At 53.8% G+C, this 95,110-nt stretch carries 76 protein-coding genes and 2 pseudogenes; 46 read left to right on the top strand and 32 right to left on the bottom strand.

Annotated features, from left to right (window positions below; translation table 11 throughout):
• The 4 genes and pseudogenes from B2952_RS00430 to rpsG all read left to right on the top strand — a co-directional run.
• Nucleotides 1-597: pseudogene (locus B2952_RS00430) on the top strand (DNA-directed RNA polymerase subunit beta); the annotation flags it as partial.
• Nucleotide 598: 1 nt separating this feature from the next.
• Nucleotides 599-5,041, top strand: a complete 4,443-nt coding sequence (rpoC, locus tag B2952_RS00425) for a DNA-directed RNA polymerase subunit beta' (protein WP_173381050.1) — start codon at nt 599-601, stop codon at nt 5,039-5,041.
• A 69-nt stretch (nt 5,042-5,110) separates the two neighbouring features.
• A complete protein-coding gene (gene rpsL / locus B2952_RS00420) occupies nt 5,111-5,500 on the top strand; it encodes a 30S ribosomal protein S12 (protein WP_073188010.1) in 390 nt (129 codons plus the stop codon).
• Between the two features lie 11 nt (nt 5,501-5,511).
• Nucleotides 5,512-5,988, top strand: a complete 477-nt coding sequence (gene rpsG, locus B2952_RS00415) for a 30S ribosomal protein S7 (protein WP_173367010.1) — start codon at nt 5,512-5,514, stop codon at nt 5,986-5,988.
• A gap of 154 nt (nt 5,989-6,142) precedes the next feature.
• On the opposite strand, the gene B2952_RS00410 is transcribed toward rpsG, so the two are convergent.
• Entirely contained in the window at nt 6,143-7,348 is a 1,206-nt protein-coding gene (locus tag B2952_RS00410) for a glycoside hydrolase family 26 protein (protein WP_290736028.1), read from the bottom strand.
• 237 nt (nt 7,349-7,585) lie between these two features.
• On the opposite strand from B2952_RS00410, the gene B2952_RS00405 reads away from it, so the two are divergent.
• The 14 genes from B2952_RS00405 (at nt 7,586) to B2952_RS00340 (ending at nt 25,199) form a co-directional block, all read left to right on the top strand.
• On the top strand, nt 7,586-8,590 hold the full coding sequence (locus B2952_RS00405; protein WP_290736025.1) for a hypothetical protein: 1,005 nt from the start codon (nt 7,586-7,588) through the stop codon (nt 8,588-8,590).
• Nucleotides 8,591-8,727: 137 nt separating this feature from the next.
• Nucleotides 8,728-10,131 (top strand): phosphopyruvate hydratase, encoded by a 1,404-nt coding sequence (gene eno, locus B2952_RS00400; protein WP_290736022.1) that lies wholly within the window; start codon nt 8,728-8,730, stop codon nt 10,129-10,131.
• Nucleotides 10,132-10,456: 325 nt separating this feature from the next.
• Nucleotides 10,457-12,259, top strand: a complete 1,803-nt coding sequence (locus tag B2952_RS00395) for an ABC transporter substrate-binding protein (protein ID WP_290736019.1) — start codon at nt 10,457-10,459, stop codon at nt 12,257-12,259.
• An 11-nt stretch (nt 12,260-12,270) separates the two neighbouring features.
• Nucleotides 12,271-13,656, top strand: coding sequence for an ABC transporter permease (locus B2952_RS00390; protein WP_173381056.1), 1,386 nt, complete (start codon nt 12,271-12,273; stop codon nt 13,654-13,656).
• Nucleotides 13,657-13,658: 2 nt separating this feature from the next.
• Nucleotides 13,659-14,504 (top strand): ABC transporter permease, encoded by an 846-nt coding sequence (locus B2952_RS00385; RefSeq protein ID WP_173381057.1) that lies wholly within the window; start codon nt 13,659-13,661, stop codon nt 14,502-14,504.
• 10 nt (nt 14,505-14,514) lie between these two features.
• On the top strand, nt 14,515-15,516 hold the full coding sequence (locus tag B2952_RS00380; RefSeq protein WP_173365059.1) for an ABC transporter ATP-binding protein: 1,002 nt from the start codon (nt 14,515-14,517) through the stop codon (nt 15,514-15,516).
• A complete protein-coding gene (locus B2952_RS00375; protein WP_173381059.1) occupies nt 15,506-16,318 on the top strand; it encodes an ABC transporter ATP-binding protein in 813 nt (270 codons plus the stop codon). The genes B2952_RS00380 and B2952_RS00375 overlap by 11 nt, the downstream gene beginning before the upstream one ends.
• A gap of 92 nt (nt 16,319-16,410) precedes the next feature.
• Nucleotides 16,411-17,985 (top strand): FISUMP domain-containing protein, encoded by a 1,575-nt coding sequence (locus B2952_RS00370; protein WP_290736016.1) that lies wholly within the window; start codon nt 16,411-16,413, stop codon nt 17,983-17,985.
• A gap of 74 nt (nt 17,986-18,059) precedes the next feature.
• On the top strand, nt 18,060-19,823 hold the full coding sequence (locus B2952_RS00365) for a glycoside hydrolase family 9 protein (protein WP_290736013.1): 1,764 nt from the start codon (nt 18,060-18,062) through the stop codon (nt 19,821-19,823).
• Between the two features lie 212 nt (nt 19,824-20,035).
• The gene (locus tag B2952_RS00360) at nt 20,036-20,872 is read left to right on the top strand and encodes a TIGR02147 family protein (RefSeq protein ID WP_173381062.1); all 837 of its coding nucleotides are present in this window, start codon (nt 20,036-20,038) and stop codon (nt 20,870-20,872) included.
• Nucleotides 20,859-21,662, top strand: coding sequence for a hypothetical protein (locus tag B2952_RS00355; RefSeq protein ID WP_290736010.1), 804 nt, complete (start codon nt 20,859-20,861; stop codon nt 21,660-21,662). Before B2952_RS00360 ends, B2952_RS00355 begins: the two co-directional genes overlap by 14 nt.
• 41 nt (nt 21,663-21,703) lie before the next feature.
• Nucleotides 21,704-22,753, top strand: a complete 1,050-nt coding sequence (locus B2952_RS00350) for a hypothetical protein (RefSeq protein WP_290736007.1) — start codon at nt 21,704-21,706, stop codon at nt 22,751-22,753.
• Nucleotides 22,754-22,777: 24 nt separating this feature from the next.
• Nucleotides 22,778-23,452, top strand: coding sequence for a hypothetical protein (locus B2952_RS00345; RefSeq protein ID WP_173381065.1), 675 nt, complete (start codon nt 22,778-22,780; stop codon nt 23,450-23,452).
• A 22-nt stretch (nt 23,453-23,474) separates the two neighbouring features.
• Nucleotides 23,475-25,199: a DUF4832 domain-containing protein gene (locus tag B2952_RS00340; RefSeq protein WP_290736004.1), complete on the top strand. Its 1,725-nt coding sequence runs from the start codon at nt 23,475-23,477 to the stop codon at nt 25,197-25,199.
• A 71-nt stretch (nt 25,200-25,270) separates the two neighbouring features.
• On the opposite strand, the gene B2952_RS00335 is transcribed toward B2952_RS00340, so the two are convergent.
• Nucleotides 25,271-26,995 carry a protein-disulfide reductase DsbD family protein gene (locus B2952_RS00335; protein WP_290736001.1) on the bottom strand — a complete coding sequence of 575 codons (1,725 nt, stop codon included), beginning with the start codon at nt 26,993-26,995 and terminating at the stop codon, nt 25,271-25,273.
• Here B2952_RS00335 and B2952_RS00330 point away from each other — a divergent pair.
• The 4 genes from B2952_RS00330 to B2952_RS00315 are packed head-to-tail and all read left to right on the top strand — an operon-like array spanning nt 26,985 to nt 31,626.
• On the top strand, nt 26,985-27,719 hold the full coding sequence (locus B2952_RS00330; protein WP_173365067.1) for a sigma-70 family RNA polymerase sigma factor: 735 nt from the start codon (nt 26,985-26,987) through the stop codon (nt 27,717-27,719). The two genes, B2952_RS00335 and B2952_RS00330, sit on opposite strands and share 11 nt — an antisense overlap.
• Before the next feature lie 39 nt (nt 27,720-27,758).
• On the top strand, nt 27,759-29,873 hold the full coding sequence (locus B2952_RS00325) for a gliding motility-associated C-terminal domain-containing protein (RefSeq protein ID WP_290735998.1): 2,115 nt from the start codon (nt 27,759-27,761) through the stop codon (nt 29,871-29,873).
• A gap of 15 nt (nt 29,874-29,888) precedes the next feature.
• A complete protein-coding gene (locus tag B2952_RS00320) occupies nt 29,889-30,302 on the top strand; it encodes a hypothetical protein (RefSeq protein WP_290735996.1) in 414 nt (137 codons plus the stop codon).
• 13 nt (nt 30,303-30,315) lie between these two features.
• Nucleotides 30,316-31,626, top strand: coding sequence for a CCA tRNA nucleotidyltransferase (locus tag B2952_RS00315; RefSeq protein WP_173381069.1), 1,311 nt, complete (start codon nt 30,316-30,318; stop codon nt 31,624-31,626).
• Here the strand turns inward: B2952_RS00315 and B2952_RS00310 are convergent.
• A complete protein-coding gene (locus B2952_RS00310; RefSeq protein ID WP_290735992.1) occupies nt 31,601-32,704 on the bottom strand; it encodes a glycosyltransferase in 1,104 nt (367 codons plus the stop codon). The two genes, B2952_RS00315 and B2952_RS00310, sit on opposite strands and share 26 nt — an antisense overlap.
• Before the next feature lie 34 nt (nt 32,705-32,738).
• Between B2952_RS00310 and lpxA the strand changes: the two genes are divergently transcribed.
• A complete protein-coding gene (gene lpxA / locus B2952_RS00305; protein ID WP_173381071.1) occupies nt 32,739-33,506 on the top strand; it encodes an acyl-ACP--UDP-N-acetylglucosamine O-acyltransferase in 768 nt (255 codons plus the stop codon).
• A 13-nt stretch (nt 33,507-33,519) separates the two neighbouring features.
• Here the strand turns inward: lpxA and B2952_RS00300 are convergent, their stop codons facing one another.
• Entirely contained in the window at nt 33,520-34,743 is a 1,224-nt protein-coding gene (locus tag B2952_RS00300) for a glycoside hydrolase family 5 protein (RefSeq protein WP_290725256.1), read from the bottom strand.
• A 249-nt stretch (nt 34,744-34,992) separates the two neighbouring features.
• Between B2952_RS00300 and B2952_RS00295 the strand changes: the two genes are divergently transcribed.
• From B2952_RS00295 to B2952_RS00250, 10 genes are all read left to right on the top strand, one after another.
• Nucleotides 34,993-35,733 (top strand): sugar-binding protein, encoded by a 741-nt coding sequence (locus tag B2952_RS00295; protein ID WP_290725254.1) that lies wholly within the window; start codon nt 34,993-34,995, stop codon nt 35,731-35,733.
• A gap of 9 nt (nt 35,734-35,742) precedes the next feature.
• Complete coding sequence (locus B2952_RS00290) at nt 35,743-38,250, top strand: hypothetical protein (protein ID WP_290735989.1); 2,508 nt, start codon at nt 35,743-35,745, stop codon at nt 38,248-38,250.
• A 12-nt stretch (nt 38,251-38,262) separates the two neighbouring features.
• The gene (locus B2952_RS00285; protein ID WP_290732275.1) at nt 38,263-40,611 is read left to right on the top strand and encodes a hypothetical protein; all 2,349 of its coding nucleotides are present in this window, start codon (nt 38,263-38,265) and stop codon (nt 40,609-40,611) included.
• 12 nt (nt 40,612-40,623) lie between these two features.
• Nucleotides 40,624-42,819, top strand: a complete 2,196-nt coding sequence (locus tag B2952_RS00280) for a hypothetical protein (RefSeq protein WP_290732272.1) — start codon at nt 40,624-40,626, stop codon at nt 42,817-42,819.
• Nucleotides 42,820-42,828: 9 nt separating this feature from the next.
• Nucleotides 42,829-43,890, top strand: coding sequence for a hypothetical protein (locus B2952_RS00275; protein WP_290732269.1), 1,062 nt, complete (start codon nt 42,829-42,831; stop codon nt 43,888-43,890).
• A gap of 10 nt (nt 43,891-43,900) precedes the next feature.
• Nucleotides 43,901-44,947, top strand: a complete 1,047-nt coding sequence (locus B2952_RS00270) for a glycoside hydrolase family 18 protein (RefSeq protein ID WP_290732266.1) — start codon at nt 43,901-43,903, stop codon at nt 44,945-44,947.
• A 144-nt stretch (nt 44,948-45,091) separates the two neighbouring features.
• The gene (locus B2952_RS00265; RefSeq protein WP_290732263.1) at nt 45,092-46,108 is read left to right on the top strand and encodes a T9SS type A sorting domain-containing protein; all 1,017 of its coding nucleotides are present in this window, start codon (nt 45,092-45,094) and stop codon (nt 46,106-46,108) included.
• Between the two features lie 93 nt (nt 46,109-46,201).
• On the top strand, nt 46,202-47,626 hold the full coding sequence (locus tag B2952_RS00260; RefSeq protein WP_290732259.1) for a glycosyl hydrolase family 8: 1,425 nt from the start codon (nt 46,202-46,204) through the stop codon (nt 47,624-47,626).
• Between the two features lie 164 nt (nt 47,627-47,790).
• Nucleotides 47,791-49,986, top strand: a complete 2,196-nt coding sequence (locus B2952_RS00255) for a cellulase family glycosylhydrolase (RefSeq protein ID WP_290735986.1) — start codon at nt 47,791-47,793, stop codon at nt 49,984-49,986.
• Entirely contained in the window at nt 49,986-51,860 is a 1,875-nt protein-coding gene (locus B2952_RS00250) for a glycosyl hydrolase family 8 (RefSeq protein ID WP_290732253.1), read from the top strand. The genes B2952_RS00255 and B2952_RS00250 overlap by 1 nt, the downstream gene beginning before the upstream one ends.
• Before the next feature lie 91 nt (nt 51,861-51,951).
• On the opposite strand, the gene B2952_RS00245 is transcribed toward B2952_RS00250, so the two are convergent.
• The gene (locus B2952_RS00245) at nt 51,952-52,974 is read right to left on the bottom strand and encodes a histidine phosphatase family protein (protein WP_290732250.1); all 1,023 of its coding nucleotides are present in this window, start codon (nt 52,972-52,974) and stop codon (nt 51,952-51,954) included.
• A 58-nt stretch (nt 52,975-53,032) separates the two neighbouring features.
• Here B2952_RS00245 and B2952_RS00240 point away from each other — a divergent pair, with 58 nt between their 5' ends.
• Complete coding sequence (locus tag B2952_RS00240; protein WP_290735983.1) at nt 53,033-53,938, top strand: protein BatD; 906 nt, start codon at nt 53,033-53,035, stop codon at nt 53,936-53,938.
• A gap of 3 nt (nt 53,939-53,941) precedes the next feature.
• Here B2952_RS00240 and B2952_RS00235 read toward each other — a convergent pair whose 3' ends face one another.
• From B2952_RS00235 to B2952_RS00225, 3 genes are all read right to left on the bottom strand, one after another.
• Nucleotides 53,942-55,411 carry an amidophosphoribosyltransferase gene (locus B2952_RS00235; RefSeq protein WP_173365083.1) on the bottom strand — a complete coding sequence of 490 codons (1,470 nt, stop codon included), beginning with the start codon at nt 55,409-55,411 and terminating at the stop codon, nt 53,942-53,944.
• 76 nt (nt 55,412-55,487) lie between these two features.
• The gene (locus tag B2952_RS00230; RefSeq protein ID WP_173365084.1) at nt 55,488-55,727 is read right to left on the bottom strand and encodes a DUF1653 domain-containing protein; all 240 of its coding nucleotides are present in this window, start codon (nt 55,725-55,727) and stop codon (nt 55,488-55,490) included.
• Between the two features lie 17 nt (nt 55,728-55,744).
• Nucleotides 55,745-56,287: an NUDIX hydrolase gene (locus B2952_RS00225; RefSeq protein ID WP_173365085.1), complete on the bottom strand. Its 543-nt coding sequence runs from the start codon at nt 56,285-56,287 to the stop codon at nt 55,745-55,747.
• 65 nt (nt 56,288-56,352) lie between these two features.
• Here B2952_RS00225 and B2952_RS00220 point away from each other — a divergent pair, with 65 nt between their 5' ends.
• On the top strand, nt 56,353-57,444 hold the full coding sequence (locus B2952_RS00220) for a serine hydrolase domain-containing protein (RefSeq protein WP_290725223.1): 1,092 nt from the start codon (nt 56,353-56,355) through the stop codon (nt 57,442-57,444).
• A 9-nt stretch (nt 57,445-57,453) separates the two neighbouring features.
• On the opposite strand, the gene B2952_RS00215 is transcribed toward B2952_RS00220, so the two are convergent.
• The 4 genes from B2952_RS00215 to hpf form a co-directional block, all read right to left on the bottom strand.
• Nucleotides 57,454-57,927: a TraR/DksA family transcriptional regulator gene (locus tag B2952_RS00215; protein WP_173365087.1), complete on the bottom strand. Its 474-nt coding sequence runs from the start codon at nt 57,925-57,927 to the stop codon at nt 57,454-57,456.
• A gap of 90 nt (nt 57,928-58,017) precedes the next feature.
• A complete protein-coding gene (locus B2952_RS00210) occupies nt 58,018-58,935 on the bottom strand; it encodes an MlaD family protein (RefSeq protein ID WP_173381079.1) in 918 nt (305 codons plus the stop codon).
• Nucleotides 58,936-58,962: 27 nt separating this feature from the next.
• Complete coding sequence (gene hprK / locus B2952_RS00205) at nt 58,963-59,988, bottom strand: HPr(Ser) kinase/phosphatase (protein ID WP_173365089.1); 1,026 nt, start codon at nt 59,986-59,988, stop codon at nt 58,963-58,965.
• A 3-nt stretch (nt 59,989-59,991) separates the two neighbouring features.
• On the bottom strand, nt 59,992-60,309 hold the full coding sequence (gene hpf / locus B2952_RS00200) for a ribosome hibernation-promoting factor, HPF/YfiA family (RefSeq protein WP_173365090.1): 318 nt from the start codon (nt 60,307-60,309) through the stop codon (nt 59,992-59,994).
• A gap of 272 nt (nt 60,310-60,581) precedes the next feature.
• On the opposite strand from hpf, the gene B2952_RS00195 reads away from it, so the two are divergent.
• The 7 genes from B2952_RS00195 to B2952_RS00165 are packed head-to-tail and all read left to right on the top strand — an operon-like array spanning nt 60,582 to nt 68,727.
• On the top strand, nt 60,582-61,817 hold the full coding sequence (locus tag B2952_RS00195) for an SPFH domain-containing protein (RefSeq protein ID WP_173381080.1): 1,236 nt from the start codon (nt 60,582-60,584) through the stop codon (nt 61,815-61,817).
• A gap of 2 nt (nt 61,818-61,819) precedes the next feature.
• A complete protein-coding gene (locus tag B2952_RS00190; protein ID WP_173365092.1) occupies nt 61,820-62,626 on the top strand; it encodes a hypothetical protein in 807 nt (268 codons plus the stop codon).
• 20 nt (nt 62,627-62,646) lie between these two features.
• Nucleotides 62,647-64,836, top strand: a complete 2,190-nt coding sequence (locus B2952_RS00185; RefSeq protein ID WP_290735978.1) for a zinc ribbon domain-containing protein — start codon at nt 62,647-62,649, stop codon at nt 64,834-64,836.
• Between the two features lie 2 nt (nt 64,837-64,838).
• Entirely contained in the window at nt 64,839-65,798 is a 960-nt protein-coding gene (locus tag B2952_RS00180) for a hypothetical protein (RefSeq protein ID WP_290735975.1), read from the top strand.
• On the top strand, nt 65,795-66,874 hold the full coding sequence (locus B2952_RS00175) for a hypothetical protein (RefSeq protein ID WP_290735972.1): 1,080 nt from the start codon (nt 65,795-65,797) through the stop codon (nt 66,872-66,874). Before B2952_RS00180 ends, B2952_RS00175 begins: the two co-directional genes overlap by 4 nt.
• Before the next feature lie 23 nt (nt 66,875-66,897).
• Complete coding sequence (locus tag B2952_RS00170; protein ID WP_173365095.1) at nt 66,898-67,881, top strand: hypothetical protein; 984 nt, start codon at nt 66,898-66,900, stop codon at nt 67,879-67,881.
• Nucleotides 67,882-67,884: 3 nt separating this feature from the next.
• Entirely contained in the window at nt 67,885-68,727 is an 843-nt protein-coding gene (locus B2952_RS00165; protein WP_290735969.1) for a ribosomal protein L7/L12, read from the top strand.
• Between the two features lie 5 nt (nt 68,728-68,732).
• On the opposite strand, the gene rpoN is transcribed toward B2952_RS00165, so the two are convergent.
• The 5 genes from rpoN to B2952_RS00140 form a co-directional block, all read right to left on the bottom strand.
• A complete protein-coding gene (gene rpoN / locus B2952_RS00160; protein WP_290735966.1) occupies nt 68,733-70,409 on the bottom strand; it encodes an RNA polymerase factor sigma-54 in 1,677 nt (558 codons plus the stop codon).
• Nucleotides 70,410-70,418: 9 nt separating this feature from the next.
• Complete coding sequence (lptB, locus tag B2952_RS00155; protein WP_173365098.1) at nt 70,419-71,156, bottom strand: LPS export ABC transporter ATP-binding protein; 738 nt, start codon at nt 71,154-71,156, stop codon at nt 70,419-70,421.
• Nucleotides 71,153-72,505: a hypothetical protein gene (locus B2952_RS00150; RefSeq protein ID WP_290735963.1), complete on the bottom strand. Its 1,353-nt coding sequence runs from the start codon at nt 72,503-72,505 to the stop codon at nt 71,153-71,155. The genes lptB and B2952_RS00150 overlap by 4 nt, the downstream gene beginning before the upstream one ends.
• Nucleotides 72,502-73,269 carry an LPS export ABC transporter periplasmic protein LptC gene (gene lptC / locus B2952_RS00145; protein WP_290725201.1) on the bottom strand — a complete coding sequence of 256 codons (768 nt, stop codon included), beginning with the start codon at nt 73,267-73,269 and terminating at the stop codon, nt 72,502-72,504. Before lptC ends, B2952_RS00150 begins: the two co-directional genes overlap by 4 nt.
• Nucleotides 73,270-73,339: 70 nt before the next feature.
• Nucleotides 73,340-74,842, bottom strand: a complete 1,503-nt coding sequence (locus B2952_RS00140) for an oligosaccharide flippase family protein (RefSeq protein ID WP_290781449.1) — start codon at nt 74,840-74,842, stop codon at nt 73,340-73,342.
• 2 nt (nt 74,843-74,844) lie between these two features.
• On the opposite strand from B2952_RS00140, the gene B2952_RS00135 reads away from it, so the two are divergent.
• Both B2952_RS00135 and B2952_RS00130 read left to right on the top strand, forming a co-directional pair.
• A complete protein-coding gene (locus tag B2952_RS00135) occupies nt 74,845-76,047 on the top strand; it encodes a CDP-glycerol glycerophosphotransferase family protein (RefSeq protein ID WP_290735956.1) in 1,203 nt (400 codons plus the stop codon).
• Nucleotides 76,048-76,049: 2 nt separating this feature from the next.
• Nucleotides 76,050-77,171: a glycosyltransferase gene (locus tag B2952_RS00130; RefSeq protein ID WP_290735953.1), complete on the top strand. Its 1,122-nt coding sequence runs from the start codon at nt 76,050-76,052 to the stop codon at nt 77,169-77,171.
• A 1-nt stretch (nt 77,172) separates the two neighbouring features.
• Here B2952_RS00130 and B2952_RS00125 read toward each other — a convergent pair whose 3' ends face one another.
• Nucleotides 77,173-77,646: a 2-oxoacid:acceptor oxidoreductase family protein gene (locus tag B2952_RS00125; RefSeq protein WP_072807646.1), complete on the bottom strand. Its 474-nt coding sequence runs from the start codon at nt 77,644-77,646 to the stop codon at nt 77,173-77,175.
• A 15-nt stretch (nt 77,647-77,661) separates the two neighbouring features.
• Nucleotides 77,662-79,329, bottom strand: coding sequence for a thiamine pyrophosphate-dependent enzyme (locus B2952_RS00120; protein ID WP_290735951.1), 1,668 nt, complete (start codon nt 79,327-79,329; stop codon nt 77,662-77,664).
• 198 nt (nt 79,330-79,527) lie between these two features.
• On the opposite strand from B2952_RS00120, the gene B2952_RS00115 reads away from it, so the two are divergent.
• Both B2952_RS00115 and B2952_RS00110 read left to right on the top strand, forming a co-directional pair.
• Nucleotides 79,528-80,328, top strand: a complete 801-nt coding sequence (locus B2952_RS00115) for a hypothetical protein (protein WP_290735948.1) — start codon at nt 79,528-79,530, stop codon at nt 80,326-80,328.
• A gap of 10 nt (nt 80,329-80,338) precedes the next feature.
• Nucleotides 80,339-80,869, top strand: coding sequence for a hypothetical protein (locus tag B2952_RS00110; protein WP_290735945.1), 531 nt, complete (start codon nt 80,339-80,341; stop codon nt 80,867-80,869).
• Between the two features lie 182 nt (nt 80,870-81,051).
• On the opposite strand, the gene B2952_RS14190 is transcribed toward B2952_RS00110, so the two are convergent.
• The 13 genes and pseudogenes from B2952_RS14190 to B2952_RS00055 all read right to left on the bottom strand — a co-directional run.
• The gene (locus B2952_RS14190) at nt 81,052-81,300 is read right to left on the bottom strand and encodes a MarR family transcriptional regulator (protein WP_367280927.1); all 249 of its coding nucleotides are present in this window, start codon (nt 81,298-81,300) and stop codon (nt 81,052-81,054) included.
• A 253-nt stretch (nt 81,301-81,553) separates the two neighbouring features.
• Nucleotides 81,554-83,011 (bottom strand): RNA-binding domain-containing protein, encoded by a 1,458-nt coding sequence (locus tag B2952_RS00105; protein WP_290735943.1) that lies wholly within the window; start codon nt 83,009-83,011, stop codon nt 81,554-81,556.
• A 91-nt stretch (nt 83,012-83,102) separates the two neighbouring features.
• Nucleotides 83,103-83,508, bottom strand: a pseudogene (locus B2952_RS00100) (ORF6N domain-containing protein); the annotation flags it as partial.
• 331 nt (nt 83,509-83,839) lie between these two features.
• Nucleotides 83,840-84,031, bottom strand: coding sequence for a hypothetical protein (locus tag B2952_RS00095; RefSeq protein ID WP_290735937.1), 192 nt, complete (start codon nt 84,029-84,031; stop codon nt 83,840-83,842).
• A 26-nt stretch (nt 84,032-84,057) separates the two neighbouring features.
• Nucleotides 84,058-84,192 carry a hypothetical protein gene (locus B2952_RS14185; protein WP_414655027.1) on the bottom strand — a complete coding sequence of 45 codons (135 nt, stop codon included), beginning with the start codon at nt 84,190-84,192 and terminating at the stop codon, nt 84,058-84,060.
• 132 nt (nt 84,193-84,324) lie between these two features.
• Nucleotides 84,325-85,365 carry a PDDEXK nuclease domain-containing protein gene (locus B2952_RS00090; protein WP_290735933.1) on the bottom strand — a complete coding sequence of 347 codons (1,041 nt, stop codon included), beginning with the start codon at nt 85,363-85,365 and terminating at the stop codon, nt 84,325-84,327.
• A gap of 512 nt (nt 85,366-85,877) precedes the next feature.
• The gene (locus tag B2952_RS00085; protein WP_290735930.1) at nt 85,878-87,917 is read right to left on the bottom strand and encodes an LlaJI family restriction endonuclease; all 2,040 of its coding nucleotides are present in this window, start codon (nt 87,915-87,917) and stop codon (nt 85,878-85,880) included.
• A 16-nt stretch (nt 87,918-87,933) separates the two neighbouring features.
• Entirely contained in the window at nt 87,934-89,613 is a 1,680-nt protein-coding gene (locus B2952_RS00080; RefSeq protein ID WP_290735927.1) for an MrcB family domain-containing protein, read from the bottom strand.
• 26 nt (nt 89,614-89,639) lie between these two features.
• A complete protein-coding gene (locus tag B2952_RS00075) occupies nt 89,640-90,653 on the bottom strand; it encodes a hypothetical protein (RefSeq protein ID WP_290735924.1) in 1,014 nt (337 codons plus the stop codon).
• Nucleotides 90,650-92,794, bottom strand: a complete 2,145-nt coding sequence (locus tag B2952_RS00070; RefSeq protein WP_290735922.1) for an ATP-binding protein — start codon at nt 92,792-92,794, stop codon at nt 90,650-90,652. Before B2952_RS00070 ends, B2952_RS00075 begins: the two co-directional genes overlap by 4 nt.
• A gap of 12 nt (nt 92,795-92,806) precedes the next feature.
• Nucleotides 92,807-93,973: a DNA cytosine methyltransferase gene (locus B2952_RS00065; RefSeq protein WP_290735919.1), complete on the bottom strand. Its 1,167-nt coding sequence runs from the start codon at nt 93,971-93,973 to the stop codon at nt 92,807-92,809.
• A 234-nt stretch (nt 93,974-94,207) separates the two neighbouring features.
• Nucleotides 94,208-94,747 (bottom strand): hypothetical protein, encoded by a 540-nt coding sequence (locus tag B2952_RS00060; RefSeq protein ID WP_290735916.1) that lies wholly within the window; start codon nt 94,745-94,747, stop codon nt 94,208-94,210.
• Between the two features lie 154 nt (nt 94,748-94,901).
• Nucleotides 94,902-95,110: hypothetical protein (locus tag B2952_RS00055; RefSeq protein ID WP_290735914.1), on the bottom strand; the 209-nt coding region annotated here is incomplete at its 5' end.

Below are 95,110 nucleotides of genomic sequence, written 5' to 3'. Positions count from 1 at the left end.
CGTATGAACATCGGTCAGGTGCTTGAAGTTCACCTGGGCTGGGCCGCCAAGACGCTCGGCTTCAAGGTTTCGACTCCGGTGTTCGACGGTGCCAAGTTCGAGGATATCTGCAAGGAACTCGAAAAGGCCTACCAGAAGAACCCGATCGTGAACTACGAGATGGATCCGGAAAACAACAAGATTATCGGTAAGGCCAAGCTCTATGACGGCCGTACCGGCGAAGCCTTCCTGAACCCGGTTACCATCGGTTACATGTACTACCTCAAGCTCGGTCACTTGGTGGACGACAAGATCCACGCCCGTTCTATCGGTAGCTACGCCCTCGTGACGCAGCAGCCGCTCGGCGGTAAGAGCCAGTTCGGTGGCCAGCGCTTCGGTGAAATGGAAGTGTGGGCCATGGAAGCTTACGGTGCCGCTTACACGCTGCAGGAACTCCTCACCGTCAAGTCCGACGATGTGACGGGACGTTCCATGGTGTACGACGCCATCGTCCACGGCAAGAACACCCCGAAGCCGGGTATCCCCGAGTCCTTCAACGTTATGATCCGCGAAGTCCATTCTTTGGGTCTTGATATCGAGACCACTGGAGAAAAGTAATATGTCCGAAGAAATGATGGAAAATCAAGAAAATTCCGGCGACATTTCGATTCACCTGGCTGCGCCCGACCTGATTCGCTACTGGTCCTACGGCGAAGTCACGAAGCCGGAGACGATTAACTATCGTACGTTCAAGCCCGAACGTGATGGTCTCTTCTGCGAGAAGATCTTTGGACCCGTCAAGAATTGGGAATGCAACTGCGGTAAGTTCAAGCGCGCCCGTTACAAGGGTGTCATCTGTGACCGCTGCGGCGTCGAAGTGACCCACTCCCGCGTCCGTCGCGAACGCATGGGCCATATCGAACTTGCCATTCCTCTCGCACATACCTGGTTCGTGCGCAACCAGCCGTGCGTGATTGGTGCCCTCCTTGGCCTCAACACCAAGGACCTCGAACAGGTCATCTACTACGAACGCTATGTCGTGATTGACAAGGGCGATGCCGAACTCGAGGAGAACACCCTCATCGACGAGACGACCTACCAGGATCTCGTGGCCGAAGGCCGTTCTTTCGAAGCCAAGATGGGTGCTTCTGCTATCAAGCAGCTGCTCGACAGGCTCGACCTCGCCAAGCTTTCTGCGAAGCTCCGTGACCAGGCCCGTTCCAACTCCAAGACGAAGGTGGACGATGCCATCAAGCGCCTGAAGGTGGTCGACGCCTTCCGCAAGTCGCAGATGGAAAGCTTCCGCAGCTACTACAACAACCCGGATTCCTCCCGCGATTCCGGCAAGGCCTGGCTCAAGGGTCTCGCCGAGGCTGTCGCCGAATTCAAGGCCGACTACGAATCCAAGCATTCCGACTTCATCCTGGCCGATGCCTTCGATGAATTCCGTGTCAAGTATCCGAACGAAGTGCGCATGCTCGCGAACCAGCCTTCCTGGATGATTCTCGACGTGCTCCCGGTGATTCCGCCCGATCTTCGTCCGCTCGTTCCGCTCGAAGGCGGCCGCTTTGCGACCTCCGACCTGAACGAACTCTACCGCCGTGTCATCAACCGCAACAACCGCTTGAAAAAGTTGATTGACATCCGTGCCCCTAACGTTATTCTCTGCAACGAAAAGCGCATGCTGCAGGAAGCCGTCGACCAGCTGTTCGACAGCGGCCGCCGCACGGCGCGCACGGGTTCTGCACGCCCGCTCAAGAGCCTCGCAGAACTCCTCAAGGGCAAGCAGGGTCGCTTCCGTATGAACCTCCTCGGTAAGCGTGTGGACTACTCCGGCCGTTCCGTCATCGTGGTGGGCCCGGAACTCCAGATGCACCAGTGCGGTCTGCCGAAGCGCATGGCTCTCGAACTTTACAAGCCGTTCATCATCCAGCGCCTGGAAGAAGACGGCATCGTTTACACGCTCAAGTCCGCAAAGAAGTACGTGGACGCCGAACGCCCCGAAGTGTGGGACATTCTCGAAGAAATCATCGAGGACCACCCGGTGATGCTGAACCGCGCCCCGACGCTTCACCGCTTGGGTATCCAGGCCTTCTATCCGAAGCTCATCGAAGGTAACGCCATCCGCCTCCACCCGCTCGTCTGTACCGCATTCAACGCGGACTTCGACGGTGACCAGATGGCCGTGCACCTCCCGCTTTCTTTCGAAACCCAGCTCGAATGCCGCGTGCTCATGCTGTCCTCGAACAACATCCTGCACCCCGCTTCCGGTCAGCCGATCGCTGTGCCGGGCCAGGACATCGTGCTCGGGCTCTACTACCTCACCAAGCCGCGTCCGGGTCGCAAGGGCGAAGGCATGCACTTCTTCGATTCCGCCGAAGCCATCCGCGCTTACGAGAACGGTGTCGTGGATCTGAACGCCACCGTGTACCTGAAGCTCAAGGCTGGCCGCAAGATCTACATCGGTGCCCTCGAGAAGGATTGCACCTGCGTCCGCGAAATTGCCGACGACAACGGCAACCTCGAAGTGAACGTCAAGGCTGGCGAGAAGATCAAGTTCCTTACACTCAAGGACGATAACGTCATCAAGACGACTGTCGGCCGAATCATCTTTAACGAATTTGTTCCCAACGAACTTGGCTACGCGAACGAAACCTTCGCGAAGAAGGTCATCGCGAAGTCTATCGACGACCTCTACCGTCGCACCGGCAACCGCGTGACTGTCGAATACCTCGACAACCTCAAGGCCAACGGTTACAAGTGGGCAACCCGCGCCGGTTCTTCCGTGGCTATCGCCGAAATGGTGATCCCCGAAGACAAGCAGGCCATGCTCGATGCCGCTACCGAAAAGGTCAACAACATCCGCAGCCTCTACGAGGACGGTGTGATTACCGACGGCGAACGTTACAACCAGACGATCGACGTGTGGTCGCAGACGACTGCCGAAGTCGCATCCAAGCAGTGGGATCTCCTTTCCCGCGACCGTGACGGTTTCAACCCCGTCTACATGATGGCCGACTCCGGTGCTCGTGGTAGCCGCGAACAGATTAAGCAGCTGTCCGGTATGCGCGGCTTGATGCAGAAGCCTATCAAGCAGCTCGGCGGTCAGGAAGTTATCGAGAACCCGATTAAGTCCTGCTTCCGCGAAGGCCTGAACGTGATGGAATACTTCATCTCGTCTCACGGTGCCCGTAAGGGTCTGGCCGATACCGCCCTTAAGACGGCAGACGCCGGTTACCTTACCCGTCGTCTCGTGGACGTGGGCCAGGACCTCGTTGTTACCGAGGCTGACTGCGGTACCACCAACGGTATCGAAGTTTCCGCCTTCAAGGACGGCGACGACACCGTGATTCCGCTGGAAGAACGTTTGCTCGGTCGCGCTCCGGTCGAAGACATCAAGCACCCTGTTACGGGCGAAGTGATTGTCAAGGCTGGTGAACTTGTCACCGAACGTGACCTTCCGAAGATTTCTGCTACGGGTCTTGAACATATCAAGATGCGCTCCGTGCTCACTTGCGATTCCCGCAATGGCGTGTGCTCCAAGTGCTACGGCCGTATGCTTGCTTCCGGCCGTCCGGTCGACCTGGGCGAAGCCGTGGGCGTGCTTGCCGCACAGTCCATCGGTGAACCGGGTACGCAGCTTACCCTCCGTACCTTCCATATCGGTGGTGCGTCTTCCCGTCTGACGGTCGAAAACTGCAAGAAGGCCTCCGTCGATGGCCGCGTGGAACTCGAACAGGTCGAAACCGTCGACCACGAGGGCCAGAAGGTCGTCACGAGCCGCATGGCAGAACTCGTTATCTTCGACAACACGGGCATCAACAAGGGTCGTTACCAGATTCCGTACGGCGCCATCATGCATGTCGAGAACAATGCTTCCGTCAAGAAGGACGAAGTGATGTTCGAATGGGATCCGTACAACAGCCCGATTATTACGAACGTTGCCGGTAAGGTGAAGCTCGTGGACCTCGTCGAAAACAAGACGTTCCGTGTCGAACGCGACGAGAACACCGACGTCGAGACCTGGATCGTGATCAGCGAGAAGCATGGCGGCAGTGCCCGCCAGCTCCGTCCGGCGATCAGCATCCTCGACTCCGCGAACACCAAGGCGGGCCACTTCATGCTGCCTGACGGCGCTATCCTTACCGTCAAGGACGGCGACGTGGTCTCTGTCGGTTCTACGGTCGCTAAGCTTCCGCGTGCCGCCGGTAAGACCCGCGACATTACGGGTGGTCTTCCGCGCGTGGCCGAACTCTTCGAAGCCCGCAAGCCGAAGAACACGGCCGTTCTTGCCCCGATTGACGGTCTCATCGTCATGGGTAAGGAAGTCCGCAACAACCAAGAAGTTATTATCAAGATGGACGACCAGGAAGAGAAAGTGCTGGTTCCCCGCGGCGTCCACTTGGCGGTCAACGAAGGTGACCGTGTCCGCGCTGGTCAGAAGATCAGCGAAGGCAGTGCAGACCCGCACGATATCCTGACGATCCTCGGACCTGAAGAGGTCCAGCGTCACCTGGTGAACGAAATCCAGGCGGTGTACCGCCTGCAGGGTGTGGCTATCGCAGATAAGCACATCGAATGTATCGTCCGTCAGATGATGCGCAAGGTGAAGGTCAAGGAATCCGGCGATTCCGAACTGCTTCCGGGCGAAGAAATCTCCAAGGTGCGTCTCCGTGCCGAGAACGATCGCTTGATCGCTCAGGGCAAGACGCCGGCGACCTTCACGCCGATGCTCCTTGGTATCACGAAGGCCTCCTTGGCGACAGACAGCTTCATCTCTGCCTGCTCGTTCCAGGAAACCACCAAGATCCTTACCCGCGCTTCCATCGAAGGGCAGGTGGACCCGCTCATGGGCCTTAAGGAGAACGTGATTATGGGTCGTTTGATTCCGTGCGGAACCGGTGCCCGCCACTTGAGGAACGTGACAGTGGTCGATGCCGATGCCGAGGCGGAAGAACGCCAGCGCCTGCAGAACGTACATGCCGAATACGATGACTTCGGTTCCGGAATCCAGATGTTGGATAACGAAATCGGCGCTTCCGACGAGGAAGATGCGGAGTAATTTCGACTATGTACTTGAAAAAACTGGAAAAAGAACTATATTTGCACTCCAAAATCTAGGAGATTAAAAGTGCCTACTATTCAACAGCTCGTCCGCAACGGACGTGAACAGATCAGCAACAAGACCGCATCCGTGGCCTTGAAGTCCTGCCCGCAGAAGCGTGGTGTCTGCACCCGCGTCTACACCAGCACCCCGAAGAAGCCGAACTCCGCTCTTCGTAAGATTGCCCGTGTGCGCCTTTCCAACAAGATGGAAGTTACGGCTTACATCCCCGGCGAAGGCCACAACCTCCAGGAACACTCCATCGTGCTCATCCGCGGTGGCCGTGTCAAGGATGTTCCGGGTGTCCGTTACCACATCATCCGTGGCGCTCTCGATACTCAGGCTGTCAACGGCCGTCAGAACGCCCGTTCCAAGTATGGTGTCAAGAAGAAAGGTGCCGCTCCGGCCAAGAAGTAAGGAAGTAGAATATGTCTAGAAGAAGAAAGGCTCTCCATCGCTCCATCCTCCCGGATCCGCGTTTCAAGTCTACCCTCGTTACCGAACTCGTCGGTGTCGTGCTCAAGCAGGGCAAGAAGACCATCGCTGAACAGATCGTCTATACTGCTCTTGAACAGCTCGACAAGAAGGTCGAAGGCAAGGAAACCCCGCTCGAAAAGTTCGAACTCTGCCTCGAAAACATCAAGCCGCGCGTCGAAGTCAAGTCCCGCCGTATCGGTGGTGCCAACTACCAGGTTCCTATGGAAGTTGCACCGGACCGCGCCAAGGCTCTCGCCCTCCGCTGGCTCCTTGATGCCGCCCGCAACCGCAACGAACCCAACATGGCCGACCGCCTTGCTGCCGAACTCGTTGCTGCCAAGAACGGTGAAGGCAACGCTGTCCGCAAGAAGAACGATACGCACAAGATGGCCGAAGCCAACAAGGCTTTCGCCCACTTCCGTTTCTAATTCTTGCCTTAGCACAGAATTATCCTAGAGGGAAGGCTCGCTTCAAAAGCGAGCCTTTTCTGTTATTTGAAGATTTACTTTACCTGTAATGTATTAGGAGGATTTATGTTCACACCATCTGGGTGGGGTTGCGGTTCGTGAGGAAGTGATTCCCTTATCGCAGTACGTTTAGCCTGTAGATGCTGCGCGTGCCCGCCTCGGGAACTTCCAGCATGTGCTTGCCCGGGGTAAAGTGCTGCACGGCGCTCTGCCACAAAATACGGCCCTGATGGTCGAACTGCACGACGCTCGCGGTCATGGCGCGGTCGACCTGCAAAAGCAGCTTGCCGCCTTGCTGCCTAAACGAAAACTTGTCTGTAATCCCGCCGGTGCGTATGGCTGTGGTGCTGCTGGACGAATTGACCGAACTTGACGATTCGGGAATTGCTTCGCTGCTCGAAGATTCGGGCGCCATCGCCTTCATCTTCGCGATGCCCGCCTTCCATGCGTCAACGGCGGCCTGCGAAGTGTTGAGTGCCCAGTCGCCCTCGTTCGCTTCCTTGCTCTGGCTGAACCACATCACCGCGAAAACGCGCGAGAAGTCCGTGGCAAAATGCTCGAACATGTCGGTAATCCATTCGGCCTTGTTTCCACCCAATTCGGAGCTCGAGATTTCGGCGATGAAGAGCGGCTTGTCGATGTTCGCGAGCGCGTTGTACGCCTTCTTGAAAACCTGCGAGAACGTCTGCCAGCTGGACCAGCTCTGGCATTTGCCCCAGTTGTAGCCGTCGATGGAGATGTAGTCCACGTACTCGTCGCCGGGGTAGTTGCCCGTGAGCGTGGTACCGCTGCCCTGGTTCGAGGCGTTGGTGGTCCATACCCACTTGACGTTCGTGACGCCTTCTTCTTTGAAGATTTTCACGATGTGGCGGAAAGCTTCGGCGACGTTCGCGTCGGTATTGCCGGCGCCCGATTTTCCTACGCCCCAGTCATACCAGTCTCCATTTGCTTCATGGAGCGGCCTGAGCCAGATTTCGTCGCCGAAACCCTTGACGCCCTTTGCATATTCACGGATGTAGTTGTCGGCCTTGCCGTTCACCAGTTCCTGCGCGTTGTAGCCGTTCGCCATCCAGGTCACCACCAGCGTGGAACCGTTGTTCTTCGCGACGTTCGCATACTGCGCGGTCGCATTCCAGTCGTTGATGTCGAAGAGCGCGAAGTAGCTGATGAGGTCGAGATGTGTGCCCTGCAAATCCTGGAACGCCTGCACGTTTTGCTGTGTGGGCTGCGGGTATTGCCCGGGGCCTCCGACCCATGCGCCGACCTGGAAGGCCATTGCCGCTACGGGTGCGAGAACCATCGAGAATAGGAACTTGTTCATAAATGCCTCCGGCGGGCTTCCGTCCGCAAAATGTTCCCATACGCCATAAAGATAGATTGTGCAGCCTGCACGGGCTGATTTCTAAAACGGATGTTTATATCAAAGTGTATCTAGTGTTTCAGAACGTCCCGGAGTTCCCCGATACTGCCGCAAATTCACATTGTCCGAATAAGATTCTCCAAATAGGAACACCCTCTTTATTTTTTTCTAGTTTGTTTGATAATCAGGGATTGCTGTATGAAAATTTTGAAATTGTGTTGGCTATCAATTTTACTGATGGCGATGTTCCTTTTCGGGTGCGCATCTTCTAGCCCTGAACACGAGAAAAACAATTCCGGAAAGCGAGTAGAGAAACAGAAACCTGTGGCGGACGGTGTGCTTCAGGCAGGTATGCTGGATTCAATATCAGCGTACATCTCTTTGCGTTCAGCGGCGGCATTGAATGAACTGCCTGATTCTTTAGAGAAATATTCTCTGGATAGCCTTCTTGAAATAGGATTCAGATTATACAGGTTTTCTTTGACTCAGTGGAATTCGTCTGTGGCTGCAACTATAAAAGAATGCAGGAATCGTTTCTTTGCAAGATGGAAACAGACTTCTGATTCTATATGTGGTACGATTCCAGTCGGTGATTCTATGGCAAACGAAATCAGTCTCATTTATAAGGCTGTCCTGGAATATGATATTCAAAGCGATTATGAATATCTTCTCAAGAAAATGGATAGTACACGCTACGATGAAAAAAAAGATGTTTCGCTTGACGAAAAAATAGTTTTTTTGAAAAAGGGAAAATTGCCAAGATATTTTGTTCAAAATGTCGAGTATTCTTATAGAGTAGTGTCTGCTTCTAGTATGGAAGATTTGCAGAATCCTAGGAACAGAAACAACAATTGGATAAAAATCGATGTTGAATGCTTGAATAGGGGCCCCTTGGATCAGGAGGTTTTAGTTCATAGAGCCGAATATGAAGCGTTATTGGATTCTTTTGCAAGAATAGAAGATGAAAGATTACAGTTAAAGCTTGATTATCTTGGGACAGAAATTCATTCGTATGGCGGGCTTTCCCCTGCGGGCCATTTCGTTCGTTATGTTTCTTCGCCGGTGATGTCCAATCTGACGTTTAACGAAGAACGCAATTTAGTTGAGGCATTTGTTTCTTCTACTTCGTACGACGCTATTTTCTATCTCTCAAAGAATGATGGACAATGGAAAGTGGTCGAGGTTCATGACTTGGTCATGTAGAATAGAAGTGCAATCATTAGTGATGGCGAAGTACACCCCTTTTACCCCCTTTTCTTTCGTCTTTCGTCTTTCGTCTTTCGTCTAATTTCTATATTTTACACCGCAAAATTTTTCACACTAAACCAAAAGGCTAAAAAATGGCTTCTAAAATCAAATCCGTTGTTGCCCGCCAGATCCTCGACTCTCGCGGCAATCCCACTCTCGAAGTTGATGTTACCCTCGAAAACGGCGTGAAGGGTCACGCTGCTGTCCCGAGCGGTGCTTCTACCGGCGAACGCGAAGCTTGCGAACTCCGCGACGGCGACAAGAAGACCTACTGCGGCAAGGGCACGCTCACTGCAGTGAAGAACGTGAACACCAAGATTGCCAAGAAGATCATCGGCATGGACCCGGCCAAGCAGACCGAAGTCGACGACGCCATGATCGCTCTCGACGGCAACCGCATGCTCAAGAACAAGCTCGGTGCAAACGCTATCCTCGGCGTTTCCATGGCTGTTTGCTGCGCCGCTGCTAACGACGCCAAGATGCCTCTCTACCAGTACATCGCCAAGCTCCATGGCACCAAGAAGCTCACGCTCCCGTGCCCGATGTGCAACGTGATCAACGGCGGTGCTCACTCCTCCGCTCCGATCGACTTCCAGGAATTCATGATTGCTCCGGTTGGCGCAAAGACTTTCTCCAAGGGCCTCCAGATGGTCACCGAAATCTTCCACGCCCTCAAGGCTGTGCTGAAGAAGGGTGGCTTCGACACCACCGTCGGTGACGAAGGTGGCTTCGCTCCTGGCGTCAGCATCAAGCCCGCCAAGAACAAGTTCGGTTACGAAATCACTGGCGTGATGACCCTCGAAAAGGCTCTCGACGCTTTGAAGGCTGCAACCACCAATGCCGGTTACAAGTTCGGCACCGACATCAAGATCGCTCTTGACGTTGCTTCTTCTGAATTCTGCGACAAGAACACCAAGGCTGGCAAGCCGGAAACCTACACCTTCAAGAAGAGCACCAAGAAGACTGTCAAGTCTGCCGACATGGTGAAGCTCTACGAAAAGCTCATCGACAAGTACTCCATCTTCTCCATTGAAGACGGTCTCGACGAAGCTGACTGGGCTGGCTGGAAGGTCATGACCGACAAGCTCGGTGGTAAGATCAACCTCGTGGGTGACGACCTGTTCGTTACCAACCCGACCATCTTCGACGAAGGCATCAAGGCTGGCATCGCCAACGCTATCCTCATCAAGGTGAACCAGGTCGGTTCTGTGTCCGAAACTCTCGCCGCCATCAAGCGCGCTCAGAACGAAGGCTATGCTCCGATCGTTTCTCACCGCTCTGGCGAAACCGAAGACACCTTCATTGCTGACCTCGCCGTCGGTACCGCCGCTGGCCAGATCAAGACTGGTTCTCTCTCCCGTACGGACCGCGTGTGCAAGTACAACCGCCTCCTCCGCATCGAAGAAGAACTCGGCAAGGCTGCTGTGTACGCCGGTGACCCGCGCAAGGCTTGCAAGGCCCCTGCTAAGGCTTGCAAGAAGTGCTGCAAAAAGTAATTTCTTAAACCATTAGAATTACTGAAAGAGGCGTCCCTATCAGGGGACGCTTCTTTTGTATGTAAATGGCGTTTGCGGCCGGACAAAAATAAAGGAGTAGGGCGATGCGGAGTAGGTGGCGAAAATTTTTATCTGGAACGCCGCTTTGTAAACTTTCATAAATAATTGAACTACGCATGGGATGCGTTGGTGCGCCGTCCCTGCTCCTGTGTCCGAATGTAAACGTATTTTTCACGAAAGTGCAAAAACAAAAAAAGCTTTTAAATCTATATTACGAAAGGATTTTTTATTCACGAGCTTTCAAAAGCTTATAAAAGAGGACACAATGATTGGATTGAAATCGATTGCCAGGACCGCTCTTGCGCTCTCGGCAAGTGGAGCAGTTTTTTCAGGGTGCGGTACCGACCAGGTCGAAGGGGCCCTGCCCCGTCAGGAGACACTCTACCTGTCCGGCCAGCAATGGGGCGCCCCTGCGACGTTTAACCCGCTTGCCGAAAGTTGGATGGCTGCCTGGCCTGTTGGCGGACGCTTCAACCTGGTTTACGAACCGCTTATTGTTTACAATACGCTGAACGGCAAGATCGAGCCGCTTCTCGGAACGCTCGTCGAGGAACTCTCGAACAACGACAGTGTCGTGGTCGACCTGAACCCGGCTGCCAAGTGGAGCGACGGTAAGCAGGTGAACTCGAACGACGTGAAGTTCATCTTCACGAAGGGTTCCATCAACACCACGGAACAGATTTCTGATATCCACGTGGATACGATTGCCACCGAACCGGCAGTTCAGGAACGCCTTTCGTTCATCGTGAACAAGGCCCAGAGGAACAACCCGCTCTCGGTGCGTGACCTTCTCCAGGCCATCCGTATCGCGCCTGCGCATGTGTTTGAACCGCTTATCGCGGAAAAGGGTCTCGACGAAGTCAAGAAGCTCACGATGGACAAGAATCCCGTGGTTTCGGGCCCCTACAACATCATGTCCGCCGACCCGAACAAGATTATCCTCCAGCGTCGTGACGACTACTGGGGCAATGCCGCCCTCCACGAGGGCAAGCTCCCCGCTCCTAAGTATGTGGTTCACCCGATCTACAAGAGCAACGACGCCAACACGATTGCGCTCACTACCGGCAACCTCGATGCTTCCATGAGCTTCGTGACCCGCATCTGGCGCAAGCGCGGCGTGCATACCTGGTTCAACGAACCTCCTTACTTTGCTCCGGGCGCCATGCCGATGCTCATGATCAACACCATGAAGGAACCGCTCAACGACAAGCGCTTCCGCCGCGCACTCGCGACGGCCATCGACTACACGGCGATCCGCCAGTTCGCCGTCTCGAACTACACCTCGACCTTGAAGGCCGGCCTTATCATGCCGACGGGTCTCGAAGGCAAGTTTATCAATGACGAAGATACGCAGAAGTACGGCGTGAACCTCGGCATTACCGACGAGGCCGAACGCTTGAACACGGTGAAGCAGATGCTCTCCGAAGCCGGCTTCAAGTCCGTGTGGAAGAAGGACGGCACGCTTGACCATATGGAAAACGCCAAGGGCGAAACGCTCCCGACGCTCTTCATCACTTCTCCTGCCGGTTGGACCGACTGGGAAGCCATGGTGACCATCGCCGTGGAAGGCATGCGCAAGGCCGGTATCGACGTGCGTGAAGGTTTCGTGGACGGCGGTCAGTACTGGCCTGCCAAGGGAACGGGCAACTTCGACCTTCTGATGGACAAGCCGTCTGCCGACGTGTCCCCGTCTCTCCCGTGGAGCCGCTTCAACGAAGTCATGTCCAGCCGCGACTGGCAGCCGCTCGGCGCCTGGGCCGGCACCAACATCGGCCGTTACAACCAGCCGGGTACTCCGGAATTCCGTCCGGAAGTGGACCAGCTTTTGTCTGCAATCCCGCTGATGACCGACGCCGAAGAAATCGCGAAGGCTTACCGCGAACTCAACAAGATCTTCATGGAAGACCAGCCCTCCATTCCGCTGGTCTACCTGCCCGAACAGTTCTACGAATTCAGCGACCGCGTGTGGACGAACTGGCCGACCGCCGAGAATCCCTACGCTCCGCCGCAGCTCCCGTGGATTGCCTCCGGCACCAAGATCCTTTGGAACCTCAAGCTTGCTAAATAAAAGGACGACCAATGCTTAAACAATATCCTATGTTGCGCTATGTCCTGCAGAAGGCGTTCTGGTATCTCCTGACGTTTGTTGTCGCTGTCGCGATCAACTTTACTCTGCCGCGTATGGGTGAGAACAACCCCGTGGACATTATCATGGGTAAGGCAGCCCAGGGCCTCTCGCCCGAAGAAGCCAAGCTCAAGAAGGAAGGCCTCCTCAAGGCTTTCGGTATGGCCGAACTCAACGACCAGGGCGAAGTTATCTACGATCCCGATGTCGACGAGAATGGCAACGTGAAGACTGTCAAGGTCCCGAAGACCGACGAGAACGGTGCTCCGGTGCTGAAGACGGTCGCCGTGCTCAATGAAGACGGCACCCCGAAGATGGAAGAACGCCAGAAACTCGACGAAGCTGGCAATCCCGTGTTCGAGGAAAAGCCTGTGCTCGACGCCAAGGGCAAGCCGGTCATGGTCAAGGACAAGAAGACCAAGAAGAAGGTTGCCCAGGTCGAAAAGATTGCCGTGATGGAACAGGTCGCCGTTACGCGCCAGGATACCGTCATGGTGGAAGAGGTGGTGAAGAAGGCTGACCCGCGCCTCGCTTCCGGCTTCTCCCAGTTCCTCGTCTATATCAAGAACGTGTTCAAGGGTGACCTCGGCATTTCTTACAGCCAGTATCCGAAGCCGGTCGTCGAGATCATCAAGGAATCCGTTCCTTGGACGCTCCTCATCCAGGCTCCGACGATTATCCTCGGCTGGATCATCGGTAACCTTCTCGGTGCCTTCGCTGCCTACAAGCGCGGTATCTTCGACAAGGTGTTCTTCCCCTGCGCCATGTTCCTCAACGGTATCCCGTTCTTCGTGTTCGGTATGCTGCTTGTCGCTCTCTTCTCCATCACTCTCGGCTGGTTCCCCGCGATGGGCGCCTACAGCCCGGATATCACGGAACTCAGCTTCTCGTGGGGCTGCATCAAGAGCGTAGGCTGGTACTACATCCTCCCGTTCTTCTCGGTGTTCCCGATTCTTCTTTCGGGCCAGGCGACGGGTATGCGTTCCATGTCCATCTACGAACTCGGTACCGACTACATGAAGTATGCCAAGTGGCTCGGACTCCGCGAAGGTAAGATCATCAGCTACGTGTTCCGCAACGCCATGCTCCCGCAGCTCACCGGCCTCGCCCAGAGCCTCGGTACCATGGTGGGTGGTGCCCTCATTACCGAAATGATCTTCTCCTACCCGGGTCTCGGTATGGCGATGCTCACCGCTATCCAGCAGAACGACTACGCGACGATTCAGGGCTGCACGCTCATGATTTCGACCTGCGTGCTCGTCGCGAACTTCGCTGTTGACGTTTTGATTGCCGTCTTCGACCCGCGTGTCAAGGCCGGTCTCCAGATGGGAGGTAAGTAATCATGGGAAAGCTTCTTAGAAATCTCCTCAAGTCCCCGATGTTCGTCATCGGTATCTCGATCTTCATCATCACCCTGCTGATTGCGCTCCTGGGTCCCCTGTTCTACCACGTGGACATCAACGCGCGCGATATCGTTGCGGGCCCCTATGCGGGTTCCAGCGGCGACCACCTGCTCGGTACCGACCACCTCGGCCGCGACTACGTGTCCCTCCTGATCGAAGGGCTCCGCAGCTCGCTCTACGTGGGGCTTGTGGCGGGCGTCATCGCGACGACGATCGGTGTGCTTATCGGTCTGTTCGGCGGCTTCCGTGGCGGCTGGATTGACGAAGTCCTGAACATGCTCACGAACATCTTCATCGTGATTCCGCAGTTCGTGATCCTCGTGCTCATCAGCTCCGCCGTGAAGGACGGACGTTCGCTTACGCTTATTGGCCTTATCATCGGCCTTACCGCATGGAGCTGGTCTGCCCGTGCCGTGCGTGCGCAGGCATCCTCGCTCCGTAGCCGCGACCACATCTCGCTTGCCCGCATCAACGGTGCGTCTACGCTCACGATCGTTATCAAGCATGTGCTTCCGTACCTGCTTTCGTACGTGTTCATGGTGTTCATCATGCAGGTGTCCTCGGGTATCCTTTCCGAAGCCTCCATCTCGATGATCGGCCTTGGACCTCTGGATTCCACTTCCCTGGGTATCATCCTGAACCAGGCCAAGGACAACGGCGCCCTTTCGGACGGCATCTGGATTGCCTTCCTCCCGGCGACCATCATCATCACCCTCACGGTGTTCGCGTTGTTCCTGATCAATACTTCCATGGAAGGCGTCTTCAACCCGCGTCTGCGCAAGTAAGAGGTAAAAAATGTCTGACAATGTTTTTGAAGTAGAAAACCTGAGCCTTTATTACCTCGGCCGCTTTGGCGACAAGACTCATGCCGTGACGGATGTCTCCTTCTCCATGAAGCAGGGCGAAATCCTCGGCATCGCAGGTGAATCCGGCTGTGGCAAGTCCACGCTCGTTTCCGGCCTTATGGGCATGTGCATCCCGCCCCTCTACCCCGAAGGCAAGAGCGAAGTGCGCGTTAAGAACGGCGACAAGATGGAATCGCTCATGAACCGCAGCGTCGAGGACGTCCGCAAGAACGTGCTCGCCCAGAAGGTCTCCATGATTCCGCAGGGTGCTTTCAACGCGCTGAACCCTGTCCGTAAAATCAAGGATATCGCCGCCGACGTGATCGCAGCCCACCAGCAGCCGGGCAAGAAGCTCGACCACAAGGAAATCTACGACCGCCTTTGCGAACGTTTCGACCTGTTCGGAATGGACACGAAGCGCGTGCTCGATTCTTATCCTATCCAGCTCACCGCCGGTGAACGTCAGCGTTCCGTTATCGGTATTTCCACCTTGCTCAACCCGCAGATGGTGATTGCCGACGAACCGACTTCCGCCCTGGACGTATCTACCCAGAAGGAAGTGATCAAGATGATCTTCGACCTTTTGGACAAGGGCATCTTCTCGACGATGATCTTCATTACCCACGAGCTTCCGCTCCTGTACCATGTGGCCGACAACATCGCCATCATGTACGCCGGTGAATTCGTGGAAAAGGGCACGGCGGAACAGGTCGTCAAGGATCCGCGCCATCCGTACACGCAGGCCCTCATGGGCGCCATGCTCAGTACGGAAGCGAGCCAGCGTGGCCGTCATCCGGTGGCCATCGAAGGCGCTCCCCCGAGCCTCAAGAACAAGATTGTGGGTTGCCGCTTCGCCCCGCGTTGCAGCAAGGCATGCCCCGATTGCAAGAAGAATACCCAGAATCTCCGCGTTGTCGGTGATCGTGACGTGAGGTGCGACTATGCTAAGTGATAAGCCCGTTGTATTTTCTGCCCAGCGCATCAGCAAGGACTTTGGTGCCGGCAAGACCCTGAAGACCGCCGTGAAGGATGTCTCGTTCAACATCTATGACGAAGAGTTCATCTCTATCGTGGGTGGCTCGGGCTGCGGCAAGTCCGTGCTCGCGAAGATCATGCTCGGCCTTTACCAGCCGACGCGCGGCCAGTTCCTCTACCGCGACAAGCCCATCAAGAACCTGAAGGACCACTGGAACGAAGTCCAGTCCGTTTTCCAGGATCCGTTCGGATGCTTCAACCAGTTCTTTACGATACGTAGCCAGCTGGAAGACGCCCTGAACATCTTGAAGGTGAAGCCCAGCAAGGAAGAAGTCCGCCGCCGTGTGGACGAAGGCCTGCTGGCCGTGAACGTGGCTCCTGCCGATATTGAAGGCAAGTACCCGTTCGAGCTTTCCGGTGGCCAGATGCAGCGTATGCTGTTGGCCCGTATCTTCGCGCTCCGCCCGAAGGTGCTGATTGCCGACGAAGCTACTTCCATGGTGGACGCCTGCGTGCGTGCAAACATCCTCGATTACCTCCGCAAGTTGAAAGACGAGCTGAAGATGACCGTGGTGTTCGTGACCCACGATATCGGCCTTGCGAACTACGTGTCCGACCGTATCTTCATCATGCACGACGGCAAGATCGTGAACCAGGGTACTCCGGCTGAAGTGCTCGACAACACGACCGAACCGCACACGCTCCGCCTGCTCGACGATATCCCGGAAGTCCACAAGACCGAATGGATCAAGAACAGCCACAGGAGCAAGAAGGGCTAGTCCTTATCCCCTTTGGAGAAAAACCGCGGCGATACGCTGCGGTTTTTCTTTTTGGGTTGCAGAACGTTTGTTCGTTTGCTATAATGGAAATCATGAAGAAGATTTTATATGTAATTGCATTGGCGGCCCTGGTTGGTTGCTCGGACGAAAAATCGGAACACGGCTTTGATGCGTTCACGCCCGAATACGGCGCGCGCGGTTTGGTACAGCACGGTTTTTTCTTTGAAAAGGATTCTGTACATGTCCAGATGGGAAGCCGCGTCGAACCGTATTACTGGATAGATGGCTGGAGCAGGTTCGTGCCTGTCGACGGCGCTACCGGGGCTTACGAGATAGAGCCTTATGTTTCGAACGGACTGATGGAGTTTGGCGTTTCTGCCAGTGAAAGCCGCATTCCAAACGGCAGCAGGGTCGTTCCCGACATGGAACTGAAGGCGGCCGCCGACTTGTCCAACGACAGCACGGTGAACGTGAACTACCTGACGACGCTTGCGACCGACATGATATGGTCCCTGGTAAGGGAGGGAAAGGAATTTGCGGAGGCGAGGCGCTCTGCCAATGTCGCGGTGCTTTCCGCGCTCCACATGCCGAAGGATCTGCTCGATTTCGAGAAGTATTCCCTGTATGGCGAAGGCGAGGGCGATGCGATGCTTGCCGCCATAGCGCTGGTTATTGAAGACTATTATGTGGAATACGGCAGTACCACCGCATGGGAAAGCCTGGAAATCGACACCTTGACGGGAAAGTTCTATAGCTCGGACGTCCTTCGTAGGCTTGCCGTGCTCGCGGATGCAATCATTACCGACGACGGCGGGGACTCCATCCGCAAGGCGATAGAGGCGAAGGCGCCCAACGGGAAGGTGGGACATTTCGAAAAGTACTTGACTCTCCTTGCGACTGCCGACGGCAATCCCGCATGTGATGCCTCGAACGAGGGGGAGATGAGGGATATCGGAGATGATTTCAGGTACAAGATGCTGGTCTGTTCGAATTCGGCATGGCACCCTGCGACAAAGGAAAATTTCGATGTCAAGGATATCTTCAATCCGGATGTCGAGTACGGGACGCTGGTGGATTCTCGCGACGGAAGGACATACAGGACCGTGGAAATCGGAGGCTATACCTGGATGGCCGAGAATCTGAAGTACGCGGACAGCGCCGCCTCGGAGAACCTGAAGGGCCAGAGTTGGTGCTACGGCGACGACGAGTCTAACTGCGAAGTCCTCGGCCGCCTGTATTCATGGTCGGCTGCGATGGACCTCGAACCCGTCTACCTGGATTCCGTTGCCGACATCCGGGAAGTGGAACGGGGAATCTGTCCGGAAGGCTGGCACGTGCCGAATCCGGAATTCCGCAAGCTGTATTCCGATGTGAGTTACGCCTCGGCGTTTATGGCGATGGGAACAAACGAAAGCGGTCTGTCCGTGATTCCCTCCGGCTACGGCGTGGCCGAGTATGACTACGGCGACGGCGGGGCAGACGAATATACCGGGAAAATGCAGTATGTGGCGATGGGAGTGACGACGTTCCTGTGGACCGGCGATCAGCAGCCTTATGGTGGGGTGCGCGTAATGTACCTCTACAAGAAGGGGCTCAGCAATGAGCCGGGAAGTAGGCACAATGCTGGCTACCTGCGCTGCGTCAAGGATTACGGCGAAGAAGAATAGAGATGTTTCCTGCTGAAAACGGAACATGATGCATGATCGCGCCCAAGGGGCGCGATTTAAAGTATATTCTGGGTATGGATATTCATAAAAACGCTTCTAGAACCTGTGTGGCGGTATCTGCCGCCGTGTCCCTGCTTGCTGCCGTTGCGGTGGCGGGCCCCCTCGTGAACCAGCTGGGGTTTTATCCCGAGGCCGAGAAGACGGTCGTGTACCCGGGTAACGACGCGGCCGGTCTCGAGGTGCGGGACATGAACGGGAAGACTGTCCTGACGCTCGACGCCCCGATGGTATACGACTGGGACTACAGCGGCGAGGAAATTCAGACCTTCGATATCTCCGCGGTGAAGACTCCGGGAACCTACCGCCTGTTCCGTGGCGGTACCTATGTGGGCAGCCCGATTCTGGTTGGCGAAGGTGTCTACGGCGATTTGGTGAAGGCTAGCCTCAAGTGGTTCTACTACCAGCGTGCGAGTATGCCGCTTACGCTACAGTACGCGGGCAAGTGGGCGCGCGCTGCAGGCCACATGGATGACAAGGTGATTGTTTACGGGAGCGATGCGGCGACTGGTGGCAAGGGCGCCGGCAAGGTCTTCAATTCCGCACGCGGCTGGTACGATGCGGGCGACTACGGCAAGTACATCGTGAATTCGGGCATTACCGTGTGGACCTTGCTCGAGATATACGAGAACTTCCCGAAGTATGCGGATTCGCTCTCCTGGAATATCCCGCGTGAATTCGACAAGCTCCCGCTGCTGCTGGAAGAGGTGCGCTACAACCTGGACTGGATGCTTACCATGCAGGACAAGGACGGCGGCGTGTACCACAAGGTATCTACGCTCAAGTTCAGCGGGAGCGTGCAGCCCGAGGACGATACGGCCCCGCGCTATGCGATTATCAAGAACGTGACCGCGTCGCTCGACTTTGCGGGCGTGATGGCGCAGGCGAGCGTGGTGTACCGCAAGTTCGACAAGGCCTATGCCGACAAGATGCTCAAGGCTGCAGAAAGCGCGTACGCCTGGGCGAAGAAGAACCCGAAGGCATTCTACAAGCAGCCTGCCGACGTGAACACGGGTAGCTATGCGCCCGGCAACGAGGACGGCAAGGACGAGTTCCGCTGGGCTGCTGCCGAACTCTACCGCGCGAAGGCCGCTGCGGGTGCGAAGGGCGACAAGGCTGCTGCCGGTTACCTGAAGGACCTGAAGATGAACGCGTTTACGGCGAACGGTGCCTGGTGGGGCGACATGAACATGATTGCCGCGTTCCGCGTGGCGCTCGATTCCGCAGTATTCGACAAGGACCTGGTTGCCGCCGCGAAGAAGACCGTGATGAACGAGGCGAACAACCTGCGTGCCGTGGGCGACACGAGCGCCTACCGCCTGCCCGCATTCCCGTGGAGCTGGAACTGGGGTAGCAATAGCGCGATGGCGAACAACGGCATGGTGCTGGTGCACGCCTACCTGCTGACGGGTGACAAGAGCTATCTGGATGGCGCGCAGCAGTGCCTTGACTACCTGCTGGGCAAGAACCCGATGGACATGACCTACGTGACGGGATTCGGATACAGGAGCCCGCGCAACCCGCATCACCGCCCGAGCGAATCGGACAAGGTGGACGACCCGGTGCCGGGAATGCTCGTGGGAGGCCCGCACCTGGGCAAGCAGGATATCGACCTGGAAGGCAAGGAACCCTGGAAGTGCTCGAACTATGCTGTCGCCGACAAGCCGGCGCTCGCCTACCTCGACAACCGCTGCAGCTACGCGACCAACGAGGTGGCCATCAACTGGAACGCGCCGCTTGCGTACCTCGCCGCCGCCCTCGAGGCGATTTACAACAAATAGGTGTTGCTGCCGCCTGTTGGTGAATGCGTCGGATTTTGGTTCTTGGGACCCTGTTGCTTGTGCAATGGGGTTCTTTCTTTATGCAACGGGATGTTGCGTAAAGAGATATAAAATTGTATGAGATGCTAAAATTAGTGATTTTTTAGTAAAAAAAGCATCTTTGTTGCATGATGGTGTTGCTTTTTTGGAAAAAAGATGTATAATTATGGATGATGAAACCGATTGTCGAATATTCTGATTTCCGTCAATACATGCGGGACTACTACGATGAACGCAAGCGTCGTTCTGTTTTTTCGTGGCGTGAGTTCTCGAAAATTGCAGGTTTTACTTCGTCCTCGTACATGAAGGTGGTATGCGACGGCAAGAGCAAACTCAGTCGCATCGGGGTGGAGCGCACGGGACAGGCCATGGGGCTTGTCGGGTTCGAGATGGATTATTTCCGTGCCATGGTCGAATATGGCCAGACTGAAACCGAGGCGAAGAAGAAGGCCGCCTACGAGAACATGCTTGCCATTGCCCGGGTCCACAAGATCCGTGTGATGGAAGGTGAACTTTTTGAATTCTACGATTCCTGGCATAACCCTGTAGTGCGCGAACTCGCCCCGCTGATGCCGGGGGCCACTCCTGGCGAAATTGCGAAGATGTGCAATCCCGAAGTGTCTGCGGCGGATGTGCAGAAGAGCCTTAATTTCCTCACGAGGGTGGGGCTCCTGAAAAGGGAAGGGCGCGATGCCTTTGTGCAGGCGGAAACATCGATTGCGGGCACGCCGGATGCGACCCGCCTCGCGCTTCGCGGAATGCACCGCCAGATGTCGAAACTTGCGACACCCGCAGTGGACCTTCCCGTGGACGAACGCCATTTTAGCGGGGTCACCATGGGACTTTCGCGCAGGAGCTACGAGCGCATCGCGAGCCTGATCGATGAATTCCGGCGCCAGGTTATCGCCGTTGCCGCCGAAGACAAGGATATCGACCAGGTCTACCGCTTGAACTTGCAGCTTTTCCCCTTGAGCAGGAAAGTGAAGGAGTGTGAAAATGAAGAAGTCTGAGTTGTACATTCCTTTCGCATTTGTCGCCGTGATTGCGGCATGCCTGTGTATCGGGTGTGGGTCCACGGATGTCGCGGGCACGGCCGAAGAACCCAACGAATTTGCCACGGAAAGCATGTCGAGCAGCAGACAGGATTCGCTGGATTACGTGCTGTCGTCCAGCAGTGTTCCGTCATTTCCTGCCTATTCTTCGGAAGCGGTGGAGCATGGGCCGGGAAATGTAGACGGGTCTTCGCGGGAGTCTTCGCTGGATTTCTATCTCGCGCAGTTCGGGATAGATACCCTCCGGTTCGATGGCGGCTTGCTTGTCGCCAAGGCTGAGCGGAATTCCTCTCCCCCTGTGTCGGCGGTCGAACCCGGACAAACTTCGTCGCCCGGATATAGTACGGAATTCGATGGCTCGTGTCCTCATCAATTTAACGCGCGCAGTATCGATGCGCTGGAGGTGTTGTTCCCGGATGCGGCTCTGGAGTATGCGGGCCTGGCCGATTCTGTCAGGAAGGGTATCATGGATGGTGGTTGCGGACTGTACATGATGACGGTCAAGGGCGATTCCAGATTCGTCGGATTTATACTTTCCGGCGTCGCGAAGGATACGGTTTCCGTAATCGATATCGCGGTACCCGGCTGCAAGATGACGACAGAATCCATGGTGTTCAGGTTCCTGTTCCGCTACTGTGGCGAAATGGATTCGTGCCCTGCAATCGTGCATGAGGCTGTCAACGTCGATATGCCTGCGGACAAATGCGCGGAGCTGCGGTTGAATTCGGAATGGTTTTCGGATAAATAAAATCAAGGAGGAGAACGTTGAAATCGATAAAGACTTTTCGAGTGCCGGTTGCTTTAGCGATATTCTGCCTGTTTGCGCTTGTCGCCTGTGACGACAGTTCCAGCGGCCCGGCGACATCGGGGGAGGATGTTGGTTCCGACAGCGCTGCCCTCTTGAGTTCCGAAGGGAATGTCCCGGAATCTTCTTCTGAGGCCGAAAAACTTTCTTCCTCCGAGTTCCAAATCGAAAGTTCTTCCTCATCTTTGCCGGTATGCCTCTCGATGGATACTTCGTGCGGGTGGACCGCAGAACAGCTTTGCAATATGGGACAGGCGCGGTACTGCGTTTCGAGTTCTTCCATAGCCGAAGAATGCATCAACTTTGCACGCATGTGCCAGAACTGCGACGGTTCCGATTGTCCCATTCCTTTTAGGCCCTGTAACGAATGCTATGACGAGGGGGCGATGGCGGAAGACTGCATCACTGGGGGTGTGTACAAGTGCGAAAATAGGTACTGGAACCTGGCAGACAAAAGCCAGTGCCTGAACGTGGCGCTGACTCCGTGCACAGGCGATTCCGCAAACTGCGGTCGCGTGCCCTGCAATTCAAACGCCCCGAGGACAGTCATCGACTGCGGAAGCGGTGAAGAGTACGTGTGCGCCGACGCCTTTTGGACGCCCATGAAGGAAACGCAGTCCTGCACCCGTATAATCGGAGCCGAAAACGGACATGAAGGAGAGAAATGCTCGCGCGAGGATGCGGGAGCAAGGACTGTCGATTGCGCTAGAAACATTGAATATGAATGCTTGAATGCAGGCTTCTGGCGGCAAATCAACCCCACCATAGGGGATACCTGCCTGGTGGAAGGCAGCATCCTGGAAGGTTACGTAGAAACCGCCGGAGCGAGGGACCATACAATATTCATGTGCTACGAAGGCAAGTGGGAAAAGTACCGGGGCGCCTACGAGTCCTTGAGTTGTGTCGATGCAGCCGTCGTCCGTACGCCGTGCGGCGTGAACGACGCTGAGCATGAATGGATACATCGGGGCGACTGCGATTACCAGTGCCGCAATGGCGAGTACGTGTTTGTGCCGAAACTGGCGGAAGAGTAATCCAGTAAAAAAAGGAGGAATGTCATGTTTAAAAAGATATTGTTTGCTAGACTCGGGGCTGCGACCGTAATCACCGCGTTCGGACTCGCCGCCTGCGGAAACGATTCCAGTTCTGGTTCCAACCAGTGCGAAGCGCTCACTCCGGAATGCGGGTACACTGTCGAGGACCTTTGCCATACATATCATATTGAGCGATATTGCCCGGAACAAGGTCCCTCCTCCGTTGAGGAATCCAGTTCTTCGCGCTCCCTGGAACAGTGTGTTCATATGCCACACATGGATCCTGGCGAAGAAATCGTCTACCAGATTCCGATATGTGCGCAGGAAGAAGAGGGAACGATGCAACCCGACTGCAACACTGACGACGTGTATGTATGCCGAGATGGCCGTTGGACGGCTTCCCAGATTGAGACCTGCTCCCATATCACCGACAACGATTGTGTAATTTCGCAGGGGTGCAGCTTGACTCCGTGCATGTCGGGTACGGTGACTGTCGATTGTGCAAGGCATGCAGAATATACGTGTGAAGGCGGAACCTGGACGCTTTCCATACCCTCCGAAGGCAAAAGCTGTCTTGCCGAAGGCGATATCCAGAATGTCTGGGGGGAACAGGCGGGTGGAAAAAGCAACACTTATGTTCCCTACCAGTGCAAGGACGGCAAGTGGGCGGAATTTTACCCCGCCTCCTCTGATGGGTGAGAAAAAATAGAAGGAGGTTCCTATGAGAAGGTTTGTGCTGGCAGCTGTCGCGGCTGCGTTCTTGCAGGCTCCGCTCTTTGCGGCGGGTCTTGTGAAGCAGTCTATTGACACGACCGATGCCATGGCGACGCTTGAAAATTTCGACCGCGGGTTCTATACGCCGCAGGTGTTGCATTTAAAGCCTTCGGGCGGTAAGGCGATTGAAAAACCGTATGGCAAGCTGTTGCACTTGCGTGCCGAAATTTCGGAATTCAGCAGCAACGCGTGGCTTTCGATTGACACAACGGGCGGAAAGCGCGATACGGTGCGCGGCGTTAGCCAGGACTTGACCGAGGACGCCCTGAATGTTTTGCAACAGACCTTCGACAACATTCGCGACTTTGGCGGGCGTGTGATTGTGCGCATCTGTTACGATCCGTGGTATAATGGCAGGAGCAACGTGACTCCGGCTCACGAGTGGGTACTCAAGCATGTGAAGCAGTTGGCACCCGTGCTTTCGAAAAATACCGACGTCATCGTGGCGCTCGAGATGGGCATGCACGGCGCCTACGGCGAGATGCATTCCGACACGAGCATCACTTATGATCGCGTTGCCGAAGCGGTGAACATGATGCTGCGCAATACTCCGCCGGAATTGAAAATTCTGACCCGCACAGGAAACTACTCCGCGAAGGTCTTGGGCTTTGACAACTGGGGTGTAGACTTCCACATCGATGGCGAGAAGTTTGCGGAGATTGCGAAGGCCAAAGGCGACACCATGTACCGCGTGGGAATGTTCAACGACGGCTATCTCGGAACGCAGTACGATTACGGAACCTGGGGCGCGGACTGCAAGACTTCCATCTGCCGCGAAGAGGGCGTGGCCTGGCTTGAAAAATACGGCATTAACACGCCCTACGGCGGCGAGGCCTTGACGACGGCGAGCGGTTACGAGGTCATCAATACGCCGGAGTTCTTGGCGTACGAGGGATTCCGCACGCATACAAGCTATTTGAATGTCCAGTGGAACAACAACCTGATTGACAGTTGGAAGAAGACTCCCTTCAAGCAGAAGGATTTCGACTATGACCCGGCGCGAGTCGATTCGCTTTCGGGCTTCAAGTACATCAACGACCACCTGGGCTATCGCTTCGTGCTGCGCGAATCTTGGATTACGGATACGGTTGGCGCCGATGGTATTTTCAAGGCGAAGCTGCGCATCCAGAACGTGGGCTTTGGCAACTTGACGCGAAAGATGAACGTTTCGCTATATGTTCACGGGTCGCGTCAAGAGGGTATGCTGGATACTTTGGCTATCATTACATATGAGGTTCCTCTCTCGGATTCGGTTGATTTTATGAAAGTGCATAGCCGCAAAATTGAAATCAAGGGTGCCGATACCGTGATGACATTTGATGGCAACAATGAAGTTTTGATCGAAGCGAAATTGGGCTCCTTGAAAAACCAATCTCCCGAAGATTGGACGGGCATCCCGTTGGAAGTGTACTTGAAGGTCTGTAATGACGACCCGGTCAAAGAATGCATCCACTTTGCGAACGACGAAACGAGAAACCGCATAAGCAACGGTGTTTTCATCGGAAAAGTTGTCTTCGATGAGAGTGTCAAATCCTCGATACCGCGCTCGTTGTCGACCCGCGACATACAGAAGCAAAACGCCCCCTTCGTGCAGAGGGTGCGCCACAATGCGATTGTCCGCGATGGTGAAAAATCCTACCGCCTGAACGGCGCGAAGATTCTAAAAAAATAAAGTCCGCGGGTGTTGACCCGAGTTATATGCGCCGAAAGGGGCCGTCGTACGAGCCCCTCCCTAGTCTTATGTTACGGAATTGCTTCCAGAATCAGCCCGCTCGTCAAGAGTTCCGGCAACACGACCTGCTTGCTCTTATCACCTTTCGGGTAAATCGCGTAGGCGGGCACGCCGGATTTTCCCATGCTGTAGAGCAGTTCGTTCACTTCGGGCGTTTCGCGGGTCCAGTCCGCCTTCATGCGCACGACTCCCGCGCTGTCCAGCTTCTGCAACAGCGCCGGGTCGCTAAGGACGGCTGCCTCGTTCGCCTTGCAGGTAAGGCACCAGTCTGCCGACACGTCGATGAATACGGTCTTGCCTGCTTTCGCGAATTCCGAGACGAGTTCCGGCGTGTAGCGGTACCAGCCGTCTTCAAGTACCTGCTGGGCCATGCGGGCGTTGAACCGTTCGTCCAGAACCTTTTCGTATTGTGGGGCGATGTAGGCGAACCAGGCGAAGGCAAATGCGAGGGCGCATACAATGAGTAAGCGAACCTCTTTGGCAAACGATGAACCCGGAGGCGCGAACTTGCCGATGGCAAAACTGACGACGACAGTACCGAGGATGAACCCTACAAAGAGTGCAACGCCCCTTCCGCCGGCCTGCTCGTTTACGATCCACAGGAGCCATGCGACGGTCGCGATCAGCAGGATGCCCATGGCCTTCTGCAACGTGACCATCCACTTGCCGGGTTTCGGTAAAACCTTCAGCGTGGCGGGGAAAGCGCTCACCAGCAGGTAGGGGAGTGCAAGCCCGAGACCTGCGGCAGTAAAGAACAAGAAGAGTACGGGTGTCGATGCGGTAAACGCGAATCCCATCGCGGTCCCGAGGAAGGGAGCGGAACAAGGCGTGCTCAGCAGCACGAGCAGCGCTCCGGTAAAGAACGCCCCGACAAGCCCGGCCTTGTGGCCTGCGGCATCCATCTTCGTGGTGGCGCTACCCGGGAGCCAGACTTCGAACACTCCGAAGAAGCTCATCGCGAATGCGGTGAGTATGACTACCATGAAGGCGATAAAACCTGCGCTCTGGAACTGCATTCCCCAGCCCGCTGCGCCACCGCCGGCCTTGATGGCGGCTACGATTCCTGCGAGCGTCCAGAAGCTCGCGAGGATGCCCGCGGTGGTCGCGATGCCGAGCGCCACGAGCCTGCTTCGTGACTGCCCCGCCTGCTTTATAAGGCTGAACAGTTTGAGCGAGAGAACCGGCAGCACGCACGGCATGAGGTTCAGGATTATGCCGCCGACAAACGCGAAAAAGAGCAGGAGCGCTACGGATGCGGCGTTGTTGGATTCTTGAGTCCCGTTCCCTTCATCGTTTTTTTTTAAATCGGCTGCGCTGTTGGCTTTGGAAATTCCTGCCTTGTTCTTGCCGATGCGGATGTCCACGCTCGCGGGCGCAAGGCAGATGGAGTTGTCGCAAGCCTGGTAGTGGAAGGTGGCGTTCGTGGTGAGGCTGTCGTAGCCGTCGGTAACCGCCTTCACGGGAATCTTTATCTGGAAGTGACCCTTGAACACGAGGTTCTCGAATTCAAGAACTTCGTTGTATTCCTTGATGGGCTCGGGCCACTTGGGCTCGCCGAATTCAATCCCGCGAGCAGCAATCTCGATGGACGAGGGCTTCAGGAATTCGTCGGCCGCAACGTTCGCGTTCACATGCCAGTTGTCAGGGATGACGATATCGACGGTGATTTCCGAGTTCTCGGAAAGGGCGCCTTCCGAATAGTGCATCGACGCTTCCGGAGGTTCCATGGCGTTCATGTTGAACTCTTGGGCGGATGCGGAGGCAACAATAGTTGACAAAATGCAAACGATTGTTGCCAAAGGGCAACAGTTGTTTGCAAAATTTTTTTCTGCCTTGAAAAATGCACCGATATTCATAAATTTGACGCCTAATATTTGGTTATGGACGATGATTAATCAAAATCTAGAAAAAACGCAGGCTCGGGAGTGGGTGGAGCAGGCTTGGAAAAAACATGGAGACATCATCTTTCGGCTATGCGAGATAAAATGCAATAATATTGATGATGCCAAGGATCTTTTCCAGACGGTTGCCTTGAAATTCTGCAGAAATGCCAAGGCTCTCATGTCGAGGGACGAAGTCATGTCTTGGCTCGTGAAAGTCTTGCACAATACCTTTCTAGATTCAGTGCCGGCAAGGTCCCGTTTTTCCCCGATGTCGTATGTCGCCGAACGTTCGCCAGACTACATCCCCTTTCGGCTGGAGGATTCTGTCTTTTTCGAGTCGCAGGGTCAGGAAGAAGCCTTGCGCCTGCTTGAAAGGGCTGCCGAAATCTTGAATCCGGTAGAGAGAATGATTATCGACATGACTTTCCTGGGCGGAATTTCTACCGAGATGCAGTGCAATATACTGGGGCTTTCCAAGAATGCGGTCCGCAAGCGCCGCTATTTCGCTCTGAAAAAGATGCGAAACATGGTGGATGCCGAACTCGATGGGTCGCTAAACGGCGCTACGGTCGCGTGAGGACTTTTTTGCCGCCCGATAAATTCGTATTTTTATGTCGTGCGTTTTTTGATATACCTATCCCTGTTCCTTGGATTGATTTCGTCCGCCTTTGCCTCTGATGAGTGGCAGGGGTTTGCCGAACCGTTTCCCATAAGGGACGCAATCCGGATCGAGCATGTCCTGATGCTGGCGACCGATGGGGGCATGCGCTACAGGACTTCGGAAGGCGATTTTCTTTTCACGTCGGAGAAGGGGCTTGAAACGTCCGTATTCTATGGGGTCGCCATGGTCAAAGGGACAGCCTATGCCATTTCCGAATATGGCCTGGTGGCGAGGTATGCCGGGGATTCATGGGTCGTCGAGAACCGTTCCTTCCTTTCCCGGAAGTCCCGCGTAATCCCCGGAATGGTCGCGTCGGCCGAAAATATACTGGTAATCCCCTTTGAAGATGTAATCGCCTTTTTTGACGTGTCGACGAAATCTTCGATTATTTCCCTGGAGCGCGTCGCAAACGTCTCCTTGTCGCTCTCTCCTCCTGAACGCATTGAAATCAGGGGCGATTCGCTCTTTGTTTCGACGGTGCGTGGCTCTTTCGTGCGTGTCATGGACTGGAAAAATCTGGCCGCGGACAAGCGTCTGGCCGACCCGGAGACGTGGAAGCCCGTCGAGACCTGTGTCGCCTGCTGGGACTCTCTCCATGTTGTCGTCGGTGGCAAGACCCTAACGGATTCAGTCCTGTACAGGGACGGTGTTAGCCGCATTCGCTGGGTGCTTGAAGGAAAAGACTTTACTTATCTTGTCGGCCCCTCCGAAATTTTCAAGTACGAAAACGGGCAGTTGAAGGATCTTTCCAAACACGAAATCTACCAGCTGGGGTCCGCGTACGAAGTTCGTGCGCTTCCTAAGGGTGGGGCCATTGCTGCGTCCCCCTCGGGAAGTATCGCCTTGAGTGACGGATCCATTTGGAGCGAGCCTATAGTCATGTACAATGGACTTGGCAACGATATGGAAGCCTATGCGAACCGGATGAAGGTCCTTTCGGTTTTGGATGACGGCGTGCTGCTATACCATGTTTGGGGAATGGGCCTGTTCATCTACAGGGGTCTCGGAAACGAACCGCACTATTTCTTGACTCCGTGGATTGAAAGTTGCATGGACCAGTTTGTCGACCATTACTCGGTGACGGTCGGGACTACGGAGGCTCCTGACGGGACCGGTTTCCTTGCGGGAATATCTGTGGAGAAGGGCAAATACAGCCTCCTGTATATCACGAAGGATGGTGAGGTGAGTTGTGCGACAGGGATTGGAAGTACGACCCGCGCAGGTCCGTTGGTGGCGACGCTCGATGGGGACGACTGGATCGTCTATGTCTCCGCTCGTGAAGCCTTCGATGTCTTTGCCATCGGGGCCCTCGATGTCTTTCGTATTCCGGCACCCTCCAAGAACGGCGGAAGGCTGGTGGGGGTAGAACGGAAAACTATAGCGAGCATCGACAACAGGACTCCGGTAGACCTCGCCCTCAACGAGAAGGACGGCGTGCTTTGGCTGGTAACGACCTCGGGTGTCGGCTACATGGAATTGGGCCAGGACACGGTCCGGAAGCCGGTTTCGATGAATGGTCTCCAGGGTGCGGAATACACCTCCCTTGACTTGGATCCCCACGGAAATCTCTGGATAGGTTCTTCGAACCGCGGAGCGTACCGGCTAGAAGTGCGTAAGGAAAGTTTTGATACTTTGTCTGTGACCCAGTATACGTCCCGGAATGGGCTCCTGGCGGACAACGTCTCGGATGTCGCCGTGGACAAGAAACTCGGCATGGTCTGGTTTACGCATGAGAACGGGGTCTCCCGATACAGGAGGAATGACCTTCGCGACGCTTCGGTTTTCATGACGGATTCTGCGGAAGCGAAAGTGAAGGCGTACCCGATTCCGTTCAGGCCGACTGTTTTCCCCTACCTGACGATAGACAATATCTCGGAAGGTGCCCGTGTCGACATATACAACCGCGGCGGCTCGCTCATTTGGTCGTTTGCGGGGAAGGATGTCCATGGCGGCAAGGTGGAATGGGACGGAAACGGGAAAAACGGCAAGCTTGTCGCTCCCGGCGTTTACTATTACGTTGTCCGGACCTCCCAAAAAACAGTAAAGGGAAAAATTCTTGTGGTCCATTGACGGAGGGCAGGAACTATGCGTGATGTGAGGAATATCGGGATATCGCTTTCGTTTGTGGGTGCAGTTGCCATTGCGGCCGTCCTTGCGGCGTGCGCCGGCGAACGCCAGGGCCTCGTATGTTCCGAAATCCAGTACAGGCTCGATACGCAGACGTATTCTCCGGACCAGCGCGCCTATATCGAAAACGAGCTTCGCGAATGCCGTGCGGAAGAAGCGAAAAAGCGTGGCGAAGATACCCAGACGAGGCAGGGAATCTACGAACGCTATGCAGCGAGCGCCCTGGCGGATTCTGTTTCTGCCGATTCCGCGAAAGGCGACATTTCCGTATCGGAAGCCTTGAAGGATTCCTCGGGCGAGGAGACTGTAAGCATCTACGACCGCTACAAGGCGGCCGATACTTCCGCTGCCGATGCGGGCAATTTCCAGTAAGGCGGTCTAGCAGATGGCACGCATCCAGACGCTAGCGGGGGAGTGGTTCGAGCCGGAACTGCCGAACCGTTTGTTGAAAATTGCGGGCGATATCCGCGACGCGGGTGGCCGTGCCTATTTGGTGGGCGGCTGGGTCCGCGATGCGCTCCTGGGAAAAGCATGCCGCGACTACGACATCGAAGTCTACGATATGGCGCAGGACGCTTTGGTGCCGATCCTCTCGAAGTACGGCCGCACGAACCTGGTCGGGAAGGCGTTTGGCGTGATTCACCTTGCCATGAAGGGACTGTCGCTCGATTTCTCGTTTCCGCGCACCGAGAGCAAGGTGGGCTACGGCCATCGCGGTTTCGTGGTGCATACCGACGAAAAACTCAGTTTCAAGGAGGCGGCGCTCCGGCGTGATTTCACCATCAACGCGATGGGCATGGAACTGCCGGAACTCACGCTCTGCGACCCGTATAACGGCATCGGTGACCTGAAGACGCATACGCTCCGCCATGTGGGCCCGGCCTTTGCCGAAGACTCCCTGCGTATCTTGCGCGGGGTGCAGTTCGCAAGCCGTTTCGAGTGCGTGCTTGCTCCCGAGACTGTTGAACTCTGCCGCACGCTGTCGCTCGATGACTTGAGCATAGAGCGCCTTTTCGAGGAATTCAAGAAGTGGCTCCTGAAGCCGGGCAAGCCGTCCCTCGGGCTCCGCGCCTTTCTGGATATAAGGCTCGACGAATACTTCCCTGAAATCCGCCCGTTCGAAGGCTCCTGGGAAGCGCTGGGTGGAATTCTTGACAACATGGCGGAACTGCGCAACTCGAATGAGGGGGGCGCCGCTCCGCTTACCGATGCGCAGGCGATGGAACTCGCGTTTGCAGCACTCCTGAGCGGCAGTGCCGAAACCTCCCTCAGGTTCCTGGAACGCATCACGAACGAAGTTCACCTGCTGAAGGTCGTGCCGCCGCTCCTGGAAACGCTTCGCACGCTTGACCCGGCTATCGTAGGCGATATCCCCGCGCTTCGCCGCCTCGCCGTGAAGCTTGACGGACTCAAACTCCTTTGCCTGCTGGTCAGGTGCATTCCGGCAAGTTATTTCCGGTCTCCGGATTTCGCGGCTGCCCTGTGGGATTCCGCCGCCAAACACGGCCTGCTCGAAAAAGCCCCGCAGCCCTACCTTACGGGCAAGATGCTCCTGGACCTGGGATTGAAACCCGGCAGGCAGATGGGTGAAATCATCAAGCGGAGTTTCGAGCACCAGCTCGATGGAAAGATTACGAACGGCGAAGAAGCCGTTGAATGGGCGCGCGCCGCTATTTCCACCGGAACATGCCGGTAATGCCTGCGGGCACGGCGAACACGATCATCGGAATCTGGATAATCTCTACCGGCAAGAAGGCGAGCATCTTGCGCTTGGAATGCAGCTTCCAGGACGCTATCATCAGGAACACGAAATCCACGACGATTTTCGGGGCGATGCTGAATGCGCACCATTGCCACGGACAATCCAGGAATGCCACGCACCAGGGGCTGATGAACATCCAGATGTAGTATGTATAAATTAATGTCAACAGCAGGACGTAAGCCTTGCTCTCGTAGTTCGTGCCGTTGCTGCTCCAGCGTGCGCGCTGATTGAAAAGCTGCTTCCAGGTGTGCACCGGCGCCGTTTCGATCACTGCGTCCTTGTCCAGGTTGTAACAGACCTTCGTGCCCGGGATTTTCATCATCTTGTGGATGAGCATGTCGTCGTCGCCGCTCGAGAGGTTGATGAGGTCGCCGAAGCCGCCCACCTTGAAGAACAGCTCCTTCTTGTAGGCGAGGCATGCGGCTGATGCTACAATCGGGTGGCCCCAGCTGAATCCGGCGGCTTCCATCGCGGTGTAGCCGAGCGTCTCGAGTTTCTGGTACAGGTGCGGCATGGTGCGGCTGCCGTTGTTCTGCTTGGGCCCCTGCACAATGCATATTCCGTCCACGAACCTTCCCGCCATTGCGGTAATCCAGCTCTTGCGCGGGATGCAATCGGCATCCATCGTCAAAAGCACTTCGTTTTTTGCAATCTTGAACGCGCTTTCGAGGGCGCGCTTCTTGGGGCTTGCGATAACCGGCAAGTCCTGCGGTAGCGACAGCACCCTAAAACGCGGGTGCGTGGTGGCGAACTTCTCGAGAATCTCTTTCGTGGAATCCGTGGAGCGGTCGTCCACGCAGATGACTTCCCATTCGCCTGCGTAGTCCTGCTCGGCGAGGGCTTCGAGCGTGCGTTGCGCGAATTCCTCTTCGTTTCGCATCGGCACGACGACCGAGACGCTCGGGGTCGCCTTCGGCCCCCTGTAGCGGTGCGTGCGGACAAGCCCTATTATGAAGAATAGGAACAGGAGCACGTAGAGTGCGGTGAGGCATGCGACAATGATACCGCCCATATGCAGAAATATAGAAAATGCTATATTCTCCGCCATGATTCACCCGTCCGCATTTGTAAGCCCGCAGGCAAAAATACACGAGTCTGCCGTTGTCGGCCCGTGGTGCATCGTGGATTCCGGCGTGGAAATCGGGGAGGGCGTTGTCCTGGAATCCCGCGTGCATGTGTATGGAGGCGTCTCCATCGGAAAGGATACGCACGTATTTGACGGGGCTATCCTCGGCGCTCCTCCGCAGGATTTAAAATATGCGGGCGAACCGACCCGCGTAAGCATCGGCGAACGCTGCACCCTTCGCGAATACGTGACTGTCAACCGCGGCACCATCCAGGGCGGCGGCTGCACCCGGATTGCGGACAGGGTTCTTGTCATGGCGTATTCGCATATCGCCCACGACTGCGACATCCGCGAAGGCGCCGTCATCGCGAACGGTTGCCAGATTGGCGGCCACGTGCGCATCGGCGAGTATGCGACCCTAGGGGGCGTTACGGGAATCCAGCAGCGTAACCAGGTGGGCGCCTACGCGTTCGTGGGCGGCACGCACAAGGTGGACCGCGACGTGCCCCCCTGCACCAAGGCGTGCGGGAACCCCATCCGCTACGGCGGACTCAACCTGCATGCGCTCCGCCTGCATCCCGATTTGTTCCCCGACTCCCGCGTCGAAGCGCTCTCCCGTGCCTACCGCGAACTCTACCGCAGCGGCCGCCCGGTCGCCGAAGTTGTCGAGGAACTAAAAAAAGGCCCGGAACCTCTGTTCCAAGCCTTTTTCGACGAGCATTGGGGCGGTTCTCTCGTTCGCCCCTGAATACCGGAATCCGTTACTTGTCGAGTCCCAGACCCTTGAGGATTTCCGGGTACCATTCGTCGGTACTCTTGTTGTAGATGTCGAATCCGACCCCGGTGAATCCCCAGATGTGCCAGGAGTAGCCCAGCTGGTTTGCGACCTGGACAATCGACTTGATGTAGAGCGCCCTGTTCGCGTCGTCCTGGCCGTAGGCTTCGCACCTGGAGGAGGCTCCGAATTCACCGATGTTCAGCGGGATATGCGTCCCGTTCTTGCCGGGGAAGTATTTCTTCGCCATGCTCATGTAGCTCTTGAGGTCGGTCACGATTTTCAGGGTCGCTTCCTGGTCGTTCGCCTTCCACAGAACCTTCTTGGCGCAGTCGGTGTTGTGGCCCTGGTGGCTATAGTTGTAGGGCTCGTAGTAGTGACCGTCGATGATGATGTTGCTGTCCTTGATGTCGGCGAACACGTCCATCTGTTCGAACTTGCCCCAGTTGCCCGGGTCAATCATGATGGTGCGGCCGGGGTTGGTCTTGCGGATAATCTTGATGGCGCTGTCCGTCATTTGGGCGAGATAGGAGTCCGACTTTTCCCTGGATTCGTTGAGGATTTCGAAGATGAGCGAGTCGTTGTCAAAATCCTTGAATTCCTCGGCGATGTTTTCCCAGATGCCGTAGAATGCGGCCATGTATTTTTCGGGATTGGCGTAGAGTTCGTTGAAGTGGTGCTGGTTGATGATGACGGGCATGCCGAGGCCGTTTGCAATCTTGACATGGCGCTTCACGCCTTCGACGCGTTCGGGCTGCAGGGTGTAGGGGGGCTCGTGAAGTGCCGTCTGGTTCCAACGGACGGGCATGCGGATGGACTGGAAGCCCGCGTCCTTGGCCTTTTGGAACCATTCGTCCTGAATGGGGTTGCTCCAGTTTTCGTCGAGGTAGGTGTAGACCTTGCCTTCGACGAAGCACCAGTTGGTCTCTTCCCCTTCAGGGCATGATTTTGTCGGGTCTACGCCGGATTCCCAGGAGTTGCCGAAGTTGATGCCGTGGCCGAGCGCCTTGTTTACGGCGATGGCGCGGCTGTAGTTGGGGAGGTCGTCGCTTGTCTCGGACGAGGACTCTATTTCGACGCTCGAAGAGGAACGCACGCTTGTCTTTGCGGAGGATGATTCCGGTTCAGAAGACGCGCTGGACGAGTCGTCACAGCCTTGCATGAAAAGCGAAGCGGAAAGAGCGAATGCGATGTAAAGAATTTTTTTCATATAGGCGACCCTAATCCATCGTGGTTGGTGTACGGGTATAAAACTAATTTTATTTTCGGTGATGTAACGGCCTTTTTACGCATTTGTGTTTACTCCCGAAACCATAATTCCGGTAAAGGCCTGATTCGGTAAAGGCCATAAAGAGCTATTTTTAGGCAGAGACTTTGAAATCTGTCTTTTTTTCGGAATCTATGGTTTCGAAAAAAGATTATATTTTAGCTCTGTCTGTATTTGGAGACTCCTTAAGGTATGAAACATATGAGAATCTCGTCTTTACTGAAGTGCACTCTGGGTGTGCTTCTTGCCGTTTCTTTAGCGGATGCGGCCTCTTTCAGTAGCTATCGTGACCGCGATGCGGGGCGTTTTGTCCTCAAAGAAGGCAAGCCGTTCCGTCCGGACAAGGACATTGTCACTGTCGTGATGCGTGAAGCCATTCCCCGCGGCGGTGGATATACCTACCAGTACCCGCGTGAAAACCCCGAACCGGTTCTTACGGACAAGTATGCCATGGAAGGCGCCCTTTCCATGGAAATCGAGCTGATTGCAAGCGACTATTCCGGCGTGGCTATTTGTATTGCCGGTTCTGTCGACCTGACCCCGTACATGGAAGACGGCGTCCTCGAATTCTGGATCAAGGGTGCCAAGGGTGGCGAGAACGCCCTGTTCGTGCTTGTCGACGACGGCGTGAAGAGCGGCGGCGAATCCCTCCAGGTGAAGCTCCGTTCCAAGAGCCTCGGCGAAATCACTACGGAATGGACCCATTTCAGCATCCCCCTCAAGCTGTTCGGCAATACCGGTGTCTACTGGGATGCGAAGAACACCCGCGAAGTGATGCTCCCCTTCAACTGGGCCAATTTCAAGGGTTTCCGTATCGAAGTCCGCAAGGATGAAAACGAATATTTCAAGGTCTGGATTGACGATGTCGTCATCAAGAAACATGGCAAGGCTTACGAAGGCCCGGCCTATTACCCGTTCCGCAACGAGATTTAAGAGGGTTTTATGCGTAATTTAATTGTTGCTATGTTGCTTTCTTCCTCGTTCCTGCTGGCCCAGGAATCCGAGGAAATCGATGCCGCAGAAAGCTCCCAGAGCGAGGCCCCTGCAGTAGAGGAACCTGCCTCCGAGGAAGCTCCCGAAGCGGTTGCCGAGGCCGAACCCGAACAGGCGGTCGAACCTGCAGCCGAACCCGCCCCGGAACCCGAACCGGTAGCCGAGGCCGAACCTGCGGCTCCTGCCGAGGAACCCAAGGTCGAAGGCGCCGCCGTGGAAACGGCTCCTGCGAAGGAACCTTCCATTGCCCCGGTCTATGTGCCTAAGGAAATGACCTCGGAACAGCGCGTTGCCGCTATCGAGGAAAATCTGGATACCCTCGCGAACAACATGGAATCTACGCTAATCGGCAAGGACGACGCCCCGCTCGCCGTTTCCGGTTACATGGCGTTCCGTGTCAAGAACTTCGATTACACCGAAATCGCCCCCGTCTATGGCGACGACAAGGCCCGCACCCTCGTGGATGCTACCTTGAAGATGAACATGGTCCTCATGCCGAACTCCTACATGACGCTCTGGACCAACATGACGTTCCCCTTCGACTTGACCGGCCTCTACACCAACTACCTGGCCGACCACCCGAACACCAACCCGAGTTTCCACTGGGAACGCGTCCCGTTCGACCACAACACCGACTACACGCCGGCTTCAATCGAAGAAGAAATGAACTTCGGCGTCGATATCCGTTCGTCCGTGTTTGGCGCCTACGTGACTGCGGGCGGCGTGATCTGGGCCTGCGCTTCTCCCCTTACCATGTGGGAACGCGAGACGATGCCCCGCTTTGCCTGGCAGTACGAGACCTTCGAAGAAGAAAAGACGGTTTCTACCTACTATAAGGAAAAGTCCTTCAAGCCTGTCAAGGAAGGCGGCCGTGCCTTCTGGACCAACCGCTCGTTCGGTGGCGTGTTCATGAACGTGTACAACATGCCCTTCGGCCTTGTCGCCCAGGCGATGATTTCGCAGCCCAAGGACATGGATGCCGGCACCCGCGACGGTCTGCGCCTCTACGGTGGCCAGCCCAGCGAACTTGAGATGGACGGTAACTACGACTTCCGCGGCGATGTCTACCACGCAAGACTTGCGAAGACGAAGCTCTTCGACGGCATGACGCTCGGCGCGAACTACATGGGCGTGTTCTACGACAAGGGCCTCATCGACGAAGACGAATTCGCCGGTCCCTGGACAAAGCTCAAGTTCGATGGCGAACCGCATCTGGAAAACAACCAGATTGTGACGATGGATATCAAGGGAAACATCAACCCGAAGTTCTACTTGATGGCCGATGTGGGCTTGAGCTGGGATGATTCGACCTACTTCCATAACGCAGGCACCGAGAACAAGCGCTCCTATAACCGCGACTCCAGTTCTTCCGCCACGTCGAGCCCTGGATTCGGCCTCTATGTCAAGATTCAGGACAAGCACCTCGAATGGCTGCCGACAACAGTCGAAGCCGTATACTTCTCCAAGGATTTCTTCTCTCCCTACGGCATTACGGATCCGTCCCGCTTCCGCAGCTGGCGCAAGGATGAATTCTACCTGAACGGTGGTTCCCTGCGCTACGGCCCCAACATGGCCGGTGTGAACGTGAAGTTCGAACCCGAATTCAACCGCGGCCGCCTGGGTGTCCAGTACGGCCAGCACCGCCAGGTCACAAAGGGCAAGGACGTGCTTCTGTTCAACTACCGCTTGAACGGCCGCAACATGTGGGAAAGCTCCAACTCCTGGACCAAGTACAACGCCCTCTTCTGGGCGGACTCGGGTAACTCCACGGCCCCGAACGGCTACGTGAACCGTGCCGGCGTGCTGACCCCGGCCCGCAAGATGGAACGCCAGCGCGGCGGCCTCTACGGCGGAACCTGGGAACTCTGGGAATCCTTCGTTGCCTATGAAAATGCGGACCAGCTCAAGACCGAGACCGTTCCCGAACACGTCAAGTGGTCGACCTACCTCTCCATTGATGGTGGCTACGATATTGGCCACTGGGTCGGAACGGACCGCAACCTGATGATGGCCGGCTATGTCTCCATCTCGGGCATTTCCAAGACCTTTGCCCCGATCGCCTACAGCGAAGAACAGTCCGACATGATGCTGTGGAGCTTCTACGGTTTGTTCGAACCGACGTTCGCCCTGACACCGACGATTCACCTGGTTGGCCAGGTCGGCTTTGAATGCTGGCGTTCCCAGTATGGCTACACCGTGCAGGATGCAAACGTGTCGGTCGGCGGCATCAACAGCGCCGGTGCTTACGGCAACCTGATTCCGACAACCCAGACGACTTACACGAAGACTCCTCTCAGCTACTACCAGACAGCTCTCGGTATCGGTTTCGACTGGGACTTCTCTGCCCGTGCCGGTTTGCACATGCGCTACAAGTGGGCAACGCATACGGATAACTACGTTCCCGAAAACAACTGGAGCGGTCACTTCATCACCGCCGAAACAAAGGTTTGGTTCTAAGGGGTTAATGGTATGAAAATGATGTATAAAATATTGTTATCTCTCCTTGTCACTGCTTCTGTCGCGTCCGCACAGTCGGATTACGAGATGAACCAGCTGTTGAAAGCGAAGCAGGATTCCCTTGAAGCAAAGCGCGGCCTGGAAATAGGCGGAAGCGTTAAGGGCTTGCTCGTCAACTCCTACATGTCTTCCGACCAGGAGAAGGCCGAAATTAACAAGATGCCCAATGTCGAGCGCTCCCAGTTCGTGACGGCCGACTTGGACTTCCATTTCCGCCCCTACGACGCGGCCCGTTTCAACATGATTCTCCGCTTCCAGGCGGGCATGCAGAACTACTTCGCGAATTCCGCGAAGAGCATCTCGGTCGCATGGTTGAATATCGAGGGCAATGTCGGCAAGGACTTCTACTGGGTGGTCGGTGACTTCCGCCAGCAGTACAGCCCCCTGACCTTGTTCTCCCCGTCGGGTATCGATGGCCTCCTTTACGAGCCGCTGATTTTCACCAGGGGCCGCGACATGGCGATTAGCGATGCCATGATCGAAGGTAACCAGCGTAACCTGCAGGGTATGAACCTCCAGTTCCGCCACGACTTTGGCGGCTACGCCGGTGAACTCCGCGCGGAAGGCATCTTTGCCCGTCTCCGCCGCGTTCAGCTGCTCGACTTCTCGGGTGCGAACGGCAACCTCCTGCCGAACGGTGGCGATCCCATCATCAACAACGGTATGATTTATCCGGGCTCCTACCAGTCCGCCAACATGGACAAGTGGCTGTTGAGTGGAAACTTTGAATACCTGCCGGTCAACAAGAACGTCTTCGTCGGCTTTACCGGCATGTACGTGTTCGACGACAGTTCCTCGTTCACGCTCACTTCCCGTCCGGAATATCACGAATTGATTGTTAACGGCCAGCTGCAGTATGCGACCGACACGGAATTGATGGACAAGGTCAACAACCCGACCCAGTTCAGTGCCGGCAAATACCAGACGGCCCTTATCAACCCGCTTGAAACGGAACCGCAGCGCACCACGATTATGGCTGGCCGCGTCGGTGCCGATGTCGCCGGAATCATGAAGAATAGCGCGCTCACCTTGGACGTGATGGGCGAATTCGCCATGTCCAACGACAAGCTCTACGAATACGTGACGGTCGTGGATCCCACGACGGGCGCTCCTGCGGTTGACCCTGCGACGGGCGCTGCCGTTATCCAGAGAAACGAAATCGACGACAACGGCATGGCTATCCTCGCGACTTTGAACGCGGGCTACAAGCTGCCGATGGGCCTCGACCTTCAGCTTTCCGTGAACTACATCAAGAACGACAGCAACTGGTACAACAACCTTGCCCAGTCTCCGCAGTTCTTCGCTTCGCGCATCCTGAATACGGACAAGGACGGGAACACGATCCGTTTCGGCGTGAATTCCCCGCTCTACTCCACCTTCGGAGCCCTGTATTACTTCGACCCGAAGTTCACTCCGGTTTCTACCCAGCTCGCGAATACCGACGACCCGACAATCAAGGGCCAGACCAACAGCTACAACATTGCTCCGTTCAACAAGAATTCCTGGAGCAACTACGTGTACACCCGCAAGGAGCTGATGCTTTTGAGCACGATGCTTGACCCTGCGGTGCAGATGAGCCTGCCCAACGGTCTTGCGACTCCGAACAGGAACGGTATCAAGGCCGACCTCAAGGTGGGCTTCAAGGACTTCGTCGAAGTCGGCGCCCTGTTCTCGATGCTCAACCAGGACAAGAGCGACAACGTCATCATGAAGGAAGCCCAGTTCATGGAATACGGTGCCGGGCTCAAGTTCGATGTCTTCAAGATGCTTAACTTTAGCCGCCCGCTCGAACTTTCCGGAAGCTACAAGCATTCCGTGAAGACCCAGGAATTGACGGACGATGGCAAGGCCGTCCTCCCTGTCCCCGACAAGGGTGAGCTGAGCCTCGACTTCATCAATGCCGGGCTCTATGTCCAGTACATGCCGCGCCTCGGCTTTAGCGCCGGCCTGCAGATGATTGACATGACTCTCGATGCGGTTTCTTCCATGAGGGGCGCTCCGGGATATGTGAATCCGCTCCTGAAGGGCAAGCAGATGCAGTGGATGGCCGGTCTCGACTACACGGTGGGTGACGGCGTCTACCTGGCCCTGAACTACGGCTGGATTACGACCGAAAATACCTACAATACGACTTCCGGAGTTCTCGGATCCAACATGCCGGATTACGCCGATATCATGGTGCGCGATGCCGATGGCAACGTGGTGAAGGACCCCGAGAGCGGCAAGAACGTCACTGTTCCTGAATATACGCACAAATTCTCCCAAGCTGTGGTTCAAGCAGTCTTGAACGTCAAATTTTAAGGGGGACGCAAGATGAAATGGTATAAGGATATGTTTAAGATGACCTCCAAGATTTCGCTTCTCCTGTGCGGAGCCATGGCTTTTGCCTATGCCGAGGATTCTACCTTGGTAGAAAAGCAGAAGAGCCTTGTCGGAACGCTTGATTCTGCCAATGCTTCCGTGATGGGGCTTCGCGTGGGTGGTACGGCCAAGGCCGGCGTCCTTTCTTCTACGCTGAGTTCCGACCAGCTCCTGGGCGGGATGGATTCTCGCGAAAGCCAGGCGTTCTCCGATGTGAACTTGGTGGTGAAGGCTCGCCCGAGCGAAGAGACCGAAGCGAAGGTCGAACTCCGCCTGCACAAGGATTGGCAGACAGCCTACGAAGAATCGGTGAACCCGATCATCGGCCACTGGTTCAGCTATGACGGCAAGATCCTGAACAAGCACGTCGACTTCAATTTGGGATACATGCGCGTCGGCTATACCCCGCTGACGATTTACGTGCCCCAGACCGAAATCCTCCAGGAACCGGAGATTTTCGCGTCCAAGCGAGTGGATGCACTTGCCATGCGCTCCCTGGATACGTCTTCCAACCGCCTGTTGCAGGGTCTCAACTTCAAGTACAACAGCTTCGATCTCGGCCCCCTCTCCAATCTCTATGTGCAGATGACGGGTGCCCGTATCCGTAACATCGCCAAGAAGAACGACGAAGTGTTCTTCGACTTCGACTGGAGCGACCGCTACCTTGCCGGCTCGAACCTCGGCGTCGAAGCGTTCGGCGTGACCCTCGGCGGAAACTTCGTCTACACGTTCGACCGCGAGAAGACATCGCGTTCCCGCGACGACTCCCACATTGCGGCAATGTACTACGAAGACAACATGGTCTATTCCGGAATCTTGAACTATGATTCCAAGGACCTGATCATGGGCGGTGCGCTGCATGCGGGCTTGAAGTCCGAAATCGCGGGCTCCCGCTGGACCTACAGCGAAGACGCCTACCGCCAGGATACGATTGAATCCTTGGGCGTCTACGGCATCGGCTACGAAAAGTTCGACGAGAACGGCTTTGTTCACGACGATACGAACGCTATCGACTACGATACGCTCTTCTATGTCTACAGAAACACGACGACCGAATACAACTGGCACAAGAGCAAGATTGACGAACGCAAGGGCATGGCCATCAACGTGTCGCCCTATGTGAACGGCAACATTGCAAAAATCAAGTTCGATGTGCTGGGAACCATCGTGATGAACGATGAGGAGTTCTGGTCCGAACAGGCTGCGTCCAGCTACTACGAAGGCAACACGTCCATCCTTAACGGCGAAGCGCTGATTACGGGTGCGAACGAGGCCGTCGTGGAACGTTTCCGTTACGGAAGCCTCGAGAACATGTACTTCGCCCTCTACAACACCAACGTGCTGCAACAGCAGAACTTGATGAGCAAGAACGAAGGGGCAGCCATACTCGACCAGGGCGATGCTACTCATCAGAGGAAGGACTCCTACTACACCTTCGGCCGCCTGAACAACAACTACAAGCTGGGCCACTTCTACAAGAACGGCTACAACGCGGTCGCCTACAAGTACCAGGAATACCTGGCGGCGAAGGAATTCGTGGACCCGTCCGTGAACATGGCGATGCCCATGGGCCTTGCCACTCCGGACCGCAAGGGTTTTGCCGTGAGCGCGAATGCCGGCTGGAACGATGTCGTGACCTTGAACCTCCGCTTCTCGAAGTATAATGCGGAAGCTTCCGACAACGACTTCACGACCATCGGTGCCGGGCTCGGCTTCAATGCGGCACCGCTCCTTGGCCTCGACCGCCGCCTGATCCTCCAGGGCTCCTTCGAAAGCAGCGAAGAGAGCGCAAACCTCAAGCGCAAGACATCCCGCTTCGTGGGTGGCCTCACTGCCGATGTCTGGGGCCCGTTCTCGGTCCTCGGTGGCTTGCAGATGCTCACGAAGGAATTCGGCGATAACGGCCTCGCCTTGAACGAAGCCGGTACGGTCGTCATCAACGACGTGAACGAAATGCTCGCCATGGGCGGCCTCCAGATCAAGCTTGCCGCCGGTGCGAAGCTCGACCTGCAGGGTGGCCTCATGACCAACAAGGTCAACTACACGGTGAACGGCCTTGCCGAAGATGGTGTGACACCTGTTTCTGCAGGTGCAGAACTGAGCTTGGACAAACTGTTGCTCATGGGCAACGTTACGATTTTGTTCTAGGAGATGGATATGAATACGAAACTTAAACTTGGTTTGGGTCTGGGCTTGGCTCTCGTGCTTGGGGCCTGCTCTGCAGATAGCATCGACGCCCCCATTTCCGAAAACTGGCCCGATGACTTTTCGCTCTCGGAATATGCGAGGGCAAACCCCGATTTGGGTATTTACCAGAGTGTAGCCGCGGTTGCGGATTCCAACAAAGCCTATTTGACGGTCATCCGCGAAAAGATGCTGGATTCCCTGCTGCAGGTTGCCACTACCTCAAAAGATTCCTCGAACGCGACCCTCAAGGTGTCTAAGTACACTATCTCCATGACCGACGAGGCTTCCGTGTTTTTCGATGATTCTGTCGCCGTCAAGACGATATTCACGGATTACGCGCTTCTCGACGAAGAATGGTGGCCGGGAATGTCCGCGCTCGTCAACGGCATGTTCATTGTCGACCCGGTGACGGGGGACACCACGATTGACGCTCTCAATGGCCCCCGTGCCATGGAATACCGCGAAGCCTTCAAGAAGTTCCACCGCTACGGCTTTTCGGCAACTCAGGATCTCGCATTCCTGAAATCCGTCAAGGTCGATTCTAGCCTCATCGAGAAGCAGTACATTATGGCGGGCCGCTACGAGGGCCGTCCCTACCGCTTCTGCCATGAAGGCGAAGCGAACATCAAGAAGCTCGATGTCCAGGTGGTATATGACACCATTCCGGACGGTATCAAGACCTACGTGTTCAAGGATACGATTCTCCTGATCGAGCCCGAGAGATCCACGTGGAAGTATGCGCTTTCCAATGGCGATACTTGCGTTTCCGAGATGGCCTGCGGCAAAAAGATCGAAGAAGATCCTACACTGAGCATCACGGATACCATCAAGCCCCCTCCAACCGAGAAGCCCGATTCCATCAAGGTCGATTCTGTCTTTACGGACAAGATAAACAAGAAGACGACCATCAAGCCGATGAGCGAGAATGCCGTGGCTCCTGCAGGCAACAAGGACCGCGTGTGGGATTTCTCCGCCGACCTGTATTGCAGGAACGAAGCCGATTGGGAAGTTTACTTGATCGAGAATCCGTAGAGAGGTTATTATGAAGAAGATGTCATTGCTTGCTATTGCCGCCCTTGCCGCCGCCGCCATTGCGGCTCCGTTTAAGGTCATCGGCTATTTCCCCTACTGGGCCCAGTATAGCCAGTTCATGCCGAAGGATGTCCGCTACCAGTTCGTGACGCATATCCATTACGCCTCCCTGGCTCCGGCCGAAGACGGCTCGATCGCGTTTGCCGACGAGAACGATGCCCCGCAGTTCGAAGAACTGGCGAAGAAAGCCGCCGAAAACAAGGTCTCCCTCATCGCCTCAATTGGCGGCTTTGAAGTGGAAGGCAACCTGAAGGCAATCGCCGAAGACGATTCCAAGCTTTCGGCTTTCTGCGACGCCGCTGCCGAATGGGTCGAGAAATATAACCTCGGCGGTGTCGAGCTCGACTGGCAGAACGCCACGGGCGAAGACGCTGCCGCTATCGGCAAGCTGGTCGGTGCGCTCAAGTCCAAGCTTTCTTCCAAGGAAGTGGCCGTGCTCACCTACGCAAGTTCCATGGATGCTTATTCCGATGCCCTCAACCAGGCCGATTACGTGGTGCTGATGCTCGGCGACCAGATGAGCGATTCCGAATCCTCGGTCAAGCCTAACCTCTCGAAGCAGGATATCGCAGGCGCTGTCGACGGTCTCGCCGGCAAGGGCGTTTCCAAGGACAAGATTGTCCCGGTGGTCTCCCTCTACGGTAAGTCCTTTGCTGGGGCTTCGGGTCTCGGTTCTTCCCATCAGGGAGTCGGCAGCGGAAACGAAGGGTTCATCCCCTACAAGGAGCTGATGAAGAAGTTCGAAGCGCCCGACTACAAGGTCTCGTTCGACGAATCCTCGGCTTCCGAAGTGGCCGTGAGCGATGCCGAAACGATCGTGTTTACGGGAATCCCTTCGATGAAGGCCCTTTGCGGCCTGGTGAAGGACGAAGGCTTGGCAGGAATTGCCGCCTACGATCTGAGCCAGGACCACAACGAAAGCATCGTTTCCCTGATGGTCACGATTGGCTTGCAGCTTCGCCCCGGGGTGGATTACTCCGGAAAGAAGAGGAAATAGTCGGGAAAACGCTGTCGTTTAGTGTGAAAAATCACAAACTATTGTAAAAATTCAAAATTTCCACTTTTTTTTCTTTGAAAAGAATATATATTTAACCACAAACCCTTTTTCCCGGTGTCGGGAAATAAAAAAGAGAGAGATACTATGAAAAAGCAAATCCTTGCAACAGCAATCGCGTCCGTTGCTTCCCTTGCAATGGCGCAGACGGTAAATACGTCGATTTGGTTCAACGGCTCCGACCAGCAGGTGAACACTGGTGGAGACTGCGTCTACGAATACGGCGAATGCGAATCCACCACCATGGGTTACTGGTACGACTACGATGACCGTAAGAACGACAATGGTGGTTCCTATGCCATGTATCCGTACGATACCACGGGCTACTATGGTTCCTTGATCGCTCCGGAAATCGAAAACCTCGGTTACGTGACCATCAAGTACCACCTGGCAGATCCGACCACTACTGGTCAGACGGCTGAATATCCGTACAACTTCGTTGGCTTCGGCTTCAACATCGTGGGCGGAACAAAGGCTCCTTTGGACATTTCCGCTGCTGGTGGCCTCTGTGTTACCTACACGGCTGATAACGCTGTCACGCTCGAAATTGCCGAAGAAAAGTCCGGCGATGCTTCCTGCTCCGTGACCCTCACGAAGGCTACCTCTCCGACGATGGTCAGCAAGACGATTGCCGACTTCTCTCAGCCGACTTGGGCTCCTGCAGGCAACAAGCTTTCTTCCTGCGCTGACGCCTTCAAGGCCGCCCAGTCCGTGAAGTTCAAGCTCGACGGCGGTGCTTCCGAAGCTGACGGTCAGCTCCGTATCTTCGAAGTTGGTCCTGCTGGTACTTGCACGGGTGCTGGTGCTATCAAGCCTGAACCGGCTTTCGGTTGCAAGGCTGACGGTGACGGCCATGCCGTTTGCACTGATGCCATCAAGGCTTCTGTTGCCGCTAGCAGCGTGAAGGCCATCGTTGCCAACCGCATGCTCTCCTTCACCGGCATCAACAACGGCATGTACGAAATCGTGAGCCTCCAGGGCCAGGTTGTGAAGAGCGGCAAGGTCGCTTCCTCCATCAGCCTCTCCTCCCTCGATGCAGGTGTCTACATGGTCCGCGTGTCCGGCAAGGCCGTCCACATGAGCCAGAAGATTCTCGTAAAGTGATTTAACTTACAGGAATTTTAAAAAAAGAGGTCCCCTTTAGACGGGGCCTCTTTTTTTATATATATTATGGAAAATTTTAAATTGTGAGGCTTTATGCGTTATTCCCATCTCCTGTTGGCGATGCCCTTGGCTTTTGGTCTTTATGCTTGCGGAGGCGACAATCCGACCCATCCGCACGATCAGGTTCCCGTGTCTTCGGATGCTACCGGCCCGGGTCCTCTGCCCGCATCGTCTGCTGATGGCGGAATAATTCCGCCCCAGAGTTCCGCCGCCGTGGCCCCCGCGACAGTAAGCCTTGCCGCCAATGCGAACATCGCCAATGCGACGGCCCTGTATGCGACTTGGAAGGCCCGCTGGATTATGACGCTGCAAGACGAAAAGACGGGCGGCTCCACCTTGAACTACGACTTGTTCGAAGGTCCGCGCGCAAAGGAACTTCTCACGGCAAAGATGGGTGCGTTCCATACGAACCCCGCCCGTGTCGTCTGGGATGGCGGAAACAAGAACCAGTGCGCCCTTACGGGGATGTCCAGCTGGAAGGGTACTTCCCTTACGGCGGCGCTTGCGAACAAGCTCGGCTGTACCGTTTCGGAAGGTATCGGCTACGGCATGCTTATAGCCTACTTCCATGGCGACAAGGAACTCTTCGACGCCCTCTGGGCCTACAACATCATCGCCCGCGACAACAACAACAACGGCCTGATGCCTTGGGAACTCCTTTCGTTTAGCGCTACGGTATCTACGGCTGCCGCCCTCGATGCCGACCTTGACGTGGCTACTGCCTTGATCCTTGCCTCCAGGAAGTGGCAGAACCCGCTCTACCTGAACGATGCGGTCGCGCTGATTGCCTCCATCAAGAACAAGGGACTCAATCCCAACAACCTGTTGATCCGCCCGGGTGATACGTGGGCGAACAAGGACGTCTACAACCTGAGCTACCTCTCCCCGGCAGCGCTCCGCCTGTTTGCGGAAGTTGACCCGACGGGTGGCTGGGATGCGATCCTTGCTGCGAACTACGCCTACATGATTAACATCCAGAACGCGGGCGCCGTCCCGCTGTTCCCGGACTGGTCCAATGCGGCCGGTCAGCCGGCCGACCCGAAGAACGGTTCTGCCGCGAACACCTACATGCTGTTCGACAAGGAATCCGTTCGTATCCCGTGGCGTATCGCGTGGGACTACTACTGGTACCAGAGTGCCGAATCGCAGCAGATTCTGACCGCCATGGCGAACTTCATATCGACCGCGACGGCGAACAACCCGGCTTCGCTTCCGTCCACGTCGTACAACTACAGCACGGGTGCGCTTTCGACGAGCCAGACGGCCGGCGAGCACTATATCGGCATGTACTGCTTGATGGGATTCGGGGTGAACCCGACATGGCACAATGCCTGCTTCGACTACTTTACGCAGAAGGTGCAGGCATACCAGGCGGTGGGATACACGGGAACCTACTTCAAGGAAATCCTGACCATCATGTACAGCACGTTGATGAACGGCGGCTTTGTTAAGATTTGATAACTTTTTTGGAACGCTGAGTTCCAGGATTGTGTGAATTTCTTCACAAAAGCCCCTATTTGTCTACTGATGTAAACAAAGAATTTCTGAATGTGTGGTGTAATTTAGGGCTTTGAAAGTTATTTTTGTAATCGGATGTGGATTGCAAAAAAACGGGAGAGTTTATGATGAAAAAACTTTTATCGATAGCGATGTTGTCCTGCGCAGTGACGTTTGCGTCTGCTGCGGTAGATGCAAAGCCACTGCGTCTAGGCCCTGTTTCTGTATATGGAACGCTGGGTGTCAAGAGCGGCAAAATTGTAAGTCAGGCTAGCGGCAAGCAGGTGATGCTTCGCGGCATGAGCCTGTTTTGGTCCGATGCTACGGGATCGCAGTATTACAACCCGACCGTGATTAGCTGGGCTGCCGAAAAGCTCGGCATCGACGTTTTCCGCTTTGCGATGGGCATCAAGTGCTACAACAGCAATGGCGGCGACTGCCAGGCCAATAGCGACGATGCGATTATTTCCGCAAACTCCTATCTGGGAAACAAGGAAGGCAAGGAAGCCCAGCTCGACAACATGGTGAAGGCTGCCATCGAAAACGATATCTACATCATCGTTGACTGGCATAGCCACCGCGCCGAGAGCGAAAAGAGCTATGCGAAGGATTTCTTTGGCCGTATGGCAGCCAAGTACAAGGATGTTCCGAACATCATCTGGGAAGTCTATAACGAACCTGTCAATACCGATATGGGAACCATTGCTAGCTATGCAAACGAAGTGATTGGTGCTATCCGCAATAACGGGTCCAAGCACTTGGCTCTTGTGGGCACGCCCTTCTATTCGCAGATGGGTTCCTGCTCGGGTGTGAATGACGCCAACTCTGGGTATGTGTTCCACTTCTATGCTGCATCGCATTCCGTGGGTTCCTTCAAGGGAAATATCGAAAACTGCTTGAACAATGGAAAGGCTGTTTTCATTACGGAATGGGGTACGACCGATGCCAACGGTACGGGAAATGTGAGTTCTGGCGAAACTAACAACTGGACAAGCTACATGGAGCAGAAACAGATTCCGAACTGCAACTGGTCCCTGCGCCATGAAACCATTGGCGGCAAGAGCGAAGCTTCTGCTATGTTCTCCGGTTCGACTCTCCTCAATTCTAAGTCTGCATTGAATAATGCTACCTATACCACGTCGGGCAACCTTGTCAAGAGCTACCTGACCAAGTACAACAACAAGAACTGGGCGGACTCGCTTGTCGCCGGCAAGAACACGGGTTCCTGCGCGTTCAAGGGAGCCACGGCGTCCGAAATGGATGGATCCATTACGGGCAAGGCTGTAAGTTCCTGCACGTATACTTCCAGTGATCCGACTGTCGCGACGGTTGAAAACGGCACCATCAAGATTAACGGTGCGGGCTATGCCGTGATGACGGGCAACGACAATTCCCAGTCGGTCGTCGTGATTACGCAGGTCCCTGCTCAGACGTTCGAACAGGCCGCCATCACCTGCCGCGTTACCGGCGGCGGTGCCTGCAACAACTTTACGGGCAACTCCTCGGCCAAGCTTGAATACAAGATGAAGGTGACAAAGACCGTCGAAGGTTCCGATGTCACTTACGAATCCGACAATCCGAGCGTTATCTCTGTGGCCAAGGCGACCTGCACGAGTTCCGAATGCTACGGCGACAAGGGCAAGCAGGTCTGGATTGCGACATTCAAGTCCAGGGGGACAGCTAATATCCATGCGACGGCAAAGGCCATTTCTGGATACCGTGCCCTCGATACGACGATTACCTTCTCGCTTTTGAAGGCCGAGCAGACGCTCAATACCAAGTATTTCAAGGACCAGACCGTGGCGCTGAATTCCTCGACGCAGGTCTTTACGCTGGAAGCGCACAAGGTTCCGGTCACCTATACTATCTACCCCGCGGGTTATGCCGAACAGCAGGGCGTGAACCTGATTGCCGGTGGCAAGAATGCGACCATAGTTATCAAGGCCGAAGCTCCCGAAAATGACCAGTACGAATCCCTGCTCAGCTACATCAAGGTGGTTATCGGGACGGGCGATGTCACGACGGAAGCTCAGGCCTGGGCTGAAATCCAGGGGCAGAACTTCATAGCTCCGAAGACCCAGAAGAACCTTGCCCCGACGGTCCGCATGAACGGTAACCAGCTCGTAGTGGATGTGAAGCGCTCCGGGTTCGTGAAGGTCCAGGTTCTGGATGTCGCCGGCCGCAACGTCGTGAGCAACGTGTCGCGCTACATGAAGGCGGGCACGAACACGGTCGATCTTGCCAATGTGCCGCGCGGACTCTACATTGTGGCGGTCAAGGACGGTTCTGCGATGCAGACTATTCGTTGGAGGAATAAGTAATGAAACGGTTATTCCTTGCAGGCCTTCTGGCCGTAAGCTCGCTTTCTATGGCGGCGGTTAAGTTCCCTTACCCGCAGGCCCAGACTTATCCCTATGCTTCCAATATTGCAGATGTTTGGAACTGTTCCGGCCAGACTGCATCTACGATGCTCCTGAACCAGTTCGAAGCTTATCTGAAGGCCTATTACGAAGAAAGCGGCAACCAGGCCCGCATCAAGTTTGATGAAGACCAGTATACCGTTTCGGAAGGTATCGGCTACGGCATGATCCTCTGCGTTTACTTCAGTAGCAACACCAAGAGCTATCAGAGTCAGTTTGACAAGCTTTGGGCCTACTACAAGGCTCATTCTAACAACGGTGTTATGGACTGGAAGATCCAGGGCTTTGGTGGTACTGTCGGTTCTGGTGGCGCAACTGACGCCGAAGAAGATGTCGCGTTCGCGCTTGTCATGGCCTATCACCAGTTCGGGAACTCCCAGTACCTGAATGACGCGAAGACCTTGATTGCTAAAATGCGTACGAGCGAATTTGCCAGTGACGGTCGCCACAAGGTGGGTAACCAGTGGGACCCGTACCTGAACCCGAGCTACGTGAGCCCGGCAGCATACGAAATCTTCAAGGATGTCGATGACGCGAGCTTCTGGAGTAAGGCGATTTCGACCAACTACAATATCCTTCTGGGCAACCGCAATTCTTCGACGGGTATCCCGTCCGGTTGGGCGAATATGGGCAGTCCCTATTCTCCCATCACCGGTAACAACGGCTATAACTTTGCCGGCTATGACTACGATGCCGTGCGTGCCCCGTGGCGCTGGGCCTGGAGCTATGCGTGGTATGGACACTCCCAGGCGAAGGATTTGTCCGAAAAGCTTGCGAAGTGGGTGAGCACCAAGACGTTTGGCCAGCTCTACATCAACATGAAGACGGATGGTACGGCGAACCTGAACGGCGAACCCTGCAAGAGCAATGGTTGCAAGGCGAACGGTTCTTCGATCGGTTCGTTGAGCTCCGTGCTTATCGTAAACGATTCCTACCATGAATTGCTGAACACGAACTTTAGCGCCCTGATGGCTCAGCAGCCGGGTTATTTCCATTCCAACTTGCGTTTGCTGACGGGCCTCCTGATGAGCGGCAACATGGTGAACTTTGCGAAGGCGACTCCCGTGACCCCGAAGGAATTCGTGGTTCCGGAATCCTGCAACGAGGTTATCGAGTACCACAAGAACTCGGGCGCCTTCGGCTGGAATTCTACCTCTGTCGTGCTTGAAAACGAGACCAACACGAGTGTCCACATGGGTAATGTTATCCAGGGTGACCACCGCGAGGTCGTTCGCCATCTTACCGGCCTTACGGCGGGTTCCAAGTACACGTTGTCGTTCAGCGCTTCGCAGACTCCGGGATCTTCCCTCTGGCTGACCTATGCAGTCAATGGCGATAGCCTCAGCAACAAGTACTGCGGCGCCATGAAGAAGATGCCTATCGATATCACCTGCGAATTTACCGCTACGACTACCGATGCGTTCCTGTACCTGACCCTCAACAACTGGGATGACCCGCAGGTCGACATTAGCGGCCTCAAGCTCGTGGGCCCCGATGGCAAGGATCTGGTCGAGTCGGCCGCACCCATCGCAGATGTCGCAAAGTCTGGCCTGGACAAGCTGAACGTGAGCGTGGATGGCAAGTCCCTCCTGATTCAGTTGCCGGGCTCCCAGACGGCTTCTGCGGCCCTGATGGACATGCAGGGCAGGGTTGTCTCCAAGTTCAGCGTGACCGGCTCCGAAAGGGTCTCCCTGAACCAGAGGCAGGGCAATTACGTGCTGATGGTGAAGCAAGGCTCCAACAGCTGGGTCCGCAATATCCGCATCACCGAATAGCGGTTCCCGTTCCTAGAAACTTTAAAACCCCGACACCAGTCGGGGTTTTATGTTATGCGAAATGGGCTGGCCCGTTTTTCGGGCTTGCTTCCTAGTTCATCATGTTGCCGGAGACGGGGACGTATTTGCGTGTGCCGTCGGCCTTGACGATGATTGCGATGCCTTCGAGGTACTTGATCCAGCGGCAGTTCGTGCAATCCTCGGTGGCCGTGGCGTGCTTGCGCAAGATGGTGAGCTTGCGGTTGGTGCAGTAGGCGACGAGAGGACCGAGGAACATGTCGTGGCTGATAAAGAAGTTGACGCGGTTCTCGGTGGACATCCTCGGGAGGATTGCCTGGGTGATAATCTGGACGCCCGTCTTTTCGAGATCGTTGAAGGCTTCGGCGAAGTCGCCGTCGAATGCCCACTGCGAATACATGAACGCTTCGTCGATGTATCCCGCTTCGCCCATGAGTGTCTTGAATTTTTCCTGGTCCGCGACGAAGGTGCTTGCGACAAGTTCGGGGAGCACGATGGGTTCGGGGAATACCTGGCCGCGGCCTTCGGAAATGTACTGGGCCGTGGCGCGCGTGCGGATGAAGTCGGTGGAGCCGTAAGAGAATGCTTCTTCGCTGACGAGGTGGCTGCCGAGCGTCTTGGCCTGCTCGATGCCCTTTTCGGTCAGCTGGGATTCGACTCCGGTGCTCTTTTCGCGCTGGGCGTGGCGGATGACGAAAGCCACGCGGTCGGTGGGGTCGAGGCTCTTGTAGAGTGTGGGGAGCTCCACGAATTCGGTCGTTTCGGAATTGGCTGTATAGATGCGTTCCTGGGCGATTTCTTCTTCGGTGGGCTCGCGGAAGCGGGCGCTGCTGCTTTCGGGCACGACCTCCGTGGCGGAGCTGGATTCGACGACCGGGCCGGCCGAGGATTCGGGGGTAATGGTTTCGGAGCCTTCTGCGCTGGAAGATGTCGCCTCGGGCTGGCCTGCTGCCGATTCGGGAAGCGCGGCTGCCGAACTCACGACAGGATTGTCGCCGCCAGAGGGCGATGTCGGCTTGTCGTCGCTGCAGGCAAAGAATAGGGGGATAGACGCGGCGGCGATGCACGTCAGGATGCGCTTTTTGGAAATAGTCATATTTCGGGACTCCTATTTGAAAATAATATAATAAAATTTTTTTGTATATTCTCCCTGTATGGAAAATGATTCTTTGAATATGGCAGGTGCGCCTGCCGATGTTGCATTACAGGATAGTGCTGCGGTGGATTCTGCGGCGGTCGCTCCCGAGATGGCGATGCCGACGCCCGAGCAGCTGGGAATCTCTATAACGGCGGGACCCGAAGGCGGGATGCCCGCCATTACCGTGGGTGACACGTTCGGATTCCCGGTGACGGTCAGCTGGAGCGTGCAGGGAAGCGCCCTGCTGGTCGTGCCTGCGAGTTCCGCGAACGCGAAGGGCCTTACGCAGGTGGGGGTGTCGCAGGAATCGGCGCGTGCCGTGAAGGACGGCAAGGAAATCGCTTCGATAAAGTTTACCTACAAGATTGTGGCGCAGGATACGGGAAACCTGAATGTCCCCGCGATGCGTTTCGAGATCCCGACGCAGGTGGGGCGGCCGCTCGACCTGCGGAGCGAAAGTGTCGCCATCCGCGTGGACGAGCCTTTCAATCCGCTGCCTGTTGCCGTTGGCGCCCTGGTTGCCGTGTGCGTGCTCCTTGCGGGCTTTTGGCGGATGCGGCGCCGTAACAAGGCGCGGGAGGCTCTCGCGGCCAGGAATGCGGCTCAGGATGCCCTGCGCGAGCGGATGCTGGTGCTCAAGCAGCGCGTGAACACCGCCGACAGCCGCGAATGGCTCCTGGAACTGGAAAATGTCTGCAAGGGCTATGTCGCACAGCGTCTGGGAATGGATGGCGCCGACGAATCCGCGGCTGCGTCCGTTAATTTGGATGCAATGGTGAAGGACGGCAAGCTCGAAGGGTGGGAATCCCTTGTCAACGAGTTCGCGCATGCGCGCTATGGTGGCGGCAAGCGCGACGGTTTCGAAAATCGCGAAACCTGGAAGGCCGCGATGAAGCTTATGGGTATCGAAGAAGAGGAGTAGTCCTTACTTCTCTTCTTCTTCCTGGCATTGGTGGCAGGGACAGTGGTAGCAGTCGCCGGTTTCGGCGTAGTCCTTGCCGCTCCAGCAGTAGGTGCAGAGCTGGTCTTCGGGGAGCCCGATGGCGTGAATCACGTCGTCGATGCGCTGGAACGCAAGCGTCGTGAGGTTCAGCTTCTTGCGGATGTATTCGACCATGCCCTTGTAGGCGTCGCCATCCGGATCGGTGTACTTCTCGATGTCGGCGTTCTCGCCTTCCTGGTCGCGGATGTAACGGCGTGTGATGAGGTCGTATTCGTTCTTGGAACGCGAGAAGTTGATGAACTTGCAGGGGTAAACGAGCGGCGGGCATGCGATACGCATGTGCGTCTCTTTACAGCCAAGTGAATAAAGCTTCAGGGCCTGCTTTCCGAGCTGGGTGCCGCGCACGATGGAGTCGTCGCAGAACACGAGACGGCGGTCCTTGATGAGTCCCGGGATGGGAATGAGCTTCATGGAAGCGACGCGTTCGCGCTGCTTCTGGTCTTGCGGCATGAAGGAGCGGGCCCAGGTGGGCGTGTACTTCACGAAGGGGCGCGCGAACTTGATGCCGGCCTCGTGCGCGTAACCGAGGGCGTGCGACGTGCCGGAATCCGGGATGCCGCAGGCGGCATCGGCATCGGTGGGGGTGCGCTTCGCGAGCGCGGAACCGCAGCGGTAGCGCGTCATTTCCACGTTGCGGCCTTCGTAGCTCGAGGCGGGGTAGCCGTAGTAGACCCAGAGGAACGAGCAGATGGCCATCTTCTTGCCGGGTTCGACGAGAGTCGTGTCGCCATCGGGTGTGATTTCTGCGATTTCGCCCGGGCCGAGGTCGCGCACGTAGTCGTAGCCGAGGTTGTGGAGGGCGCAGCTTTCTTGCACGGCGATCATCGAGCCTTCTTTTTTGCCGAGGATAATCGAGGTGCGGCCCCAGCGGTCGCGGCTCGCGTAGAATCTGCCGTTGCTGTCCATCAGGAGCACGGAACAGCTTCCCTTCACCTTCTCGTGGACGTACTTGAGGCCGTCGACAATCGAGTCGCGGGTCGCGATGAGCGCGGATACGACTTCGGTCGGGCCGACCATGCCGCTCGTGGTGGAATACTGGAGCTGCATGCAGTTGTTGCGGAACAGTTCGTCCTTCAGTTCCTCGATGTTGGTGAGGAGGCCGACGGTGACAATCGCGAACGTCCCGAGTTTGGAGGTCATGACGAGCGGCTGCGGGTCGGTGTCGGAAATGACTCCGATTCCCACCTTGCCGGAGAATGCGGCGAGGTCATGTTCGAACTTGCTGCGGAACGGAGTGTTCTGGATGTTGTGGATGGAGCGGTGGAACTTGCCGCTGCCGTTCAGAACCGCCATGCCGCCGCGGTGTGTACCTAGATGTGAATGGTAGTCTGTCCCGAAAAAGAGGTCGCTGACACAATCTTCCTTGGAAACAACACCACAAAAGCCGCCCATAGAGACTCCTTGTCAAAAAGGGAATTTTTGTTTGCCACAAAGGTAGAAATTTTAGGCGGCGGATGCATCCGCAGTTTTAGATTTCGGTAAAGCGGTCGACGGTAGAACCGTCGGGGAGCGTCACCCTGCTTTCGAAATCCTTGCGGTCGCGCACCCAGAGCGTCCCCTTCGGGTGGTCGGGTGTCTCGTACTCGCTCCGGTAGACGACGAGGGGCTTCACGCTTTCGCAGTCGAGTGCATCGGCCGTGACCACGGTATAGACCATGGTCTCTTTCTTGTAGTGGCGGTAGCGGTGCCCTGCAATCGCTTTCGACATGGTTCCCCCTGCGTAGGCTAGCGGCCCGCGTTCTCCATCAGCCACTGGAAGTCCTTCGGGTGGTCGACGAACTTTTCGGGGTGGAGCTTGTGCTTTGCGAAAAATTCTTCACGCGTCATCCACCTGAAGGCGTCGACTTCGCCGGGCTGTGGGACGAGCGAGTTCGCCTCCTGGTCGCTGAGTGTTACCTTGTACACATCGTAGTATTCGTTGTCGAGGTAGCTGCCGCCGTTGAGCACACTTTCGTGTGTCGCCTCGAATAGGTATTCGAGGTCGCGCGGACTTTTCGCGAGTCCCAGTTCCTCGCGCAGTTCGCGCACGGCGGCGTTGATGCTTGAATCCCCGGCCGAGATGTGGCCTGCGCAACTCGTGTCATAGAGTCCGGGATTGTTTTCCTTTACGCGGGCCCGCAGCTGGAACAGGATTTCTCCCTTGCCGTTGAACGCCCATATGTGTACCGTGCGGTGCCACAGGCCTTCCGCATGTACGCGCGTGCGCCCGCAGGAATAGCCCGCGGGGGTGCCGTCCGGATTCAGGATGTCGATTTGCTCTTCTGCCATGGGAAATAAGATAATACAAAAGAGGGGGGACGTCAACTTTGCTATAATTCGGGCAGGAGTTTCCCATGGTATTCAACGAAAGCAACATCTTGCGGCTCTTGGAACAGGCGGAAGAAACCGGTGTATTCCACAAGGCGGTCGCGGGGTTTCTTCTGCCCGACGGCACCACGCGTACGGTTGCACTCGATACGCCCGCAGATACGGTTTTCGACATTGCAAGCCTCACGAAAGTATGCCCCACCTCTACGCTCGCCCTCTCGTATATTCTCGAAGGGAAACTCGCCCTTGACGACCGCGTTGCAGACTATATACCGGAAATGCGGACAAACTACCGCGATGACATCCGCGTGTTCCACCTGCTCACGCACAGCCTCGATTACCGCGTGCCGATGAAGACGCTTCGCGAACTCCCGCCCGAAGGGATTCTCGACGCCCTGTTTACCTACCAGTTCTCAAAGGCGCCCGGTGCCGATTTCAACTACGGGAATCCGGCAAGCGTGCTCCTTGGGCTCATTCTGCAGCGCATCGCGGGGAAGGACCTGCAGCAGCAGGGCTACGAGCGGTTCTTCGGGCCGCTCGGCATGTCGCGAAGCGGCTACGACCCGCTGACGCGCGACACGAACCCGGTTCCGCGCGAAGAGATTGCCCCGACGGAAATCTGCGAATTCCGCGGGCGCGAGATTTGTGGCGAAATCCATGACGAGAGCGCCTGGGTTCTGCGCAAGCTGTTCCCGGTCGGAAGCGCCGGCATGTTCAGCTGTGTGCCCGACCTCCTGAAGTTCGTGAAGATGGTGATGGACGACGGTGTAGCCTGTGGCCCCGACGGATGCGAAATCCGCGTCGCGCCTGCGGGTATTCTCAAGATGGTGAGCGAAAATGCGTTCCTGTTGCCGGAAGCCCGTGCATTTTCGAGTGCAGCGGACGCCTGCACAGCCCTCGGCTGGGAACTTGCCCAGGGCAAGTTCATGGGTTCGCGCGTGAGCCCGCATGCCTTCGGCAAGACCGGTTTCACCGGTGCGAGCATCGTCGCGGACCCATGCGCAGGCGCCGCGGTCGTGCTCCTCTCCGACTTCACCTACCCGCACCGAGAAAAAAACGCGGACCGCATCCATGCGTTCCGCGCTAAACTTGCCGATACCTTCTTCGGCGCGCTGTAGGGCGAGAGGCTAGCGGCCCATCGCCTTCTTCTGGAGTTCCTTCCTCTGGGCTTCGGCGAAGAGTCTCGCCATTTCCATGCGGTTGTTCTCCTGTTCCTTCTTCTTGGTCTCTTCCTTGCAGTTTACGCACTTGGTGGCCGTGGGGACTGCCATGAGGCGCGCCTTCGGGATGAGCTGCTTGCAGACCTTGCAGATGCCGAAGGTGCCGTTGTGGATGCGCTTGAGGGCCTCTTCAAGATACACGAGGTACTTGCCTTCGCGCGCGGCGAGCGAGAAGGTCGTCTCGAGCGTGTTGTAGTCGGTGGCCGAATCGGCGCTGTCGGAGTCGCCGCCGTCACCGGACTGGTTCTTCTGGCCCTGGAAGGCGTTCGCCTTTTCCGACTCGCTCTGGGCGGTTACCAGCTGACGGCGCTTCTCTATGAGCATCTCCTCGAAAAACTTGAGATCGGCATCGCTCATCTTTGCAGGTTTCTTTTCGGTCATGGTTAACTCCTTGTTAGAGTCGGTGAAACTTGATGGTTGTCTTTTATACGGGCTAAACTATCTTTTTTTTTACAAAAAGGACAAGAAAAATTAAAAAATATCCACATTTAGCTTGAGACCGCGCTTTTTTATATCGGAAATAAGCCTGTCGATGTCCAGGGCGAGCTTTTCGGTCTCCTTGGCGAGCTTCCCGTCGCTCTTGAGCGCGAGCCCTACGGTGTTGTCCTCGGCTTCGATCCGGGCGGCGAGGGCGTCCGCGTCCGCCTTGAGCTCCTTCACTTGCGAAAGCAGGCCGTCCACGCGGTCCAGGAGAGCTGACGCCGCGTCCACGGTAATGGATCCGCGCTTTGCCTCGGCGTCGATAGCCTCACGCGTCTTCGCGAGTGTCTCCTCGGCCTTGGAAACCACGCCGAGCACCTGGTCGCGCGTGTCGTTCACCAGGTCCTTGGAGGCCTTCACGATGCGCCCGCCCTTCTTGACGATGCGGTCGATCCGCTTGCCCGAGGTGCCCACGGTGAGCGAATCCTTGAGCGCCACGACCATGTCCTTCATCTGGTTGATGTCGTCGATGGCGTCGAGCAGCACCTTGCCGACCCCGGCAATGCCGTCGTCGTAATTGCCGAACACGGTGTCGCCCTCGACAATCCAGTCGCTGTCGTCCGCGGTGAGGATGCTCATCTCGCGTTCGCCCATGAGCCCCGCGTTCACGAGCCTGAATTCCGAGTGCCTCGAAATTTTAGCGTCCGCAAAGACTTCTACCTTCACGAACACGGCGTCGTCCGTGAGTTCCACCTTCAGGATCTGGCCCTTCTCGATTCCCCTCACGCGTACGAGGTTGCCCGGCGAGAGCGTTCCGATGGACTGGTAGCTCACCACGAAGCTGTAGCGCGCATGGTAGGGGCTCGCCGGGTGGAAGAAGTAGAACGCCGCCGCGCACCCGACCACCAATATCATGAATACGATAAAGGGGAACAGGTTGCTCTTGATTGTGTTTCGGAACTGGTTCATCGGCAGAAAGATAGATATTTGATTCGCCTATTCGTAGAGCGACCACTGGTCTATGTCCATTTCGAACGCGGGTTCGCCGCACTTGCCCTTCGCCTTGATCCTCTGCATCAGGTTTTCGTTGAAATCCTTCGCGACGTTCTGCCCGTTCATCTTCATGAGCGTGTTCATTGCGATAACTTCGGAAATCACGGTCAGGTTCTTGCCGGGCGCCACGGGCAGCACCACCTTGGGAATTTTGACTCCCATGATGGATTCGTCGAACTCGTTGAGGCCCGTGCGCTCGTAGCGCGCGTCGCGCTGCCAGGGCTGGAGCTCAACGATGACTTCGATCTTTTTCACCTTGCGGATGGCGTGGATGCCGAACATGGAACGGATGTCGAGGAGGCCGACTCCGCGGATTTCCATGTGGTGCCGGACGATGGGGTCGGGGCGGCCGATAATGGCGTTGCCGACGTGGCTGATGTGGACAACGTCGTCTGCAACCATGCGGTGGCCGCTTTCGACGAGGTCGAGCACGCATTCGGACTTGCCGACGTTGCTATCGCCCACGAAGAGCATGCCGATACCGTAGACGTCGACGAGGCTTCCGTGGATGACGGCATGCGGTGCGAAATATTCTTCGAGGATGCGCTGGGCGCCCTTGTTGAACTCGTAGGTGTGGAGGGTGGTCGAGAACAGCGGGATGTGGAGCTTGTGGCACATGTCGCGGAGTTCGTCGTGCGGTTTCTGCGCATGCGTCACCACCCACATCGGGGCCCTGAATACGGAAAGGGAGTCGAACACCTTCTTGCGGCCCTCGGGGCCGAGGCTTTCGAGGTAGTTCCATTCCGTGTGGCCTACGACTTGAATTTGTTCGGAACTGTAGACCTTGGTGTAGCCCGCCATGGCAAGCCCCGGACGGTGGATGCCGCTTTCCGCGATGCTTGTATCGAGGTCCTCGTCGGGAGAATATTGCGCGAGCTGGAGGTCCTTGCCGTAATTATCAAAAAAGCCCCGCACCGGGAGTTTTTCCCGGTGCAGGATGTTGAGATCTTTGAATCTGGATTCGGGCACGGCTTATGCGAGGTCGGAAACGGGCTGTGCGCGGTGATCGTTCTGCTTGTCGTTGGCCTTCTTGAGCTGCACCTTGACGCGTTCGAGGGCGACGTCGACGGCCTTGCCCATGTTTTCCTCGTCTGCCGAGGCGACCACGACGTTACCCGTAATCTTTACGGAGATTTCGCAGTGACGCTGGTGTTCCACTTCGTGGTCGAGGATGACGGAGGCTCCCGTGATGTTCGGGTAGAACTTGGCCAGTTTGTCCATTTCTTCCTGAATTCGGTCCTGGAGACCGGCAGATGCATTAAAGTGGCGAGCAGAAAACTGAATATCCATATGAATACCTCCGTATAAGTAGTGTTACGTTGTATTTTACTGTTGCAGGGCCTTTTTTTGCCTCGCATTTAGAGTATATACATCTTTTTTGGGCAAAAAAACAAGTGAAAATTCATTTTTTCGCGAAAAAAATCGTCCTAGTTGGAATAAGGCGTTACGGGGAGAGAAGAGTGGGCGAATGCTTGATTGTAAAATTTTATAAACATTAAAACTCCGATTAGATATTTTGTTACTTTAAGTATACATTTTCCCTACGAAGAAGAGGAATAAACATGGCCATTATCGATTCTATATCCTGGCAGCCGCCTGACAACAACGCGCTTGCCTATAGGTATCCTGAAGAAAATCTCAGCACATTCACGCAACTTATCGTCAACGAGTCCCAGGAAGCAGTTCTGTTTTCGAAGGGACAGATACTAGGCAAGTTTGGCCCTGGCAAGCACACGCTCAGCACCGAGAACCTGCCGCTCCTGAGGAATTTGTTCGGAATACCGTTCGGTGGTAAGAATCCGTTCCAGTCGGTGGTCGTGTTCGTGAACAAGAGCATCCCCCCGACAATCCCCTGGATTACGAAGAAGTTCAACATATACGATCCCGGCTACAACGCCCGTATCCCGGTCATTTCGCAGGGCCGCTTTGGAATCGAGGTTACCAACGCCGAGTGCTTCCTCACCGAGGTCGTCAAGACGGCAAAGTCGTTCAGCGTTGTCGACCTGAGCAATGTCATGTGGGCCGAACTCACGATGAAGCTCAACAGTTTCGTAAGCAAGTACATGCAGACGAACCGCCTGAGCATCATGAACATTTCTGCCTATCTGGAAGACATCTCTAACTTTATGAAGGGGCCTGCAGCCGAGTTCCTCGAAAGGTTCGGCATCTCGCTCAGGTCCTTCAACATCGATTCCATCGATGTGGACGAAACGACGGAAGACGGGCGCAAGGTGATGGAAGCGATGACGGCGCGTACAACGCAGAATATCGCTGGCTACAGCTGGGCTCAGCAGCAGGCGTTCGACACCGCGAATAACGCTATCAACAATGGCGGCGAGATGGGAATGCTCGGCATGGCATTGATGATGGGTGGCGGCATGGGCGGTGGAATGGGAGCCGGCATGATGCAGGGTGCCCCCGTGATGAACCCGGTAAACGACCCGACCCAGCTGATGGCTGCCAATCAGGGCATGGCGCCGGGTGGCGCTGGCATGATGCCCGGTGCGACTGGCGGCATGGCGGCCGTTCCCCGCGAAGTGTTCTGTTCCGCATGTGCGAAGAAATTCCCTTCGACATCGAAGTTCTGCCCCTTCTGCGGCAACCAGTACAGGCCGTGCCCGAAGTGCGGAAGCGACAACAGCCCGAAGGCCCGTCGCTGCGTCAGCTGCGGCACTCCGCTTGCCTCGGCAGATCCGATGGTAGCAGGAGGCATGGGTGGCAACCAGTGCTCCCGCTGCGGACAGGCCGTTTCCCCGACCCTTAAATTCTGCCCCAACTGCGGCAACAAACTGAGGTAAACATGCTGAACTTTTTTAGAGCATTTATTTTCGCTTTCGGGCTTGGAGTGATTATACTGGCCCTGTTCCTCGTCCATGGCGATGGCGAGTGTTCTAGGGAGTTCATATTCACATGCATTTCCATCATTGTGATGTATGTCATGGTGATGGCTCCGTTCACGTTCTTCAGCATCCTGCCGAAGACGGAGAACGTGGAAAAGGCGATTGCCGCCTATACCGCGTCGTGGTTTGCGATAACCGCTTACTGCGCCTCCTCGATTGCGCTTCTGATCTTTGTCATCTCGCGCAATATAGTCATTGGCTGGTTCATGGGGCTGCCAAAGGACTGGATCGAGAAGGTGGTGGGCGAGAACAGCGAAATCATGCAGCAGGCGGCTCACTACAGCGACCTGATTTTCTACGCGGTGGTCGTCATTCAGCTCATCCTATTCTTTGCCTTCATGGTGAAGATGTTCTTCGGCTGCCTGGTCGCGCACCAGATTGGCTCCGTCAAGCAGCGCGAGACGCAGGAGTTTTCGCGGATTGCGCAGCTCCGTTCGCAGTCGCAGCTGCTGGAAGTCGAATGCGCGGCCAATGCGTCTATTCCGGCCGAGCAGAAGAACGCTATCGCAAAAATCAAAAATGACCTGCGCTACCTTTCGCCTGCGAACAGCGCCGAGGCTTTCGATTACGAGGCCCAGATGGTAGAATCCCTTTCTGCACTGCGCTCCCTTTGCAAGCAGGGCGGGGCGTCTGCCGATGAGATCCAGAATGCTATCAACGCGTTTGCTGGCCTGCTCCAGGCGAGAAAACTTATCTACAAGAACTAGAGTTAAACAAGGATTAGAACATGACCGGAAAAATATTCGCGGAATCCGAAAACATCTACCAGGACCAGGCCAAAATCCTGTTCAACTACTATAAGACCGCTGCCGAAAAAATCGTCACGGAAGAAATGGGACTTGAATCGAAAATCGACGAGACCCGGAACGAGATAAACCATATCAAGGACAGCAAGACTCCGAGCATCGTGGGCCTCGTCATCTTTATCCTGGTGGCTATCGGCGGTATTATCCTTGCCGCGACGACCTCCGTGGGCGGGGGCGTCTTCCTCATGATCCTGGGTGTCGTCTTCATCATCGTGTTCGCGGTCAAGCTGTCGGGTCTCGGGAAGAAGGTCGAGGCTGCGGAACAGAAGATTCTCGCCTATGAACAGGCGAAGGCCGATATCCGCCGCGACTACAAGGTCTCGAAGATTGGCGTGGCCTATGTCCCGGTCGAGATGAACGTGCCGTTTGGAAACGGACATATCTCCGTGGACCTTACCGAAGGGACGGAACAGACGAAGTTCAGCCTTTCCACGATTCGCAAGCCGGAAGAATGGAACGAGACTCTCAATTCCGTGGCCGAGGAAATCAAGAAGATTCCGGTCGTGGAAGGTTCCGACGAAACGGAACAGATCGATACGGCCGACTATTCGACCTCGATGCAGAACGTGACGATGCACGACTACATGAGCTCCATCGACAGGCAGGTGAGAAATATCCGCTACCTGCTCGGTGACAGCGAAAGGAAGTCGGTGTCGCTTCCGCTCGTGAAGCCCAATTCCAAGGAAGACAACTTCCTCAAGAATTTCGCGACAAGCGAGGCTCCGGCCGGACATCCGGTCGTCAACGTGTTCGACGAGAAGAAGTTCGATACGTCGCTCAAGGTGTTCAATGATATCAATATCATGAAGAAGAACATGGAACAGAGCGATGCCTCCAGCGGCGCAAGCCATGTCGATTACTACAAGGCCCTGATGAAGACCCTGGGCGAATCCATCCAGGTGATTTCGGCCAGCAAGGCGAGCAGCTGCGACAAGCTGATCGATTACTGCAACGGCATCTTCGCAAACGTATTGAAGGCCGCCTACAACCAGTATTCTCCCGTCCTGGAAGCCGAAGAAATCGAGCGCATCCGGAACGTGGCCTTCGATTTCAAGGAAGATTCGACTTCCTACAAGCCGTTCAACCTGCAGGCTTCTTCGCGCGTGAAGTATGACCTGTTCCAGTCCGTCTGGCTTGCCGAGGACGGCTCGAGAACCAGCATGCCGTTCTCCATGAACCAGATTCAGGAAGAAGTGTTCGCGCCGCTTATTGAGAACCTGATGGAAGAGAACCGCAAGGACCGTCTCGACGTGTACAACGATATCGAGAACCAGAAGACGGATTACCTGATGCAGTGGCATCGTGACGCGGACGACTTCAACGCAAGAAACCGTGCCGCCGCCCAGGACCTTATCCGCGACTTCATGAGCGCGAACTCGGAATTCATGACGGCGCTGAATACGTACAAGGCGCTGCAGCAGTCGCTCGACGATATGAAGCAGAGCGGTTCGCTTGCCGCAGGCGAGGTGCAGGTCAAGGACAAGAAGGCGGAAGCGCTCGCTGCCATGGAAGTGCAGGCTGCGGCGTGCAGGCGCCAGCAGGAGGAATTCTCCGAATACATGGACCGCGTGGCCGAGGATATCCAGCAGAAGTCGGAACGCTTCAAGTATGTGGAATACTTCGAGGCGACGCTGCGCGATGCCGAGGCGAAGGATATCGCCGTGTCTTCCGACAGCGTCCAGGAACTCGATGACCGCCGCAGGTCGCTGCTGGCCATCAACGCCTATATGGCTGCGAACGCGGAACTGCCGCCCGAGCCGCAGGTGTCCGAGGACATGATGGAAGACTTCTCCTTGAACCTCATCAAGGAAGTGGACTCGATTCTCGAAAAGTACGAGAATATGGGTGTCGAAGAGAAGGAAGTGCAACCGCTGCCCGCCGAAGAGGATGCTCCCGTCGCAGAGGATGTGGCTGCCGCAGATACCGCTGTAGATACCGCCGCTTCCGCTGCGGAGGAAAATGTGGAAGCCGCTGCGGAGGAAGAATCCGGGGATGCTTCCGGTGCGGAAGCGGGCGCATTCGTGTTCTGCACGGAATGCGGGGCCAAGATCCCGGCCGGTTCCAAGTTCTGCGAAGAGTGCGGAGCGCAGATAGATAACGAGGAGGCTTGATTATGGGTCTGTTTTCGTCATTCGGAGCCGACCATACCGAAGCCATCACCATCGACGTGCGGCCTCTCGCGCGGAAGGTGGACGAGGTAACCTCTTCCGTCGACAGGACGACGGGAGCCGTGGTTGCAATGGAAGCTGCGGTTATCGCCCAGGAAAAGAGGTCGGCAAAGCAGATTTGCGAGAACGTGAACTACGGATTCTATTCCCTGATCGCGTCGCAGATTAGCCAGAAGCTCGCTGTTCACGAGAATGCGGCGAATTCCAAGCTCGCGTTGATGCAGAGCATCTCGAAGAAGATTCACGAGATTCTCCTCACGGCGCAGGTGGACTACCAGCGTATCAGCCGCCGCTATATCGAAACGTTCAGGACGCTCGACAAGAATCTGAAAAACCGCATTACGGAACTCAACAAGCCCGCGGTCAACCTTTCCGAAAAGAAGAAGAGCCTGATTTTCAAGTCCACTACGAAGAACGTGGCGTCGGCCATCTGCTATGCGAAGGAATCGCTGCCGGCTTCACAGATGTTCATCAACGCGGAACTGAAGAAGCATGCGAACATGGCGCTGGACAGCCTTTCCGGAACCATGGAAGAGGAGAAGGATTACGAGAGCAAGATGAAGCCCATCATGTGCGATGGGGCCCTGGAGACTCCGGCCATGGAATACGTTCCTGTAGTGGTTTCGGAAGCAGAAAGCCTTCACCAGCAGGATTCCAACGTATGGAACGTGGCCCTGCCGGAAGACGGCCGGTTGAAAGAACGCGGCACGATTACGACTACCTGCCTCGAGAGCGCGAGGAACGCATCGTGGGACAACTCTTCCGAGGAGAAGAGGAACGCCCTGTTTGAGGCGATGACGGCGCTTCCTGAATTTGCATCGCTGAACCCGCGCATCGCGGAGGAAGTGAAGAAGATGTTCGCCGCGAGCGACCTGCAATCATGGGTTACCGGAGGTAACACATGAGTTACAAGGCCGGTAGCAAGTCTTTTAGCGTCCAGGTGCCTACGCACACCGAGTATATCACCGAATACCTCGGTGGTGGCGGACAGAACAGTCCCGTGCGGACCCGGCATAGGGCCGTCGAAGTCGCGGACAAGGACTACCTGGACGTGAATGTCGACTTGTATGTGGACGATGCCCCCTTCAATGAATCGGCCAGGGACTGCCGCAATTCGGTGACGGAATTGACTGGTTCCGTGGCTGCCATGAATGTGGCCCAGGTGGCAACCATCAAGAAGTCTGGCGAAAAGATTTCGCAGACGATTGTCAGCGGCTTCTACAACATGGTGAAATCCGAGATTTCGCAGCAGCTTGCCGAGATGTACAGCAAGTTCGAGGCCCTGCTCGCGCGGATCAATTCGATATCGAAGCTGGTCGCTGTCCAGAAGGAGACCATGGAGAGGGACTATTCCCGCATCAGCAGGCAGTATCTGGAACTGTTCGACGGCCTGGACGAAGCGCTGAACCGTCGCATCCGTAGCCTCGATGCGCCTGCATTTGAAGCCAATGCGGCAGGGAAGAACGCCCTTGCGCAGCGGTTCATCAAGTCGGGTGTTGCAGGAACCCTTATCTCTGCGGAAGAGAATCCGGCCTACCAGATCCAGCTGGAAATTTCTTCGCTGCGCCGCCGCATCCAGGAGGCCATCGCCGGGATCTCGACCATACTCGACCAGGAAAGGGAATACGAGAATTACATGCAGGCGATTGTCCATGGAGAACCGACGGAGCAAAAGAACTTTACCTATGTTCCGGTCATGGGTGTGACGGCTGACAGGTTCGATACCCAGGAAACCTATACCGAAGCCAAGATTCCATCGGATATTCCGTTCAACCTGCGACAGATAATGTCGAAGAGGGTTCTCGAGGAAATTGACAAGGAAGAAATGCCGCTGTCAAGCGAGGAAAAGGAAAAGATGGATTTCTACTTCCAGTCGGAAACCGAGAAATGGATGGACGGCACGGAAGAGGCGAACAGGAACAAGAACAATAGGGTTGCCGAGATGATCAATCGCCTGTGGAAGCAGGACGGGGCAAACTGAAATTTTAAAATCGGAGAATCAAAATGAGTGACATGACAGACATCCGCATCGGTAGCAACGACGTTATCCTCAAGGACAACCGTGTCAAATCTTCCATTATCCCTACCGGCACCAAGGAACTGAAGCGAAACGTGACGGTCCAAGGAAACGTGGAAATCGACGGCGCCGTCTATGCCGACAAGCTGCAGGTGGAAAGCGGCCCGACGCGCTTTGCGAAGTCGGTATTCGCGGAAAGCGAAATCTACGTGCTCGCCACCAGCAAGAACACGGTGCTGTTCACGAAGGCGGTCGGAAGTTCCGACCGTATCTCGGCCCTCGTCAATTCGGGCCGCGTCGTTTTCGGCTCGGATGTGAACGCTCCCAAGGTGTCGCTGAAAAACTGCTTTGTCGCCGGTAGCATTTTCGCCGAGACGGTGACGCTCGAGAACTCGGTCGTGCTCGGTGGCGTCTTTGCCTCGAAGAACCTGACTATCAAGAATTCCATCGTCGGGCTCTTCAATTCGTCGCACGTGAAGGCGGAAGGCATCAACTACATGCTGTACCCGACATCGTTCTCGGTGGAACCCATCGAACAGATTCCGGGCACCATTTTCAACAACATCTCCCTGGCTGATCTCGGTTCCCTCTTCAAGGGAGAGGCTTCCAAGCCGAACACGGGTCGCATCGAGATGAACCTCCAGGAAGACGCCCAGTACATGAACCTGTCGGACAAGGACGGCAACCAGTACGTGGTCAACAGCTACTCCGTGGCGGCCCGTATTATTGTCGCCGACCTCGTGAACTTCGAGAAGATGGAAAATCATTTCCTGATTACCGCGGCGAGCCTCGGCCCCCAGCTGCTGAAGTCGTATTCCCTCATCAAGGAAGACGGAAGCGCTTCCGACCCGCTGAACCTCGCGCATATCGTACCGTTCTTCTTCAACATCCTGAGCGGCAAGATCGATATCCCTGTCCTTGACGCACATGTTTCCTTTGAAGAACTCAAGTCGAAAATCATGAAGGAGTAGAGTATGGCCTTTTGTATCCAGTGTGGAGCCACTATAAAGGACGGAGCGAAGTTCTGCCCCAAGTGCGGCGCAAAGCAGGAAGCCGCCGAAGTAAGTGCTGCCGTTACAAAAAACGTGGATGCGGTCGAAGACGACGATAACGAAGAGGAAGGCGAGGTAGTCTACGCCATCCACCTCAAGTCGGTGGATCCGGCAAGGAAGATGGATGTCCTCAAGAAAATCCGCTCCCTCTACGAAATCGGCCTCTCCGAAGCCAAATATTGCGTCGACACCCCTGATTCCATTGTTGCGGCGCGGCTTACCTTGGAAGAGGCGCAAAAGGCGAAAAGGGAAATCGAGGCGAGCGGCGCGACTGTTTCCATAGAGGAATTCGAGGAGCCCGAACGCGACGACAACCTCTATGATGTTTTCCTCATGGAAATCAATCCTAGCAAGAAGCAGGAAATTATCGAGGAACTCACTAGAGCAAGCTATGGAATGGATTCCGACGAAGCCGAAGAATGTGTCGACAATCCGGGCAGTGTCGTTGCAGAATCGGTTTCCAGAAACGAAGCTGAGTCGATGAAGAGCATCCTCGAGGATCTATACGGGGCGACCGTGTCAATCGAGCTCGCCGAAGATGACGGTGATGACGATGATGAAGATGAGGAAGATGGGGAAGGCGAGGACGATGACGTTCCCGACGAAGGTGGCGAGGAAGTGCCTGATGGCGTATTCCGTCAACCCAATACCCAGCCGCGTGTCGTAGAGGAGAAGACCAGCTTTAAGGATACCTGCCTCGGCTGCGGCTGTCTGACCGTTATCGCCATCGTGGTGATAAACGTCGTTATCAAGTTCGTCCTTTAGTTTTTCTACACGCTTTTTCTGAAACGTGCGGGCAGAATCTTCAGTTCCGTCTCGCGGTATTTTGCCACGGTGCGGCGTGCGACCCCGAGCCCCATCGAGTTGAGCGCGTCGGCGATGGCCTGGTCCGAAAGCGGTTTCTTCTTGTCCTCGTTGTCGATTAGCTTTTTGATGGCGTCGAGAATCTGCGCGGAGCCGATGATTTCTTCTCCTGCCGCCTGGGTGCCGCCGTCCGCTGCCGGAACGTCCGTGGCCTGCGTCGCCTGCTTGCGCACGCCCGAAGTGAAGAACTGCTTGAGCTCGTAGATTCCGTAGGGGGTGTCCACGTACTTGCCGTTGGTGACGCGGCTGATGGTCGATAGGTCGCGCCCCACCTCGTCGGCGATATCCTGGAGGATCATGGGCTTGAGGAACGCGGGGCCACCCCTGAAGAAGGCCTCCTGGCGCTTGACGATGGCGCGCATCACCTGTTCCATGGTGCTGAAGCGGCCGTTGACTGCGCTGATGAATTCCTCGGCCTTGCGCTTGCTGTTGCTGATGTATTCGCGGGTATCCTTGTCCAGCCCCTTGTCGTTCAGCATGTCGGCGTAAAGCTTGTTCACGTGCAGCCGCTTGGTAATGCGGGACGCGGCCTTGGTGCATTCGACTTCGAAGCGCCCCTTCTTTTCGACGACGCTCATGTCGGCATTCTTGATTTGGAGCGGCGCGTTCGAAATCTGGCGTCCCGGATGCGGCGAGAATTTCGAGAGCGACGTTATCGCCTTCTGCACTTCTTCCGTACTCCGCGCCATGCTCTTCGCAATCTTTGTGTAGCGGAGCGCCATGAGGTCCTCGAAATGGTTCTCGACGATTTCGAGTGCGACTTTCGGGAAGTTGTCGCAGGCGCGTGCCTGGATGAGGAAACATTCCTGGAGGTTGCGCGCGCCGATGCCGAGCGGCTTGAACGTCTGCAGCACGTGTATCGCCTCGGCCACGGGGAGGCTCGCGTTTTCGAGCGGGATTTCGCCGCGGATGACGCGTTCTGCCTCCACGACGAACTTGTCGTTGTCCGAAAGGATTTTTACCATGGCCTCGTCGGGGGCGCTCTGCAAAAATCCGTTCTCGTCGAGGCTGTCGATAAGGTACTGCACCAGGTCGCGGAACCGTTGCTCCGAACAGCCCGCCTGCTTCAGCTGCTTGAAGAGTTCCCTTGTGCCGTTCCAGTCGCGCAGCTGGTTTCTCAGGTTGTCCTGGAGGCTCTGGTCGCGGTCTTTTTGCGGGCGGTCCCAGAGTTCGTCGGGGTCGGCGGGGGCGCTGTTCAGGTCCTTGAACGGGGCATCGGTATCGGCGGTGCCGTCGGAGAGACGGCGTTCCATGTCGGAATTCGTCGTGTTCTCGAGGATGTCGTAGTCCATGTCGGCGCTGTCTTCGAGGGATCCCGAATCGAACTCGACTTCTTTCGCCATGTCGTCGGAAGAACCCGAGGCGTATTCGTCTTCGCCCTGGTTCTCGGAGTCGCGGGTTTCGGGCTGGCTTTCCGGGATTTCGTCGTCGAGTTCCAGGAGCGGGTTCGATTCCACTTCCTGCACGATGGCGCTCTCCAGTTCCTGCGAGGTCTTCTGGAGGATGGTCGCCGACTGCAGCATCTGCGGCGAAATCGTCTGTTCGAGTCGCTGGGATTGTCCCAGCTGCATTCCCATATTCATCGCGTGCTCCTAATCCAGGCGGAAACTGTCACCCAGGTAGATGCGCCTTGCCTCGGGGTCGTTAGCGAGGTATTCCGAGGAACCTTCCGTCAGCACCTGGCTCTTGTACATGATGTAGGCGCGGTCGGTGATGGACAGCGTCTCGCGGACGTTGTGGTCGGTAATGAGGATGCCCATGCCCTTTTCCTTGAGCCCGGAGATGATGGACTGGATGTCGGCGACGGCAATCGGGTCGATGCCAGCGAAGGGCTCGTCGAGAAGCAGGAACGAGGGGTCGCTCGCGAGCGCGCGTGCGATTTCGAGGCGCCTGCGTTCACCGCCGGAGCAGCTCATGGATTTCGTCTTGCGGATGTGCGTAATTTTGAATTCCTCGAGTAGCTGTTCCAGGCGCATCTTGCGTTCGCGGCGCTTGAGCCCCTGCGTTTCGAGGATGGCCATGATGTTGTCTTCGACCGAGAGCTTGCGGAAGATGGAAGCTTCCTGCGGGAGGTAGCCCACGCCGAGGCGTGCGCGCTTGTACATGGGCTTGTCGGTCATCTCGATATCGTCGAGGAAAATGTGGCCCGCGTCGGGGCGAACCATGCCCACGATCATGTAGAACGATGTCGTCTTGCCGGCTCCGTTGGGGCCGAGGAGGCCTACGATCTCGCCCTGCGAAACGCTGATGGAGACGTCGCTTACGACTTGACGTCCGCCGTAGACCTTCCGCAGTTTGTCTGTACGGATTGTGCTTACCAGGTTCTTCATGGCTTCTTTTCCTCCGCATTTTCGGTTGTGGGTTGCCGGCCTTTTGCGGCGCGCCTTGCGCGTCGAGCGTTGCGGGCGTCGGTTTCCGCCTTCCTCTCTTCGCGCGTCATGGTCCGCATGTGCGGCTTCTGCCGGGCTGTCGCTGTGGAATCCGCAGTGATGCCCGCCTTTGCGAGCGAATCCCGCGTCACACGCTCCTTGGCGGCCTTGTTGCGCTGTTCCTTCTCGAGGTCCACGTAGCGTCCGCTCGCCATGGTGCCGCGGCCAAGCAGCCGGAGCGTCTTTACCGCGTTCTTGAGGGGGTCGAAAACGATGTTGATGGTGTCTCCCGCCGCCTCGTTCTTGCCCGAGACGGTGCGGTCTTTCTTGATGTAGAAGTAGGTGCTCTGCGCCTTGCCCGAAACGATGGCGTGGTCCATCTTGCCCTTGTTGAAGAAGAGGTCGAGGCGGTTGCCGTCCATGAGGTTGCGATAGTCGGGAAGGTCGGTCTCGTAGAAGAACCCCTTCGCGTTCAGGTTCACGTAGAGGCGTTCGATCTTGTTGTCCTTGAATTCGCAGAAGAGCGTGTCGCCGAAGGCTTCGGTCACGTTGCCGGGGGCGTTTCTCTTCGGGTCCTCTTTCGATATGCCGTGCGCGTTCCTGATGACGAGTGCCGACTTGAGCGTCTTTTTCGCCTCGTCGATCACGAGGAAGATGGAATCGCCCGTGAGGTGGTAGTTCTTCATGTCGAACGTCGGGTTGCCCTTCATCGAGAGCCATCCGTTCGCGCGGTCGAAATAGCCCGTGTCGCAGGTGACGACCATGTCCTTCTGCGTCACCTTTACGTTGTTGTAGGCTTCGGCAAAGGAGTATTTCTTGTTGTAGATGATTTTGCGCGCCTCGATGGTAGTCGTATCGACGGTGCCGTCCTTTTGCTTCTCGAACTGGAAAAGTTTCGGCTGAATGGGCATCGTGAGGATCTCGTTTTCGCGGTCGTATTCCAGCATCTCGCCCTTGAAAAGGTAGGTGTTGAGGGAATCCCCGGATACGACATTCCCGGAAGCGGTCGCGAGAGCCTGTTTCTTGCGGTAGATTCCGTTGCTAGCTTGTATGTACCCGGAGGGGTGCGTGAAGAGGAACCCGCCGTCGCACTGCACCACTTCGGAATCCTTGTTCCAGGTGGCGCGCTGCGTGCGGAAGCGGACGCTGTCGTGCACGAAGAGCACGCGGCCCTGCAACAGCAGGGACCCCCGCTTGCGGGCGACAGCGAGGCTGTCCGCGTGCTTCATGATGAGCGGGGAACTCTGCGCGAAGACATCCGCCGTGGCGAGCAGCAACAGCATCAGGAATATGAGGGGGAGGCGCTTCACTTGTTCCCCCGCGGCGGCGACTGGATTGCGGACGCTCCCTTCGTGGCGGGGGAGGCACCGCCTGCTCCGGGCACAGGGCCCCTCGCGGCAGGAGGCGGCGCGGGAGGCTTCTTCTCGAGTTCTTCCGCCTGCTTCTTGTCTTCTTCCTTCATGCGCTTCGCCGCGTCCTGGAATATGCCCGTCACGTTCGAGAGTATCCTCCAGTTGTCCATGTGCGCGTCGCTCACGAATCCCTTGCCCTGCAGCACGTCGCCATCTTCGGAAACCACGCGCACGTAGCTGTCGGTTTTGACCAGGTTGTCGCCCTTGTTCCAGAGGAGCGAATCCGCACGGACGGAAGCTCCCTTCGGGGTCAGTGCATACACGTGGCCGTAGGCGTACACGTAGGTGAACTTCATGTCCATGCGTCCGGAATCCGCGCGCAGGAACGCGACGCGCTCGCCGACCGAATCGTAGATATCCACGAGCACCGGGCGCACGAAAACCACTTCCTTGTCGGCCCAGCGTTCGAGGTAGGCCGTCTTCATTTTCCAGGAGAGGACATCCTTGTCGTAGCAGTCCAAAAGCGTCGTGTCGGTAAAGAGCATCTGCGGACGGTCCACATGGATCCACGGCTTCTCCTCTTCGATTTCTTCGCAGCCCATGAGCATGGCGAAGCACGCCGCCATCAGGAGGGCGGAAACGGCCTTCTGAGGGTGATGCAGAAGCCGTGCCGGGAGCTGTTGCAAGAGCAGTCGCGATAATTGTTGCAAAAACCGTGCCATCGTGCACAAAGTATAAATATTTGGGGCCCCGGATTGCATAATTTTGGCCCAGGAAGGCCGGAATCCGGCATTACCGGTTCTTTTTGGGGTTCTTGCCGCCCAATCCCTGGAAGTAGAAGGTCGCGAGGATAAGGAGGAGGGCGATGCCGTAGAAGACGCCCTTCGTCAGGAGGCCGGGCTCGAAACCGTTATTTAGAACAACGTAAAGCGCCGTGAGGAGGGCGATCCAGATTCCCTGAATCCAGAGGGTCCACTTGTAGGGCCAGAAACCTATCATGCGGTAGACGTAGATGTTCATCCATACTGCCTGTAGGATCTGGTAGCCCATCGAGGAAAGCGCCGCGCCCGCGATTCCGAGCCGCGGAATCAGGAGGTAGTTCATGGCGATGGCGAACACGAGCGAGACCACGTTCATGAGGAGCATGAACTTGCTGCGTCCGAGCCCGTTGATGACCGGCCCTGCAAGGCCGAACATGCCGTTGATCAGGTTCCCGATCATGAGGATGCCGAGCACGGCGACGGGGTTTTCTTCGGTAATGAACGACTTGCCCGCAATCATCATCGTCTGTTCCGGGAAGAGCACGATGAAAAATCCGATTCCGAGCTGTATCAGCGTCACCATCGAGACGCAGTAGCTGAAAACGGGCTTGAGGTCTGTCTTGAGGCGTTCGGGAGTCATCCCCGCGACAACGGGGAGGAGGATCGGGTTGTAGCTCTGGCGTATGGTCTTGAGGCCGTTCGAGATGGTGACCATCACGGCGTAGATGCCCGCCGCTTCGGGGCCGAGCAGCGCAAGCACCATCCACAGGTCCATGCGGAGCAGAAACGAGGTGACCACTTCCGAAAAGCCGAGCGGGATGGAATAGTTCAGCAGGTCCTTGGAAAGGCCCTTGCGCGGACGCCACGGCATCTCGGGGAACTGTTTGCGGATAAGGTAAAGGTAGCAGACTACGCCGAGGCAGTTTGCGACGAAGAGGCCCACCGGCAGGGCGAGCGTCTGCGGGAACGATGCGTAGAAGAGGACTAGCCCGATAACCGGCGCGAGAGCCGATACGGCGAAATCGTTGATGAAAATCTTGTATTGCGGATTCCGGTTTCCCTCGGATGCGCCCGCGAAAATGTGGAGGATGGACCAGGGTACGAGCGAGAGGATGTAGATGGAAATTTCCGTGGAAGAGAGCATGGCAAGGCCGCTCGAAAGCCGGTGCAGGCCGAAATAGGCGGCAATCAGCACGGCTGCCGTGAGGATGACGGAGAAGAGCACCGTGCGCTTGACGGATTCCATGATGCCCTCGAACCTGTCGCGCCCCTGCACGATATTCTGCGGAATGTAGCGGTGGAGGCCCTTGTCGAGGCCGAGAACCGCCACGCGGCTCATCGTGAGCACCCACAGCTGGGTGGAGACATAGACGCCGAAGAGCGCCTTGTCGAAGACCCTCGCCACCACGATCATCAAAAGCGGGGCGATGACCTTGAGCGCCGTACCCGCCAGATTGAGGAACGCGCTTTTGACAAGGTATTTTTGGTCTGTCTTGATGTCCGACATCGGAATCAAATTTAATATTTTTAGCACGTATGAAATATTCCTGGTCGTTCCTTGTCGGCTATCCGTTCGATTTCCTGCATGCCATGTTCTTCAGGATGCTTGCGCCCCTTTATGCGGAGTGCAGGGCCAAGGCTGCGTGCCCGTGGGTCATCGGCGGCCACCGCGGGAGAATTTACGAGGACAATGCCGCTGCCGTCCACCGCTACGTAGCTGAATCGACCGACCAGAAAATCATCTGGATTTCTGGAAACAAGTCGTTGACGCGGGAACTCGAGGGCAAGGGCTACAAGGTATTGCGCAGGAATTCCTGGAAGGCGAGGCTTGCCATGATAAAGGCGCCTGTCGTGATGTATTCCCACGGCGAAGACGATATCGACCAGTTCTTCAGATACTTCAGGAAGTGCGCCGGTTTGCGGCTCTACCTGAACCACGGGCATTCATTTACCAAGACGGGCTATTTTGCCGTCCCCGCCGCCGCCACCTGGAGCGAAAAGAAACGCCGCCAGATGCAAAAGAAAGTAGTCAATTTCGACTACATGCTTCTCGGTTCCGAATACGAGCGCGAGATGCTCATCATGTCGATGCCCTTCAGGTCGCCAGATGCTTTTATCGCGAATTGCGGGTGCCCCCATGTGGACAAGTTCATTCTCGCTGCGCGAGGCAAGCCCGAGAAGAGGATTCTCTGGTTTCCGACATTCCGCGACGACCCCGTAGATGCCGAACAGCTTGACCGCATGGAAATAGAGATGCTGCAGAATGCGAAACTCCGGCAGTATCTCGAAAGTACGGGCACGACGTTTACGCTGGTAAGGCACATCAATTCGGGGAAGAAATCCTTTGAAGGCATTGCGCCTTGTTTTGAAATTCGCGACATACAAGAAATCGGGAGCATTTTGCCGACAGCTGAATGTTTTATATCGGATTACTCCGGCATCATCATCGACTGGCTTTTGTTTGACCGCCCGTTCGTGAGGTTCGCCTTCGATATCGAGCGGTACACCCGCAAGCGATCCTTCTACATACCGCTTGATGAATTTGTTCTGGGGAAGGATGTGAAGACCGTCGATGAGCTTGCGGAATTTATCGCGTCCGAAGAATGGAAAGACCGGACGCCCTACCTTGCAAAAATCGAGTTCTATAAGAACAGGATTTTCCCGAACCTGGAACCGACCCACACCGAAATTTGCGTTGCAAAAATCCGCGAACTTCTCCATCAAAGGCAGGCGACGTAAGCATGGCAAGAATTCCTTATGCGATGGCGATTGGCAACTGGCTCCCTTACAGCGAGACCTTTATCTACGACCAGGTGAAGCATGCCCGTAGATACGAACCCTACGTGCTCGCCCGCGGTCTCAACCCCGCGAGGGAAAATTTCCCCTACGACCATGTGACTTCGCTTGGCGCCCTGGAACGTGCGCTCTACTATGCGGCATTTCCGAGCGGCAAGTTTGTCCGTACCATCCGCGAGAGCGGAGCGAAGTTCGTGCATGCGCATTTCGGCACCAACGGGGCGCTTGTCGCCGCGACCGCGAACAAGGCAGACGTCCCGCTTGTCGTGACGCTCCACGGAGTCGATGTCGGAATCCTCCTCAACGAGCGGATCCCGGTTGACTACCTTTTCTACAAGCGCACTTACAAGCGCATGTTCGAAACGGCTCAGTTGCTGCTGCCCGCCTCGCAGGAACTCGCCGACTGTCTCGTGCAGCTGGGTGCACCCGAAAGCAAAATCCGGATTCACAGGCTCGGGGTCGACACGTCGGCTTTCACGCCCTTCACACGTCCCGAACGCCCCGCGCAATTCCTGATGATAGGCCGCCAGGTCGAAAAGAAGGGATTCGAGTACGGCATCCGCGCATTTGCAAAGATTGCAGATAAACACAAGGAATCGACCCTCACGCTCATTGGCAAGGGCCCGCTGCAGGAACAACTGCAAAGCCTCGCCACAGAACTCGGAATCGCCGACAAGGTAATTTTCAAGGGCAGCGTCAATGCGCAGCTGATGCCCGCCCTGCTCGAAAACTACGACGTGCTCGTGGCGCCCTGCATTGTCGCGAAGAACAACGACCGCGATTCAGGCCTCATCGTGCTCAAGGAAGCGGGCGCGAGCGCGATGGCGAGCATCGGCACGTTCTGTGGCGGCCTTCCCGAAATCATCGACGACGGCAGGACCGGGATGCTTGTCGGCCAGCGGGATACAGAAAAGCTCGCCGAATGCATGGACGCACTGGCGAGCGATTACAGTTTGCGGACGCAGATGGGTGCCGCCGCACGGGCCAAGATCGAAAGCGATTACGACACCGTGAAGCAGAACGAAAGGCTCGAAGAAATCTTCGACACCATCCTTCGCGGAATGTAGTTTACCCTTCGCGGCCGAGCATGAAGGCCTTCTTGTTGCCTTCGTGGAACTTTTCGGCGAAGAGCTTGTTCAGGGCGACCGTCCACTGGTCCACCGTGAAGTCGAAATGCTTGGAAAGCTTGCCGAGCATCGCGACGTTCAGGGCCTTCACGTTCTCGAGCTTCGAGACATCGATGTCCGCCGGAGTGAGGAGCACGCCGCCCTGCTTGAGGAAGGCCTCGTTCACCACGACCTGCGTCTCGTCGAATACCACCAGGTAGTCGGCTTCGCCCGTCGGGATCATCGGGGACTGAACTTCTTCGCCCTTCGCAAAGCGGACGTCGCTTGCGATGGAACCGCCGCGCTGGCTCATGCCGTGCACTTCGGCCTTCTTCACGTCGTAACCCTGTTCGAACACGAGTTCCGCCATCACGTCGCTCGCCTTGATAACGCCCGTGCCACCGAGGCCGGCAAATTTCACGTTAACTACGCTCATACAAATTAATCTCCGTTAAAAGTTGCCGTTTTTCTTTGCGGCGGCTTCGGACTCGGCGAGAGCCTTTTCCGCCTTTTCCTTGTTGGCCTTGTCCCAGGCGAGGATGCTCTTGAGGGCAAGAATGCAGGGGCTCTTCGCCACGATGAGCGTGAGCTCGTCCTTCTCGAGGGCTTCCTTCACGAGTTCCTTGAACTTCTCGGGTTCCTTGACCTGGTTCACTTCGTAGACGTTGTCGAAACCGGCAGTCTTCGCGATGGCACCGTAGTCGAGCTTGTAAGCCGGGCTGTGGTCCAGGTGGCGGCCCGTACCCGGGTGTTCCTGCTGGCCCGTCATGGCGGTGATGCTGTTGTCGAGAATGACAACCACATGGCCGGTGTCGGGGCGGTTATAGCCCGCTTCCACGAGGCCGGTGATGCCGCTGTGGACAAACGTGGAGTCGCCAATCACGGAGACGACCTTCTTGGCCTGTTCGCGCGGGAGCACGTTGCGCAGACCGATGCCCATACCGATAGCGGCACCCATGTCAATCATGTAGTCCATCGCGCTGATGGGCGGGAGAGCGGCGAGCGTGTAGCAGCCGATGTCACCGGAAACGATGCAGTCGAGTTCCTTGAGCATGGCGAAAGAGCTGCGGTGCGGGCAGCCAGGGCAGAGCATAGGCGGCTTGCCCTTGACCGGAACCGGGTCCGGGTTGCGATCGCCAGCGATAATGCGGCGCACGCGGTTCACGTCGAGTTCGCCGAAGCGGAAAATCGGGTCGAACTTGCTTTCGCACTGGATGCCGGCGGCCTTGATGTTCTCGGCGAGCCACGGGTCGTTTTCTTCGATGACCATGAGGCGCTTGCCTTCGAACTTCTTGGCGAAATCCTTGATGAGCTGCATCGGCAGCGGGTAGGTCATGCCGAGCTTGAGGATGCTTGCTTCCGGGGCAGCTTCACGAACATGGTGGTAGCTGATGCCGCTCACGATGATACCGAAGTCCTCGCTGCGCATTTCCACCCGATTGGGGCCTTCCGCGACGTTCCAGGCTTCCATCTCGTCCATCTTGGCACGGAGACGGCGACCGGCCGGCTTACTGAAACCGGGCACCATCACGTGGCCGGCGATATTGCGTTCGAAGTTCGGCACCATGGCCGGGAGTTCTTCCTTCGGGACCACGATGGACTTGGAGTGGTCCACGCGGGTCGTCATGCGCAGGATGACGGGAATCTTGAACTTTTCGCTCGTCTGCACCGCAATGCGGAAGAAGTCGTAGGCTTCCTGGGAGTTGGAAGGTTCGAACATCGGGCAAACGGATGCCTTCGCATGGTTGCGGGTGTCCTGTTCGTTCTGGGAACTGCCCTGACCCGGGTCGTCGGCAACGATCCACACCATGGCGCCGTCCACGCCCGTGTAGGTCGCGGTGTAGAGCACGTCGCTAGCCACGTTGAGGCCGACCATCTTCATGGTGACCACGCTGCGGGCATGGCCAAAGGCTGCACCCAGGGCCACTTCGGCGGCGACCTTCTCGTTCGGGGCCCACTGGGCATACCCGCCGAGTTCAGAATAATCCTCGAGGATTTCGGTAGAGGGGGTACCCGGGTAACCCGCGGCAAACTGCACGTTGCAGTGGCGCATGGAAAGCGAGATGGCCTCGTTTCCCGAAATCAGCATCTTTTTCGCATTCGGATCAAAAGCTGGCATAGCGTTCCTTTTCTTGTGTCAAATTGTCCTTAAGGCATGGCCTTAAACGCACAGAAATATAGAAAAAAGGAGATGTACAGGGGGGAGGGTCAGTCTTCTACGCAGCGCCGAAAAATACTATAGCTCTTGCTTGTGACAGCGGTCACAAACCCCAAAAAACAAGAACCCACAGAAAAAAAAAGACTTATTTTCATTATTATGACAATAAAAGTTTATAAGCAAATAACCCTTCTTGTCCTAGCCTTGTCGGCGTTTGTCTTTGCACAGACAAGGCTCATAGAACAGGTTTCTGATTCACTGGACATTCCCAAGGTTTTTGAAAACTATAACAATTTTCAGGTTGAGAAGTGGGGCCCAATCACTTATAGCGGTGATGGGAAATGCGATATACTTGACCTTTACCAGAAGAACGTGCTTCAAGGTTTGGGTTACTCCACAATTGTAGATGTTCATTACAAGCAGACAAAGAACGATAGTTTATATACTTGTGAGTCATGGGGGTTGGGCCTGTCCTTTAAAGTGACTCCGGACACTAACAAGTATTCTGAAAACTTTGCATTATCCCCCAATAAGCGCACCAATTTTTCAGCACAAAGCAAGGATCCAATAAGAAAACTTTTTGAATCAGATTCCGCATTTTTCGAAATAAAAAGTGTCACACCGGTATCATACCAAACCCTAGGCAAATGCCATAAGGTTGACTTTTTATTTAACACGGCGAATGAACAAAGCGGATTTCACGGAATTATTGACATGAAGGCGACCGAAGCAGTAACTGGAACCGATACGGTCTGCTCCTTTTGGGGACTTGCCGTCAAATACAAACTGAGAGAAGTTGTCGAAAAAGTTATTACCAAGAAACGAATCATAGAAGTCGTCAAGGTTCCGCCGCCTAAACCCGATACCGTATTTGTTCCTACTCCAGTTTCTACTCCAGTTCCTGCTAAACCCGCAACAAGGAACAACTGCATGCACTGCTGCTGTTGTTGCGATCATTAGGGAGGCCCACATGAAAAAGATTATAGCATTGCTTACTTGCGTTTTTGTGGCTTCTTTTTTCGAAGGTTGTGCGTCCTATAACAACAAATCATGGAGCAACTATGGCTATTATCAGCCCGAACCGGAGCCGGAGCCGCCACCCAAACCTAAACCCAAGCCAAAGCCGAAGCCGAAACCGAAACCGGTGAAAAAAGTTACAGAAGTCAAAAGAACAATTCCAGAAACCAAAGTCGTCACGGGAAACCTGTATCCCATTCCAAAAGCTTTGAGCGTCGACAATGACTTAACCATTGCCTCGTTGACTCCTGTTACATATACTTATCCGTATCGCTGCAACGAAGTCTATTTCTTCACGGCCATTGTGACCCCCGCTTCAGGCTATCATGGTATAGTAGATATATCAATGTCCGAGACCGTGACGAACGGAATGTACACCTGCAAGTACTTCGGTTCAGCCGTTGTTTACAAAATAAAGCCAAATCCCTTTATTAAGGAAACTGTCAAGTACGAGGATGTGGTACGCAAGTCCACTCCCGAATAAAGAACAACCCTCAAAAGAATCGAACAAAAACGCAACCATTTTTAATTAAAATGGTTGTTTTTTTTCGCCAACAGGGTGTACGTACGGGCCGCAAGGCCTATGCCGACTGTCGCAGGGATTGTCGTAATACGGGGATAAATATACAAACAGGCCAGAGGGAAGTCAACACCATCTGTTGACACTCACATTAGGCGGATGCAGCGTTGTCGAGCAATACAAGATTTTTCCCGTAAAGCCTTCAAAGCCCTATTAATCGTCGGTTCGGAATAACCCGTTTCATGCATAAGCAAGGGAACAGTAATGGAAGGATTCCGTTTTATTTCTGCGTAAATCAGCGATTCCGTTTCCGTGAGTTTTATCCTATCACTTATCCTATCATTTATCCTATCACCCGACCGCTGAAATCTTTCAAAATAGAACGATGTCCGCATTGGAGGCCGCAATTTGCGACCTTCATTTGTAACTAGAAATTTTGGGCAACACTGTTGCCCCAATTTGATAGACAGTGTCTGTCAAATTTGATGAGCTATTTTTCAATTTCGTAAACAGTGCTTACGAAATCCGATTACCTCCCGCGCCGGGCTTCCTTTCCAGCCCAAGATTTAGACTTCATTACAGCCTCCATGTAGCCGCGAACGCGGCGTCTCATATTGCGCCTACACTGCAGGCACAATTAGAGTTTGTTTATGTTTTGGGATGCTCCACGTCGTGCACCTCCCAGTGGCCACCGCGATCTCCGCCAATACGAGCAATGCGCCCAGACTTTGTGAGATTTCTCAATTGCCATTTTACGCCGTCAGCAGTTATTCCACAAATTTCTGATAACTCCAACCTAGTCACATTAGGATTGTTTGATATCGCATCAAGTATTTTCTGGGTAGTTTTCTGGGCAGTTTTCTGGGTAGTTTTCTGGGTAGTTTCCGAGTCTTCATTCTGACCACCAGCCTCATTTTCCGCATCAAACGAATAATTTTCGCTTAGCGGTTGAATGATGCGAAAAACATCATCTTCAAAAAATTCAGGTTCAACACCGGAATAAAGCCTCCCGTACTTGAACATTTTCCGGGCACCCGAACCGAGCTTTTCCGAATAGCCGATATTGCGAAAAAAGCTTGCAATAAGCGGATTCTTCGGGAACGGCTCAAGATTCCTCAGCGTTATCGGACCGTTGAACCGAGCTCTGTTCGCATTTTCCACATACATCCTATCTTGTTCAATCACAAACTTCGCTTGGTACGAACTTGAATACTCCCGATGCATCAGTGTGTTTACCAACATTTCACGAGCCACAATATTCCGAAGAGATTTGCGTTCGGCCCCTTCCACATAGAATTTATCGGGCAGGTGCAACGCCGCGAATTTAAAAAGCTGTTCAAAACTTTCAACCAAGTTCGTAACTACCGTCAAACGGTCGTCATAACGATCAACATTCACCTTGCGGACAAGGGCGTCAGTCTGGTAAGCAGGACAAATATCACGAATAACCTCGTCGCGACCAAGAAGCATCACCGCGGCAAGATTGAACCCATTTTTGCCGGTAACATGATCCTCGGCATAAAGCCCTGCACTTTTCAACAAATCCCTATTCGAAAGTTTTTCCCAAAGGTGGCTACCGCCAGCGTTGTTCTTGGCCAAAATCCGTATCATCGGCAGTAAATCCAAGCGCAAGTCTTTCAACTTTACGTACGGATACACCCTGCGTTCTGTGTAGATTTCTTGCTTGCGGATATACATCTGCGCAATTTTTGCTGTCGCAGTCACCTTGACATCCGACTCGTCTACGCGGTCATAAATCCGTTTCTTGAACGAATGTACCTCGCCGCTCGAAGGGATATGGATATGAATCAAGATTTTCTTGCGGTACTTGAAAATTTCTGGTTCAAGATAAAGTGTGGGGCTGAACAGGTCCGGATTACCGATGGCACTGATAAAGTTTTTCACCATCGGCTGAGCTGCATTTTCAGGAACGCCAACAACAGTCCCATTGTCAAGCACCCCTAGGTAAATATCGCCTCCGAATCGGTTCGAAAACGAGCAGACCGTTTCAAAGGTGTCCATTTCAATGGTGCCACCAGCCCGTTTGAACTCTATGGCCGCAGTTTCCCCAATCTTCAGGGCATTCTCAAATTTTGCAAGATTCATTACGTGGCCTCCCTATTAGCGGCTGCTTGATCTTGATGTTGGCTCATAAATTCAATATGCCCAACTATTGATTCTAAGAGTTCTTTGGGCAACTCATCAACCCCAATCAACTGTTGGTTCTCCACAATGCAGTCCTTCATCTGCTTGAAAAGGCGAATCAAAGCCTTGCTTTGAGCAGTCGCCCGTTCGCCCTTGAGCACCGTCATGAGCATGTAGATACCCTGTTCGGTGAATGCATAGGGCTTGTAAGAACGTCCGCCTTTCACTCCTTTTACCTGCATCGAGGTCAAAATTTTTGACCTCGATAAGGAGGTAATTTCAGTATCATTTAGCTGAAACCGAAAATCTTCGTCAAATTTCTCGATATTATTCTTGACCTGCTGATTGAATGCTTTGGTCGTATACCCGTAAATCTCGGCCAGGTCGGCATCGAGCATCACCTTGACCCCGCGGATGGTATATATCCGGACAGCCAATTTATCAGTTTTTTTTGCCATAATAATCCTCTAGCCCGCTCGGCATGAGCGAACGTTAAAAACAGTTTAAATTGCGTCTGCACTGCAGGCACAATTAGAGTTTGTTTATGTTTTGGGATGCTCTTGCGGTGCTGTTGGCGAGGGCTTTCCTCGGCGTTACCTGGCGCGGCTTTCGCCACACACTCGGATAGGTCGTGTTCCTATCAGCTATCCAACAACATCAACAAGAAGGTTGATGAGCCCCACCGCGGATGCACGTACGGGCCGCAAGGCCTATGCCGACTGTCGCAGGGATTGTCGTAATACAGGGATAAATATACAAAGAGGCCAGAGTAAAGTCAACACCTGCGCGTTATTTCCCGCTCCGGGCTGCGGCGATTTCGGCGTTTATCTCGTCGAGCGTCATGCCTGCGGAGCCGGCCTTCTCGGCATCGGCGGATAGCTGTTGCATATTGTGCAATGCCTGCCTGCGCAATTCCATGAAGGCCTTCCATCCGGGATTTTCATTCTCAAGTTGTTTTTCGTTCTCTGCATTTTCCTTCATTGCATTTCTCCTTTGATTAGAAATCATCAAATATCAACTAGAACTTCCCAATAACCATTGCGAGTTGTGCCAACATGACGAATTGCAGGCCTTGGCGCCTTACGAAGTTCGTTCAAGTAATACTTGAGGCGATTTACATTCATCCCCAATTTTTCAGCCATTTCGCTTTGACTTAATTTCGGATTACCCTTTAATATTTTAAGAAGATTCCATTCCACTTCACTGTATTGGGTGGGATCGGGTTGTATTGGGTAGGATTGGGTAGTTTTTTTCAATACGTAATAGAAGGATTTTCAACGTCCTCCTTTGTTTGGTTGGGCAGTTCGTTTTTTCGCGAGTTCCTTGGCCTCGTTGATTTCGCCGACCAGTTGCTCGGTGGTGGGCAGATACAACTTATACTCACTAGCGAGGATAGTCTTGTTGCCTTCGGGCAAAGTCATTTTCACGGCAGAATCGTTTTTACCTGCGCACAAAAGAATGCCAATGGTAGGATTTTCATCAGGGAGTTTTTCAATGCGGTCGTAATAATTCACATACATCTGGAGTTGACCGAGATCCTGATGCGTGATTTTGCCCGTCTTGATTTCAATAACCACAAAGCAGCGAAGCAGCCTGTTGTAAAGAACGAGATCGATGAAGAATTCATCGTCTTCGAGCATAATCCGCTTCTGCCGGGCAACAAAGGAAAATCCCTTACCCAGTTCGAGAAGAAAATCCGTAATATGCGAAATAATCGCACCTTCCAGATCGGTTTCATAAAAGGCCGAATTCATTTTCAACCCAACAAATTCCAAAATCATCGGATCCTTGATGACCTCTTGCGGGGTTTCAGGGATGCGCTCCTTGCGAGCGACCGCCAGCACGGATTCCTTGTCGTTGCTGAGCAAAAGGCGCTCGTATAGCTGGCTGTTGATTTGACGTTCGAGTTCGCGGCCATTCCAAGAATTGTTTACCGCCTCAAGCTCGTAATATTCGCGCTTGTCGGGGTCAGAAATCTGAATCAGCATACGATATTGCGACCAGTTCAATTGCGAACGCAGTGCGTTCGCAATTGGGAAAATGTTGTAAAATTGGCGGCAAAATTCCAATTGACGCTTAGAAAAACCGCTCCCGTATTCAGTTTCCAGCTTTTCAGCAAGCGATTTCACGATATACGCCCCGTAATCGGCACGCTTCTTACCATGCTGTTCTTCTTCGAAAATACGCTTACCAAGCTTCCAGTACATCTGGACACGACAGAAATCGACGCTCCTGACCGCATTTTCCCGCGCAGTCTCGATGATTTGCTTGGCATCTTGGATTAGCTTCGTAGAGATAACTTCTTTAGACTTCATTATAGCCTCCATGAGGTCGCAATTTGCGACCGGTTATTTCCCGCTCCTAGCTGTGGCAATTTCTGCATTTTTTCAATTCGCCCGCCGTCGGCGGTCGATTTTAACGGAGAATTGCCGTTCAAAGCGAGAATTGCGCCTACACTGCGGACGCAATTAAGGTTTGTCTATGTTTTGATTTGGGATGCTCTTGCGGTGCTGTTGGCGAGGGCTTTCCTCGGCGTTACCTGGCGCGGCTTTCGCCACACACTCGAATAGGTCGTGTTCCTATCAGCTATCCAACAACATCAACAAGAAGGTTGATGAGCCCCACCGCGGATGCACGTACGGGCCGCAAGGCCTATGCCGACTGTCGCAGGGATTGTCGTAATACGGGGATAAATATACAAAGAGACCAGCAGGAAGTCAACGCCCGCGCGTTACTTCCCGCTCCGGGCGACGGCGATCTCGGCCCAGGTCCCTGAGCTTGCCGAAGGGCCGGGTCGGGCTATATTTTAACACAAATGCAAGAAAAATCAACCTTCTTTGCAGGGCAAGAAGTAATATTCGTCCTTGTCAGAAAATTTAGGGTTGCCGGCTGAAAATCCATTTTGCAAGAATACATTGCCTACAACAGGTTTATTCATGATGTATTTAGGAAGCCTATGGACTTCACCTATTTTGGCCTTTTCAAAACTTTCTCTCTTGACAAAGAAACCGTTTAGCGACTCATCAAAAACAACTGATTTTTCCTCAAATTCAGCTTCTTCCAAATCACTCAAGTCGTTCTCCCAAATTTCTTTGGGAGTTACGCGGGCTATCATTTCGCAACCGCCCTCTATCCTCTTCCACATTTCTTTTACATCGTCGTCATCAATGGAAGTTTTTTCTAAAGCCAATATAAGGCATTTTAAATCTGCGGGCTTGAAAATTTTTCCAGCAAGCATGCGGAAATGAGCATTGACAAATTCGGTCTCCGAATTTTTGGGCCATACTGCGTAAAATACGTAATATTTATCCAGCAGCTCCAAAAAATCTTCGCGGAATCTCTTTCGGGTCTTCTTCTTGAAATCGTCGCGCAGGGACGAATGCTTGGAGGTGTAGGTCTTGAGCACGTACAAGAAGTTTATGTTGTACACCTTCAGCAAAAGCGTATCGCGGTCAAAGAGGCGGTTTCGGAAATGACGGTTGCGCTTATCCCACATGTCATCGCCGGCCTTGATTGGCTCCGTATTCTCGCCTTTCTTTGAAAAATACGGATCGCCGTACTGATCGTCGTTTTCGTATTCCGGGACAAATCCGCGGATAAAGAAGTTCGGCGTGACGCTGTAGCCTTCCGTCACCGAGTCCCTGTAGCGTACCCCTTGATGGACGCCTGAACTATAGCATTCGTCATTGCCATCGACAAAATCGGGAGAGAAAAAGTCCTGGACAATGTTCTTGGCGTAGGTGTACTGCTTTGCAACCGACTGGCCGAGCACCTCGTTTTCTTCTTTATAATACTTGCTATCGCCAATGTGCCAAATGCTTTCGCTCCCGTCGGCGAATATCAGCGACTTTTCCTTGTACAGGTGGTCGATTATCTTGCCGTCTTCGTTTTTCTTCAACTTCGCGACTTCTTTGTCCTGGTCGCTGATGAGGCTGTCAATCATCGCCTCGAAAACATTGTTGAACGAATTTGCAATCAGGTATTCCTTCGCCTTTACGTTCTTGTTGGTGTACCTGGCGCCCCAACGGAAAAACGCCTCCATTATGTTGTAGAGTTTCAGCAGGCGGTCTTCGAAATACTTGTACTTGATACGGCGAAGCTCGCGCAGCCCGCGTTCGCATTCCAGAAGGCGAGCGAACTCCTGCCTTTTGAGCGGAACGTAGAACTCGCTCTGTGGCATTTCGAACCCGAACTCGTCCTGGATGAACTTCATCGCGGAGAAATACAGAACAAGCAGACGATCGTCCAAATCAAAAACCTTCTTCTTGTTCACCAGTTCCATGTAGATTGGCGAATCGCCTTGAATAAAGGGCGTCTTTTTCGCGATGGTCCTCTGCCAGTTAATCCGGTTGTTTCCGCTATGCTTGTTCTTGGCAACAAAGACGAACAGGTTCTGGTTTTTCTTGTAGAACACTTCCATGCTACTCATGACATCGAGCAGCGTCGCATAGCGGGCATCGCCCCTGAACTTGGAATGTTCCATATGGTCCGGGGAACGGACGCCAGTCACATCGCTGTCGGCGCGGTACTTGTCAATAGCGGAATAGAGCCAAGTCGAAAGGGACGAGAGAAACTTGCGCTGAACATTCTTTATAGGAGACTCGCCCTTTCCGAAAATATCCTTGCCGTCGGCAGCAATCGGCACACCGAAAGCCTTTGTATTGTTGCAGTCGAGAAAGACCTTGGGCAGCACGAAGACAGGATTCCCGTTGAAAAAGCAATAACCGACGCCATTTATTTTGGCACCCGTGTCGGCCACTTTGGTATTAAAACCGCTCTCGCTCTGGAAATCGCTATTGCCCTTATAACCGATAACCTCCTTGAGGTAACCGGCGTCGTAGACAAACTCTTCGAACAGGAAAATCATGAACAACCAAAAAGCTTTAGGCGGTCACTTTCTCAACTTTCAGGTTTTCCATAATCTTGTTCACAATTGCTTCGGCATCTTTACCGAAAAGCGATTGGAACGTCACGCTATTAATTTTTCCGTCGCCATCCCCATACGGGAAGTGGAACACGGCCTGCCGTTCAGTCTCGTCTTTATACACGGAATCCCACAAATAGAACAGGACCTTGGAACGGAATTCATTGAACGCAATTTTCAAATCATCGCTCTTCGGCTTAATGAAGAACTCGCCCATCTGCTTGTCTTCGCTTTGCGTGGCGTCGTAAATGTCTGCATTGACTTTTTTCAAGAAATCAAGCCACATGTACGTTGAATTGCCGATGACAATTTTGAATTCATCTGCCTTCCAATCATCGCCGCAGTCACTATCTTTTGCGTATTTGATGGGTACATACTCCCAGTCAAAGCGGCGCTTGAACGCACTGTCCATGGGGAATAGCGACTGGTCGCTAGTGTTCATCGTAGCGAGAATGTTCAGGTTCGGCGGGAGCTTGAGCTTGCCTTCGCCGACTTTAGCTTCGTAGTCGCTCCAAACGGTTTTCAGAATGGAATCTTCTTTAAGCCATGTTGCAAAATCGCAATCTGCATCAATGGAATATTGCGAGAATCCTTCACCATCGCGGTCAAGCAACTGGAAAATGTCGCCGAAAATCTGGGCACAGTTCCCGCGGTTGATTTCTTCGATAACGAGATAGACCTGGTTGTCGGCAGTCGACGCATTACCCGCAGCGAAATACTGCTTCCAAGCTGCGGCGTAAGCCTTTGCGAAAACCTGCGGAACAAAAGAATAGGTGATTGCATTCCCTTCTTTCTTGGGCTTGTAAGCGCCTACGAATTGAGCGTAATCGTAATCAGGGTGGAACGTTGTGCGGAACTTGCGATCTTCAGGGATTTCTTTTATGCCTTTTCCAATGGGTTTCCCATTTTCATCTTTGAAAAGATTGCAATCGATTTTACGAGACTTGCCAGTGCCGGGAGCGCCGAAGAAGATTGTTTGCATCGTCACATTCTCCTTATTAGAGTCGATTATCGGCTCTGAACCGAAATTATCTTTTCCTTTATATATTTTTTCGTAATACTCTTCATAAATTTCAAGCATGTCTTTCAAATCACGCCTAAGACTTTCTTCAGAGGGCAAATTTTGTTTCTGATACTCTTTGTAAAAAATCGTACCCTTTTGGTACATTTCAGCCCGATTTGTTAGATTACTGCCCAAACTGATATTTTCGTCTGATCTAAAAGAATGTTTGTTTAACTTACTTATGCAATCCGATGCGCGCTTCCGCATTTCATCAACAGTTTCCTTTGCTGTCTTATCTTTGGCAATATCAGTAAAACCTTGATTAAACGTTAAAAATAATGAATTGCCATCTGCCGAAAGAAGATAAACAATATACACACCGTTTTGAGCACTATCTGTAATATCATTTCTGAAAATGCCTATCCAGGGAACCTGCGCCCATATTCCTTGTCCAACGCTGGCTTTGATTCTATAATTTGTTTTATCAATTAATCCCGATTTTATAAAATTTTGAGGGATCATATTGCGAACATATTCTCCAACAGAGCTATCCGCAAAGGGCCCCTTTGTAGCTTGAACATAATTGTCAAAAAGATATTTTACGCATTCTGTTAAATATTGCGGCATACTTCTCATACTCCATAATCTGTTTTATCTGTTTCTCAAGAACCCGATTCTAATTCTTCTAAAATAGCTTCAAATTTTTTTGTATATTCATTTGCCAGTTTCAATGTCTCAATCCATTTTTCCAATGAAATCTTATTATCATCAGTATGATTTATGCAACTATCAGGGCATACTCTTGCTTTAAATTGTTTTAATGTATCGTAATATTTTAAATATTTTTGTTGTTTGCATATGCCAATTTTCTTATGTGCAACAGTATTTCTTATTTTTATAATTTTATTTGTATAATCATCAAGAGAAAAACCTCCTATATTTTCAGAATTAGAGACTTCCAATAATTTAAAGAATATTTCATATTTGCTTTTTATTGGGAAAATAAAATCTGGTAAATTTTGCAAGCGGTTCATATTGTGCTTTTCTAAAGACAATTGTTCTTTTGCATTTTCCGCCTGTTCGATCACAGTATCAATAGACAATTTTAGCATTTCGTTTATTTGCTGAGACAGCGCTTTCTTTTGATTATCTGCCAGTTTGTCGTATCCTTGCGTCAAATATGATTTCATTACATAATCATTTTCTGATGTTTTATCCGTTAGTAAACCTCGTATGTTGAGCATTGAAGTTAACCGACGAATATTTTTATTGTAAAGTTTTATAGCATTTTCTTGGAACGATTCCTTCGTTGATATGTAAATTCCAGAAAACTCATATTCTTTCATCATTTCTTTTTGTTCAGGTGTCTTTAGCTTATCTGAATAAAATAGTATATCCGCATCAATATTACTGTTACGAAATTTTTCAATTAAATCGGCTCCATTGATTTTGCTAGAAATGTTAAAATCAACAAAAATAATGTCATATAATTTAAAACCTGTAGATTCTTTTTCTACTGATTCAGACAACGAGTCAACATCATCTCTACTGCTAACGGCATCTATATTTATTAAAAGACCGTCTTGCTCTTCAACTTTCAGTAGGAACCATTCTTTTGCAGATTCCAACCAAGATGTTGTATCCTCTATCCACAGTATGTTTAAATCGTAATTCATTTAGGAATCCTTATGTTCAATTCAAAGCCTTTAGTTCTTTCTTCGTTAATTGAAATGTTTCCATGAAATTTTTCATTGACAATTGTTTTTACATGATAAAGGCCAACGCCGGAACCCGAAGATGTAAATCCTTTTCCAAAATCAAATAACGAATTTATATTTTTTATTTTTGTTTTGTCGACGCCTTTTCCATCATCTATTATATCTATTAAGAGATCCTTTTTAGAAAAGTTCATATTTACAAACAGGTTTCGCGCATTGAATTTTTCCGAATTACTTGCAATATTCTCAAATATGGCTCCAATGTCTTGTGGAGAAAACTCACATTCATAAGTTTCGGATTTTTCAATGGAAACGGCGATGTTCAAATCGTCATGCATTTTTTTTAGTACATTTGCGCAGTAGTCTTCAATAAATTCAAATAAGTTGGCTTTTATATTTTCATCTTCTGTATTAAAATTCGCTTTCATTCCATAAGAAAAGACTGCTTTCATTCTTGCAACTGTGAGAGAAATAAACTTTACGGTTTCCCACACTCCGTCAAAATCTAATCTATTTTTTTCTTTTCTTATTATAAGCGAACCGATTTTGTTTTTTATAGAGTCTAGATTTATTTTTACGAGATGAAATTTTTCAACAAAATCTTTTTTTTCAACAGAAATGTTTTCCGTCAAAAAAGAATTTCGCTTTCGCTCGGAATGTAAATCAGCTTCAGCCGCATCCGCCCTTGCTTCCTGTTTTTTCCTGTCCTCATATGCTTTATCTCGATCCCTCTCTGCTTTCTCACGATCTCTTTCCGCTCGTTCTGCCTTTTGTCGTTCTACTTCTGCTTTTTCGTTCGCAATCCGTTCTTGTTCTTTCTTGTAATCTTTTTCTTCCTGTTTTATTTCTTCACCGATGTCAACACGTCGTTTAATCAAAGCACTCACTATCGGCTTTAAAATATCTATTAGAAGTTGAATTCTATCACTGTCTTCATCAAAGCCTTGTCTATTTGTTGTCGCAATATCAGGCAACTTATCATTATCAAGAATGTCAAAACTTATTTCGCCTTCAATATAATTGCTGAAAGCTTGAGTGTTGTGCAAATAATCAAGGAAATTTTCTACAGCCAATTTTTTGCGGACATATAGCCTTAACTTATTCGGATTATAAACCTTATTTTTTAGATATCGAGAATCGTTGCTGCTTGCACTCTCCTTATCAATGGTTGCATGTATACCAATCCATCCCTCTAATTTATAAGGCAACCCCTTTTTTGTTTTCCGTCCATCACTTAGCAAAAAACACTGTTCGCCAGAGGTTTCTGGGAATTTTTTTCTATCAAAAAAAATTGTATGCCTTTTTTTATTGGCAATTTGTTTTATCGAAGATTTGAAAAATAGTGATTGACAAAGCTCTTTTTCAATATTTCTTGGAGTATTGTTAAATAGAGCATACATATTTTTGAATGCAATCTCTTTTTCAACTTTCTCGAAGTTGATTTTCTCACCACGATGCGTTAAAAAGGCAACTTCCATCTTTCCGTCAAGAGCATCTGTCAGAAAGAAATCAGCAAGACGAGCTTGTAACCCCTTTAACGATTGTACACCGAAGTTTCGCAAATCAACATCCGTCAGTTTTATCATCGTTCCAGTTTTGTTCTTTTCCCAAAACGGACCTGACTCTATATTTATTTTCTTTGCGTCTATCCTATCAAGCCTTGGAACATCAGAATCTTTTGCATCAAGGGAATCTAGACACCACGCAGAACTTTCTTTTTTTGTTTTTGAAATGAGATAGTATTTCTTTGAAAGATATAGGGCAGCAAGTTTTCCTATGCCTTTTCGTCCCATCAACTGTTTTTTGGTTTCTTCATCTATAGTTTTATCATCACGCTTGTCTCTGCCTATAAGTGTATACTTACTAACAAGATCATCATACCCCATCCCATATCCATCATCAAAGATTTCAATAACAGATTTCTCTTTATTTGAGGCGTTGATATATATTTTTACATGCTGAGCATTGGCATCAAAACCATTCGCCACCAATTCAGCAATAGCAGTCCAAGCATTAGAATACAACCCCTTTCCAAGTAGGCGAAGAGCAAAGTATGAAAAATTAAAATAGATTTCATCTTTGGTATTTATTGTATTCATGGCAATTTCCCTTTATTTACGGAATGAGTTGAAGGGTATTTTCTTCACTTCGTTTGCAATGGCCATTGCAAGCAAAGGAGGAACTGCATTGCCCACTTGTGAATTTCGTTCATGTCTGTTTCCATAGAAGCGCATCCAATCTGGCATAGACTGTAATCTAGCTCCTTCTCTTGTGGTCAGCGCTCTGTTTTGCAACGGATGAATGCACCGTAACGCAGATGGGGTTCCAAGACTGTTAGTTATGGTCGTACTAGGCTTATGCCACCAAAGGCGTCCATATGTATTATTATATCCAGACGTCAAATGACACTCCTGAGGCAATACACCACTTGCAACAAGTTCGTTTATATACGGTCGTCCTTTTCCCTCTTTAACGGCCTTTATGATTGTGTTCATTCGATCCCCATAGATTCCACATTCATGGTCGTATATTTCCACGCTATTTCCACGCATCAGCAACTGATAATCAGTCTTTGTTGCCTTTGTATACTTCTCTTTTTTCTGGCCACATCTGACAAGAGGCAAATCAGAAATAGCTTCTGCAACCGTTACATAATCTTTTAATCCCTGGCCATGTGTTGGGGATGGAAATTTCCATTCATAATCAATATCTTTTCTTAATCCAACAATAAAAACACGTTCACGGCTTTGTGGCACGCCAAAATCTTTCGCATTAAGCACTTTTCTATATAACCTATACCCCAACGAATCTGTAATGTGATCAAACAATGCAGATATGTCATCTATAACAGGATTTCCCTTATCATTTCTCATAGACAATAGTCCTGTCACATTTTCAAAAATAAACATGGCTGGCTGTAAAAAACGAAGCATTTTGGTGTACTCTTGGTACATCTTCGCCCTTTGGTCATACTGCCTTTTCCCAACAGTGCTGTAAGACTGACAGGGCGGTCCGCCGATGATAAGATCAACCGGAATGTTGGAGGAAATATTTTCAAGACTAAGTGTATTTTGTGTAATTTTAGCAATATCCCCTTTTATCAAGTGTATATCGTTAAAATTCGTAGCAAAGGCTTTTGCAGCTTGTTCATTATATTCATTAGCAAAAATGAAATTGAAATCGCGAGTTTTTTTAAAAGAATTATTCTCAATTTTATATGAGAATCCACACGTCAATCCACCTGCTCCAGAAAACAAGTCGACAACATTTATCGGCATAGCGCAAAGGTCCTCAAAAAAGGAATCGTACAACAAACATTTTTGCGAAAAGGGAATTATTTTTCATTCAAAGCAGCCTTTTTTCATTGACTCGACTTACAGATAAGTAACATATAATACCTCAATATTAATATACATTTTTTGTTATTCTAGGTATTCTGTTTCATCATTTTTTCCTTACACAAAGCATTTCTTGACACCTAGCTTCGGGTCTAGGTTCAACGTAAATGAACCCTAAACTATCCCTAAATCGCTTTTTTGGTAGAAAACGACGAATTTATCGCTGTCTTCGAGCATTTTCTTATTCAATTTTACAATAGAGCCATCATCTTCAATTTCATGGATGAAAACAGAGATTCTGCCCCCATTTTGCCTATTTGAGGAATAGCCGACACAAAGATTTGGAGAAAGACTTAGAATTAATTTATCCTTAATATTATCAGCAAGGACAAACCTTTTGTTTGTGCGGTTAACCATAAAATGGTAATCTATTTTCGCCCAATCGTCATTGCCCTCCACCAACAAATGGAAATTTACGGTCTGCTTCAAAAGCTTATAAGCAGTAAAGCCGTTTGGCAAAGTTTTCTCGGGCGAATATAGATCCTTTGCAAAAGTTAAGTTCTCGTAAGTTTCTTTAACAAAAAGATCGTTTATGGTTTTTGTCCTGCAGAGGAGTTTGTAAGTCAATTGCAAAAAACTAATATCCTGAAAGATTTTTGCTTTCTCGTTGATGTTGTCAGCAGTTTCGATTTCCCTTATATATTTGAAAAGCAAATCGTCATCCTTGCTTGTTTGTGTTTCTGTATTTTACGTATACTGATTTTTCTCAAAGAAGATGTTATGTGCTTCTTTTCTTCTGAAATTGAGCTCTTTGTCACATATTTGCAATGCATTCGGATATTTATCAACGGAGTTATTTATCCACTGTTTAATTAAGCATTGTGGAAAGGAGTGATTTGCTTTTGTATTTCTTCTCATATTCTGAAATATAGTTGTAATGCAGAAATTTCCGCGGCTCGGCTCCAGCATCCGGGGTTTTAGGGGCAGAGCCCCTAGGAGAGGGGGTGTCCGGAAGACGGTTTGGACGCGGATTGGAAAGGAGATCCCCGCCTTCGCGGGGATGACGAGACAAAGTCG

Source organism: Fibrobacter sp. UBA7003, assembly GCA_002449765.1.
GTDB lineage: Bacteria > Fibrobacterota > Fibrobacteria > Fibrobacterales > Fibrobacteraceae > Fibrobacter.
The sequence above is the reverse complement of the archived record's forward strand: the minus strand, read 5'-3'. Positions and strand labels throughout refer to the sequence as shown.

Excerpts from the sequence above, each read along its gene's own strand:
- B2952_RS00320 (WP_290735996.1), top strand. The coding sequence starts at position 29,889 with ATGCGTGATGTGAGGAATATCGGGATATCGCTTTCGTTTGTGGGTGCA.
- B2952_RS00180 (WP_290735975.1), top strand. The coding sequence starts at position 64,839 with ATGGGTCTGTTTTCGTCATTCGGAGCCGACCATACCGAAGCCATCACC.
- B2952_RS00245 (WP_290732250.1), bottom strand. The coding sequence starts at position 52,974 with ATGACTATTTCCAAAAAGCGCATCCTGACGTGCATCGCCGCCGCGTCT.
- B2952_RS00380 (WP_173365059.1), top strand. The coding sequence starts at position 14,515 with ATGTCTGACAATGTTTTTGAAGTAGAAAACCTGAGCCTTTATTACCTC.
- B2952_RS00375 (WP_173381059.1), top strand. The coding sequence starts at position 15,506 with ATGCTAAGTGATAAGCCCGTTGTATTTTCTGCCCAGCGCATCAGCAAG.
- B2952_RS00125 (WP_072807646.1), bottom strand. The coding sequence starts at position 77,646 with ATGAGCGTAGTTAACGTGAAATTTGCCGGCCTCGGTGGCACGGGCGTT.
- B2952_RS00250 (WP_290732253.1), top strand. The coding sequence starts at position 49,986 with ATGAAACGGTTATTCCTTGCAGGCCTTCTGGCCGTAAGCTCGCTTTCT.
- B2952_RS00265 (WP_290732263.1), top strand. The coding sequence starts at position 45,092 with ATGAAAAAGCAAATCCTTGCAACAGCAATCGCGTCCGTTGCTTCCCTT.
- B2952_RS00385 (WP_173381057.1), top strand. The coding sequence starts at position 13,659 with ATGGGAAAGCTTCTTAGAAATCTCCTCAAGTCCCCGATGTTCGTCATC.
- B2952_RS00065 (WP_290735919.1), bottom strand. The coding sequence starts at position 93,973 with ATGCCGATAAATGTTGTCGACTTGTTTTCTGGAGCAGGTGGATTGACG.
- eno (WP_290736022.1), top strand. The coding sequence starts at position 8,728 with ATGGCTTCTAAAATCAAATCCGTTGTTGCCCGCCAGATCCTCGACTCT.
- B2952_RS00195 (WP_173381080.1), top strand. The coding sequence starts at position 60,582 with ATGGCCATTATCGATTCTATATCCTGGCAGCCGCCTGACAACAACGCG.
- lptB (WP_173365098.1), bottom strand. The coding sequence starts at position 71,156 with ATGAAGAACCTGGTAAGCACAATCCGTACAGACAAACTGCGGAAGGTC.
- B2952_RS00260 (WP_290732259.1), top strand. The coding sequence starts at position 46,202 with ATGCGTTATTCCCATCTCCTGTTGGCGATGCCCTTGGCTTTTGGTCTT.
- B2952_RS00335 (WP_290736001.1), bottom strand. The coding sequence starts at position 26,995 with ATGAACGCCATGGAACCTCCGGAAGCGTCGATGCACTATTCGGAAGGC.
- B2952_RS00330 (WP_173365067.1), top strand. The coding sequence starts at position 26,985 with ATGGCGTTCATGTTGAACTCTTGGGCGGATGCGGAGGCAACAATAGTT.
- B2952_RS00360 (WP_173381062.1), top strand. The coding sequence starts at position 20,036 with ATGAAACCGATTGTCGAATATTCTGATTTCCGTCAATACATGCGGGAC.
- B2952_RS00275 (WP_290732269.1), top strand. The coding sequence starts at position 42,829 with ATGAATACGAAACTTAAACTTGGTTTGGGTCTGGGCTTGGCTCTCGTG.
- B2952_RS00410 (WP_290736028.1), bottom strand. The coding sequence starts at position 7,348 with ATGAACAAGTTCCTATTCTCGATGGTTCTCGCACCCGTAGCGGCAATG.
- lptC (WP_290725201.1), bottom strand. The coding sequence starts at position 73,269 with ATGGCACGGTTTTTGCAACAATTATCGCGACTGCTCTTGCAACAGCTC.
- B2952_RS00185 (WP_290735978.1), top strand. The coding sequence starts at position 62,647 with ATGACCGGAAAAATATTCGCGGAATCCGAAAACATCTACCAGGACCAG.
- B2952_RS00110 (WP_290735945.1), top strand. The coding sequence starts at position 80,339 with ATGAAAAAGATTATAGCATTGCTTACTTGCGTTTTTGTGGCTTCTTTT.
- B2952_RS00120 (WP_290735951.1), bottom strand. The coding sequence starts at position 79,329 with ATGCCAGCTTTTGATCCGAATGCGAAAAAGATGCTGATTTCGGGAAAC.
- B2952_RS00230 (WP_173365084.1), bottom strand. The coding sequence starts at position 55,727 with ATGTCGAAAGCGATTGCAGGGCACCGCTACCGCCACTACAAGAAAGAG.
- B2952_RS00210 (WP_173381079.1), bottom strand. The coding sequence starts at position 58,935 with ATGAACCAGTTCCGAAACACAATCAAGAGCAACCTGTTCCCCTTTATC.
- B2952_RS00225 (WP_173365085.1), bottom strand. The coding sequence starts at position 56,287 with ATGGCAGAAGAGCAAATCGACATCCTGAATCCGGACGGCACCCCCGCG.
- B2952_RS00135 (WP_290735956.1), top strand. The coding sequence starts at position 74,845 with ATGAAATATTCCTGGTCGTTCCTTGTCGGCTATCCGTTCGATTTCCTG.
- B2952_RS00315 (WP_173381069.1), top strand. The coding sequence starts at position 30,316 with ATGGCACGCATCCAGACGCTAGCGGGGGAGTGGTTCGAGCCGGAACTG.
- B2952_RS00290 (WP_290735989.1), top strand. The coding sequence starts at position 35,743 with ATGCGTAATTTAATTGTTGCTATGTTGCTTTCTTCCTCGTTCCTGCTG.
- B2952_RS00105 (WP_290735943.1), bottom strand. The coding sequence starts at position 83,011 with ATGAATCTTGCAAAATTTGAGAATGCCCTGAAGATTGGGGAAACTGCG.
- B2952_RS00270 (WP_290732266.1), top strand. The coding sequence starts at position 43,901 with ATGAAGAAGATGTCATTGCTTGCTATTGCCGCCCTTGCCGCCGCCGCC.
- B2952_RS00190 (WP_173365092.1), top strand. The coding sequence starts at position 61,820 with ATGCTGAACTTTTTTAGAGCATTTATTTTCGCTTTCGGGCTTGGAGTG.
- B2952_RS00370 (WP_290736016.1), top strand. The coding sequence starts at position 16,411 with ATGAAGAAGATTTTATATGTAATTGCATTGGCGGCCCTGGTTGGTTGC.
- B2952_RS00085 (WP_290735930.1), bottom strand. The coding sequence starts at position 87,917 with ATGATTTTCCTGTTCGAAGAGTTTGTCTACGACGCCGGTTACCTCAAG.
- B2952_RS00365 (WP_290736013.1), top strand. The coding sequence starts at position 18,060 with ATGGATATTCATAAAAACGCTTCTAGAACCTGTGTGGCGGTATCTGCC.
- rpoC (WP_173381050.1), top strand. The coding sequence starts at position 599 with ATGTCCGAAGAAATGATGGAAAATCAAGAAAATTCCGGCGACATTTCG.
- B2952_RS00285 (WP_290732275.1), top strand. The coding sequence starts at position 38,263 with ATGAAAATGATGTATAAAATATTGTTATCTCTCCTTGTCACTGCTTCT.
- B2952_RS00090 (WP_290735933.1), bottom strand. The coding sequence starts at position 85,365 with ATGAAGTCTAAAGAAGTTATCTCTACGAAGCTAATCCAAGATGCCAAG.
- B2952_RS00170 (WP_173365095.1), top strand. The coding sequence starts at position 66,898 with ATGAGTGACATGACAGACATCCGCATCGGTAGCAACGACGTTATCCTC.
- B2952_RS00070 (WP_290735922.1), bottom strand. The coding sequence starts at position 92,794 with ATGAATACAATAAATACCAAAGATGAAATCTATTTTAATTTTTCATAC.
- hpf (WP_173365090.1), bottom strand. The coding sequence starts at position 60,309 with ATGGATATTCAGTTTTCTGCTCGCCACTTTAATGCATCTGCCGGTCTC.
- B2952_RS00340 (WP_290736004.1), top strand. The coding sequence starts at position 23,475 with ATGAGAAGGTTTGTGCTGGCAGCTGTCGCGGCTGCGTTCTTGCAGGCT.
- B2952_RS00390 (WP_173381056.1), top strand. The coding sequence starts at position 12,271 with ATGCTTAAACAATATCCTATGTTGCGCTATGTCCTGCAGAAGGCGTTC.
- B2952_RS00080 (WP_290735927.1), bottom strand. The coding sequence starts at position 89,613 with ATGAGAAGTATGCCGCAATATTTAACAGAATGCGTAAAATATCTTTTT.
- B2952_RS00165 (WP_290735969.1), top strand. The coding sequence starts at position 67,885 with ATGGCCTTTTGTATCCAGTGTGGAGCCACTATAAAGGACGGAGCGAAG.
- B2952_RS00220 (WP_290725223.1), top strand. The coding sequence starts at position 56,353 with ATGGTATTCAACGAAAGCAACATCTTGCGGCTCTTGGAACAGGCGGAA.
- B2952_RS00395 (WP_290736019.1), top strand. The coding sequence starts at position 10,457 with ATGATTGGATTGAAATCGATTGCCAGGACCGCTCTTGCGCTCTCGGCA.
- B2952_RS00280 (WP_290732272.1), top strand. The coding sequence starts at position 40,624 with ATGAAATGGTATAAGGATATGTTTAAGATGACCTCCAAGATTTCGCTT.
- B2952_RS00355 (WP_290736010.1), top strand. The coding sequence starts at position 20,859 with ATGAAGAAGTCTGAGTTGTACATTCCTTTCGCATTTGTCGCCGTGATT.
- B2952_RS00130 (WP_290735953.1), top strand. The coding sequence starts at position 76,050 with ATGGCAAGAATTCCTTATGCGATGGCGATTGGCAACTGGCTCCCTTAC.
- B2952_RS00175 (WP_290735972.1), top strand. The coding sequence starts at position 65,795 with ATGAGTTACAAGGCCGGTAGCAAGTCTTTTAGCGTCCAGGTGCCTACG.
- B2952_RS00115 (WP_290735948.1), top strand. The coding sequence starts at position 79,528 with ATGACAATAAAAGTTTATAAGCAAATAACCCTTCTTGTCCTAGCCTTG.
- lpxA (WP_173381071.1), top strand. The coding sequence starts at position 32,739 with ATGATTCACCCGTCCGCATTTGTAAGCCCGCAGGCAAAAATACACGAG.
- B2952_RS00405 (WP_290736025.1), top strand. The coding sequence starts at position 7,586 with ATGAAAATTTTGAAATTGTGTTGGCTATCAATTTTACTGATGGCGATG.
- B2952_RS00255 (WP_290735986.1), top strand. The coding sequence starts at position 47,791 with ATGATGAAAAAACTTTTATCGATAGCGATGTTGTCCTGCGCAGTGACG.
- B2952_RS00310 (WP_290735992.1), bottom strand. The coding sequence starts at position 32,704 with ATGGGCGGTATCATTGTCGCATGCCTCACCGCACTCTACGTGCTCCTG.
- B2952_RS00095 (WP_290735937.1), bottom strand. The coding sequence starts at position 84,031 with ATGAAGGAAAATGCAGAGAACGAAAAACAACTTGAGAATGAAAATCCC.
- B2952_RS14190 (WP_367280927.1), bottom strand. The coding sequence starts at position 81,300 with ATGCGGACATCGTTCTATTTTGAAAGATTTCAGCGGTCGGGTGATAGG.
- rpsG (WP_173367010.1), top strand. The coding sequence starts at position 5,512 with ATGTCTAGAAGAAGAAAGGCTCTCCATCGCTCCATCCTCCCGGATCCG.
- B2952_RS00235 (WP_173365083.1), bottom strand. The coding sequence starts at position 55,411 with ATGGGCGGCTTTTGTGGTGTTGTTTCCAAGGAAGATTGTGTCAGCGAC.
- B2952_RS00300 (WP_290725256.1), bottom strand. The coding sequence starts at position 34,743 with ATGAAAAAAATTCTTTACATCGCATTCGCTCTTTCCGCTTCGCTTTTC.
- B2952_RS00345 (WP_173381065.1), top strand. The coding sequence starts at position 22,778 with ATGTTTAAAAAGATATTGTTTGCTAGACTCGGGGCTGCGACCGTAATC.
- B2952_RS00295 (WP_290725254.1), top strand. The coding sequence starts at position 34,993 with ATGAAACATATGAGAATCTCGTCTTTACTGAAGTGCACTCTGGGTGTG.
- B2952_RS00215 (WP_173365087.1), bottom strand. The coding sequence starts at position 57,927 with ATGACCGAAAAGAAACCTGCAAAGATGAGCGATGCCGATCTCAAGTTT.
- B2952_RS14185 (WP_414655027.1), bottom strand. The coding sequence starts at position 84,192 with ATGGCTGAAAAATTGGGGATGAATGTAAATCGCCTCAAGTATTACTTG.
- B2952_RS00075 (WP_290735924.1), bottom strand. The coding sequence starts at position 90,653 with ATGAATTACGATTTAAACATACTGTGGATAGAGGATACAACATCTTGG.
- B2952_RS00240 (WP_290735983.1), top strand. The coding sequence starts at position 53,033 with ATGGAAAATGATTCTTTGAATATGGCAGGTGCGCCTGCCGATGTTGCA.
- rpoN (WP_290735966.1), bottom strand. The coding sequence starts at position 70,409 with ATGAATATGGGAATGCAGCTGGGACAATCCCAGCGACTCGAACAGACG.